Here is a 95,216-nt window from a genome sequence, read left to right as displayed (position 1 = left end):
AGACGCTAAGCGCTGGTTGACTGCTCGAAAATACGTATGTTCATCGGTAGGCATACCGACATTTCTGTTACCGCTGGTCACACCCATCCACGTGCCAGAATCGGCCGTCATGCCGGACAATCGGGCAGGGAAAATCCGGCATTCCGGGCCCACTGAAGGGCGAATCGGCCGGCGGCGACCGGCTCGGCGACGCCCGATAGGGGCGGCGACGTCACCGCTATTCGGCGGGACCGGAACCGGCGCCGGCGCATCCGCCCGCGTCCCCGTGACCCCCGTCTAACCGGCACCGGACGGAAACGTCACGCCCAGGACGCATCCGGCACGGCCCGGGTGTTCAGTGCGGTTCCCGGGCGAGACAGCTTCCGCTCTCATGGACCTGGTCCTGCGGCGGCGGCTCGACGGGCACGTCGTTGCCCCAGTCGGTGAAGTCGATCTCGGTCACGCTGCTCCTGGGCACGCCCTCCTCGGCCGAGGGGTTGGCCGCGACGAGACGGACCCGGCGGGGAAGCCGGTCCGGCCCGACCCACAGCTGCCACGAGACCCGTGCCGAGCGGTACCGCTCCCGCAGTACTTCCGCCATGGCCGGGTCGTCGCCCCGGGCCGGGGTGCTGAGCTCGGTCTGCGCGGCGCTTCCGGCATGGACGACGGTGGTGACCTCGTCGATGACCCCGCCGGAGGAGGGCGCAGGCGCCGCGAGCCTGTCCAGCACCTCGGGCGACAGGACCGCCCGCGCGTCGAGTGCCCCGGCGAGCCGCGCCGCCGTCCCGCATTCGGGGCTGCTGTGGTGCAGCCGGCTCTTGCCGGCGGGAACGTCCCTCCGGTCGGCTCGCTGCTCGTAGGTGTCGGAGCCGCCGATGGAGATCGCCCTGGTCGTCCTGCCGCACAGGTCGTCCGGGATGACGTTCTTCAGGTCTTCGGGGACGTCGGTCCGGTGGAAGGTCGTGGTCAGGTCGGAGGCGGCCGTGCCGAGGCGGAGGATTCCGGTGGTCCGGCTCTCGCTGTACTCGCCGATGTCGACCGGCACGACGAGGCCGTCCGCCGCCCGGGGCGCGTCGCCGTAGGTCAGCCGGACGACCTTGGTGACCTTGACTCCGGCTCCGTCCTTCGCCTGCCGGGCCACCGCCTCGGCGGGCGTCCGGGCCGCCGTCGCGTCCTGTCCGCCGCATCCGGCCGTCAGGGTGAGCACGAGCAGGGTCGGCGCGATCCGCGACAAAGGCACCCGATGATCATAGAAGAAGGCGGGCTCGGCGCGGCGAGGCAACCTGATCGCGCCGGCACCGCGTCAGTACGTGTGTGCCAGACAGGAAGCTCTTTGACAACTTCGTGGCCTCGCGGTCCGACCGGTTACTGCGGACGGCGTACCTGCTGACCCGCGACTGGGGTACGGCCGAGGACCTGCTCCAGGAGTGCCTGGCCAAGGCGTGGTTCGCCTGGTCGCGCATCGAGGAGCCCGAGGCGTACGTGCGGCGGGTGCTCGTGACGACCTACACCTCGTGGTGGCGGCGCCGATGGCGCGGCGAGGTGCCGAGCGGCACGCTGCCCGAGGAGGGGGTGCCCGATGCCGAGCGGTCCGGGCGGGAGGAGCTGTGGGAGGCGGTGGGAAGGCTGCCCGCCAAGCAGCGCGCGGTGATCGTGCTGCGGTTCTACGAGGACCTGTCGGTGCAGGAGGTGGCCAGGATCCTGGGCTGCCATGACGGCACGGTCAAGAGCCAGACCGCCAAGGCGCTGGCCAAGCTGCGCGTGGACGAGTCGATCGTGAAGGAGTGCCGATGAGCGTGCAGGACCTGCGTGAGATGTTGCGGGAGCGAGCCGAGGGCCCCGCGCCCGCGATCCCGGACCGTCACGAGCTCGTCCGCCGCCGTGTGCGGCGTACCTGGCGGCGCAGGGTCCTGGCCTCCGCCGCCGCGACGGTGGCGGCGACGGTGGCTGCGGGCGCGGCCGTGCTCTCCCTGCTGCCCGGTGGCGCCGTGACGCGGCACGAGCCCGCGACCTCGGCCTCCGCCGTGGCCCCCGCCCCGGAGCCGCTGCCGGAACGGTTCACCGCCCACGACGGCACCGGCTACCGGCGGCTGGCGACGGCGACGGTCAGGACGGACGGCGCGCGCAGGACGTCGGTCACGATCCCGGTCACCGGCAGGCCGCTGGACGTGGCCGCGCTGTGCGACGGCTCGTTCGGCGCCACGGCGCCGAGGATCTCCGTGGCGGGCCGCGCCGCCGGCGCCTCCCCGCCCTTCTCCCCCTGCCTGAAGGGCATGGAGCTGGTCCCGTTGCCGGTGCCCGCCGGGGCCGGCCAGGTCACGGTGACGTTCGACACGACCACCAGGGGCGGGGGGTGTACGCGGCAGGAGAAGGGGGCGCCGTGCGTCACCCCTGAGCCCGTCAAGGCGGTCTGGAGCCTGGCCGTCTACGAATGGACGCCTCCCGCGCGGCCGGTCGATCCCGAACCGCTCCGAGCCTTCCCCAAGCGGCTGCCGAGCTGGGAGCTGGCCGGCGCGACGCAGGACCGGATCTGGCCGCAGGACGGGACGGCCACGGTCACGGTCCGGGGCGACGGCGGCAGGATGGGCATCGAGGCGCTCTGCGCCGGTGACCTGGCCAGGCGGATGTGGTTCACGTACCGGATCGGGGGCGGCGACGAGGAGGTGGTCACCTGCAGCCAGTGGACGGGCGGCCCGTACCCGATGGCGATGACCGAGCTGACCGTGCCGGAGGGCAGGCGGGTCACCGTCACCGTCCGGGCGGGCATCTGGGGCGAGGGCACCAACCGCCCGGTCCGCTGGGCCTTGGCCGTCTACCGCAAGCGCTCCTGATCGTCGCCCCGCGGGTCGGTGACCGGGCGCCGGCAGGCAGGCGGTTCCTCTGACGCCCGGCTCACCCCGATGACTGCGACGGGCCGAGATCGTTGAAGAAGCACGCGTCGGAGATCTCGGTCAGGTGCCCGAGCTTGTCCTTCGTCACCGCCTGCCGGTACGTGTCCACGTCGTCGGCGCGAAGCGCCTTGAGCGCCTTCTCGGCGGTGTCGATGTCGTTCCGGAGCGCGACCTTGAGCGCCGGACGGACCGCCTTGGCCAGATTGGCCTGCTGAAGGTCGATGATCTCGTTGAGCAGGTTCTCGGTCGGCGGCAGCGGCACCGTTCCGCTGACCGGGACCTGGGTCCACTTGTCCATGACGCCGGTCTGGTTCTCGCAGCCCGGCGGTATCCCGTGGCCTTTCGTGCCGGGCTGGTCTGCGGCGGCCGCCGTCCGCTCTGCCGCCGTCCCGGACGAGCCCGCCTGCGGGGTCTGGTCGCCGTCTCCCGAGATGGCCACGACCACGGCGACCGCGGCGATCGCCACAGCCAGCCCGGCGCCGCCCGCGATGAGCAGCTTGCGGTTCCGCGGCCCGCCTGGGCCGGGCCGTGACGGGGCGTGGAAGGCGGGCGCCTGCTCCTGCAACGTGGGCGGCGGCGGAGGCGGGAGGTTCTCGGTGCGCGCCGACGGGCCGGCCGGAGCGGAACCGGCGTCCGGGAAGGGCTGCCGCGGCGGCACGGAGTGAGGGCCGGCCGGGGGCGGCGGGGTGTTCGGCAGGCGAGGCTGCCCGAGAGCGTCGATCACGGTCAGGGCCTCGGCGGCGGTGGGACGGTTGGCCGGGGTCTTGTCCAGCAGGCGGGCGATCAGCGTCCCGAGGCCGCCGGCGTCGCGGGGCACGGGCGGCTCCCCCAGCAGCACCGCGGTGAGCGTCTCCGTCGGGGTGTCCCGGTGGAACGGGGACACCTCCTCCAGCGCCTGGTACAGCGTCACCCCGAGCGAGTACAGGTCGCCGGCGCCGCCGCTGTCCACGCCGTTGAACCGTTCCGGCGCGATGTACTCCAGCGAGCCCATCAGCCCGCCGCTCTTGGTGAGGGCGGTGTCGCCCTGTTGCACGGCGATCCCGAAGTCGGTGAGCAGCACGCGGCCGTCCCGGGCGATCAGCACGTTGGCCGGTTTCACGTCCCGGTGCACGATGCCGGAGGCGTGTGCCGTGCGCAGGGCGTCCAGCAGGCCCCTGGCGGCCGACGTGACGGCGCCGGGCGGCAGGGGGCCGTCCCGGGCGATCAGCTCGGCGAGGGTGCCGCCGTCGACCAGTTCCATGACGATCCACGGCGCCTCGTCCTCGATCACCACGTCGTGGACGGTGACGATGTGCGGATGCGACCGCAGCCGGGCGGCGTTGCGCGCCTCCCGCTCGGCGCGGCGCAGCCGTTGCGCGTGCTCCTCGTCGGAGGTGGCCGAGGGGAGCCAGACCTCCTTCACCGCCACGGACACGTCGAGAGACTCGTCGTGCGCCTTCCAGACCCGTCCGAAGCCTCCGCCGCCCAGAACGGACTCCAGCCGGTACCGTCCGCTGATCACACGTCCTGGCTGTGTCTGCGCGGCCACCATGCTCCCTCGTCGGTGATCAAGTTGTGGCAGCCTATCCAGGCGTGCTCGCGCGTATCTGCCGAATGTCCAGACTCGTGATCCATTCGCGCGCTGCCGGAGCGGCCGACGCGGCGCGTCGCCTGTCCCCCTCGGCCGCTGGCTATCCTGTGGCAGGTCGAGCCGGGCACGGCTCCCCCACCACGAGCCCACCGGAAGGCGACGACCGACCGTGACAGCCCCTCCGCGCCGGAGCGCCTGGCCGGCCACGACGGTGGCGGCGCACGCGGTCCTGGCGTTCCTGACGGTGATCATCCTGGTGGGCACCTGGTACCTGGGCGCGGCCTGGTGGCAGGTCCTGCCCGCGGCGGGCGCCGCCGTCCTGCTCCATGCGGGGGCGGTGGCGGCCGCCCGGCGGCCGTGGCCGGGGTACGCGATCGGCGCGCTGGCCATGCTCGTCCTGGTGCTGACGCCCTCCCCGGGATGGTCGCTGAACCTGCTGCCCTCGGCGGTGTGCTTCCCCTTCGCGTTGTGGCGGCTGACCGGCCTGGTCCCGGTCAGGTCCTCGGTGCCGGCGTTGGCGGTCGCGGCGCTCGGGATCGTCCTGAACGAGGCGGTGGGGTGGGCGCGGCTGCCCGCCGACCCGCTGTGGACCCGCCTGCTGGAGGGCGGGCTGCTGACGCTCGTGGCCGGCGGGGTGTGGCTCGCGGCCCTGCTGGTCCGGCGCAGGCGCGAGGCCGCCCGGCGGGCCGAGGACGAACGGCTGGCCGCGGCGCTCGCCGACGAACGGGCCGGCATCCGCCGCGACCTGCACGACGTGATCGCCCACACGGTCACCGTCATGGTCGCGCGGATCGAGGCCGCGGCGGTGAGGACGGCGGATGCGGCGACCCGGCGCGAACTCGGCGACATCGCCGAGACCGGCCGCGACGCCCACCAGGGTCTGCGCGCGATGCTGGCCACCTTGGGCCCGTCCGCCGGGAGCCCGTCCGCCGGGGGCCCGTCCGCCGGGGCCGCGGCCAGCGCGGCGTCGCGCGCCGGATCCCGGCCCGGCCAGGCGCCGATCTCGCTCGACGTGCTGCCCGACCTGGTGGCCTCGGCGGCGAGCCCGCTGCACGCGGTGACGTTGGCGGAGGCGGGTGAGCGGCGGCCGCTGAGCCTCAGCGCCGAGGTCGCGGCGGTGCGGACCGTGCAGGAGGGCGTCACCAACGCGCTGCGCCACCTGGAACCGCCGGTCGCGGTGAGCGTCAGCCTGCGCTGGAGCCCGGCCGAGATGGAGGTGGAGGTCCGCGACGACGGCGGCAGCGCGCTTCGCGGCGCCCGCGGCCAGGGGACCGGCTTGATGGGGATCGAGGAACGGGTGCGCACCGCGGGCGGCACACTGTCGATCGACGACGGGGACGACGGATGGGTGCTGCGGGCGCGGCTCCCCACGAAGGAGGGGGCATGAGCGCGATCCGGGTCATGCTCGTCGACGATCAGGAGCTGCTGCGGGCCTCGCTGCGCACGGTCCTGTCGGCCGACGAGCGCATCGAGGTCACCCACGACGTCGCCGACGGCGGCCAGGCGGTCGAGGTCGTCCGGCGGCACCGCCTCGACGTGGTGCTGATGGACATCCGCATGCCGCGCCTGGACGGCGTCGCCGCCACGGCGGAGATCGTGCGGATCGCGCCGGCGACCCGGGTGCTCATGCTGACGACGTTCGACGACGACGAACTGGTCGTGGCGGCCGTCCGGGCCGGCGCCAGCGGCTACCTGACCAAGGACGTCCGGCCCGCCGCGCTGGCCCAGGCGGTGTGCGACGTCGCGTCCGGCACGGCGGCGCTGGCCCCGGGGGTGGCCGCGACGATCCTGGGCCTCCTGCGGCAGACGCCGATGCGCAGGACGGCGGCCCTGGACGGCCTGACCCCGCGCGAGGTCGAGATCTTCGGCCTGCTGGCGCGCGGCAGGTCCAACGCCGAGATCCGCGCGGAGCTGGTGCTGAGCGAGAACACGGTGAAGTCGCACGTCCGGGCCGTCCTGCAGAAGCTGGGCCTGCGCGACCGCGTGCACGCGGTGATCCACGCCTACGAGAACGGGCTCGTGGGCCGCGACGATCTGCCCGGCTGAGCGTGCGGGGCCGGGACGGCGGCCGCGCGGGTCAGGGCCGGTACCCGATGTGGCCCAGCAGGGTCCGCATCCGGCGCTCGATCTGTTCGGCGGTCACGTCGTCGGCGTGCTGGAGCAGGACGGATCCGATCGAGCCGGCCAGGATGTCCTGGACGACGCCCGGGTCGGTGCCCGCCGGAAGGTGACCGGCCTCGACGGCCTGCCGCGCGACCTGGGTCACGGCGTCCAGCCGGGGCCGCAGGTAGCGCTCGGTGTAGGCGGCCACCAGCTTGGGGTAGTCGACCGAGGCGCCGATGACGCGGGCCATCAGCGCGCGGAAGCGGGGACGGCTGAGCAGCTCGGCGACGGAGCCGACCAGTTCCTCGATCGACCGCCCGGCCGGGGCGGCGTCGATGTCGGGGGCACGGGCGTGCTCCAAGGCGGCCATCAGGAGGTCCTCCTTGGCCCGCCAGCGCCGGTAGACGGTCAGTTTCGCCACGCCGGCGCGCTGGGCGACCGCTTCCACGCTGGTGCCCGCCGCGCCGCGTTCGATCAGCAGGTCCAGCGCCGCCTCCAGGATGGCGGCGTCGTTTCCCGGATCGCGCGGACGGCCGTGGCGTTCTACGCCGGCCACAGCACCTGGTTCAGCCATGTGGTCAGTCTGTCGGGTGCCGGATGGTGACGCCAACCGATGTGCCCGTCGGGGCGGATCAGCGTCACGTCGGGCGAGCCGGGCTCCACCGGCGTGAGCGCGAGGACCAGGTCGGCGCCCAACTCCGCCGCGGCGGCCGCGGCGTGGCGGGCGGCGACGTGCCGGTCATCGGCGAGCACGACCCAGCGTCCGCCGATGGCGGCGTGCAGGGTGGTGGCGCCGCCGTCCGGGCGCCGGCAGGCGAGGTCGGGCATCCGGTCGCCGGGACGCGGTCCGGGCATCCACCGGCGCTCGGCCGGGGCCAGCGGTCCTCCTCGGTAGCTGATGCCGAGCTGGGAGGCGGCCAGCCACAGCCGGCGCTGCACGGCGGGCAGCCGCACGACCGGCAGGACGACGTGGTCGCGCAGCAGGCGTTTCCAGGGGGCGTTCGGCAGCATGATGTCCACGGCGGTGCTGGTGGCGCGCAGGACCTTGCGGGCCAGCGGCCGGCGTTCGCCTTCGTAGGTGTCGAGCAGCCGCCGGTCGGCGCGGCCGCGGGCGACCAGCACCAGCTTCCAGGCCAGGTTCTCGGCGTCGCCGAGGCCGGTGTTCTGTCCCTGCCCGCCGGTGGGGCTCTGGATGTGCGCCGCGTCGCCGGCCAGGAGGATCCGGCCGCGCCGGTAGGCGTCGGCCAGCCGGCGGTGGATGCGGAACTCCGAGGCCCAGCGGAGGTCGGTGACCGTGTCGAGGCCGATCCCGCTGCGGCGGGAGAACTCGCTCAGCACCCGCTCGCCGATCTCGCGTTCGGACAGCCGGTCCGGCAGCTGCGACGGCGGTTCGGTGAACACCCGCCAGGTGTCGTCGGGCAGCGCGGTGACCGACAGCATGTGGCCGGCCTCCATCCAGGTCGTGCTGCCGTTCCTGTCCAGCGGCCACCGGGCTTGCACGTCGACCATCAGCAGGCGTTCGAGGAGTTTGCGGCCGGGGAAGCCGATGCCGGCGAGCTTGCGCACGGTGCTGTGCGCGCCGTCACAGCCGATCAGCCAGTGGGTCCGGATCGGGCGCTCGGCGCCGCCCGCGGTGCGGACGGTGGCGGTGACGCCGGCGTCGTCCTGCCGGGCCGCGGCCAGGCGGGTGTCCCACTCCAGCTGGCCGCCCAGTTCGGCCAGACGTCGCCGCAGCGTGCCCTCGATCTCGGCCTGCGAGATCAGCAGGGTCTGTTTCGGCTGGTCGGCGACGGCCTGGCCGACGTGGAGGCGCAGCACGGTGCGTGTGCCCTCGTTGTAGGACATGGTGAGCGAGGACCGGGAGCGCTGGGGCAGGTCGCCGAGCGCGCCGATGCGTTCCAGGACCTCCCTGCCGCGTGGTTGCAGGCCGAGGGCGCGTGAGGTGGTGGCGGGGGCGGGGGCGGCGTCGATGACGCGGACGGGGATGTCGTGCAGGGCCAGGTGGACGGCCAGGGCCAGCCCGGTGGGGCCGGCGCCCGCGATGAGCACGGTGTCAGTCACTTAGTAAACGATACGGTACCGATTACTAAGTCGAGAAGGGGGCTCGGGCGGCTCCGGCTCCGGCTCCGGCCCGGGAGTCGATCCCGACCTCTGCGGGCCGGCCCCCCCTTGAGCCCGGCGGCCGGTGCCCGGCCCTCGTCACGGGCACCGGCCAGGGGCTCGGCTACGGAAGGTCGCCCGCCTCGTCGACGATGCCGACGGACACCCGGGCCCTGGAGGTGATCACCTCGCCCTCGGGCAACCCGCTGTAGTACGGGTCGGGCGACTTGACCCCGCCGACGTAGACGCGGCGCGCCCCGAGCAGGTCGAAGGTGGTCGGGTCGATGATGACCTCCTGGCGGACCCCGTCGTCGTCGCGGGTGTAGATCGCCACGCCCTGCCGGCCCAGCAGATCGCGCACCGGCTCCACGCCGACGTCGTCCAGCCGGGACAGGACGGTGCCGATGGGCACGTTCAGCGCCTGCGCCGTCTCCTCGTAGCTGAGGTCGCCCCAGGAGACCAGCAGCAGGACGTCGCGCTCGCCCTTGCCCAGAGCGGCCAGGGCGGCCGCGAGCGGTCTGCGGGTCCCCGAGGCGGAGACGCGGGCGACCACCCGCTCGTCGAAGGCCACCGCCACGGGGTCCTCCCCGGTTCGGGCGAGCGCGCGGTACCCGCGGGTCTCGGCCCTTCGATGGGTGCCGATGATGTTCGTGGCGATGCCGTACAGCCAGGGCAGGGCGTCCTGGCGATCCAGGGCGTACTTGTGGCGCTTCTCGAACGCCCTGGTGAACGTCTCGGCCACCACGTCCTCGGCCTGATCGGGCCCGAGCCGCCGGACGACGTAACGATGCAGGACGGCGGCGTGCCGCTCGAACAGCTCGGCGAAACGCTCCGGCTCGGCCAGCGACGCCTCGATGACCGCCGAGTCCTGCGCGGGCACATCGCAGGCCGTTTCAAGGGCTGTTTCGCAGGCTGTTTCGCAGGCCGTGGAGACCTTCGGCTGGACCGGTGCCGGGACGTCCGCCCGAAGCGGCGCCCGCGCGCCCGCCGGAGAACCTGCCAGGACGGGTTCGTCGTGTGGAAGGGATGTCACGACGGTACTTATCCGCATGCGGGAGAAAGGTTCCATCCAGGATCCCGCCGGGGGGCGGGGTCACTGCCGGCGGTGGATCAGGTCGCCGCCCAGCCGGGTGAGCTGGTGGATGACCATGTTGGCGTGCCGGGTGCTGGTGATGAGCCCGGCCCGTTGCAGCACCTGGGCGTGCGGGCTGGCCGACGACAGCGAGGCGCCGGTCCGGCCGGCGAGCTCGCTGGTGGTGCAGCCGTCGGTGGCGGCGATGCAGCGCAGGACGCGGGCCCGGGTGGCGCCGAGCAGGTCGGGCAGCGCGTCGTCGGGGACGGCGTCGGGCATCTCGTGCTGGATCGGGAAGACCAGGACGGGCGGCAGGCTGGGGTCGGCCATCGCGACCGGGGTGAAGCGCCCGAAGTAGGAGGGGATGAGCGTCAGGCCGCGTCCTTGCAGGTGGATCTCGTGCCGGCCGGGGGCGTAGTCGGCCTCCAGCACCGGGGGCCGCCACCGCATCGACGGCCCGAGGCCGGCGAGCACTGCCTCCACGCCCTGGCCGGTGAGCAGACGGGTCAGCCTGGCGCGCTCACGTCCCAGGGCGTCCTCTGTCAGGACGTCCAGGCCCTGCCGGAACCCGTTCATCGACTCGTACGGGGTCAGGAAGTCGGGGAAGTACGCCCCGAGCGGCACCAGCCGCACCAGCCGCTCCCGTACCGGTTTGAGCAACCCGGCCTCGGCCAGGTCGGCGCGGGCCTGCCGCCGCCAGCCGGACAGCGCGCGCACCCCGCCCGGCCGCTGGAGCATGTGCAGGCTCAGCGCCATTTCCCACATCATGTCCGCCGGGCCGGCGATGCGCACGCGGGAAGGCGCCGCTTCGGGCCCCGGCACCGGCGGGTGAACGCCGGACCGGATTCTCGGCCCGGAGCTTGAGCGACACCGGGCTCGCGCCCTGCCGGGCCCGGTGATCGCGCCGAAGGAGGGGCCGCAGGATTCGCCTGCCGCCGTCTGCGCTGCCGCCCAACGACAGCCCGTCGGGGGTGATTTGTGCTAACTATCACATTGATCACGAGTTGCGTGTAGCAGAAGTGAGCCGGTGGTACTCAAGATCACAACACTGGGCAATCGAAGGGATCTTCGTGCGAGCACGCAAGCTGGCGATCCTCCTGGCCGCCGCGGCCCTGACCTCCACCACCCTGGCGGCGACCGCCGCCCCGGCCGGCGCGGCCGGCCCCTGCGGCAGCGGCTACAGCCGGGTCGGCGTCTACAACATCGGCATCGAGAAGTACGGGTACCGCACCGGCATCCTGGAGGTGTACTACAGCTCCGCCACCGGCAAGAACTGCGCACTCACCTACGGCGACGGCCCCTACGCCAACACCACGAGCTGGAAGGGCGTCGTGATCTCCAGGGGCGACGGCAGCGGCAAGGACAGCGACGCCGGCAACTACCAGTACTACGCCGGCCCCGTGTACGTCTCGGCGGCCGGGCAGTGCATCGACGTCGAGGGCATCTCGCCGTCGTGGACGAGCGTCAAGCTCGACAACGTGCACTGCGGCTGAGACCAGCCTGACCGGCCCCCTCGCTGAGCACGCCGCCGTGCCAAGGGCGTGCCCCCCCACCGGCAGGGGGTTCGACAAGAGCCCGCACCCCAGGGTCGAGGGCACTGGCGTGCGCCATGGGCTCTGACGGCTCAGTGCGTCATCACCGGTCCCCGCGTCGATGACGCACTGAGCACCGAACCGCCCGGAAACCCGCCGGTGACGTCTCCCCCGTCGCGTCGGCCGCGCGGCGAGTCAGTCCAGCGGTGTCCCGCCCACGGCCGCGAGCAGCAGGACGGGGAACTCCGGATCGGCCTGACCGACCGCGAGCGCGACCCATCGGCCCACGTCCGGCCGGCGCCAGGCGAGCATCGTGCCGGCGAGCTGGCCGAGCTCGTCCAGCGGCGCGGGCGCCGCGGCCTCGCCTTCCGCGTACGGCCACAGATCGACCACCCGAGGGGCGCCCCAGCGCTCCGTCAGGGCGGCCGCCAGCTCCTGGAGGGCGGCGTCGATCTCCGCCTGGGCCGCCTCGACGACCTCCTCGCCACGGTCGTCCCAGAAGTCACGGCTGGCCATCAGGTAGCACACATGGTGGGCCGGGCCGCTGGAACGGTAACCCTCCCACACCTCCCGCGACCTGCCCTCCCGTTCCTCCGTCTCCGGGAAGGGACGGGCCAGAAGGGCGTCCACGACGGCGAGCCGATCGTGCAGAGCCATCCCATGAGGATAGGGTCCCGCGGCGCGGTCCCTTCGGGGCGGCGACCGCGAACTCCCGGGCCGGCGGAGTTCACTTGTAGTACCGCACCCCGTCCTCGACCGTGTGCTTCTTGGCGAGGGAGAAGGTCGCCCAGTACTTCGAGTGGCCGGCGTCGCTGATGCGGACGATGCCGTTCGAACCGGCCCGCGACGATCCGGCCAGACGGCGTCGCCGTCAGCCGGCGTCCGGGGAGCCGTTCAGGAGGGCCTGGCCGAGCGGCGTCAAAGTGTGCAGGACCGAGCTGCCCGTCCGGACGGTCGAGACGAGCCCGGCGTTGCGCAGGACCGTGGTGTGCTGGCTGGCCGAGCCGAGGGAGACACCGACGCGTTCGGCCACGAACGTGGTGGTGGCCGGGCTGCGCAACGTGGCCAGCACCGCCGCACGGGTACGGCCCAGCAGGGGCGTCAGCACGTCGTCCGCGCCGGCCGGCCCGCCCGTGACGCACATCGGGTACACCAGCACCGTGGCCGCGTCCGGCCGGTACATCACCATCGGACGGGGCGCGAAATAGGACGGGATCAGCAGCAGCCCCCGCCCGCGCAGCGCGACGTCGTGATCGCCGTCGACCGGGATGTGCAGGGTCGGCGGCCGCCAGCGGCACCCGGGATGCAGCGTGGCCAGCAGGGCGTCCACCCCGCCGCGCAGCAGGGTCTCCGAGCGCAGGGCCCGGTCGGCGCCGGCCTCCGCCTGGATCTGCGGCCACAAGGGCTCCACCGACGAGCCGAAGAAGCCGCGCAGGTCGTCGGCGAGGGTCTGGCGCGCCCCGCGGCTGCCGCCGGCCAGTTCCCGCGCCCACCGCCCGGCCCGCTGGGCGGGCGACAACGCGCCCAGATCGGCCGCCAGGTAGGAGCTCGGCGTCCGACTGGCCAGCTCGACGCCGGCGGCGAAGTCACCGGCGTCCGGCTGGAGCAGGAACGCCGGCACCGAACTCCGCGGCGGCACCAGGGGCGCCAGCACCCCCGCCCGCTCAGCCAGGCTCCCTCCCACCTGCCGCAACAGCCGGCGCGCTGCGGGCCGCGTCCAGCTCCTGCTCGTCGGCGCGCCGAGCAGCAGGCGCACACTCAGCACCGTCTCCCACAAGGCGTTGGGAGCCGGAGCGAACGTGATCTTGCGCAGGTCGGCGTCGGAGAAGTGCACACGGATCATGACGAAGGATTCTCACCGAGCCGGCTCCCTCCGGCCAAGGAGACCGCCTCCCCGGCGGGCGCGCCGGCGTCAGATCGGCTCGTCGCCCGGCGGGAACCACGCCTGCAGGGTCGCCGGGTCGATCGGCACCGAGACGTGCTCGTGCGTGATCAGCCAGCCCTGTCCCGTCCGCCGGAAGCCGAGGGACGACCTGACCCAGATCGAGGTCTGCAGGCCGTTCCTGCGCCTCCCGCTGTCGCGGTGGAGCATGTGCGCGAACGCGACCTCCCCGCCCGCCGCGATCACCGGCTCGCGCGTCTCCAGCGCGATGGGCCCGTCGTACTCCGCGAACCAGCGGACGAAGTTGCCGCGAAGCTCATCCAGCCCGGCGAATCTCATCGGCGGCACGACGTCGAAGTAGGCGACGTCAGGAGCGTAGAGCTCCAGCAACCGGTCGACGTCCTTGACCTGGCAGGCTTCGACCCGGACCGCCAGCAGCGCCCTGATCTGCGACTCGCCCGACATCAGCGCCGCCCGGCCTTGAGCGCGGCCGCCGTCTCGGCGACACGGCGGGCCTGGTGAGCGGCAGCCTGCAGGGTCACCTCGGCGGGCGGCCCGTCGCCGGCCACATGGGAGGCGCCGTAGGGGTTGCCGGACCGGAACTGGACGGGGTCGGTGTAGCCCGGCGGGACGATGACGCCGCCCCAGTGGTAGAAGGTGTTGCTCAGCGCCAGGATGGTGGACTCCTGCCCGCCGTGCGCGGTGTTGGAGGCGGTGAAGGCCGAGTACACCTTGTCGGCCAGCCGGCCCTGCACCCACAGCGGGCCGGTGGCGTCGATGAAGGCCCGCAGCTGGCTGGCCGGGTTGCCGAACCGGGTCGGCGTGCCGAACAGCACCGCATCGGCCCAGAGCAGGTCGTCGTGGCCGGCTTCGGCGACGTCCGCGGTGTCGCGCAGGTGCTGGGCCCAGGTCGCCTTGGAGTTGACCGCCTGCGGCGGGGCGGTTTCGGCGACCCGGCGCAGCCGTACGTGCGCGCCCGCCTCCTGCGCGCCCTTGGCCGCGGCCTGGGCCAGCGCGTGCAGGGTGCCGGTGGCGCTGTAGTAGATGATCGCCACGTTCACGTTGTCCATGGCCGCAACGCTAGGCCGCGGCCCCGCCGGCCCGAATCCGTGACGCCACGGTAGTCGCCCCGGGGTCGCCCCGGGGGGCGCGGTCACACCAGGCGCGCGAGCTCCTGCCGGGAGGCGACGCCGAGCTTCGGATAGGCCTTGTAGAGGTGGTACTCCACGGTCCGGTGACTGAGGAACAGCTGCGCGGCGATGTCGCGGTTGCTCACCCCCGCCGCGGCCAGCCGTACCACCTGAAGCTCCTGCGGGGTGAGCGCCGCCAGCGCGTCGGCGGGCGGCCCGTCGGGCGCGCTCTCCCCGGTGGCGCGCAGCTCGGCCCGGGCACGCCCGGCCCACGGCGCGGCGCCGAGCCGATCGAAGATCTCCAGAGCCGAGCGCAGCGGCGAGCGCGCCTCGGCCCTGCGCCGCGCGCGGCGCAGCCACTCGCCGTACAGCAGCTCAGTGCGGGCGCGTTCGAACGGCCGGCCGCCGCGCCCGTGCAGCCGTACGGCCTGCGCGTAGTGCTCGCCCGCCTCCCCGGCCGGGCCCAGCAGGGCACGGCAGCGCAGCGCGACCGCCTGCGCCCACGGCTGCCGGCCCGCCTCGGCCCACGCCGCGAACCGGGCATAGGCCCCCGCCGCCCGGTCCGCCGCCTCGACCCGGACGGCCGCCTCCACCAGATCGGGCGCGGCCGAGACGGCACTCACCCCGTCGAGCTCACGAAACGCCTGATCATACCGCCCTAAAGTGAGATGAAGCAGTCCCCGATGGACGGGATCGGAGCCGTGTTCCGGGCCGCCCTCGATGGCCGCGATCCGGGCGGTGATCGCGGTGAGCTGCCCGATCCGGTGGCTCTGCCCGGTGTCCCTGGCCAGGTCGACGGCCTCGGCCACGGTCGCGGCGGCGTCACGGTGCCGGCCCGCCATCAGCTGCGCGTGCGCGAGCGCGTGCAGGGTGACCGGCAGCGCGCCGGCCAGCCCCTCGTTCCTGCAGCGGACCACGTCCGCGGCGGCCAGCTCGGCCACGGCCTCGTCGTCGCCGAGGAACAGCGCGACGCCGACGACGAAGATCCGGGCCAGGGCGTCGTCCAGCGGGTTCGTCCGGGCCTGGGCCACCAGCGCCGTCAGGGCGGGCAGCGCGTTCGCGTGATCGTCGTCGGCCAGGCCCGCCAGGGCCTCGATGGCGCGCGCCGTAGGGCCGGCGAAGGAGCCCGCGAGCCGGGCCACCCGCCGGACGGCGTCGATCTCGCCCGCCGGCCAGGCGTTGCTCGCCGCCATGGTCAGCATCGTCAGGGCCAGGCCGGGATCGTCGCGCAGGATCGTCTGAGCACCGTCGGCGAGCACCTGGGCGGCGCCCTGCGGCGTGCCGCGCTCGAACGCGACGCTCGCCCGGACCAGCGCCAGCCCCGCACTGTGCCCGCCCAGCTCGGCGGCACGTTCCGCCAGGGCCGCGGCCTGCTCGGTGCGTCCGCCGGCGACCGCGGCCCGCGCGGCCAGGGTCGTCCGCCGCGCCCGCTCGGCCCGGTCCGGGCTGAGCAGCGCGGCCTGCTCCAGAATCGACGCGGCCGTGGCCATGGCGCCACGGCCGCGGGCCGCCTCGGCCGCCTCCTCCAGCCGGGCGGCGACGCCCTCCTGAGGCCCGGTCGCGGCGGCGGCCAGGTGCCAGACCCGCCGCTCGGCGTCCACGACGGCGACCAGCGCCTCGTGCGCGGCCACGCGCAGGCCGAGCGGGGCACGCTGGTAGGCGGCAGACCGGACCAGCGGGTGGCGGAAGGCGATCGAAGCCCCCGTGATCCGCAACAGCCCCGCCTTCTCGGCGGCCTCCAGGTCAGCGACGCCGCCGCCGAGGGCCCGCGCCGCCCGCAGGACCGTCGCGAGATCGCCGCTCCCCTCGGCGGCGGCCACCAGCACGGCCAGCCGGGCACGCGCGGGCAGCTCGTCGATCTGGGCGCCGAAACCGGCGACGACGCGATCGGTGGCCGGCAGCGCGCCCGGCATCACCTCGCGCCCGGCGCGCTGCTCCGGACTGAGCCCGGCGGGCAGCTCGATCAGCGCCAGCGGGTTCCCGCCCGCTTCCCGGACGACCCGATCGCGTACCGAGGAGGCCATCGTGGAGAAGCGCTGCGCGAGCACCTCGGCCGCCGCGGCCTCGTCCAGCCCGCCCAGCCGCAGCTCGAGCAGGCCCGGAGCGTCGAAGGCGTCCCGCGCCGCGAACACCATCGCGACGCCGTCGGCCGCCAGGCGGCGCGCCGCGAACAGCAGCGCGTCGGCGGAGGCGGCGTCCAGCCAGTGCGCGTCGTCGATCAGGCACAGGACCGGCCGTTGCGCGGCCAGCTCCGACAGCAGGCTCAGGACGGCGAGACCGACCAGGAACCGGCTCGTGCCGGCGGCGTCGGCCAGGCCCAGCGCACCCCGTAGCGCCGCCGCCTGCACGCCGGGCAGGGTGTCGAGGCGGTCGAGCACGGGACGCAGCACCATCTGCAGACCCGCGAACGGCAGCGACGTCTCGGCCTCCACCGCGGTCGCCCGCAACACGCGAACCTCACGGGCCTGGCGGACGAGCTCGTCCAGCAGGGCCGACTTGCCGATGCCCGCCTCGCCGCGCAGGACCAGGACGCCGCTGTGACCCGCCCGCGCCCGTTCGAGCAGCCGCGCGGCCTCGCCGAGTTCCTTGTCCCGCCCCCGCAACATGCGAAAAATCTACCCATACGCCGCAAAGGGCCCAGACCCGAGGGTGTCCGGCCGGGAACCCGCAGGAGAGCAAACCCCAGACGACATCCGCGGTCTCGGCCCGACCCTCGGCTCCTTCGCCTACTCCCTCCGCAAGAACGGCCTGCGCACCCGCCACGTCAGCGAAGTCACCGAGATCGCCGACGGCGAGATCCTTCACCTGCCCGGAAAGCCCGTGATCATCGGCATGCCAGGACACTCACCGGGCAGCGTCGCGGTACACGTCCCCCTCGCCGACGAGATCTTCGTCGGCGAGGCACTGACCACCCGCCACGTCCTCACCGGACGCTCCGGCCCGCAGCCCGCCCCCTCCACAGCGACACACGTCACGTCGCCGCACCCTCTAGAAGGACGCGCGCAAGGCGGCCGTCCGCGACCGGGCCTCAGCGGCCCAATGAGGAGCGTTCCACAGGTCGGCGACGACGGCGGCCCGAGCGAAGTGCGCGGCGGCCTCGGGACGCCCCAGAAAGACAGCCAGCTCACCCAGGGTGTGGGCCACCGGGCGCAGCGCCATCGACAGACTCTCCGCACCCGCCGGAGGACCGTCCCGATGCGCGAGCAACACCTCGTAGATCTCCTCAGCGGCGTCCCGATCGTCCAAGGCCACGACGGCCATCGCGCGCAACGAGGTGAGGAACGTGAAGAAGAAATCCCGACGAATCGGACCGGGGGGCGTGCGGACCGCCCGAGCCTCGTCATCCAGCCCATTGGCATGCAGCGCGAGCGCCAGCAGATCGGACGTCATGGAGCCCAGCACGACGTGAAGAGCACGCACCTCCTCCAGATGCCCACCCAACGTGCCCTCGTTCAACCAGATCGCGGCCAGCGCCAGCTGGAGAAAACCCTCAGCGTGCACCGACCCGATCCGCCGCATCCCCTCACCGGCCTCCACGTACATGGCCTCGGCGTCGCGGAACCGCCCCTCGATGAGCGCCAGACCCGCCAGCGTGATCTCCGCGACGGCGATCGCCTCACGCATCCGATAGGTACGCGCCAGCTCCAAAGCCTCACCGATCACCCGACGCAACGTCAAAGGATCATTGGCCGCAGCGGCGACACCCGCATGATTGAGCAACCCGGAAACACGATAGACCGGCAGGTCGTGCTCAACCCCGATCTCCACCAGCTCCCGGCACAGCCCGGCATCACCCAGCACCTCGCTCAGAATCTCAAGCGCCGCCGCCCGCAACCGGGGCTCGGTCGCGAGATCCAGCGCCTCCCGCGCCGCCTCCACCACAGACGGATCATCCTCACCGACCAGCTCATGCGCATACGCCGACAAAAGCCGCGACCGCACCGCAGGAGCCAGCTCACGCTTCAACAACCGCCCCAGCCGATCGACGACAGGCCGATCCACCGTGCCGTACGTACGAGCCTGCCAGGGAGTCGGCTCCGTCCACGCCGTGAACGCGGCGACCATCAGATCCTCACGCCCCAACGACTCCGCGAACTCCACAGCCGCCCGCCGCGTCTCACGGGCGGCAGCGACGGCACCCGCCCGGACCTGCGCCCGCAACAGCCTGCCCAGCAGCTCCACACGCTCCTCCGGCCCGGCAGAAAGAGCGACCGCGTCGGCAAGAAGGTCGACCGCCACATCATGGGCATAACGCGCCTCGGCAAGCTCAGCGGCCCGCACACAGTAACCGACAGCCTCCGGCGAACCCGCCCGCGCAAAATGACGAGCCAACGCCGCGACATCACCACTCCCCACAAGAGCGGCGGCGATCCGGCCATGCATCCGAGTGGCACGCAACCTGCTCAGGTCAGCGAGCAGCGTGTCCCTCACCAGAGCATGCACGAAGCGGACACGGCCAGGACCAGGCTCATCCAAAAGCCCGGCGACGACACCCGCGTCCAACGCGTCCAACACCCCGTCCTCACCGACGTCAGCGGCCTTCACCAGGACGTCCACCGAACTCTCCCGGCCCACCACCGCAGCCAGCCGCAGAACCGACACCCCTCCCTCCGGCAGGCGCGCAAGCCGACGACGCAACACGTCCCGAACCCCCTCAGGAACCTCCGACAACGCCACCAGCGCGCCCTCGCCGCTCAACAACCGAGCACTCTCACGCACATAGAACGGATTACCACCCGTACGCTCGGCGATCCCCGCGACCGTCTCGTCATCGGCCTCACACTCAGCCCGCACGAGCCGCGCCACGGCCTCCTCGTCCAAACCCGGCAACGCCAGACGGACAGGCGCCACCCGCGCCAGAGAAGCCAGCGTCTCCCCCAGACGCCCACCCTCGTCCGCACGGTACGCCACCACCACCAGGATCGGAGCCCGCACCCCCAGACAACCGCCGAGCAACTCCAACGTGGTGGCATCCGCCCAATGCAGATCGTCCAGCATGACGGCGACCGGACGCCCCGACGCGACCGCCGCCAGCCACCTCCACACGGCCCGGCGCAGACGGAACAGTCCAGCAGTCGCGTCGTCCTCCACCGGCCCGGCATCGGCGAGCAACGGCGCCAGGTCACCCGCGAACTCCCCAGGAGACACGGCCGCGGCGACGGCACCCAGCACCTCCGTCCAAGCCCACGCAGCCGGCGCACCATCGACCTCGGGGCAACGGCCGCCGGCCACCAGCCACCCCTCACCTTCGAGCCGCCTGCCGAAATGATCCAGCAACGTCGACTTGCCGAGCCCCGCCTCCCCGGTGACAAAAGCGACACGGACCCCACCGCTCACCGCCTCGCCGGCGGCCGTGACCAGCGCCGACAGCTGCGCCTCACGCCCGACGAACGACGCCCCGGCGACCGGAACCGTCCCTTCGGCAGCGGCCACCCGCGACAACGGCGCGGCCGGCGCCGGCACGGCAAGCGAAGACACGGCCGGCACAGGCACGGACGCGCGCAGGACATCCGTACGCCGAGTGAGGATCGCCTCCTCCAACGCCACCAGCTCAGGACCAGGATCAAGCCCGAGCTCCTCGGCAAGAATGCCCCGAGCACGGCGCAACGTCGCCAACGCATCCGCCTGACGGCCACTGCTCCACAACGCCAAGGCGTGCAACCGCCACCCCTCCTCGCGAAGAGGCTCCTCGCGAGTGAGCCGCTCGGCCTCGGCAACCACCACAGCAGGATCACCGACACGCAAACCCGCCGCCACATGCAGCTCCGCAGCCACCGAACGCAGCTCGTTCAACCGCGCCGTCTCAGCCGCAACCCACGGCTCGTCCGCCACCTCGGCGAACGCCGGCCCCTGCCACAACCCCAACGCCTCACCCAGCCGAGCCCGCGCGACACCCACGTCACCGTCCGCACGCGCCCGCCCCAGCAACCCCTCGAACCGCCAGGCATCCACCGCCTCCGACGGCAACCGCAACGCATAACCCGGCGCCGCACTCACCAGCAACCGAGCCGGCGAGCGCGGCGGACGCCCAGGCTCCAGCAACCGCCGCAGGTTCGACACGTACGCCTGCAACGACAACAACGCCCGAGCGGGCGGCTCCCCACCCCACAGATCCTCGATCATCCGATCGACCGGCACCACCTGCCCGCGCGCCGCCACCAGCAACGCCAGCACACCCCGCTGCCGCGGCCCGCCCAAGGGAACCGGCTCGCCGCCGACCTCAGCCGCCAGAGCGCCCAGAACCCGGATGAAGACCATGATCTGCACATCGTATGCGGACGTCCCGAATGACCTGCAAACACCCAGGAGCAGGCTGAACACCTCCCAACCAGCCAAGGACGGGATCAGACCAGCGCCCCCCAGGACCACTCCGGCACGTCACCGACCGCCTCCACGGCCAAACCCCTTCTCCTGCAGCACGCTCGCGCGCCTGCGGGCGACCCGTACAACCTGTTCCGGGCGAACTATCCGGTGCTCGAAGTGGTAAGCCCCTGGTGCTGCATGACGGCTGACCAGCTCCGCTCTTGGCGTGGCGTAGCGCCCATCCGATCTACTTCGAGCGGGCGGTCCCCCGTCGCAGCGCTTCAGCGAGAGAGCGCAACTCCGCCTCGGTCACCCTCTACTGCCCCGTCTTGGCTTGAAACCACTCCTCCCGAGCCTGTCTGCGGTATCTGCTCCACCTCGTCGCCTGCTTCTGGTCGGTTCGGGGAAGGCGCGTACGCGAGGACATCACCGTGATGGTGTCGGTCAGCTGCACCGCTCCCCATCGGAAAATCATGTAGCTCGTGACAGGCACGGTCGAGATGCCCGGGCCCTGCGCGATCTCGTCGAACGCCTCGTCCCACTCCTTGTCTGAGGACTTCATGACGACCGTGAGCGGTCCCCACAGCGACCACCTGCGGCTGATCACCAACACGGTGTCGCTGCCCTCAACCTCCACGTCCGTCTCGGCCGGGAACCTCTTGGCTTCCTTGAGGACGTCGGCCGCGGCGCGTTTCTGCTTCGTGGGCACGAGCAGCGTCGCCGCGATCAGGCATGCGACGGCGACGACGATGCCGGCCAGGACGTGACGCCATGTCAGGAAGGCGCTGAGCAGGAGTCCAAGCGGAATGCCTGCCGCGGCTCCGATCACGGTGCCGGCGACGAGCTTCCACGTCTTCGCCTGTAACCTCATGGGCCGCTTTTGCCGCCTGCTGTTACAGCTTCCATCCGATCAGGAACGGAGCCGTCACGGCAAGCGGGGACTGTACGGTCACTGGTGTAACTCCTGATCAAGGAGAACGCACCTGATGAGTACTGTGATCCAGGCATCGACGGAGATCGACCTGGAGGACACCGACGTGGCGCGCAAGCAGCCCAAGGGCAGCAACGCCAAGGATTCGGATCGGGAGCTGGTGGCCCGGCTGGTCGACCAGGCCCGGGCCGAGGGCGTGGAACTGGTCGGCGAGAACGGGCTGCTGGGCCGGCTGACCAAGCTGGTGCTGGAGTCCGCGCTGGAAGGCGAGATCACCGACCATCTCGGTTACGACAAGCACCAGCGCTCCGGCGGCGAGACGACCAACAGCCGCAACGGCGCCCGCTCCAAGACGGTCATCACCGACGTCGGGCCGGTCGAGATCACCGTGCCGCGCGATCGGGACGGCAGCTTCGAGCCGAAGATCGTGCGCAAGCGGCAGCGGCGCCTGTCCGGCGTCGATGAGATGGTCATCTCGCTGGCCGCCAAGGGCCTGACGACCGGTGAGATCTCCGCGCACCTGGCCGAGGTGTACGGCGCCGAGGTGTCCAAGCAGACCATCTCGACCATCACCGACAAGGTGCTGGAGGGGATGGCCGAGTGGCAGAACCGGCCGCTCGACCCCGTCTACCCGGTGATCTTCGTCGATGCGATCCATGTGAAGCTGCGTGAGGGTCAGGTCGCCAACCGGCCGATCTACGTGGCGATGGCGGTCACCGTCGATGGCGAGCGCGACATCCTCGGCTTGTGGGCCGGCGACGGCGGTGAGGGCGCCAAGTTCTGGCTGCACGTGCTGACCGAGATCAAGAACCGCGGCGTGGGTGATGCGCTGATGGTGGTCTGCGACGGTCTGAAGGGGCTGCTCCAGGCCATCGAGAGCGTCTGGCCGCAAGCTGTCGTCCAGACATGTGTGGTGCATCTGCTGCGTGCCTCGTTCCGGTACGCGGCCCGTCAGCACTGGGATGCCATCGCCAAGGCGCTCAAGCCGGTCTACACCGCCCCGACCGAGGCCGCCGCGCTGGAGCGGTTCTGCGAGTTCGCCGAGGTCTGGGGCGGCAGGTACCCGGCGATCGTGAAGTTGTGGGAGGACGCCTGGGCCGAGTTCGTGCCCTTCCTCAACTTCGACACCGAGATCCGCCGGGTGATCCGCTCGACCAACGCCATCGAGTCGGTCAACGCCCGGATCCGGCGGGCGGTCAAGGCCCGCGGCCACTTCCCGAACGAGCAGGCCGCGCTCAAGTGCGTCTACATGGCGATCATGAGCCTGGACCCGACCGGCAAGGGCCGCAAACGCTGGATCACCCGCTGGAAGGCCGCCCTGAACGCCTTCGCCATCACCTTCGAAGGCCGTCTCACCCCGACCACCCGTTAATCACGCAAGATCGAGATACACCACTGACTGGACACACCCGGCTGTTTGCCTGTGCCGTGGTCCTCTTCCTGCTCGCCTGGGCGGTCTCCAGCACCAGCGCGGCCTTCGCGCACATCGCGCTGAGCGCCCTGGCCGGAATCTGCGCGCCGCCGCTCGGACCGGCGATGCGCGCGGTCTGGGCCGTCCTCACTCCCGATCTCGACTCCCGGCAGCGGGCCTTCAGCTTGGACACCGTCGCGGAAGAAGCCCTGTTTGCCCTCGGTCCCGTCGTCGCCGGGGTGCTGGTCGGCTTCGCCGGGGCTGGTGTCTCCACCATCGCGATGGGCGTGTTGCTCCTGGTCGGCACCGTGGGGCTGGCCGCCTCGCCCGCCGCGCTGCAGACCTTCGTGACCACGGAGGAAGGCCCGCGGCGCAGCAACCTGCTCGGGCCGTTCGCCTCCGGCGGCTTCATTCTCCTTGTGCTGGTCGTGCTGGGAATCGGGGCCGGACTGGGCCCTGTTGATGTGGTCGTCGTCGCCAGGGCCGACGCCGCGGGTAACCCCGTGGCCGCGGGCGTCCTGCTGGCGGTGCTGGCCATCGGCAGCGGCCTGGGCGGCCTGTTGTGGGGGCGGCTGCGTCACACCGCCCGCCTGTCCACCCAGATGGCGGGGCTGCTGGCGGTCATTGCGGCTACCACGGCGGTCACGGGGCTGGTCTCCGACCTCATCCCACTCGGTCTGTGCTTGGCACTGATGGGGGTGGCCATCGCCCCCGCTCTCATCGTGGTCTATGTCGCGGTGGACGACAGCGTTCCCGACGCCAACCGTACCGAGGCCACCACCTGGGTGAACACCGCCAACAACGTGGGCGTGGCGGTTGGCGCGGCGGCTGCGGGGGTGATCATCGAGGGGATGTCGTCCGGATACGCCCTCCTGGCTGGCGCGGCCCTGGTGACCACGCTGCTCGTGGCGCTCTTGGTCTTCAGACGACTGGTGGACGAGAGGCCGTCTTGAGCATCTCTCCCTGCGCCGCTGGCGGTTTCGCGACCCGTGTCGCTGTCCAGTGCGGCCGCATATCCAGTCGTTCAGTCGGGTCTTCGTCACCCGCTACATGCGCAACGGCCAAGGCGACGAGTTCAGCGCCCGCGACGCGATGTCAGCGGCCCGGAGCGCGATGACGGCGATGAAGGACATGCACCACGCCACCGCTTTCCCCGCCGCCGGCCCCGGCTCGATCGCCCGCGCCGAGTTCGCCACCATGGCCAAGGCCGCCGACGAGTGCATCACGAAGATCTCCGGAATCGCCTGGTCTCCTGCGGCCGCCCCCTGCGCGGACTCCCCGACGGTTGCGGCCCGCCTGGCCTGAGGACATGCCCTTCCGCGATCCGGCTCTCGACGCCGGCATCAGTCGGTGGTCAGTCCTCTGATGATCAGGTTCAGGCCGTGGGCGAAGTGGGCGGCGAAATCGGTGCTGGTCAGTGTGGCTTCGGCGGCGGCCAGGTTGGGGTAGGCGTCGGGGTCGAGGGCCGCGTGCAGCAGGGTCAGTGAGGCGGGCAGCTCGGAGCCGGCGAGAGACTGGGCGGCCTGTTCCTCCAGGGTGTGGCCGACGGTGAAGTGGATGATCGTGAGTGCCGTACGGGCGGCGGCCTCGGGGGTCGGGCATGTCTCGCGCAGCACGCCCACGAGCGTCTCGGCGTAGTTCAGCGTGTTGGGGCCGACGGAGTGGGTGCCGGCGTAGACGCGTGCGCCGTCGCGGTGGCGCAGCAGCGCGGTGCGCAGGCGTCCGGCCAGTTCGGTGAGCTGATCACGCCAGGCGAGCCCGTCGGGCAGCGGGTCGGCGCAGCCCGCGAGCATCTCCTCCGCCATGGCGGCGAGCAGCGTCTGCTTGGTGGTGAAGTGCCGGTAGAGCGTGCCCGCCTGGACGTCGAGGGCCGCGGCCAGACGGCGCATGGTCAGCGCGTCGAGCCCGTCCTCGTCGACCAGGCGCAGGGCGGTGGCGACCGCCTCCGGCACGCCCATCTTGCGGGGGCGGCCCCGGGAGCGCTGGGCGGACGAGGAGGTTGACGTGGGTCCCATGCCCAGTGATACTAATGACCTCGATTTTATGAACGCTGTTCATTTAATAGGAGGGACGCAAGCGTGCACATCGACGTGATCGTGGTGGGAGCCGGGCCCACCGGACTGCTGCTGGCCGCGGAGCTGGCCCTGGCGGGCGTGGCGGTCCGCGTGCTCGAACGGAACGACGCGCCCACCAGCCAGTCGCGGGCGCTCACGCTGCACCCGCGCAGCATCGAGGTGATGGACCTGCGCGGCATCGCCGGCCGTTTTCTCGCCCGCGGTCACACCCTGCCCGGGTGGCACTTCGCGGGCCTGAACACGCGCCTCGACTTCACCGCCCTCGACACCCGGCACGGCTACACCCTGTTCCTGGAGCAGGCCCGGACCGAGGAACTGCTCGATGCCCGCGCCCGCGAGCTGGGCGCCGAGATCGTCCGTGGCTGTCAGGTCACCGCCGTGCGGCAGGAGCCGGACGGCGTCGTCGTCCAGACAGCCCGGGGAGAGACGCTGCGCGCCTCCTACGTCGTGGGCTGCGACGGCGGACGCGGCATCGTCCGGCAGGCGGCCGGCATCTCCTTCGACGGAACCGACGAGACGCTGTCCGGCATGCTCGGCGACTTCGCGGTCACCGATCCGGACGCCGTGCGCGCGGCCGAGGCCTGCGGCGTGCTGGCCGTGCCGCTGGAGGGCGGGCTGACCCGGTTCGTGGTCATCGATCCCGAACGCATGCGGGTGCCGTCCGGCCTGCCCCTGACGTACGAGGAGTTCCGGCAAGCGCTGACGAACGTCGCCGGCACGGACTTCGGCGTCGCCGAGCCGCGCTGGCTGTCGCGGTTCGGCAACGCGACCCGCCTGGCCGGGCGGTACCGGCAGGGCCGGCTATTGGTGGCGGGCGACGCGGCCCACATCCACTTCCCGGCGGCGGGACAGGGCCTCAACACCGGTCTGCAGGACGCCATGAACCTGGGGTGGAAGCTCGCCGCCCAGGTCAAGGGCTGGGCTCCGGAAGGGCTGCTGGACTCCTACGACGCCGAGCGCCGCCCGGTCGGCGCGGCCGTCACCGCCAACACCGAGGTGCAGACGCTGCTGATGGAACTGACTCTGGTGCCGCAGTACCGGCGGCCGGTCATGGCGCTGCGCGGCATGCTCGACGGCCTCCTGCGCATCGGGGAGGTCAACCACGACCTCGCCGCCTCGGTCTCGGCGATCGGCACCCACTACGGCGACGGCTTCCCGGCCGGGGCCCGGGTGCCCGATCTGCCGATCAGCGTCGCGGAGCGGCCCGAGGTTGAGCGTCTGTACGAATTGCTGCACGACGGGCGATTCCTGCTCGTCCATACGGGAAAGCGGGCCGGCACGCCCGGCGGCCGGGACGACCGCATGCAGATCGTCACCGCCACGGCCTGGCAGCCCTCGCCCGACCTGGAGCAGGCCGAGGCGCTCCTCGTCCGGCCGGACGGGCACCTCGCCTGGGCGGGGCCGATGATGGCCGAGCAGCAGGCCCTGCTGGACTGGACGGGGGCGGCTTGACCCGCCCCGCCACGGCGGGACCCTGCTGAACGCCGGACGAGCCTGGTCCAGATCGGACGGCGAGGTTTCCAGACTGTCAAACGCTGAGACGTGGCGACCGTCGCGGTTCCCGTCAGGTGCGCGGATCGCCTGCCGTCCCCGCTGCTTGGACATGGAGAGGCGCGGCGGGCGGCAGGGGAGATCTTGACCGGGCAGGGGGCGAAACCTACGCTCGTGGGAGCTTTCCCAAGCCGGCCGCAAGCCGGCCACCCGCGACACCTTCCACAGGCGGACGCGCCCCACGCGCGCGGGGAATCCCGGCGATCCGGGCGACGCCGCGCGAGCCGGAGACACCGCCGATCAACGAGGAGTGCTCGTGAGCCCCGAGCCGAGGGCGGCGCCGGCGGCTGCGCTGTGAATGTGTCCTGTCCCAAGGAGCCGCGATGGTGTTTCGGCTCGCTACCGGGGCAGCACCGCAGTGCTCGTTGCCGTCATCGGCCAGCCGATCCGGGCCGTTCACCTCGTAATTGGCCTGCCTCATGTACGACAATCGGCTCAAATGCCCCTGCCACCCTGGACCTGTACACGTAGCTTTGTCAGACGGTCGGTGGCCTCGTGTGGGGTCAGGTCGGCGCCCCCTTCATAGGCGCTGTCGTAGTTGGTACGGCCGAGCGACTCCGCAAGCATCTCCGAGAGGCAGCGCAGTTCGGTGTCGCCGTGGTCGAAGGCGCCGCGGATGGCCTGACTCAGGCCGAGCGCGGTGGCCGCGCCTGCCGGATCGCCCTCCAGCAACAGTAGCCTGGCCAGGAGTTGAGCAGCCAAGGGGGCATCCATGATCGCCTGCGCCGCCTCGACAGCGCGGGGCATCAGTTCGCGGGCGCGTACGGCGTCACCAGCGGTGAGGAGGTTGGCTACCCGAGCGAGGAGCAGCCGAGGGTCGATGGCCTCCGCCGACTGGGGCAGCTTGCGCAGGAGCGCCTCCATCCGGTCGAGCGCTTGATCGGCGCTTTCGACCTCTCCGGAGCGGCGGTGCAGTTCTGCCTGGATGCCGAGCACCTCGATCTCCAACGCCGGCTGGCCACGCCGCCAGGCCGCTCGTTCGGCGGTGTCGATGTCGCGCCTCGCGCCGGCCAGGTCGCCGGCGCGCATGCGTTCCGTGGCGAGCCCGAGCCGGGAGGAGACCTCGTCCTGCGAGCCGAGGTCGGTGGCGATCGCGAGGCTATGCTCGTAGGCGGTGATCGCCTGGTCGTGGTCTCCGGCGATGGCGTGGATCTGGGCCAGGCCGTACAGCGCCTTCGCCGTCCACCACCGATCGCCCGTCTCCTCGAACAGGCGCAGTGCCGTGGTCATCGCGGTCGCGGAGCTCTCCCGGTCGCCCTGTTCGCGATGGCGCATGGCTTCGATCATGAAGGTGCAGGCGATCGCCCAGCGGTCCGGGCCGCTGCGCACCCGGGCGATCTCTTGATCGACCAGCTCGTCCAGCCCGAGTATCGCCGCCATCACCAGCACTATCGTCAGCAGCATCGGATAGCGGCGCAGCGCGCCCGTGCGCGCGCAGTCGCCGATGAGCGCGCAGAGCCGCTCGTGGTCAGTGATCGGCCCGCCCTCGACGCCCACCAGGTGGATCGCGGTGAACGCGGCGCGGGCGTCCGCGGGCAGCGCGTCGCCGAACTCGGTGACCTTGGCGATGAAGGTCTCGGCCCGGGCGTCGTAGCGGAGCATGACCCAGTACCAGTACAGCGGTCCGAGCATCCGGGCTGCGGTCTCGGCGTCGTCTCCGTCGATGGCCGTTTGCAGGGCGTACATCAGGTTGTCGTACTCGGCCTGGAACAGCCGCAGCGACGCCGCCTGCTTGTCCGAGCGCAGCAGCGGCTCGTGCGCGTCGGCCAGGTCCGCGAAGTACCGGGTGAGCCCACGCAGGACGGCGTCGGTCTCTCCTGCGAGTCGAAGCTTCCCCGCCGCGTATGCCCGGATGGTTTCCAGCATCCGGTAGCCGTCGCCGGCCCGCTCCACGATGGATTTGTCGACCAGGGAGTCCAGGAGGTAGACGACCTCGTCCGCGGGAAGCGTCTCATCCGCGCAGACCGCTTCGATCACAGCGATACCCGTCCGCGCCGGAAATATCGATATCCGGGCGGCCAGTGTGCGCTCTTGTGAGGTGAGGAGATCCCAGCTCCACTCAATGACCGCATGGAGCGTCTGCTGACGGGGCTGGGCGGTCCGGTTACCGGTGCTGAGCAGCCGGAAGCGGTCATCCAGCCGCCGGGCGATCTGCTCGGCGCTCATGGTCCGCAGGCGTGCCGCGGCCAGTTCCAGGGCGAGCGGCAGCCCGTCCAGCCGGCGCACGATGTCCACGACCGGCCACGCGGTCGACGCGTCCAGCGCGAAGCCGGGTCGTACGGCTCCCGCCCGGTCGAGGAACAGCCGCACCGCGGCCGATGCGGAGACACGATCGCGATCCGCGTGCGCCGAGGGGAGGCCGAGGGGTCCCAGGCGGCACAGCGCCTCACCCATGACGTCCAGCGGTTCCCGGCTCGTGGCGAGAATGGTCAGGTCCGGCTGGCGCTCCAGCAACTGCCCGGCGAACTCCGCGACGGCTCCGGAGATCTGTTCGCAGTTGTCCAGAACCAGCACGCCTTCACCACCGGCGAGCAGGTTGACCACCCGCTCCAGTAGCGTGCCGGCCGACTGGGCTCCGGCGAGGCTGATCGTGCTCAGCACCGCCTCCACCAGCCCGTCGGCCGTGTTCACCGCGGCCAGGGAGACCAGCCAGGCCCGGCCTCGCTGATGGACCCGATGCCGGCTCACGGCCTCCACGGCCAGCCGGGTCTTGCCCACTCCTCCGGGGCCCACGACGGTGACCAGCCGGGAGGACTCCAGCAACCCGGCCAGCAACCTCAGCTCCTCCTGCCTGCCGACGAAGCTGGTCAGCGGGGCGGGCAGACGTCCTGGCACTGCGTGCGGCCGAGCCTGTCGCGCCTGGGGGTACTCCCGCTCACCCCGCAGTACGGCGAGGTAGGTCTCGCGGAGGTCCTCGGAGGGGTCGACGCCCAGTTCCTCGGCGAGGGTGCCGCGGACCTGGTCGAACACGGCCAGCGCGTCGAACTGGCGGCCTGCCGCCTGCAACGCTCGCATGCGCAATCCGGCCAGCCGTTCGCGCAGCGGGTGACCGGCGGCCATCGCCGCCATATCGGCCAAGATCTCGTCGTGGTGGCCCAGTCGCAGCTCCGCCTCGAAACGGTCTTCCATGGCCGCGACCCGTAGCTCGTCCAGCCGCGCGCCGGCCGTGGCGGCGAAGGGGGTGTCACGCACGTCGGCCAGCGCGCCTCCCCTCCACAGCGCCAGCGCCTCGTCCAGCAGCCAGGCCGCTCGCCGCACGTCACCCGCGGCCAGTTCGCGACCGCCCCGCTTCGCCTTCTCCTCGAACCGACAGGCGTCGACGTCCTCGGCGCGTACGTGCAGGCGGTACCCGCCGGCCGCCCTCTCCACGACCTCGGCCTCGCCCAGAGCTTTGCGCAGCCGATGCACCAGCCCATGCAGTGCGTTGACGGTGCCCCCGCGCGGATGCTCCCCCCACAGGCCGTCAACGAGCGCGTCGACCGGCACCATCTCGCCCTCGGCCAGAGCCAGCCGGGCCAGCAGCGCTCGGACCATGACGCCGCCGACCTCGATCGGCGTGCCGTCGTCGGCACAGGCCCGGACCGGTCCCAGCAACTCCATCCGCATGCACAAAGGCTATGAGCACAACGACGCGCACGTGCCGTTTGAAAGTGGCGCCATACCGGCTAAAAGAGCGTTCTAAGACGCATGTAAGCGCCGGTGGACACCCTGGAGGACGTACGGAAGAAACGTCCGAAAGGCAGTGCAATGGCAGCACACGAGAACGTGCAGCAGGTGCTCGACTGGTCGGTGGCCGAGGTCGGCATTCCCGGCATCGTCGCCGAGGTCAAAGACGGCGACCGCACCTGGTTCGGCACCGCCGGCGTGGCCGACATCACAACCGGCTCCCCGCGCGTGCCGGGCGAGTACTTTCACGCCGGCAGCAGCGGCAAGGCCTTCACGGCCGCGACGCTTCTGGCCCTGGAGGCCGAGGCCGGCCTCAGCCTCGACGACCCGGTCAACGCCCACCTGCCCGGCGTGCTGGACGTCAACGGCTACGACGGCGACAAGATCACCATCAGGCACCTGCTCAGCAACACCAGCGGCCTGTTCGCCACCGGCCTGGCCCCGGAGGTCAGCCACCGCTACGCCACCCGCTCCGGGTTCGACCGGCATCGCTTCGACACCTTCAGCACCGAGGAGCTGCTGCGGGTGGCGGTGTCCCAGCCGCCGGTCGGTGCGCCCGGCGAACGCTTCGAGTACGCCAACGGCGGCTTCTACATCGCCGGCGCGATCATCGAGAAGGTCGCCGGCAACAGCTACGCCGACGAGGTCGACCGCCGGGTCGTCCAGCCGCTCGGCCTGACCCACACCCGCGTGCGCCCCCCCACCGAGACCGGTTACCCCAGTCCGCATCCGCGCGGCTACTCCCACCAGTTCCTCAAGGACGGCGCCGACCCGGCAGCGGTCACCCCAGAGAACTGGCAATCGCTGATGGAGGAGCCCGGCCTGCCGCCTCTGGACGTCACCGAGTTCAACTCCTCCCTGGGCTACGCGGCCGGCAACATCGTCACCACTACGACGGACATGATCCGCTTCTTCAACGCGATGACCACCGGCAGCCTGCTTCCGCCCTCCCAGCACCGGCAGATGTGGACCACCGTCTCCACCGAAGGCAGCTACTGGATGCCGCACACCCGCTACGGCCTGGGCCTGTTCGAATTCGACGAGCAGGCGACCGGCGGCCGGACGCTGCGCGGCGTCGGCGGCAGCTTCTGGGGCTCCTATTTCTTCGCGGTCGGCACTCCCGATGGCCGGCACACCGTCGCCGTGCACACCAACACCGAGTGGAAGTCCTGGGACCCCATGTTCAAAGTCATCGAAGCGGAGTTCGGCGTTTCCATCGGTGCGTAAGCACGCCGCCCGCCACCGACCCCCGCTGAAAGTGGACCATCAATGGATACCTTTGACACACCGGAGCCGATCGTCGCCGTCGTGTCGTTCACCGCGGCCGACATCCGCATCAGCGCGACCCAGCGCACCGACACCACCGTCGAGGTACGGCCGGCCGATCCGGCCGACGCCACCGACGTCGCGGCCGCCGAACGCGCCCGCGTCACCTACGCGGGCGGCCGCCTGACGGTCAAGGACCGCTCGAGCATCCGATCCCTGCCCGGCCGCGTCGCGGTGACGCTCGAGCTGCCCAGCGGCTCGGCGCTCGACATCAGCCTCCGCGACGGGCACCTGAACGGCCAGGGCCGCCTGGGCGAGGTACGGGCCCACGTCTCCCGTGGCCACATCCACCTCGCCCGCACCGGCGAGTCGCGCCTGAGCACCGACGACGGCGACATCACCGTGGCCACGTCCGGGGGCCCGGCTGCCCTCACCACCGCCCACGGCCAGATCAAGGTCGGCGAGAGCATCGGCGCCACCGTGATCGGCAACGGCGCCGGGGACGTCACGGTGGACCGGGCCGCCGACGGCCTGCGCGTGACCGTCGAGCAAGGCGCCGTCAAGGTCGGCGCGATGGCGCGCGGGCGCGCCGATCTGGACGTCGGCGCCGGGACGATCAACGTCGGGATCCCGGACGGCAGCGCCGTACTGCTGGACGCCAAAACCACGCTCGGCAGGGTCCGCGACAACCTGGGCGACGACCCCGGGATGTCGGCCGGCAACACCGTCGAGCTCCACGCCCACGTCGCCCAGGGCGACATCCTGCTCCACCGTGTCACCAGCTAACTCACGGATTTCCCCACGCGAACACTTCACTTGCATGAAAGGCAATCGACCCATGATCAAGACCCTCCGCACCGCCGCCTGCCTGCTCGCCGCCGCAGCTGCCGTGACCGTAAGCGCGTCGCCGGCGGCGGCCGACGACCACGCCGGACTCCAGCGGGTGCTTGACCAAGCCGTGGCTGACGGCATGCCGGGCGCCATGGCCGACGTCCGCGACGGCCGCAGGTCATGGTTCGGTACGGCAGGCGTGGCCGACACCGAGACCGGCCGCAAGCGCAGCCGGCAGGACTACTTCCGGGCCGGCAGCACCACCAAGACATTCGTCGCTGTCGTGGTGTTGAAGCTGGCGGCCGAGGGCCGGCTGAGCCTGGATGACACCGTGGACAAGTGGCTGCCCGGCGTGGTGAAGGGCAACGGCCACGACGGCAGCAAGATCACCGTCCGGCAGCTGCTCAACCAGATCAGCGGCGTCTTCCCCTACACCTCGGACGCGGACCTGGCGACCAAACAGTGGAGCACCGCCTTCCTCAAGGTCCGTTTCAACAGCTACCGTCCCGAGGACCTGGTGAAGACAGCCATGGGCAATCCGCCCTCCTTCGAGCCTGGCAAGGGGTGGGGCTACTCCAACACCAACTTCATCCTCGCCGGGATGATCATCGAGAAGGTCACCGGCAGGTCCTACGCCGACGAGATCAACCGGCGCATCATCCGCCCGCTCGGCCTGAGGAAAACGTACCTGCCGGGCGAAGTCACGAAGCTGCGCAAGCCGCACGCACGGCACTACGTCAAGTTCCTGGTCGGCGAGGACACCACAACCCCCTACGACCTCACCGACATGAACCCCTCCTGGGCCGGGGCAGCCGGCAGCATCGTCTCGACCATGGGCGACCTGCACACCTTCTATCGGGCAGTGCTGAGCGGCCGTTTGCTGCCGCCCGCACAGCAAAAGGAGATGTTCACCACCGTCTCCACCAAGGGCGTGCCGTGGATCGACAACACCGCCTACGGACTCGGAATCTTCTCCCAGAAGCTTTCCTGCGGCGTGACGGTCTGGGGCAACGGTGGCAGGATCCACGGCTCCTGGACGTACGCGATGGGCACCCGAGACGGCAGGCACATGGTCGTCACCAACATCAACGGCGACTGGGGCAACCCGATCAGCATCCTCACCGAGGAGATGGAAGCCGAGATGTGCCCGCCGAGATCACGATGACCGCTCATTAGCACCGGCTCATCCGGCCTCACGAGCACGAGGCCGGATGAGCTCGCGCACCGCATGCGGCTCGACGGACACCTTCCCGGCCATGCCGAACCTGGAGCGCGCCGGCAGCAGCCAGGTTGTGAGTCCCGGTGGTCAATGGCCTGGAAATTCCGGCGCGGTCTCGGCGCGGCGGGCGGCGTCCTGGTTGGGATGCTCCGGCGCGCCGGCGACGAACCGCTGGTCGCCCTCCAGCAGCATCGCCGGGCGCAGCTCGTCGGTGGCGTACGCGCCGAATGGTCCGGCCAGACGTCCTCGGCCAACTCCAGACAGCGCCGAACGTGGTCGATCACCACCTCGGGAATCTCATCCGGGGACGGGAAGCGCGCCACCTTCTGAAAACACTTCAACGCCAGCACCAGCGCGCGAACGGCCGTGTTCATCACACCGCAACCAACCCAAGCGGAGGGTCACATCACCCGACAAACGAACCCTCTGAGCAGCACCTCAACACCCCACTATCCCTTTCTCCCGTACTTGGTCTGCCCCCCTCCAGAGCCGGGGTGAACCCGGGCGGCGGCTGCCCGTGCCCGAACGGGTGATCCCGCAGACAGGAAGCTCGAAGGGAGGGCCATGCGGCTTTCTGTGGAGTTCGCCGCCGACCGTACAGGCACGGCGGAGCTGGCGTGGGGACAGCGGGGCATCCTGGGGGCCATCCGGCAGGTGGGACCGGACAGCGCGCACTACTTCAAGGGGTCCAAACTGGCAGAAACGGGCCGCGGGGGTTGGGTTGATTCACGTGTCGGCAGACGGTTTCTCGATGGCGTCCTCACTCTCTGCCGACCGGCTCATCCTCGTGCCCCTGCCGTAGGACGCCCGCGCGCGCGGCGGCGAGCGTGACGTTCGCCGCCTGGTCGGCGGTCGTCTCGTCGACCGGTTCCGCGGTGATGAGCAGGCGCAGGTAGATCGGCGCGGCCAGGGTCTTGAGCACCTCGGCGGGATCGGTGCCCTCGGGAAGCTGGCCGCGCTTGATCGCACGCCTCACCACCGGCTCGGCTCTGGTGAGCCGGTCGTCGAACACGTGGCGCCGGGCGGCGGCGATCTCTGGAAGGTGGGCTGCCCCCGTGAACATCGCGGCGAGGATGGCCTGCCCGGTCGGGCTGGTGAACGCCTCGATGATCGAGCGCGCCAGCGCCTGCAGGTCGGTCTCGATCGCGCCGGTATCGGGCACGGGGATGTCCGTCGCCATATGTTCGGCCAGGGCGTCGGTGAGCAGGCTCTCGCGATCCTTCCATCGGCGGTACACCGTGGTCTTGTGGACGCCAGCACGCTGAGCAACGTTCTCGACGGTCAACGCGACATAGCCCTTCTCCACGAGCTCGGCAAGGGTGGCGGCGTGGACGGCGGCGCGCACTTTGGCGCCGCGGCCGACGGGCCGGGCAGGCGATGGGCCGGATCGCATTGCAACTCCAAGTTGCGATATCTGGAAAACGGATGGCAGGATCAATTTATCGCAACTCGAAGTTGCGATGTGTTGGTTCCTATCTCCTTGAGGTGGCACATCATGCACAGCTCTCCCGCTTGGACCGTCCACTCCATCCCCGACCAGAGCGGCCGTGTCGCAGTGGTGACCGGGGCCAACAGCGGTATCGGTTTCGTCACTGCCCGCGAGCTGGCCCTTCGCGGCGCGCAGGTCGTCCTGGCCTGCCGCGACCACAAGCGGGGCCAGCTCGCGCTGACCCGTATGCGAGGCGAGGTGCCAGGCGCTCGCCTGGAGCTGCGCCTGGTGGACCTGGGGAGCCTGGCTTCCGTCCGCGAGTTCGCCGCCGGGTGGGACCACGGCCGGCTTGATCTGCTGGTGAACAACGCCGGGGTGGCGATGGTGCCATACGCCCGGACCGCTGACGGCTTCGAGTCCCAGTTCGGCATCAACCACCTGGGCACCTTCGCCCTGACTGGCCTGCTGCTGCCGCACCTGCTCGCCGCACCCGACCCGCGGGTGGTCACTGTCAGCAGCGAGGGCCAGCGCTTCGCCCGCTTCGACCTAAACAACCTCAACGCCGAGCGCGGGTATCGCACGGCGTTCGCCTATGTGCAGTCCAAGCGAGCCAACCTCTACTTCGCCATGGAGTTGCAGCGCCGGGCCGATGCCGCCGGGCTGCGGCTACGCAGCATGGCCGTCGCCCCCGGGCTCACCCGCACGAACGTGCTCACCGGCGGAGCCAACAGCGGCAGAGGGCGGCTGTACGGGACCCTCACACGCCTGCTGGTGCGCGCGGCCTTCCGGCCGACGCCGGAAGGGGCGAAGACGTCGCTGTACGGGGCGACCGCACTGGATCTGCCCGGCGGCAGCTACATCGTTCCAGACGGGCCGCTGCAACTGCGTGGCGAGCCCGTGCGTCGCACCCGCGAACGCGCCATCCGCGACATCGACACGGCTGCTCACCTGTGGGACCTGTCCGAACGCCTGACCGGCGTCACCTACGCCCTACCAGCGCGTACGGCGACCAACCTGCCTTAGGTTCATCGCCGAGATATTTGCTGGTCAGCGTCCCGCGAGTGCCGCGTAGGCGGTGGAGCGGCCAATCTTGAGGGTGCGGGCGGCCTCGGTGATCGAGACGCCCTCGTTGACCAGGCGGCGAAACGTGGCCAGCTCGGCAGGGCCGATGACGCGCGGCCGGCCCGTGCTCTTCTTGCCGGGCAGCATGGCACCGGTGGTCTCGCGCCGCGGCGCGCAAGGGATCGCACTGATCGCCGAAGTCGCGTCTATGCACTTCTCCTGGTTCGGCGGCGGCAAGACGGTGGCCGAGGTCGCCGCGACGGCCCGGCAGGCAGGCGCGGACGCGGTCTCCCTGTGCCACCGCGACGACGACATCACCATGGGCATGATCGCCGCAGTCCGTGCGGCGTGCCCGCGGCTTCCGGTCGTCCTGGCCGGGCACACTCACCACGACAACGCCGCCCGCCTCCTGGGCTCGGTCGACGGCGCGGACGCGGCGTTGTCGGAACCTGCCTGGAGAGCGGAGGCTGGGGCGGCATGTCGACAAGGACAAGGTGGCATCGTATGTGGACATCGTGCGCTCCGCCCAGCGGTAGGTGGGATAACCAGGACGGAAAGCGACTCTGGCCACGGTGACCGTCGGCCACCAAAGGAAGGCAGGCATAACGGTGACCCCTCGCTACACGCTCGCAGAGATACCCCGCCAGGTCACCGCGCTGAGCCAGGACCTGCGCGCCTGCTACCCCGTGGTCGCGGACGCCGGACGGCGACGCGCGAGCGGGCCGAGCTGGGGCGGCCTGACGCGGGTGGTCGTGACCGGTAACGGCGACTCCCTGCACGCGGCGCTGGCCACCGAGATGGCCTTCCATACCTTGGGCGGGGTGGCGTGCGAACCAGTGAGCACGCTGCGCCTGCTGGAGTACGGCACCCCGTGGGAGCGCCAAGCGGGAGTGCACACGCTGCTGGTGGGCGTCTCGGCGTCGGGTGGCAACGCCCGGGTTGTCGACGTGCTCACGCGCGCCGCCCAGCACGGCGTGTGGACACTGGCCGTCGCCTCGACCCCGGACAGCGCCGTGGCGCGGGCCGCGCAGCACGCGCTGGTGCTTCCCTTGACCGGATTGCTGCCATGCCCTGGAATCCACACCTTCCAGGCCAGCCTCCTGACCCTGTACGTGGTCGCGATCGAGATCGGCCGAGCCCGAGGCTACCTCGGGGACAGCGCAGCCGACACCGCGGGTGCCGAGCTCGCAGCGGTGGCCGACGCCGTGGCGGCCACCACCGACCTGGTACGGCACAACTGCGCCCGGGTGGCCGATCAGGTGGCCGGCACACCGGCGATGCTGGCATTGGGCAGCGGTCCCGGATACGGCAGTGCCCAGTTCGCCGCCGCCAAACTCGTCGAGGCAGCCGGGGTGCTCGCCGCGGCGCAGGACCTCGAGGAGTGGGAACATGTCGAGGTGCTGGCCCGCCCGCTGGACATGCCGACTGTAGTGTTCGCGGCGGCGGGCCGTACCAGGAGGCGCGCTGTGGCCGTGGCGCGGCGGGCCCGCGCACTCGGCCGCACTGTGATCGCCATCGGTCAGGACGGCGACACCGAACTCGCGGCGGCCGCCGGGACTCTGCTGCCGGTAGGCGGCGGGGTGCGTGAGGAGTTCTCGCCGCTGCTGGCGCAGGTGGCGGCCAGCTACCTGGCGGGTGAGGTCACACGCCGGCTGGGGCGTGTATCGTTCTCCACCGCCCTGCCCTGACGGCTCCCCCCGAGTCATGCCATCACGGTGAGGCGCCGGGCCGGCCGGGTCTGTGGGAAGTCGTGGTTCATCAGGGCCACCAGCGGAAGGCGCGGCTCGACCTGGTGCATCAGCATGAGCGCCCCCAGGCGAAACTCTGGATCGTGACCTGCCGCTCGGCGCGCCCGCCGCCACCTTGGTCTCGACGTTCAGCTTCACGTGGTTCGCGCGGTGGCTCTTGACGAGGTCGACACCTCGCTCAACAGCGGCAAAAGGCCGGGACCTGTTCGGCGCGGGCCGCGGTTCGTAAGCAGCCGGAACAGGGTGCGGTCACCATGGCCAGCCTGTGCGGGGTGAGCAATGTACGAGCTAGCTCGTCGTCCCGCCACAACGCCTGGGCCACAGTGTGGGGAACAAGCCACGGCGGCTTGCCCGAGCGGTGACTGGCGCAGCGGCCGAAGCGACACCCCGGCGCCGAAGCTTGCCGAGGACGCCGGCGTACCAGCCGCCACTGCCGGGGCCGAGCTCGACGGAGGTGGCCCCGTCCAGCACGATGATCGCGTCCGGCAACACGATGATGAGGTCCTCGTTCGGGCTGTCGGTGAGGCCTGAGCGTGTGGCGGAGTGGATGCGGGGAGGTGGGCTGTTGACGGACACGATCGAGTTCTACCGGTCGTTCGCCGCAGGCGGGGCGGGAATCGGCATGGAGAACGGGGGCGAAGAACGGCGAACGCGGCAGTGCATGGCGCCCCCATGGAGGGAACGGCACCTACCTCACCTCGCGCGCCGTGTCGCCCGGCATGCCGATGACGGTGGTGTGCTCGACCTCTGGACGCGCAGGGGTGTACGGCATACGGTCATCCTCTATGAGCGACTCATCGCAACCGAATGAGCACTTAGGGTCGACCGTGGGACGGTTGCTGCAGGAGATCGAGACCTCGTGCGGCGACTGCGACGGGTCGGGGCGGCGCGAGCCAATGGCGTGGACCCGCTGGAAGCAGACGTGGCAGATTCTGGTGGCCCGCGCGCGTGAGGAGCGGGAGAAAGCGGGCTTGCCGCCCCGCCAGTGGGTGACGGGCTTGGAGGAGAACGTCGTCGGGATCCACGGCGCGGGGCCGGCACCTTCTCCGGAGCAGGTCCCGGCCGAGGTGGCGGCAGCCGAACAGGCATTGGCCGACCACGACGCTCAGCGGCCACGTGAGCACTACGAAAGCGCCACCTGCCCGACCTGCGCAGGAGTCGGCTTCTGCCTCACCGAGGATGGCCAGCTTCTGGCCAGCGTCCTGGAGAGGCATGGCTTTCCTCCGCATGAGCAAGCGTCCCTCGACCCCGCCACCGCCACCGCCCGAGCCGCCATCGCGACCTCCGAACGAAGCCTATGGGCAACAAGGGGTGAGCACCGGAACGGCTGGCTGAGCCGCAGGAGTAGCACCCTCGGCAGACCTTGGCCGCAGTGTCCGAGAGCTCTGGGCGGCCCGCCTGCGCCGCGCATGCGATGGCGCATCCCGAGATCGTCAATGAGACTCCGAGGGTTGAGCGCGGCCGGCGAACTGTACGCCTTCGTCGATCGGAAGGATCGTGCGTCTATGAGCACAGGCAAGCGCCCACGACGCGCAACACCGGCAGGTACCCAGTTGACCGAACGCGCGCTCATCAAGGGATGGGCCGGCCCTCCGCGGATCCGGGTACGGCAAGCCGTTCCGGACGACCTGCCCGCCATCACTGAGCTTGTCCCGCTGGCCGGGGTAGACCTTGACGACGCCCTGGTCAAGGCGGTTCGCGACGGTTGCAGCGGCATCGGCTTGCGGACGGGCATCAGCCAGGGACAACCCGGCTTTCACCGGCATATGGGGACGGTATTCATCACCGGCGGCATGGTGAGCGCCTATCTGCACGCCTCGTTGATGCTGGTAGCCGACCACCGCGATCGGGGAATCGTCGGCACCCTGATCGCCTATCCGCCCGGCAACCTCATCACCGAGCTCATCGGCAGTGGCCGCATCTCTCCGTCGGAGCAGAGTGGACAGCAGATCATCATGCTGGGCGCCGTGGTCATGACGAAGATCAAGGCCATCGCGGTCGCCGAGCACGCCCGCGGCCAAGGCGTCGGCGCTGCTTTGCTGAAACGCTGCAAGCAGATCTACTCCCACTGCGGTACGTGCTGTTGTACGGGGCGATGCCACCTACCGCGGGCCTGGACGCCTTCTACCGCCGCTGCGGATTCGAGATCCAGCAACCCGGTGAACCCCTCGACCTGTGGCGCGTCTACGGCATCCCGGTCAAGGCGGTCCCCGGCGCGGACGAGCGGATCTTCCACCGATGGCACCTGCCTGGCTGACCAGTCCATCGCAACGCCCTGACACCCGCGCACCGCTGGCACTGTCGACGTGGCGGTGACGGCCCCAAGTGGCGCCCGGCCTGACCGCCGCCTCTGCCTCGGTCCCCGCCTCCGACACCGCCGCGAGCGTCGTGGATGCCGCGCTGTGCCGTCGCGTCCCCATCGTGACCGGCCAGCAGTTCCCGATCAGCGCCGATGTGGAACTCGACCTCATCCCCCGGACGAGGCGAAGACGTACACAAGGGTAGGCCGCCCCCCTGTGATGTCCTGCCTGCTGGCCGACACGGCAGGGAGGCGTTGCCGCCTGCGCCACAGCCTGGCCAGGCACCAGCACCTCTGCCGCGCTTCCGATGCCACCCGTAGGTGCTTCAAGGGTCCCGCGCAGAGGATCGGCTGAGGTGACGTCAGGCGGAGCGTCGTTCGCGGCGGCTTTCGCGTCGGCGATGCGCGCCTGGCAGGCGAGGGCGATGTCGCTCCACGATGCTCCCTGATCACGCAGGTTCATCACCGCCTGGCGCAAGGCCGCACGGTAGACCGCGCGGGCCCGGGCCAGTTCATCGAGATCGTCCGACTGCGGGCGCACCTGCACGAGCGAGGCCGGTCGAGCGCCCAGAAGCAAGGCCAGCGCGCAGCAAGCGCTGGCCTGCAGCGCCGGCAGGGTGGCGGCATGGACGACGATGTCATGCTGGGGCGATGCGATGATCCATCGCCGGTCCCGCCGGACCGCTGGCAGCACGAGGGCGGGGGTTCCCCCTCCGTGACCACGCCCCAAGAGCCGGACATCACCTGGGTCGAGCAGCGGGCCGGGCTCGGCCAGCGTGAAGCGCAACCGTTTGAGTAGGTGCTCAAGGCGATCCGCGCCCTGCGCGACCCCGATGCGCCCGATGCCGACGACGACGATGTCTGAAAATCCCTACGATCGAAGCTCAGTGGATAGTGTCGTTGCCAGCGCGGTCGAAGCGGGGATGAAACTCAGCAGAGAATAGGGAGCGGGCATCGATGACGGACCCAGACCGGCACCGGACCGGGCAGCCCGAGGTTGACGCGCTCCTAGACCAGGCCGACGCCGCACATCAAGCAGTGGCCGAGATCGTGACGATCCACCACGCCGAGCGCATCGTCTCCCAAGCCCGGCTCGCCGAGCTCGTCGCCGAACACGAGGCGCTGCACGAGCGGTACCAGCAGGCCGAAGCCAAGCTCACTCACCGCCGCGTCGGCCGCCGGCGACCCGGACCAGGTCGTCAGCGCCCGCCGAACTCGAGATGAGGCCAGCGCCGTCTGTGACCGTGTCGGCCGCGTGCTGCGTGAGGAGATGGCGGGGCTGGCGGAGGCGGGATTCGAGCGCAACGGTGCGCCGCTGGGTCAGGTGCGCACTGCGTGGCGGGCTGAGGACGCCGCGCGCGCAGCGCCCCGGGGCGACACCGAACGGAACGGGTGAGGCAGCCATGCCGCGTGAGCGGCTGCCGCGGCGCTGCAGGGTCTGGCAGGGTTCGGCTATGGGTGATCATGAACTGGATGATGGAGTGGTTCGGCTTCGCGAGTGGGCCGATGAGGATGCCGGCTGGTATGCCGAGAGCACGCGCGACCCGCTGATCCAGCGGTTCACGACGGACTCGCCGACACTGGACGCGGCGCAGGTACTGGCAGCAATCGTCCGGTTGCGAGAGGCCGGCGACGAGGAGGGCTTCCTCATCTGCGACTCGATCACTGGGCAGCGGCTGGGCAACATTGCGCTGCGGCATGACGGTCAGACCGGGGAGATCTCCTACTGGGTGGCCGCCGAGGCGCGTGGACGCGGGGCGGCGACCCGGGCCGTGGCCTTGTTCAGCGCCTGGACCTTCCAGAACGTAGGCCTGCGGGAGCTGTGGCTTCGTGCTCATCGCGACAACGTCGCCTCGCAGCAGGTGGCATCGCGCACAGGGTTTCGTCGTGACCCACAGCGCGACAAGACGCAGGAGGCGAAGGGCGAGGTGTGGCCGATGCTCGGCTATGCGCTGTCCCGGCCCGCATCTTGACCGGAGACAAGCTCACGCAACGTTCGCTTTGATGATGACCCTGCGCAGGCGCTCGTCCCGGGCGTGTTCGGATGAGATGAACAGGAGTTTGCAGGTGGATGCTGTCCGAAGGGCTGCGGCCGTACTGATCTCGCTGATGATTCACGCCGTCACCTTGGCGCTGATCGCGCTGGGCGTCCGTGTCATCTATGTCAACGCGGAGTTCCTGTTCTCCTGGATGATCGGGGCTGTGCTCATAGGCGTCGGCGTACTGATGTGTCCGCGGCCGCCCCGCTTACCTGTCGACGCCGAGGTGGTGCAGCGGTCAGCCGCTCCCGAACTCCACGCTCTGGCCGAGACAGTGGCGCGAGCCATGCACGTCCAGCCGCCGGCCAGCGTGGCGGTCAGGGATCTCGGAATGACATGTGAATATGTTCGAACCGGGTTCAGAGACAGGTCACTGGTGATCGGGCTGCCGACGTGGCTAGTGCTGCCTGCACGACATCGGGTAGCTCTGTTGGCCCGTGCTTACGCCGACCAGGGCCATGAGGGGATGATCATCGGGGCCGCGCTGACGACCCTGACGCAGTGGCGTGAGTCGCTGCAAGGCGGTGGCGGCAGCGCATCGCACCTGCGCGAGGAGCAGCACACACGCATCGGCGCCATGTTCGGCGTGCAAGGCACACCAGCAGGCACGTACGAGGCGGCGGGGTCGATCGGGCGGGTGGCTGGCCAGGTGCTGGGCTGGCCAGTGATGTTGCTTCAGCGACTGCTGATCAGGCTCGTACGGGCCGATGGCGGCAGGCGCACGCGCCAGGAACTGCCGGAGGCACATGCGGTCGTCACAGACACCGACCTACGCGAGCTGTCCGAGCTGATGGAAGGGGCGCGTTTCTTGGCGCCGGTGCAAGCTGCGGCATTGCGCGGTGCTACCACGTCCGCGATTCGGGAATCGGCGCTGGAGCGGGCGTCGGAGCTTGGCATGGACACAGGCGATGCCGGCGTGCTGACTGCGCCGGCGTCATCTCGAATCGACTGCGAGCTCTCCCGGCACTATGCGCGGGCGATCCGTGGGTTCGGCCTGATCTCATAGCTGGGGGTCGAGGATGAACTCCTCAGGAGTTAGCGGTAGCGACGAGTTGATCCTTATCGATGACGGTATGTGACGGTTGAGTTCCTGTCCGAATGATCAACCGGCGACCTACGGGCGGTTCGCCGGCGAGCCGGCCCAAGCGGAGCTGGAGCGGTTCTGCCTGCTGGATGAGGCCGATCGCGAGCTGATTGGAAACGCCGAGGTGATCACACGCGCAGTTCTCTGCTCAAGATCCTTCTCAGCGCCAACGGCTGTCCGCCAGTCTCAACCCCGGTGCTCGCGCTGGACATATCCCTCCACGTTCGAGCCGAAACAGACGCCGATCTACACCGTGAGCCGATCCGGCAGCTCGTCGGTGCTGTTGATGATCTCTGTCAGCGAGTACCGTTCCCGCAGGCCCTTCAGCGCCTCCCAGTGCGCCACAGGCGGCTTCTCCCCCGGTTTGATCGTGGTGGCCACATCGCGCACGCGGACGATCAACGAGTGAGTGGGCACGAGCGCCTGCGTGTAGCTGCCCGCGTAGGGCAACGCCACCGCTCCCGCCTCGGCAACGTTGGCGATTCGCTGCTCGACCAGCCAGCATGCGAACGGAGAGTCCGCGGGCCGGATCATCACATAGCTTTCGGCTCCGCTGGGCCCGAGCAGAGCGGCGGTGGGGTCGACAGCCTGGGCCGCCTCAAAATAGGCGATCAGAAGCGCCTTCGCGAACTGCTCGAAAGTTATGATCAGGGGCCTGCCCGCAACGCCGTCACCGCCACCCAAGGTGACGTTCAAGTCGGCCTATGGCATCGCGCGACGGCAGAATGTTCGGCGCGCTGCCGCGTCAGCCAGTTGTTGTGGCGCTCGGGCCTCGGGGGCCTGGCTTGAACCTCGAAGCCTGGCGGTCGGCGCGGAGGAGAAGATCAGCGGCAAGCTCGCCACCGACGACCGGCCCGCACTGCTGGAGGCGCTCTCCTACCTGCGCGACGGGGACATGCTGACCGTCCAGGAGGTTGACCGGCTCGGCCGCAACCTCCTGGAAGGGCTCATCGTCCTGAACGACCTGTTCCAGCGCGGCATCGCGGTCAAGGTGCTGGAGGGCATCGCGGCCGGCGAGCACACCGAGCGCTCCCTGATCCTCGACCTGGCCCTGGCCCTGTCAGAAGACCGGCGCCGCGACATCGTCCGCCAGACCAAGAACGGCCTGGAAGCGGCCCGCCGCCGTGGCCGGGTCGGCGGCCGCCCCCCGGTGGTCGACGACGACAAACGCGCCGCGATCCTCGCCCGGCGCGAGCGCGGGGAATCCATCTGGGCCATCGCCGCCGGCGGGAAAGCGGCGAGACAGCCCCGCGCCCCCGCGGCTACCGTGGAAGCGGGCCGACGCGCTGGCCCGCTTCCGAGCCTCCCGCCCCCACGCGGCGGAGGCGACGAGGACAAGGTCCCCCGGATCGCGCTTGATGAGACTCCGCTCCGCTGCTGGTCATGACGACTCCTGGCGGGGTGGCGTGGGCACCCTCGCCGAGAGGAACAGGCCATGACCAAGAACAGCGCCCGCGTAGTAGACCGTATCAATCTGCGGCATCGACACCAGGCGCCGACTGATCGCGTCCTTTGTCGATTGCGAGGCGGTCGGCTGCAAGATGACTGCGGTCACGTCGTTGTGAGCGGGCTTGGTCATGGCGCGGACCACCAGATATCCGCCGACGCCCATGAGACTCACGCCGAGGCAAGCCGCCAATATGATCACAGCGAGCAGCCCCGGCCGCTTCCGGACCGGACGGTGACCCGGCGGCGGTATTGGCGCGGGATACTGCCGATATGGGGGCTGGTTCACGTCAAGCAGCCTAACGGGGGGCTTCTCCCCTCGTTCAGGGCTTCTGCGGAGGGATTCTTACCATCCCCCATACATGGCCCGCCGCCCGAGGTTGACCGCGTCGAACACGTTCGCCACCGCCTGCGCGACCCAGCGGCCGCGCCCGCAACGGCGGCATCCTCGACCTCGATGGCCGTGCCGAGCACGTCCAGCAGATCGTGCTCGGCACGCCCGGCGCCGAGGTGGTCGACACCCTGGTGGCGTACGTGATGCTGCCAGCGGGCCCGCGTAGCATCGCCATCGGGTGCATCGGCGGCAAACACCGCGCATGCGGTCTGGTGGAGATTCTGGCCGCCCGGCTGCGCGAGCACGGCCAGGCCGTCGACGTCGACCACCGGCGCGCGCACCTGCCCCGGGTGCTCACGAAGTAGGGCGTCCGGGACCGACTCAATCGGCCCCGGACGATCCCAGCATCGACTACTAGAAGGGAGGCTTGAATCCGCCAACAGCGAGGGGGCCGGGGGCTCTCTCCATGCGTAGCTCCCCCGCCAGTGATGATCTCAATCAGCTCAAGGCGTGGTAGCGGCTGGCCAGGCAGACGAAGGCCAGCAGGAACAGGCAGACGGCTACGATCAACGCCTTGGTGCGGCCGGAACGGTGGCTCCTGGAGCTGATGACAGCGAGTACTGCTCCGGCCAGGGCGAACACCCCTGCCAGCAGGGCGAACCAGAGCTTGTATGTGGTCGGCAATGGTGCTTCGACGGCGCTCTGAAGCCAGTCGACCAGCAGCAGCGATGTAATCCACGCGGCAGGCAGGACGCCGACCAGAAGCAGGACCGAGCCAACACGGTGGCCGGCGATAAGACGTGATGAGGCGATCGCGCCGACACCGAGAACCAACGCCAGCATCAGCGAGCCCGCATAAGCCCACAGGTCGTCGCTGAGCGGGGAGATCCGGTGCCAGTGCACCAGGTCATCGCTGACCCAGTTTGCGCTGACCCAGCCGGCATACCAGGCGGGCAGCAGTGACAGCACTCCCAAAGTCACGGCGGCGGCGACGGCTAGGAGCCGCTGGAGGGCCCCTGCACTGGAATGGGACATCATCGAGTCCTTTGTGAGGGAAAGAGGCTGGCCGTCGCCTCGGCTCGTGTGCCGAGGCGACGGCCGGGCCGGCTAGTTGACGTAGCGGTAGCTTCGGTAGGAGCACGTGACGGGCAGCAGGCAGTGCAGCCCCTTCATCTTGTGGGTGAAGACGCGCGTGACCGGCTTGCTCCCCGTGGTGTAGACCTGCTGGCGGTACACCTCGTGGTTAGGCATCTGGTCGTGCCAGCCCTCGATGTTGTACTTGCCGCTGCGGTAGACGAACAACCTGGTGTTGTAGTCGATGTCGCCGCCGACGCAGAACGGGTTGTGCGACGCGTGGATGATGGTCACCACACCGTTCTTGCTGTTGATCGCCTTGGGGAACGTGACGATGTCGATCCCCGTCAGCGGCGCCGTCTTGGTCTCCTTGTCCACGACCTTGCCGCCGTCGAGCTTGTAGCGGGTGGTGGGGTGTGTGGAGCGGTAACCAGTGATCTTCTTGTTTGCCCAGTCGTACTTGATGGCGACCCTGGTGCGGTACTTGCCGGTGTTGAATCCGGGGCCACGGTTGTCGCCGGCGTAGTACCAGGTGGGGGACCCGCAGCCGACGGGAGGCCCCTTGACCTGCCTGCTGGGGATGTAGGCCTCGTAGGTGATCCAGGACTCGCGTACGCGGGAGGTAGCCGCGGCGGCGCTGGCCGGCCTGGCGATCGAGGCTGATGCGGTCTCGACGCCATGGTCGGCGACCGTGCGCGTCACCGGCGCGTTGTCGGCGGCGAGGGCGGGCGTGAGCTCGGGTTCGGACGCCGGCTCAACAGGCTTGGATGCGGGCTCGGATTCGGATGCGGGCCCGGGCTCTGCCGTTGGATCGGGGTCGGACGCCGGGTCGGGGTCAGTCGTCGGCGTGGGCGTGGGCGTGGTCGATGTGGTTGCGGTGGGCGACGGCTCCGGCTCCAGGGGCGTGTTCAGGTCGTCCAGTTGCTCGGCTGTGAGTGGCGGCGTCACCTCGACGGCGTAGACGGGCTTCAGCGGCATGTCGGTGGGCGAGGTCATCGGGTCGGTGGCGCTCTCTTGCGCCACACCGTCACCGGTCTCGTCGGCCGGTGGCTCGGGAGCCGCCTCCTCGCCGCCGCTGTCACCGGTCTCCACCGGTTCTGGTGTTCCGGCTTCGATGCTGTACGCCTTGACCTGGCCCAACGGGGTGGCGACCTGGGTTGCCGGCTCGGGCAGGACGGTGTCGGCCGCGTCCTCCGTGGTGAGGTGGAATTCCTCTTCGTCGGCGCCGCCGCCGCTGTCGGGCCATTCGATGTTCGTGGCTTTGAGCGAGGTGACGACGGTCATGGGCGGCAGGTTGAGCTGGGGGTTGGCGGCCGCGATCACGTACTTCGTGAAGGGGGTGGAGTCGGCGCGCACGACGAGGCTGACGTATCCCTCCTCCCCGAGAGGGACATCGGCATAGGGGGTGGTGCCGGTCCAGACGACGGTGCCGTCCTTCTCGTCGAGCAGCGAGTACTGCCCCGTCCCGCTCCTCGGCTCCCATGTCACTCGGGCGGAGTTGCCGGTCACGACGGCGCTGGCAGGGCGCGGCTGGTAGTCCACGACCAGTTTGGGCCGGTTCGCGGCGTCGGCGTTCTCTGAGGAGTAGTACATGCGCCAGTTCGTGGCGTCGGCCTCATTGGCGGCGCGTAGCTGCAGGCCGTAGGCAGGGGTGCCGTTGGCCCACTCCTGCACGATGCTCTCGATGGAGAAGTAGGTCTGCTTGGCCGCGCAGCCGGGCTCGCCGTAGGCGGCCTTTTGGGTGTATGCGCCGGTGGCTGTCGTGGGCGGCTGGTTGCCGAGGCTGAGCTCGGCCGAGCGCCAGAAGGCGGTGACCCGCCGGACCTGGATGCCGGAGCCCACGGCGGTGCCGCAGGCGTTCGACTTGTAGTTGTAGATGTTGAGGTCGGCGTTGGCGATCTGCGCACCGAGCAGGGGAGCGACGTCGAACTTGAAGTAGGAGCGGGCCGTCTTGGCGCCGGAGCCGAACTTGCCCGCGTGCAGCCAGGTGGAGCCGCTCTGGCCGGTGGTGTAGTCGCTGGAGACGAAGGTGTCCGTCTTGATGGTCAGCGTCGTCCAGGGGTCGATGGTGACCGGGTAGGTGGTGGCGGGGTCGGACAGGAAGCCGGTGTCGGGCTTGAGCACCAGGACGGGGTTGCCGTTGGCGCTCTTGCGGATCTCGGTACCCACGGCCGAGCGCCTGCCTGCGTCCGGGGATCGGTCGGCGGCTGCGTCCCACATCTGCGGTTGCGGCGCGGCGGCGATCAGTTCCTTGTCGCGAGGGGTGGCCAGTTGCAGCCGGCCGTTCTTGGCCTTGGAGAAGGTGAGGCCGTCCACGTCGACGGGCATCGGGATCTCCACCGGACCGGCGGGGCGGCGCCGTAGAACGACGTCGTGCGCCATTCCGGTCGGCAGGGCGGTGACGACGAGGTCTCCGCCGTCGATGACGTCTTTGAAGGTCGCGACGTTGCCGTTGATCTGGGGTTTGGGCAGCTTGTTGCTCCAGCGGACGCCGAAGCGCTTGGCCTTGTTTCTGCCATTTACCTCCTTCTGTTCAAGGCTGGCGACCTCGGTCGTGCCGCCCGTCGAGATGGCAACGTCCGCTTTGGCGGCCTTGGGGCGCAGGGCGCCATCCCGGAGTTCGAGGGTGGTGTCGATGTCCTTCCAGGCGCCGCCTTCGCGGATGCGGATGGGGCCGGAGGACAGTTCGGTGCGGAGAAGACCCGAGGGCAGCACATAGGTTGTGGAGCGTTCGGTGCGGGAGCCCTCTGCCTCGACGGGCTTGCCGGTGCTCTTGGCGACCGCGTAGGCACGCAGTTGGTCGGCGGTCAGCCCGGGCGGAGTGGCGGGATCCGCCGCGGCTGGAGTGGCCGCGGCGGCAGAGGCGAGAGCGGTGACGACGGTCAGTCCACCGGCTATCGCCACGCGGAGATAACTACCCACATGGGTCCTTTTAGGTATAAAACGGACAAAAGCTCCATAAAGTTAGCATAAGTTTCTCTCCCGAAGTCCTTGTGATCAGGAAGGTGACCGAGACCGGGTGGAGCGGCACACACGAACGGGCAGTACGTCAAGCACATGGTCCGCGCCAAGAGCGTCGTCGGCGGCTGCGCGGTGGCGCACGGTGACAGCGGTGGCCCGGTCTACTCCTACACCAACTGGTACGACGACGTCGCGGCGCAGGGCATCGCGTCAGCCGTCAGCAAGCCGGTCGCCTGCGGCGGGCTGGACGGCGGCCGGGTGATCGTCTTCTCGCGGGTGTGGGACGTGGCGCCGGCCTTCGGCGCCTACGTGCAGACGCACTGATCCAGGCCGTGGCCGGACGGCGGCTCGTCCGCCCGGCCACGGCCAAGCCCAGCAGAGCCTCGGCCGCCAGCTCCAGCCACAGATCCTGGGGCACCGGCCGGGACCAGATCAGCAAGGCAGTCGATCGACAGGTGCCGGATCTCGTCGCGGCGGGCGCCGCACCAGCGGGCGACCACGAGCGCCGCGCACTGGAACGGGCAGGTGATCTCCTTGATGATCGGATCTGCCGCTTTCGACGACCCATCGAGAGCTCAGACAAAAGCCACGAATTTACGAAAGGCCAGGCATCTCCGCGGCCTGATCGTCGGCCGGTACGGTGACCTTCGCCGTGCCCCAGTCCGAGAACACCATCTCCGTCTTCACCGCCGCCCCCTCCAGCGGCACGTTCATGACCAGCTTGGCCGGCAGCCCGTCGGCGCCCACCCAGACGTCATAGGAGCAGGTGACCCCCTGCGCCACCTGCTCCAGTGCGGTCCCAAGCCGGGTCTGGTACTGCTCGCCCAGGCCGGTGACGCCCTTCATCACCTTCTGCAGCCCCTCCTTGCCGAGCTTGGCCTTGACGGCGGCCAGCGACTGGTCGAAGTTGGCCGCCACGTACGCCTTGGACCCGGTCTGCTTCAGCGCCTGCCCGAGGTCGTAGGTGACGGTGTAGTGGGTGCCGAGCGGATCCGGCGCGGAGGTGAGCTTGCCGGTGGCGTACAGGTTCACGTCACGGGCCCGCGCGAGGTCCTCGACGGCGCTGTCAGCGCCCCCGGGCGCGAGCAGCCCGACCATCCCCTTCTGCTCCTCGCCGAACTTCAGCCACGGCTTGCCCTTCGCCCAGTCGGCGTACTCGTCCGTGGCCGCCACGTACGTGGCCTCCTCAGTCTGGATGACGTGCGTCTTCTTTCCCGGAGACAGGAGGTCCTCGGAGGTCATGTCCACCCGGGTCGCTGTGCCCTCCAGGTGAATGAGCACGTCGGACTTGACGGCCGCCTCGTCCCCAGTCACCGACACGGCCATCTTGAGACTCTTGTGCTTGGTGAGCTGGGTGTCGAGGACACGCACCACGGCCGCGACCTCGGTCAGGGCGGCCGCAGCACTGGGGGTGGCGGAGGCCGCCGGCACGGGCTTTTCGCCGCCGCCACATGCGGTCAGGGTGGCGAGCATGAGAACGGCGGGCGCGACTGCACGGCGCATGAAAAACTCCAAGACGGGGATCCGGCAATTCGTGCAGAAAGATCGCGCATGAGAAATCGACGGTTCTGCCCGCCCAGATAGGGCGATTTATGCCGGGCGGCATCGTAGCAGCCGACCTACCAGGGCAAATAATGGATCAAGAGGGCACGGCGCAGAGCAGACGATTGTCCTCCCGCTGCCACACCCTGCCGGCCTCCCGAACCCCGCCGCACGCAACGCCATCTCGTGCTGGGAAAACAACGGTGACTCCGAGCCGTTGTGCAGCGCGACGCGCTCCGGGACCAGACCGTCGAGCATGGGGTTCGCGGCGAGCGCCAGCGGACGTAGGCACCGATCGCCGCGTTCTGCTCGTCATGACTGCGGTGCTCGGTGCCGTTCAGCGTGTAGTAGCGCAGCGCGGCGACTCTGATTCGATCCCATTCAGGGTTCACCGCCGGTGGTCAATTACTGGTCCGACATTCGGTGATGGGCCACCAGCTGAGCGCTCAGGGCGACGCGAGCCCTTGTGGGACCCGGGTGTGTCCTCCTGGGGAGGGACAGCACCGTGCAGAATTAGTTAACCTCCTTTCCAGTCGCCTGGCGGGACGGAATGCTGATGCACGGCCTGACCGCGCTGCCGGTAGACAACCCCGGCCCGGTGGCGGCATGGGGAGTCAGGCAACACCCTTGCGGATGTTGTCGCGGATGTAGGCGAAGTATGGGTCACCGGGGCTCTTGGGGGTGCGCCGGGGCACGGCGGCGGTGGGCGTGCCAGCGAACCACTGGTCCACGATGGCGGCCTGCTGCTCGATCCCGAAGGACGACCATGCGCCGCCGGGTGCGGGGTATTGGTAGACGCTCTCGCCGACCTGGTTGTTCGCCTGAACGACGATCCCCTGACACACGGTGCCGGGCAGGAAGGCGGAGTGGGAGATCTGCCAGGCGTGCACGAGTTCGTGAATGAGCAACCCGCCCTCGACCGGATATGCCTTGTTCTTGTACTTCAGCGGGCCTGCGTCGAAGGCGTCCCCGCCGATGTTGACGTAGATCCGGCCGTCGACGCCGGGCATGGTGAAGGGCCGGCCGCCCAGCCCGGCAAGGTGGGTGAGGGTGATCCGATCGGCGGGCAGCGTGCCGCCGAAGACCTCGCCGTTGGCGAACTTGGCCTCTTCGGCCCACAGCGGGCGCTGCTTGATCAGCGCGTTGGTCATGGCTCCGACGGCCACGCCGGCCGCGATGGCCAGCACCACTGATCCGCCGAACGCGAAGACCACCACCCCGGCGATGACGCCGAAGGTGGCGCCCAGGCCCAGGTTCCCCAGGAACTGGCCGGCCTCGGCGCCGAGCGCGATCACGATGCCGACCGCTCCGCCGACGGCACCGGCGGCTACGTCGAGAACGCCCTTGGCCACGTCCTGGATCACCCCGACCACTCCGGTCGTGGAGTAGTCCTTGGTCACCCACAGCTTGGCCCGGGCGACCGAGGTCCACTGGGCCTGAATTAGCGGGTTGTGGCCGTTCTCCTGGAAGTCGTCGTCGCGGGAACCGCTGGAGAAGGTGCCCCCGACATGGCCGCCGTGCCGGGCGATCAGGGTGAGCCCGTCGGGGGTGACCAGCGTCGCCGTGACCTGGAAGTCGTAGCCGACGGCACCGCTGTCGTGCATGTGGAACGCCGCGGTCCAGGTACCGTCCCGGCGTACCGTGATGCGCACGTTACCGCCGAGCGCGGTCCCGGCCGGGGTGACCACGGTGCCGGAGAAGGTCATCTCGTCCGGAGCCAGCGGGCGCCAGTTGTCGCGGATGCCCGACCACTCCGAGCCGTTCTGCCACGACTCGGTGTAGACGCGATGGTCGTTACCGGCGATGAACAGGTCAAGGTTTCCGGCGTCGCGCGTCATAGCGGTCACAGGGATCCCCGCCGGGAAGAAGCCGCCGATCGAACGCCAGTTGTCGCGGATCCCCGACCAGTCGGAGCCCTCATACCACCAGGAGGTGTAGACGCGGCCGTCGTTGCCGGTGATGAACAGGTCGATGCTGTTGGGTGACTTGGCGATCGCCGTCACCGGCGCGCCCTTGGGGAAGAACCCGCCGATCGAGCGCCAGTTGTCGCGGATCCCCGACCACCCCAAGCCCTCGTACCACCAGGAGGTGTAGACCCGGCCGTCGTTGCCGACCACGAATAAATCGATGCTGGTGGGTGACTTGCTGATCGCGGTGACCGGCGCGCCGGGGGAAAGAAGCCGCCTATCGGCCGCCAGTTCCCGGTGACCGCCGCCCATTCGTCTCCCTGGTACCACCAGGTCGTGTAGACGATGCCGTCCGCGCCGACGGTGAACAGGTCGAGATTGCCGCGGTTGCGACTCGTCGCCGCGATGGTTCTCGCCGCCTCCATGAAAGGCCCCCTAGGTGTTCTTGGTGCAGGTCACGTCAGCTCGCCGGTCGGCATGCAGATTCCCCCGGCCGCCATCGGCACGACTCAGCCCTGGTTTCGCGGGATGCGAACCAACTCCGTCGCGCATTCTCCTCGCCGACCCTCATCCGATTACCACAAAATGGCGTTTCGAGAAAATTGTCAATACGGGCGGCACGGAGGCCCGGAGTCCGAAATTAGGCGTCACTTAATGGCATTTCTGTTGAGAGCTGAAACGGATCGGCTTCATGCTGCTTCATGCGCGACGACAGTGAACACCCGAACCGGACACGACACCCGGCGACCCTCCTCCGGCGAGGCATCCGGCGCATGTTCGGAAAACGGCTCAAGATATCGACCGTTAGATGAACGCGCCGGGGCATGGGCTACAGGTCCGCGAAGTCGGCGAACGGTTGGCGCCCGGCCCTGCCGGCACTCAGGCGGCCTTGCCGGTCATCGGCAACGCCCGGATCGCGGCATGAGCGGCCGGTTGGTGGCGTATCCGTGAGATGTCATCCGGACTCGGTGGGCGTCATCCACGGCGTCGGCGGGCCAGAAGCTGCTGCCGCTCTGCTGGTCGTCTGAGGCTCCTGCCCGGCGGGCGTGCGATAGGTTGCCCGCCATGACTGATCTCGGACCCGTCGCCTGGCCACCTGCCCCGATCAGGACGGAGCGGCTCGTGCTCCGTGTGCCCGAGGCGCGGGACCGTGCGGCGTTCATCGAGCTGCTCGCCTCGCCCCAGGTGCACACCTACCTCGGCGGTCCCCGTCCGTGTGACGAGCTTGAGCGTGAAACACCCGAGGTGCCCGATCGATGGCCCGGGAGTTTCGTCGTCGAGCTTGACGGGGCGATGATCGGCCAGATCCTGCTCAGGAAAGCAGCCGGGCACCGTCGCCCGGCTGCTGTGGGGAAGGCCGATCTCGGTTACCTGTTCCTGCCGCGGGCGTGGGGATTCGGGTACGCCGCCGAGGCGTGCGCGGCGGCGCTCGGCTGGTTCGACGGCGTCCTTCCCGGCGAGCCGGTGGTGCTCACCACCCAGAGCGCCAACGTCGGCTCGATGCGCCTCGCGGCAAAGCTGGGGTTCATCGAGGTAGAGCGGTTCCATGCCTGGGACGCCGAGCAGTGGCTCGGCCTGCGGTCCCCGGTCACGCCGCCCGCTTGAGCTCGTGCGAAGGGTAAACGCTCGCCCGTCGTCGGGGATCACCGCCGTCCAGCACGTGCCCATGCCGAGCCACTGCGCGCTGCTTATCAGTCGCCGGTAGTGCCGCGCAGGTCGGCGTCCGCGACTGTCCAGTGTTCAAGCAGGGCCACTTCGCTCGGCGCCGGACGACGAGCTGGCCGACGCGGGGGTAGGCGAGGTCGCCGATGCCGATCATGGTGCGGGCCACGTCGCCTGGCTCGTCGGAGCTGGCCAGCAACACCACCGCGTCCTTGCGCAACCCCGCAGGGCCGGACGCTCCTGAGGAACCTCCGCCTGCCCGGCAGTTCCCGACGGCCGTAGGCCGGGGCGTGCTCGCCGTCGCCCAGTCGGATCTGTCGGTCCTGGTGGTGCAGCACCACGGCGCCGTCCGGCTGCCGGGCGACGGCGACGCCGGCCTCGGACAGGACCACTGCGCGTACGCCATCGCCGAGGTCACCACTGAGGTCGGCCAGGTCGGGCAGCACCAGCCCGGCGGCGGTCTGGACGGCGGCCAGCCGGTCACGTAGTTCCCGCACCTGTTGGGCGTCGCGTTCACGTTCAGCTTGGGCGGCGTGGGCCTGCTGTTCGGCCGTCACGGCGCGCTCGCGCTGGAGATCGCGATCGGTGCCCGCCTGGCGCAACTCCTCCTCGGCGCGGGCCTGCAGTCGCGCGGCGGCAGCGGCTTCTCCCTGGGCGGCGGCCAGGGCCAGGCGGGGCGTCGGTCGCCTCCTGCCTGGCGGTCTCGGCGCGGCCTTCGGCGGTCTCGGCCCGAGCATGAGCCTGGCGGCTGTCGTGCTCGGCGCGTTCGCGGGCGAGGTCGGCGTCGGCGGCCGCAGTCCGCAGGGTTTCGGCGTGCCGGGCCATGGGACGGCGGGCGTCACGCGGGTCACGGGGTCACGGGGCTGTGGTTACGGGGTGGGGGGTTCGAGGTCTCGTGGGATGAGGGGCGGCGGGCGGCGTAGGAGCGGAGGGCGCGCAGGAAGTCGATGTGGCGGAACCCGGGCCAGTACACGTCGCAGAAGTGGAGCCGGGCGGTGGCCGACTGCCAGATCAGGAACCCCGAAAGCCGCTGCTCCCCGCTTGTCCTGATGATGAGGTCCGGGTCGGGCCGCCCGGCCGTGTAGAGGCGGGCGGCGATGTCGTCCGCGGTGATCGTTCGGGCGAGCTCGTCGATTGGCACGCCCGCGTCCGCCTTGTCGGTCAGCACGGACCTGAGCGCGTCGACCACCTCCTGCCGCCCGTCGTACCCGATGGCGAGCGTCAGATGAAAGCCTTCCCTGTCGCGGGTACGGTCGACGGCGAGCTTGAGCGCGTGGGCCGTGGGGTCGGGCAGTTCGTCGAGCCGTCCCGCCACGTGGAGCCGCCAGCGGGGGGCCGAGTCGACCAGCCGTACCGCGATGATCTCCTCGATCAGTCCCATGTAGAAGGCGACCTGCGCCGACTCGCGCTTGCGAACGTTGTCGACGGACGCGACGTAGATGGTGACGTGTCTGATGTCGAGGTCGGCGCACCAGCCGATGACGGTCTCGATGTGCTCGACGCCGTGGCGGTGTCCTTGGCTCGGGTTGTCCAGACCCATCTCCTTGGCCCATCGCCTGTTGCCGTCCATCACCAGGGCGACGTGGGCGGGGAGTGGGCCCTTCAGCAGCCGGGAGCGCAGGTGACGGGCATAGAGGGTGTAGAGGGCATAGAGCACAAGCAGCACCCTAGTAGCGGCTGCCACCGCGGCGGGCGAGTTCACGCCGCAGTTCAAGGTTCTCGCCATGGGCTTGCTCGAGGGCCGCTCGTAGCTCCGAGATCTCTTCCCGATGCCGCCTTCTCAGGCGGGCAAGCTCGGGGTTGAGGAACCGGCGGACAGCCGTTGGCGCTGAGAAGGATCTTGAGTGCAGAGAGCTGAAGATGTTCTTGGTTGCGAAGCTTCCCAGCTCGTTGCCTGGTCCCGGCGTCGGCGTGCGGCGCGGATCTCGGCGTCGGCGACCTTGCCGTCGAGCAGCGCGTACAGCTGGGTGGTTTCGGTGGAGGCGTGGCCGAGGTGGCGGCGGACCCTCGATGGATACGCCTGCGTTGATGAGTTCGGTGGCGTGGGCAGCCGTACTACCCAGCGAGTGGTCCCTTGCCCCGGCTGAGACGCTTTCCCGAGTTCACCTGCGAGGCAGCAGTATGGCGGCGGCGCACATCACGCCCGCAGCGGTGAAGAGCGACGTGCGCGTGTCGGTCCAGGTCGCCATGAGGCCGCCGAGAAGGATGAACAGGGGCTGGGTGACCGTCGTGGCGAACGACCACAATGTGGCCACGCGAGCCATGAGATGGTCCGGGGTCTGCAACTGCCGATAACCGGCCATGGTGGAGTTCGCCGCGCCGGCGAACAGCAGGACCATGCCGAACCCAAAGCCGCACATCAGCAGTCCGAGCGTGCCGGGGAACGCCGCTGGGATGAGGAAGTACCAGGGGCCGCGCAGCAGGCTGGCCCACCACAGCGCGCGCACGGCTCCCAGCCGCGCCACGAGTTTCGGTGCGAGTCTGGCGCCGAAGAACCCGCCCAGCGACGGCACTCCCATCAGCAGCCCGTACTGCCAGGCGTCGAAGTGCAGGTCGCGCAGGTAGAACACGGCGCTCACCGAGGCCGCCATCGAGCTGGCGCCGGCGAAGGTCACCCAGCTGATCAGGATCGGCCGGAGTGTCGGATGCTCCCAGGCGAAGCGCCATCCGGCGAACAGCTCCGCACGCCGCGACGAGTGCTCGTCGCGGACGGGCTGGGCTGGCTCCGGAGTGCGCAGGGTCCTGACCGCTAACGCGCTGACCAGGAAAGACAGGGCGTCGATGACTAGGGAGCCAACTGCGGTGAGAAGGCCGATGAGAGCGCCGCCCAGCGACGGACCGGCCGAGATGCCGAGCCAGCGCGTCGACTCCAGGCGGCTGTTGGCTTCGATCAGTTGTTGCGCTGAGACCAGCGCCTTGAGGTGGGCCTGCGCGGCGGCGGCGAACGCGATCTGGCACGCGGCGTTGACCACGGCGATCACACCCAGGTGCGCGAAGGTCAACACGCCCAGGAGCGCCGCGATCGGAACACTCGCCAGGCAGGTGAACCTGATGACGTCAGCCGTGATCAGGATCGCACGTTTGCGCTTGAACTCGACGTGGCTGCCGAGGGGGAAGGCCAGCAGCGCGGTGGTGATCGCGGTCAGCGCCGATAGCAGCGCGACCTGGAATGTCGAGGCCCCGACAACGGTGACGGCGATAACGGGCAGTGCCACCATGCCGACGGCCGATCCGAGCTGGCTGATGGCCAGACCTGTCCAGAGCCGCCGGAAGTCCGTATGTCCTCGGACGCTTATTTGGGGGGGAAGTCACTCTGCCTCATTATGCCGCGACGATCTGCTCTAAGATCCACGCGCGTGGTGGGCCTGGCAGCCGTGGGTGAACCAGCCGGAGGGGCGGCAGACGAGCAGGGCGCGGCATCAGGGGCGGTGGAGCACGGCAAGTGAGGATGTTTCGGCCTTCAGTTCCTCTTGATCGTTCTCAGCGCCAATGGCTGTCCGCCGGTTCCTCACCCCCCACACCGGCGAACGCTGGCACTGATCGGCCCGGCCGACGATTGGGAGGTGGTCTCGATCTCTTTGGCGTCGAACCACCTGCCGTAGAGATCCTGTGTCCATCCCCTGAAAGCGTGGAGACGGTTCTATGCCACAGCGGTCCTCAGCAGGGCCGATGGGGCTTGTCTCTTCTCGATCATGTGACGTTCGAATGTGATGGGCGGCAGCCCGTCGTTGGTGCTGTGCCGCCGGGTGGTGTTGTAGAAGTCGTCGATCCAGGTGGCGATCTTCAAGCGTGCTTCGGCCCGGGTTCGGAACCGGTGGCGGTGCACGTACTCGACCTTGAGGGTGCTGTTAAGGCCTCGGCGGCGGCGTTGTCCAGCGCGCAGCCCACGCGGCCCATGGACTGGACCACGCCCAGGCGCCGGCGATGACCCCGTCGATCACCGACAGGTCCAGTGACACGAGGGGCGCAGCAGTGGCTCCAGCGAGAGGTCGCGGTCGGCCAGGCCCACCCTGCCGAGAGCGGCATCGGCGGTGCGGGCCAGTGACTGGCTGACCCCGCCGGTCGCCTGATAGCCGGCCAACGTCAGCTTCTGACCCTCGCGGTGCTTCCAGGTCGCGAGCAGGGTATGCGACAACAAGGGCAAGACAGCGCCAGGGTCGCTGGAGACCGTGGCGAGGACGTGGTCCTGGGCAAAGGTCGCTCCCAGGTCCTCCAGAATGCGCTCCGCCAGCCCGGCCTCCAGCGTGAGCTGTGCGAGGCCGGCGGGCTTCTCGATGGCCTGACGCAGTTGTGCCGCGGTCATCGGTCCGACCACCAGCGGGCGGGCCAGGGCCGGTGCCAGCTCGGGATAGGCGGCACAATGGCCGAAGAAGTCGGCGCGCATCCCGATCACCACCGCCGTGGGTGACCCTTGCGCGGGAGTGCATGCCGCGTGCAACGCCTGGATGAAAACCCGGCGGTCGTCCGCGCCGGCCCAGGAGGTGAACAGCTCCTCGAACTGGTCAACGATGAGGAGCCTGCACCCGGCCTGCGACAGCAGCTCGTGCAGCACAGCGGGGTTGTCGGTCAGGCGATCTCGCACGTCGCGCGGAGCGTCCTCGCCGCAGAACTGGTCAGCCAGGATCTGGACGGGGTCGGGGTATGACGAGCATCGGAACGAAAAGTCCCGTTAGCGGAGCGAATTCGAACGGCTTACCGTGACTTTTCGTTCCGATGTGTCCAGCGGATCTGTTTCCGCACGTCGCAGCTTCAGACGATGAGGAAGCCAGCGCTGCGCCGGGCTGAAGATTCTCAGCCTCCGGACTGTCCGAGAGTCGGCTGCTGTCCTGCGCGGAGCTCTTGCAGGTCGGGGATGTGGTTGTACAGCGTGCCGACGCTGACGCCGAGCAGTTTGGCGATCGAGGTCACCGACCGCTCCGGGTCGGGCAGCAGGTCGCGGGCCGCCTTCAGCAGCTCGGCGTTGACCACCGTCGGGCGGCCCCCGGTGCGGCCGCGGGCCTTGGCGGCGGCCAGACCCTCATGAGTGCCGGCCACGATGAGCTCGCGGATGAACTCGGCCAGGGCTGCGAAGACGTGGAAGACCAGGCGGCCGCCGGGGGTGGTGGTGTCGAGCCGCTCGTGCAGGCTGGTGAAGCCGATCTCGCGGCGGCGTAGGTCGCCGACCATGGTGATGAGGTCGGCCAGGGACCGACCGTAGCGGGCCAGCTCGGGCACGACGAGGGTGTCGCCGGCTGACAGGAAGGCGTGGCAAGCCTTCAGCTCCGGCCGCAGGGCGTTCTTGCCGGACTTCTTGTCGGCGAAGATCTTGCGGCAGCCGGCGGCAGTGAGCGCGTCGATCTGCCGGTCCAGGCTCTGGCCGCGGGTGGAGACGCGGGCGTAGCCGATGAGGATCTCCGAGCGGACGGCGGGGAAGGCGCTCAACAGGTCGGCGTCGACGGGCAGGCCCCCGGGAAGTTCCAGCGAGGTGGTCGTCACCATCGGATTCTCTCAACAAACGGTGCTGATGATTGTTGAAGACACGGGGTTGTTGAAGCGAGTTGTTGAAGACCGTCTGCCCTGGTCGAGGTTCCCGGCCGTGATCTCTTCAAGAAACGCTCGTTTTCTGAAGATCCGGGGGCGTCGGTCGCTTCCTCCACGGACCGCGTACGGCCGGATTGGAGCTGTGGGCGAGCAAGTGCCCCGGTCTCACCGACGCGGGACCGGGGCACTGTCAAATGGTCGTTGATCGGTTAGTCGGTGGCCTTGGCCGCAGTCTCGATGAGGCGGGTGGTCAGCCCCGGCTGGCTGATCATGGGGACGTGGGAGGCGCCCCTGGCCTCGACGACGTGGGCCTTGGCGCGCTTGTAGAACCAGCGCTCCAGATCCGGCGGGATCGCCTTGTCCTCGGTGGCGACCATGCCCCAAGAGGGGATGGTGCGCCAGGCCGCGGCGGTCGTCTTGTCGGTGAAGGAAGAAGCGGCGAAGGGCCGCTGGGTGGCCTGCATGATCCGGGTCACGGAGGCGGGCAGGTCGGCGGCGAACGCGGAGCGGAACTTGTCCGGCTTCAGATACAGGTCGACGCCGTCGGGATAGGGCACTTCCTTGACGGCGGCCGGGATCTGGGTGCCGGGGTACTTGCTGATCAGGGCGCCGAGTTGCTCGCCCTCGTCGGGGACGAAGGCGGCGATGTAGACGAGCGCCTTGACGTTGGGGTTGTCGGCGGCGGCGTTGGTGATGACGGCGCCGCCGTAGGAGTGGCCGACCAGCACGATCGGCCCGTCGATGGATTTCAGGACGCTGGCGATGTACGGCGCGTCGACGGGCAGGCCACGCAGCGGGTTGGCGGGTGCGATCGCGGTGTAGCCGTCACGCTGCAGCCTGGTGATCACCTCGTTCCAGTTGGAGGCGTCTGCGAAGCCGCCGTGCACGAGCACGATGGTCGGCTTACCGCTGTTTGTGCTGCTGCTGGTGGCCGAGGCGGAGGCAGTGGGGGCAGCCAGGAGAGCCGCGGCCAGAAGTCCGGCGGCCGCGGTGAGCAGGACCCGGCGCGGCCCGGTAGGGGGGTTCGTCATGAGGGGCTCCGTGAAGGTCAGGCCGCGGCCTGGCGGATGAGACCGGCGACGGCGGCCGGCTGGGAGACGTAGACGGCGTGGCTGCCGATCGCGTCGACCACGGTGGCTCCCGCTCGCGCGGCCATGGCCCGCTGTGCGGGCACCGGGATCATGCGGTCCTCGGTGGCCACCAGATACCAGCTCGGCTTGGCACGCCAGGCCGGTTCGGTGACCGCGCCACCGAGCGCGTCGACGCCCCAGGGCACCTGCGCGTCGGCCATGAACGCCGCCGTGTGGGCGGGCAGGTCGGCGGCGAAGGAGTGGTGGAACTTCTCCCGGTCCAGGAGCAGGAAGCCGTCGACCGGCGGCAGGATCGGCGGGACCGGCGCGCCGGGCGGCGGGTCGGCGATGAGCGTGTTGACCGACTCGCCCTTGTCCGGGGCGAAGGCGGCGATGTAGGCGAGCGCGGCGACGTTGGGGTGGGTGCCGGCTTCGCTGATGACGACGCCGCCGTAGGAGTGGCCGACCAGGACGGCAGGGCCGTCGAGGCCGTCGAGGACCTGCCGGGTCGCGGCGACGTCCCCGGCCAGCGACAGCGTCGGGTTCTGCACGATGCGGACGGTGAAACCGTCCTTGGCCAGTTCGTCGTAGACGCCCTGCCAGCCGGACCCGTCCACGAACCCGCCGTGCACGAGCACGATGTTCTTGATGGTCATGAGGTACTCCTGACCTGGATGAATGGAGCCTTACGGCTTTCATCCAAGTCCTGCGGCCCCGGTGGAGACCATGCGGAACAGCAGGCAGAACTGCCGCCGGGGCCCGAACCCCTTTCAGCGAGCCCCTGTCAGCCTGCGGCCTGGACGCGGCAGCAGTCTGCGGCTTCGGTGTCGCCGACCGTCTGCCACACCTCGGCCGCGCGCGTGTAGGTGCGGCGGCTTTCCTCCTGGCGGCCGGTGTCGGCCAGGGATGCCGCGAGGAACTGCAGAACATAGGCCAGCGAGCTGGAGGCCTGTACCTGTTCGTGGAGGGCTGCCGCCATGGTCAGCGTGGTGATCGCCTCCTCATGGTGGCCGAGCAGCCGCTGGGTGTGGCCGACGCGCCCGAGCGCATGCGGGCGGGTCCCGGCCGCGACGCTGGCGGTCATGTGCTCGCTGTCGAGCAGGTCGCACGCCAGCCGGTACTGCTCCAAGGCTTCGGCCGGTCGCTGGTCGTCGAAGAGGCAGTCGCCGTACATCAGCAGCACCTGGCAGTAGGCGTCGACGTCGCCCGCGGCCTTGAACATCCGGGCCGCGCGCTGGGCCGCCTCGGCCGCCTCGGCCAGCCGCTTGAGCTTGCGCAGGGCGGTGGCGGTGTACTGGTGGGCCCAGGCGATCTGCATGGTGGCACCGGCGGCGGAGTCGGCGCCGCTGGCCACCTCCTGGGCTCGGCTCGCGTAGCCGAGGGCGGCTTCGGGGTCGATGACCGGGGGGATCATCTGGACCCAGGCCAGGTAGTTGAGCTGGGTGGCCTGCTGGACGGTGTCGCCGAGTGCCTGGGCGGCTCGCTCGCCGAGGGTGAAGACCTCCTGCCAGTGCGGGCCGTGCATCCACCGGTCGGAGAACCAGTGCATCGACTCGGCGCAGTCCAAGACGCCGGCGTGCCGGCCGCGCTCGGCGGCCAGCCGCATCGCGCCCAGCCAGTTGTCCACGTTCACCCGCAGCCAGTGCTCGGCCTCCTCCAGGCTGGCCAGGCCGGGTTCCGGCTGCTCGGGCGGGCCGTGGGCGGGCTCGAACCAGCGGCCCGCGCTGGTCGCCATCCGCAGCAGCCAGCCGATCATCGTGTCGGTGACCTTCTGCTGGTCGGCTTGGCTGTCTTCGGCGTGCAGCCGCTCGCGGGCGAACAGCCGCACCAGGTCGTGGAAGCGGTAGCGGCCGGTGGCGCTGTCGTGCAGCAGGCCGAGGTCGACGAGTTCGTCGAGGGCGTCCCAGGCGTCCTCGATCTCCAGGCCGCCGACGACCGCGGCCAGGGCGGCGTCGAAGTCACGTCCCGGGATGAGGAACAGCCGCCGGAAGACGCGACGGCCCTGGGCGGGAACCTGCTCATATGACATGCCGAACGCATTGGCGATCTGGAGATCGCCTGCTTTGAGCTGGGCCAGCCGCCGTTCCTCGCTGGTGAGGCGGGCTGCGAGCCCGGCGGCGTCCCAGCCGGGCCTGCTGACCAGGCGGTTGCCCACGATCCGCACCGCCAGCGGCAACCCGCCGCACAGTTCGGCGAGCTGGGTGAGCGCCGCCGGGCCGTCGTCGGCGGCGCGCTCGCTCACGATCGCGGCCAGCAACTCGGTGGCCTCCGGCAGAGGCAGCGGGCGCAGGCTCAGCCTGCGGCCGCCTTCCAGCCCGGCCAGCAGCCGGCGGCTGGTCACCAGCGCCCGGGCGGGCCCGCCGCCGGGCAGCAGCGGACGCACCTGCTCCTCGCTGGCCGCGTTGTCCAAGACCAGCAGCACCCGCCGCTCGGCCAGCAGCGAGCGCAACAGGGAGGAGCGGCCGTCGAGGTCGGCCGGCATCCGCTGCTCGGCGACGCCGAGCGCGCGCAGCAGCATCGCCAGGGCGTCGACGGCGGCCAGCGGCTGAGCCGACATGCCGAACAGGTCGAGGAAGAGCACCCCGTCGGGGAAACCGGGGCGCAGCAGGTGAGCGGCACGGATGACCAGGGTGGTCTTGCCCAGCCCGGCGGCGCCGGTGATCAGCCCCACCCCGGCGGCGCCGGGTTCGGCGTCGCGACCGGCCAGCTCGCTAACCCAGGCGACTTCGGCGGTGCGGCCGGTGAAGTCTTCGACCGAGCGGGGCAGTTCGCACACGCCCGAGGGCCGCGCCCAGTGATCGCCCAGGCGGGCTTCCCGCGCCAGGTCGATGAGCTCTTTGCGGGCGCCGTTCTCCAAGCCCAGGGCGTCGGCGATGGCGGTGATCGTGCGCTGCTGGGGGCCTTTGCTGCGGCCCCGTTCCAGGTCCGACAGGGATCGGACGCTGATGCCCGATGCCTCGGAGAGGTGCTCCAAGGTCAGGCGTGCCGCGTGGCGGTGGCGGCGCAGCACCTGCGCTAAGGCTGGCAGATCGGTGATGGGAGTGCTCCTGCCCTGCATGAAACCACGATGATCAATAGGTGGGACCAGCCTACGGAAATCCGTCCTGCGGGGATACCGCACAAACGGTGCGCTGCATCCCAGGAGATCTTCTGCGCGCGTGCCTGCCGGCTGCTGGGCGCGGTCGCAGTCACGTCCGCGCCCAGCCTCTCGGCGGCGCTGGGCTCTTACACGATGCCGTCGTCTTCCCAGTCCGGCTCGTCGGGGTTGCGGAGGGCGCGGACGCCGGCGGGGCCGAGGTCGGGCCGGGCGAAGGAGTAGGTGCCGATCACGTTCAGGTGCTGGCGCACGAACGGCGACAAGCGTGCGACGTTCTCCTCGGCCAGAGGGTAGCCGTCGGCTTTCAGCTGGTCCAGGGCCCGGTCGATGTAGAAGGTGTTCCACAGCGTGACGCAGTTGAGCACCAGGCCGAGCGCGCCGAGTTGGTCTTCCATGCCCTTGTGGTAGCGCTGATACAGCTCGCCCTTCTTGCCGTGGAAGATCTTCCCGGCCAGGGCGTGCCGGGATTCCTGCAGGTTGCGCACACCCTTGATGTCGCGCCGGTAGGGCTCCTCGACGGCGTAGGTGAGGATGTGCAGCGTCTTGAAGATCCGCCCGTAGTGGGCGATCGCCTCGCCGAGCGGGGTGGGGTTGCCGTCGCGCTGGATCATGCGCATCAGGTCGTGGGCGCGGATCTCGCCGGTGTAGATCGACACGACGACCCGCAGGATGTCGCCCCAGTGCCGTCTGATCTTGTCCAGGTCGATCTTCCCGCGGGCGAAGCGGGACAGGCTGCCGTAGTCGGCGTCCTGGATGCGCCAGCCCTTCTGGTCGGGGATGTCGGCCAGCGCGGGCCGGTACTGCATGCCCAGCAGGTGGACCAGGCCGAAGACGACGTCGCTGTAGGAACCGTGTCGGTCACCAGGACCTCCGGGCGCGGCCCGCGAGTAAGGACTTTGCCATGGAGCGCTTCGACCTGTTGACCAACGAGCTAGGCGCCAAGATCGCCAAGCGGATCTACAACGTCGCCGTACTGATCGAGAAGTCGCCACTGCCCAAGGCGACTCAGGATCTGGTGATGCTACGCGCCAGCCAGATCAACGGCTGCTGCTTCTGCGTCGACTACCACACCAAGGACGCCGTGGTGGCGGGCGAGAGCGCGACCCGCCTCCACCTGGTCGCCGCCTGGCGCGAGTCGACGGTGTTCACCGACGCCGAGCGGGCCGCATTGGCGCTCGCCGAGGAGGCCACCCGGATCGCCGACGGCCACCACGGCGTGTCGGATGAGACCTGGACCGAGGTGCGCAAGCACCACGACGACGAGCAGACCGTCGCGCTGGTCTCGCTGGTCGCCATGATCAACGCCAACAACCGGCTCAACGTGATCGTGCGCAAGCCCGGGGGTTCCTACCAGCCCGGCATGTTCACCGACATGGCCAACTGATCGGCGCCCACGGCGACCCCCGGTGAATCCTGCACGCAAGCCGACACCGCGGAGCTGGAGCAATTCTTCCGGCTGGATCGCAGTGCCTTGGATGCGCTGGCCTCGAAACGGCGTCCGGCCACGAAGCTCGGCTGGGCCGTGCAGTGGGGCACGGTGCGCATGCTGAGGGTGTTCCTGACCGGCGATCCGCTGGCCGTTCCGCCGGAGGCGTTGGCGTTCGTCGCCGAGCAGCTCGGCCTGGATCCGGCGCATTTGGCCGCCTGCGGTCTCGCGGCCGCGTTGACCGGGCCGCAGGCGGCCGTGTCGGCTGGGTCAGTGCAGCAGGGTGTAACCGAACTGGCCGGCCTCGGTGAGCCCGACCGAGGCGGCGTGGACGACCTGGCCGCCGGCGGGGACGCCGGTGGCGGTGCCGGGCAGGACAGCCAGCATGCCGTGGCCGGTGTTCTTGCCCGGCGCGGCCGCCACGAGCTCGCCCTTGCCGTCCCCGGTGACGTCGATGATCGAGACCGACGCGCCGAAGGCGTCGCCGGCGACCGACTGCTCGCTGACCGGGTCGGCGGTGGGCTCGGCGCCAGGGGGTGCGACGCCGTCCTGGGTGATGATCTGCGTGCCCGAAACGACCGGCCCGGTGGGTGAGCTGGGGATGAGGGCGACCGCGCCCGCCCGGTCCGCGCCGGACACCTTGGCGGTGGGCAGGCCGATGGCGATGTCGGCCGTGCCGTCGCCATTGAAGTCGCCGGTGGCCAGGCTCGGGGAGCGGCTGTAATGGCTCGGCGAGAACGAGGTCAGCCAGCTCAGGCCGCGAGCGGTGAAACCGATCGAAGGCGCCGCCGTTGTACCAGCCGCCCAGCGCCTGCCCGTAGCCCGCCCGCTACACCCCCACGATGTCGGGACGCAGGTCGGCCTGGTCGGCCAGGCCGAAGACCAGCGACTCCATGTCGCTGACGCCGGTCTCGATCTGGCGGGTGGTGTCGTTGCCGCTGGTCCAGGAGTGGATCTGGCGCGATCGGTAGCCGCTGGAGATCAGGTCGGTCTTGCCGTTGCCGTTGCCGTCGGTGTCGGCCGCGGCCATGCTCGCGCCCCATCCGGAACAGGGGGTGTTGATCGAGTAGAGCATGCAGCCGGGCTCGGGCCGCAGGTGGGAGCGTCCGGTGAAGCCGTCCGGGCCGCCGTACAGGAGGGTGATCTGGCCCGTGTTGCTGGTGCCTGAGGCGGCCGGGTAGCAGGGCATGCCGACGGCCAGGTCGTGGTAGCCGTCGCTGTTGAAGTCGCTGTTGAAGTCGCTGTTGAAGTCGCTGTTGTAGGCGATCGGAGCGGCCGAGGAGGGGGCCGGGGTGGCGACGGAGGTGAGCGTCGTGGGCGTGGACGCCCTCACATTTCATCTGCAACCGGCAGATGGACGACCTTGAGTACGTGGGGCTGATCTACCGGGCCGGGACGTGACCACGCCGACCACGCCGATGTACCACCTGCTGCACAGCGGGTTCGGCCGGAGGACGCCAGAAACACCCCGCGTGGCGTAGCGGCCTGCCCTGAGCGCTCGCGTTGGCGGGCTGCGGGGTCGTTTTCGGCGGTGATGCGGGCGGACGTCTCCTCGCCCAGCCGTACGTAACGGCCGGGGCTGGACAGGTGCTGGTGACGGGATTCGGCCTGCCGCTCCGGCGCGGTACGGCAGGCCTGTGCCAGATGCTGCAGCGCCGAGATCCTCAGGCCAAGGGCCCGGTTCGGCTGGCCGGGCCGAGCCCCGACCGCACGGTGGCGGGCGCCACGGCCTTGGAAGCGGGGGCGATGACGTAGCCCCCGCTTCCCGAGCAGCTCACGCCGACCGGCGGTTCCTTGCGATCACCTCCGGCGAGGGCGAGCGGATGGCGTCAGGTCGGCTCCCGGTAGCGGGGCTGGTGGGCTCTGTACTCCTGGGCACGGACGGCGAGTTCCCGGAAGAACACCGGGGGTGGTGTGACCTGGCCTTCGCGCCCGATCGGGGAGGGCGCCAGCGGTATGAGCAGGTCGGTATTGGGTGAGTGCAACCACAGGGCGGTCTGGTAGAGCTCGGGGATTTGCAGGAGCCGGAGATCGAACCCGGCCATTTCGAGCTGCGGCAGGGCTCGTGCGGCTTTGACCGCGGTCGCGGTGGCTCCGACGGATGAGCTTCTGTAGAACGTCGGCGGGAAGGTGCGGTCCGGCGTTTCGGCGACTTCGGCGCCGGCGAGCACCTTGCCGCCGGACTCCAGCAGGAATCGCCAGCCCACCGGCTGCGCCCTCTCCAGGCCGCCGCCGGCCTCGATGTCTTTGACGAGCAGGGCGAACACCCGGTGGGGGGTGGACACCTCCACGTCATCCGGGGAGATCTCGCCCAGCAGTTTCGGGCCCTCTCCGCCGGCTCTGGCGATCAGGCCGAGATGGGAGCGTGTTTCCTCCCGGATCCGTCCCGGCGGTTCAGGCATGTTCAACGGCATCGCATGCTCCCTGAGGCTAGTTTCGCCGAGTCTTGAAGGTCCTGTTCCAGGTGCCGTTCGGGCCGCCCGGATAGCCGCCGAAGAGCGTCTCCCACGCGACCCACATGATGGGATCGTTCTCCTGGCCCGCGTATGTCCCGTGCGTACCCTCCCACGGGTCATGCACCCAGACGTGCACCAGTTCACCGGTCTCCGGGCGGTAGCTGTAGCCCCAGATGTTGACGATGTGGCCGGAGAGGCCGCCACCCCAGCCGATGTTCATCATGATCGGGCGTCCGGCGTCTATCTCCGCCTTGACCTCGTTCTTCGTCAACGTCGGGAACCTTCTGACCTGCACCCACCCGGGTGCCTCCACCCAGTCGGTGTAATTCTTGGAATCTTCGGGGGCCGGGATGTACACCCCGGCTTGCTGCAGCGGCCCGGCATCGGGCCACCAGCCCTGGTTGCAGTCCCCGCGTAACGCGCCGCCATCCGGGCAGCACTGGAACGGCTGCTGGTTGGCGAGCCGGGAGTCCTTCCTGTTGAGGACCGCGGTGGCGAATCCGCACTGGGTCCATGCCTGCGCGTTGGCGTAGAAGTTCGCGATGCTGACCGTTGTCGCGTTCCAACACCAGTATGTCTTTTCCTGGTATTGACGCCAGCGCCAGTATGACGAGCCGAGGCTCTTGATCATTACGCTCTCGTCTGGCTGTGACATGCGATGCCATCCCTTCGCTACGCGGGGGTTACGTCGTCACCGTCTTGCGCCTCCTGGCCGGCCCGGAAGGGCCCACGTCGCTGACGTTAAGAGAGCGCAACTGCGCTCGCAATGATCACCATCTGTCAGGTTGGACCGAAACACAGAGTGGAGCTCACGTTTTCAGTTGCGGCTGTCCGTTACGTCTTGGCCTTCCGCTCAGCCACGACCAGCAGCGCCCCGCACGGACTTGTCTCCTCGACGCAAATCGCGAGGTCCGGGTCGAAAGCACCCAAGCCTCGGCCTGGTCGCACGGGGGAGATCGCTTCAGCCCTGCAACTCCGGTCCCATCAGCCTCCGAGTGGACTGCCGTAATCGTCACCACCCTCGTGGCCTCATCCGGCCACTGGCGCAGCAGCCCGGCACGCGTCAAGACGCCTGCCTGCTGTCCGGTCTGCGGCTGGTCGACGGGCTGATCACGATCGACCGGTGCACGGTGACCAAGCAGACCGTCACGGTGCGCGGCACCGGCTCGGCGATCCGCAACAGCACGCTCACCGGTGGAAGCCTCACGGTCAGCGCGACCGACCAGGGCACCTTCACCCGCAACGTCTTCGACGCCTTCCCCATGGGCCTGTCGAACGACAGCCGCCGCAACCTCGTGCAGGCCAACGTCTTCAAGAACTTGGCCACAGCGGGCCTCGGCGCCGCGGAGACCTTCCTGCCGCAGGACGCGAACACCATCGAGGACAACGAGTTCACCGGCAACGACATCGGCCTGTCCTCCAGTTCCATGCTGCGGCACATCATCGTGCGCAGGAACGTGTTCAACGGCAACAACACCGCCGGGCACGGTCGCCGACGGCGGCGGCAACCAGGGCCCCTGTGGCTCCACCCCCAACCCCGACCTGACCTGACCTGCTGGTGAGACCAGCGGCTTGCCGGTGAGACCAGCGGCCCGGTCTCCCGGGCGCGGGCCTGGCCGAGGTCCGCGAGCGCGCGCGGGTCAGCTCCGGCGCCGGTTCTCCTCCGCGTGACCGACCCCGGGGTGAGGCCGTCGGCGCGGGGGCGTGCCGCCGTACTCCGGGTGGTGCTCGAAGTGCCACCACTCGTTGTCGAACATGCGGTAGAGGTCGTAGCGGGCGCCGTGCTCCTCCAGCCAGCGCGCGCCTTCGTGCGGACGCACGTCCAGGGCGATGCCCTTGACGTGGCTGGACTCCGTCGGCGGCAGCACGAGCATGCGCGCCAGCGCCGGTGAGCCGGTGCGGCGCACCTCCTCCTCGAACATCCGGAGCTGCACGAGCGGATCACGGTATCCCGAGGTGAGGCCGAGGAGCTGGCCTTGACGCCAGAGCGCCTCGGTGCGCGCCGCGGTGAACGCCGCCAGGGCGCCGTCGGTGAGCCCGGCCAGGTCCTCGGCGGGGAAGCGCATCCGTAACGCCCACTGGCAGGCCAGCTCGCGGGCCCGGCCGGGGCGGCGGACGAGCGCCGCGGGCAGCAGGAGCACGGCGAGCACCAGCGTCACCACGGCGAACAGCCGATCTCGGGGCCGAGCTGGGATGGTGCGTGGTTCGTTCATGACGAACTACGATTGGCGCCGAATGTGAGTGGGTCGTCTGCCGAATGTCACCGTTTGTCGACGGCCACCACGCCGGCATCACCGTGACACAACGATGACATGGCGCTGACAAGACGGGGACATCACCGGCCGACAGTGGACGCAGTTGACCGGCGAGCGGGGTTACGGAGCGTGCTGTGGTACTCGGCGGTGTGTCGCGAGTGTTGTTGATCGAGGACGACCCGGCCGTGCGGGAGGGCCTTGAGCTGGCCCTGACCCGGCACGGGCATCGGGTGGGCGCCGTGGAGTCCGGCGAGGAGGGGCTGGAGCGGCTGCGCGCCGACCGTCCCGACGTCGTCGTGCTCGATCTGATGTTGCCCGGCATGAACGGGTTCGAGGTCTGCCGCCGCATCCGGGCCATCGGCGAGGTGCCGATCATCATGCTGACCGCGCGCGGCGACGACATCGACGTGGTGGCGGGGCTGGAGGCGGGCGCCGACGACTACGTGGTCAAACCGGTGCAGCCCAGGGTGCTCGAAGCGCGTATTCGCGCCGTGCTCCGGCGGATCGGCCGCGACCAGGCGGAACTGGAGCGGCACGGTGAGCTGACCATCGATCGGGCCGGGCTGGTGGTCACCAAGCGCGGCGCCCCGATCGGGCTCACCCCGGCCGAGCTGCGCCTGCTGCTGGAGCTCTCCGGCACGCCGGGCCGGGTGCACAGCCGCCAGCAACTGCTGGACTCGGTGTGGGAGCACGGGTACTTCGGCGACTCGCGGCTGGTGGACGCGTGCGTGCAGCGGCTGCGCGCGAAGATCGAGGACGACTCGGCGTCCCCCGTCTACGTGCAGACGGTGCGGGGGTTCGGTTACCGGTTCGGGCCGGTGTGAACCGGCGGTGACGCCTGTGCCGAGCCCGGGGCTGCGTGCCCGGCTGCTGTTCGCGTTCGCGCTGCTGTGCGTGGTCACCACGGCAGCGGTGACCGGCGGGCTCTATGTCCAGGCCCGCACCGACATCCTGCAGCGGGCCCAGGACGCCGCGCTGCAGGCGACGAGAGCGCGCCTGGAGACGCTCTTCCCGTTGCGCACCCCGGCTCCGGACCGGACCGAGCTCGGCAGGATCGCCGCCACCATGGCCGAGCGGGACAGCTACGCGCTCGCCGTCTACCGCGGGCTGTACGCGCAGGCCGGCCCGCCGTCCGACCCGGCGCCGGACCTGATGCGGAACCCGCCGCCGGGAAGCGGGGGACGCGACGGGAACGCGCCGGCCCTGGAGGCCGAGGACCTGAGGCCCCAGGCCCTTTCCGTGAGCCTGCGGCGGAAGGTGGCCGAAGGCGAGATGGCGTGGCAACGGGTGGTGCGGGAAGGCAGGCCCTTCCTGATCATCGGCGCGCCGTTGCTGATCACCGAGGGGGACCGGTGGCGGGTGTCCGGCATCGAGGTCTACACCACGCGCAGCCTGCTTCCCGAGCAGCGCAGCATCGACGTGCTCGCCACCCGCGCCTGGCTCATCGGCGGGGCGGCCATGGCGTTCGCGGTGGTCGTGGCGTTGCTGGCCACGCGCAGCGTGCTGCGACCGGTGCGCGAGCTCGGCCGGGCGGCCCGCCTGCTGGGCGAGGGCGAGCTGCGGACCAGGGTCGCGGTCCGCGGCTCCGACGAGCTGGCCGACGTGGCGCGTACCTTCAACGACACCGCCGCGGAGCTGGAACGGCACGTCATGCAGCTGCGTGCGATGGAGGCCGACGCCCGCCGGTTCGTGGCCGACGTCTCGCACGAGCTGCGCACCCCCCTGGCCGCGCTCGCCGCCGTCGCCGAGGTCCTCGACGACGAGGCGGCCGAGCTGCCCGAGCCCGCCGGCCGGGCGGCCAAGCTGGTCAGCCAGGAGACGCTCAACCTGACCGCGCTGGTGAACGACCTCATCGAGATCAGCAGGTTCGACTCCGGCGTCGCGGCCCTGTCGCTGAACGAGGTGGACGTGGCCGAGCTGGTGCCCGCGACCCTGCGCGTCCGGGGCTGGTCGGACGCGGTGCGCACCGAGCTTCCCTCCTCGGTGACGGCGAGGCTGGACCCGCGCCGCGTGGACGTCATCCTGGCCAACCTGGTCGGCAACGCCCTGCGGCACGGCGAGCCGCCGGTGTCGGTGCGGTTGTCCGCCGACCCGCAGTGGATCACTGTCGAGGTCCGCGACCACGGTCCGGGGCTGGAGGAGGCGGTGCTGCCGCACGCGTTCGACCGGTTCTACAAGGCCAGCGCGGCGCGGGCCAGGTCCGAGGGCAGCGGCCTGGGCCTGGCCATCGCGCTGGAGAACGCGCGCCTGCACCGGGGCGACCTCACCGTCGCCAACGCCCCCGACGGCGGCGCCCTGTTCACGCTGCGCCTGCCACGCAGGGCCCCCGAGCAGGACGGAGCAGCCGGATGAGGGCCGCACTCCCCCGCCGCGCGCTCGCCGCGGGTCTCCTGGCGCTGGTCGCGGGCTGCGGCGTGCGTCCCAGCGACGTCATCGCCGTCGGCGAGCCGCCGAAGGGAGCCGTCGCGCTGACCACGACGATCATTCTCTACCTGGTGAAGGACGGGCGGCTCAGCGCCGTGACGCGGCCGAGCGCGCGCCCGCTGTTCCGGACCGAGAGGCTCGCGCTGCTGGCAGCCGGGCCCATCGAGAAGGAACGGGCGCTCGGGCTCAGCACCGAGGTGCCGCCGGAAGCCGATCCGTTCCTGGTGACCGTCAAGGCGCGCGACCGCATGGTGCTGACCCCGTCCGCGCCGGGCGGTGACCTGTCCCCCCTGGCCGTGCGGCAGATCGTGTGCACGGCCGCCGCGTTGCCGGACAGCCCTGCCCGCATCGCCGTCGCGGGGGCGCGCACGAGCGTCGACCCTCGCGACTGCCCGGCCTGACCGCCGGAGGGAGCGCGGAGCAGCCCAGCGGCCTCCCGCGCGGACCTGGCCGCCACCGCCTCCGCCGTGGTGTCCGTCCGGGGCCTGGGCCTCTCCCTCGGCGTGGCCGTCTTCGGCACCCTTCTCAGCCGGGAACTGCGGGGCCGGGCCCCGGGCCCGGCGGCGACGGTCGCCGCCGTCCGGACGTCCTGTTCTGGGGCGCCCCGGCCGGCGAACGGCCGGCCGGGACGTGGCCGCGGTCAGGTCTTGGCGGGGATGCGCTTGCCGAGGTTGACGAAGAACAGGATCAACCCGACCGTCAGCACGATGTGCCCGAGCCCGGCCATCCCGGTGATCGCCGGGCTGGTCTCTGCGCCCAGCACCGTCTGGGTGCCGTGCACCAGCATCATCGCCACCGTCAGCGCCAGCCCGCCGTTGTAGACCCAGAAGAACCAGGTGAACAGCCTGCCGCCGGCGCTCAGCGTGAACACCTTCTCCAGCACCAGCACGATCAGGAAGAACAGCATGCCGAGAGCGAGCAGGTGGGTGTGCACCACACCGAGCTGGGTGTCGCCGGTGAAGTCGTTGAGCTTGGTGATCTCGCGATAGTAGAGGCCGGTGATGACGCCGACGATCATGTAGATGTGCGCCGCATGGTAGATCTTTCTCACGGTTGAGACCTTAGAGGGTTGTTTTGCCACCATTCGTACCGGCGTCCCCGCCGGACGGACTCAGCCCTGCCAGGCCCGGCGGAAGCTCGCCCGGGCCCGGTGCAGCCGGGACTTGACCGTGCCCGACGGCACCCGCAACATCCGCGCCGCGACGTCCTCCGGCACCCCTTCCAGGTCGCGCAGCACCAGCACCGCCCGATGCTCCGGCGACAGGCGCTCCAGCACGTCCCGGACGTCCACGGCCCGCTCGACGTCGTGCGGCGAGGGCACGCCGGCCAGTTCCGCCGGGCTGGACCGCCCGTCGCGCCGGGCGATCCGGACGGCCTCGCGCACGGCTATCGCCCGCGCCCAGCCGAGCAGGGCCTCGGGTTCGCGCAGGTCACGCAGATGCCGGAAGATCGCGATCAGCGCCTCCTGCACGGCGTCCGGCCCGCTGTCCAACGCGATGGGCCCGCAGATCCGGCCCAGGTACGGCGTCAGCTCGGCGAGCAGGTCGTTCATCGCCATCGTGTCGCCCCGCTGGGCGGCGAGCACCCGGGCCGCCGTCACGACGCGCCCCCGGCGTCCCGGGCCGCGTCCCCACCCGCGTCCCGGGCCGCGTCCCCACCCGCGTCCCGGGCCGCGTCCCCACCCGCGTCCCCACCCGCGCCCCCGGCCGTGACCCGGGACGCGAGCCTGGCCAGCGCCTTCTCCCCCGCCGCCCGCACGCCCCACGGCACCAGCGCCGCGCGGCCCGGGACGCGCACCCCGCCCGTCTGCGCGACCAGCGTCCCCTCCGGCACGGCGGTCGCGGCCAGGCCGACGAGCAGGAACCGGCTCTGCATCCAGCACCAGCCCGGCCGCAGGTCGACGTCGAACCGGGCGCGCATGCCGTACCGGCTGCGGGCCCTGGCCACGAGGCGGCCGTCGTCCGGGCCCGCGGACTCGACGGTGAGATGCCGCATGTCGGGTTCGAACGTGCCGAACTCCTTCTCCAGATCGCTCACCACGGCCCAGACCGCCGCGAAGGGTGCGGGAATGACGCGCTCGGCGACGGACGCCCCGGGAATGGCCGCGGCCAGCGCGCGCAGGCGGCGTACGGGGTCCAGATCGGCAACAGGCCAGCTCATGTCCATCCAGAGGCGGGAGGGGCGCGAAAGGTTCCATGGAACCATTACGGATTTCGCCGACTCCTGCCGGGCATGAACATTCCACGCCTCGGCGCCCTGACCGCCTCCGTCCTGCTCACCGACGCCGCCGCGCACCTGTACTGGCTGACCGGCCGCACGTGGCCCGCCCGCGACGTCAGCTCCCTCTCCCTGGCGGTGCTGAACTTCGAGGCGCCGTTCACCCCGCGCGTGCTGGTGCCGCTCGTCGCCGTGCTCGGCGCCGGGGCGGCGGCGGTGCTCGTGTGCTCACGCGGTCGCGGCGGCCTGCCCGCCCGCCTGGTCACGGCCGCCGTCGCCGCCGGGACCCTGGTGCGGGCGGCGGCCGGGCTGGTGTGGATCGCCGGCGTCGGCGCGGACGCCGGGACCCCGTTCTACTGGCTCAACCTGTTCCTCTACACGCCTGTCTGCGTGTTCATGGCCACGGCGGCGGCCCTGGTCGCCTCCCGCCGCGGCTCCCGGCGGCCCTAGCCGGAGCAGAGCTGGGCGCGCAGGGTGCGGAAGGCCCATTGCTCCCAGCGCTCCCGCGGCCAGCTGCGGCCGTGCACGAACAGCAGGTACAGCTCGGGGCTGAGCAGGCCGTACAGCAGGTCGGCGGCCTCCTGCGCGGACACCCCGGCCCGCGCCCCGGGCTTGCCCACCAGGGCCCTGGCCGCCTCCTGCTGGACGACGTAGCGGGGATCGACGTCGTCCGGCCACAGCGCGGCCACCTCCGGGTCGCCGGCGACCGCCGCCTCCAGGACCTTGCCGATCGGCGCGACGCGCTCCAGGACGGAGCTGGTGCCGGCGACGTGGGCGCGCAGCGCGTCCTGTGATACGTCGTCACCGTTCGGCCGTGCCCGCCCTGCTTCTCACCGTTCTGTACGGTGCCGCGCTGACGGTCGCCGCCGTCGTCGCCCTGGTCTCCGGTGAGCTCGGCCCGTTGTGGGGGCTGACGCTGTTCTCGGCCGCGGCCGAAGGCGTCACGGCCACCGGGCAGAACCTGTTCCTCCTGGTCCTGGCCGGGCTGTCCTGGTCCTGGGGGATCTGGCAGATCCTGCGCGGGCCGCCGGCGGGTCCGCCGCCCCCGCGGGACCCCGACGCCCTGCGGTTGCGCCTGGCCCTGTACGCCTCGGCGGCCACGACGTTCCTGCTCCACCTCACCGCGTCGATGTGGGCCGACACGACGGTGCTCGACTCCGCGGTGATGTGCGTGCTCGTGGTGCTGTTCATGCGGGTGCTGGGCCGCGGCCGGCCGTACATGCGGGGCGCCGGGCTGCTGGGGTACGGCGGGTTCACCGTCATCGGCGTGCTCGGCCTCCTCGGCCGGCCCGTCCCGGAGGGGGTGGAGCTGGTCTGCGGCCTGGCCGGTCTGGTCTGGACGGTGCTGGTCCTGCGGGCCCAGGGCTCCGACGACCGCTGGGGCACGGCGACCGTCGCGTACGGCGTCGCCGCCCTGGTGACGCCGCTGGTCCTGGTGCTGGCGGCGTTGCCGTTCGCCGGCGGGGAAGACGCGGCCGAGGCTCTCGGCGTGGTTTCGGGCGTCCTGATGATGATCTGGCTGGCGCGCTCCGCCCACGACCTCGCCGCCCCGCGCCGCCGACCGGCCCGACCGGCCCCCGAGGCCACGCTGGAGGCCTGAGCTCGGGCGGGCCGGTGAACCGGGGCTTGTGAACCCGGGGCTCAGCGTCTGCGCTGCCTGGTCCTCTCGGTCCTGTCGGCCGCGGGGGTCTCCCGCGGCAACGACGGCCTGGCCAGGGGCGCCAGCGCCGGCCCCTGCCACTGCCGGGGCCGCGGCCGCGCCGCCCCCGACCCCGCTCCCTTGTCGTCGTCGTCGGGATTTCCGCCGTCGATGGACAGGATGCGGCCCCGGAACTTGGGGTGCCTGGTCTCCCAGTACCGCCAGCCCTCCACCCTGGACGGCACGTTGGCTATCCCCGAGCCGACCTCGAACTGCTTGCAGGTGCCGAGGACCGACCACGCCGACCAGCCGATGCGGTAGCCGAAAACGCGGTACCACATATTGCCGTACATCCCTTTAGTGATAGTCCGGCTGTATTCATGGCCGGTGAAGACCATATGCCGCTCTTCGAGATGTGGCACGCCCATCTTGCGCAGGTTACGCACCAGATCTCCGGTCGTGATCGAGAACTGCTGCTCGTTCTCCGTCTCCCGGAACGCCCTCACCTCGTATTCCCGGGTCACCGTCACCGTGATGGTGCCGCCGGGGCCGTCAATGTAGCGGGTACGGGGAATGAAGAAGTTCCTCGGCGAGAGCGAACGGATTTTGAAGAAGGTGTGCGGGTCGCACCGCCCGTCGCCGTCCGCGTGCGCGGCCGGGGTCATGGCGGCGGTCATGGCGGGGGTCATGGCCAGGACGAGGGCCGTCGAGAGCGAGCCGCGCAGGGCCACTCGTGTCATGGTCCGCCCAAGACGAGGCGCCGCCGGCCGGGTGGGGTTGCTGAGGGCATTTGCTCGTATTTTGGGTGAGAACATGTACCGTTCCTTTCGGAATGCAGCCCGTAGTCGCTATCCGAACCCATAGACCGGAATGCGGCCCTTCCGCACGCCGATCAGGGCATCTAGACCGGTACGATGTTTACACTTGCCACGAATCACTCATCGACGCCACACCGAAACCGCATTCCCGGTGACCGGCAAGATTCAGTTGTCGGAATGCCATGGCTCAGGGGCATCGCTCAGCGAAATCGTTCCCTCGGCCCCCGGGACCCGCGACCGTGTGAAGGCCCGGATCCGTTCGGCGATGACCTCGGGGGCGTTCAGGTCGGGGGCGTTGTGGTCGAGCCCGGCGATGATCTCGTGCCGGGCGTCGGGCATGAGGCGGCCCAGGCGAGCCGGCACATCGGTGAGGTAACCGGGTGACCTGTCGCCGCCGAGCAGCAGCGCCGGTGAGCCGACGCCGGCGTACCTGGCGCCGTCGGAGTCCAGGCGGACGATCTCGCCGATCTCGGCGGGGGTGGTCGCCATCATCGCCCGCGTGTCGCGCCCCTCCGCCCCGCGCAGCATCAGGAACGCCAGCGCGCGGAACACCGGCGCCGGCGCGTCGCCGACCGGAACCAGGCGGGTGGCCTTGAGGAAGGCCGCCATCGCCGCGGTGTGCCTGCCCTGCGCCAGCAGCCGCTCGAACGCCGGCAGCCAGCCGGCGGGGAAGGAGCCGTCGATGCTCACGCCCGGTTCGTAGACCATGAGCGCGGCCACCCTGCGCCGCAACCCGAGGTGCAGGGCGACGAGACCGCCGTAGCTGTGGCCGAAGACCAGGCGCGCGCCCGTGCGGTCCATGACGGCCAGCGCGTCCTCGACCTCGGTGTCCACGCCGTACGCCGGGCCCTGCGGGCCGCTGCCGCCGCGTCCGCGCCGTTCGATCACGTGCACGCTGTGCGTGCCGGACAGTGCTCGCGCCAGCGCCCCGTAGTGGTGGGCGCGCCGGTTGTTCCCGGGGATCACCAGCAGCCCCGGCCCCCGCCCAGCGCTGAGCACGGCGATCGTCGTGCCGTCCTTCGAGGTCACGTCCGCGCTGCGCCACCGCATCGACTTCTTGCCGCCCATCACGCCCTGCCTTCACGTCGGTGGAGACAGCAGCCTGGCCGCCGGGGCTGTCACCCGGCTGGCAGAACGCTGGCACCGGCGCCCGGGAGGAGAACGCTCAGGCCCAGTAGTCGCCGTCGGGCAGCCGCAGGAACGTGTCCGGTTCCGTGAGCGAGCGGGCGTCGGCCGGGCGCAGCCCAGCGCCGGCGAAGCAGTACGCCTCGGCGCACCCGTCGTACAGGTACGTGCGCAGGATCTCCTCCGGCGAGTCCTCCGGGAAGGCGTCGCCGCCGCCCGGATGGGTGTCCCATTCCTCGATCTCGCCGTCGCGGTAGACCCTGCCCTGGTTGCCGCTCTTGGGATTGGCGTACATGCCGTAGGCGACCGTGCCCGCCGACAGCGCCTTCATGACGCCGGGCGTGGCGGCCATGTACCCCCACTCCTGGAAGACGACGCAGCCGCCCGGCACGTCGGTGACGCCGACGAACCGCAGCGCGTCGTCCTCGAACGGATCCTCCTCGACCTCTTCGAGCTCCTCCTCCGTGGCGGGTTCGGCGGCCAGCAGGCGCGCCGCCTCGGCCGCGCTGACACCGCGCACGCACGTCAGGCTGAAGCCGTCGCCGTCGAGGCCCTCCAGGACGCCGACCAGGCGCGCGGCCTCCGCCACGGCCGCCGTCTCGGCCTCGGTGAGCCGGGCGTGGCCGGGCGGGAACGGGAAGAACAGGCCGGGCGTCGGACCGGCCAGGCTGAGCCGGCCGGGCGACCAGCCGCCCATCATCGGCCGCCACGGGTCGGCTCCGGCGGCGACCAGCGCACGGGCGTTGTCCGGCCGGTCATGGAAGACCGCCTCCCAGAGCGCGGTGCGGCCCTCGCACTCGGCGTCGACGTCGGCGACCCGGCCGGCCAGCTCGGCGACCACCTCCGGCGAACCGCGCTCGGCGGCGACGTGCAGGGGACGCTCGTCGAAGTATGCGCCTTCGTCGGGGTCGGCGCCCGCGGCCAGCCTGGCGCGGACCAGGGCGAGGTTCGTCCAGGAGTCCCACCCCAGATCGGACCAGCCGGGGGTTTCCTGTGCGGTCATGACAGCTCCTTCAAGATCCGTTATGCGGAGACGAGCGGTGTCATCATGGCGCAGGGCACGGACAGTTTTCGAAGATCATCCAGACGGCGGCCTCCGGGACGACCGCACCGGGAACCCCTTGTCCTCGGCGTCCCACCGAGGACAAGGGCGGGGCCGGATCAGGGCTGGGCGTCGAGCCATTCCCGGAAGGTCGGGCCGGCGAGCCTGGCGTGCGGGCCGGGCAGGAACGCGCCGGCGGTGGCCTGCTCGGCGTCGGGCATGCCCGCGCCGTCGACGCCCACGACCTTGACACCCCGGCGGGCGCCCAGGAGCCGGGCCGCCTCCGCCAGCGTCTCCCTGCGCGGACCGGCGATCTCGGGGATCGGCGTGCCGGGCACGGTCGCGGCGACGGCCAGGTCGGCCAGCTCCTCGGCCACGACGCGGCAGGCCACGAGCTGGGTGGGCAGCTCCGGGACATAGGCCACGTCACCGGGCTGCCAGTCCAGCAGCTGCCCCACGAACTCGTGGAACTGCGCCGCCCGCAGCACGCGGACGGGAAGCGGCCCGGCCGGCAGCAGCTCCTCGTGCACCCTCTTGGCGGCCAGGAACCCGGCGGTGGCCTTGTCGGCCCCGATGATGGACGCCACGGCGATCCGCGTGACCCCGGCCTGGCGGCCGTACTCGTGCAGGTTGCGGGCCGAGGCGCGGAAGAACTCCGTCGCCGCCTCCTGGTCGGAGGAGTGCCAGGAGGCGACGTCGATGACGACCTGCGCCCCGGTCAGCGCCTCGGCGAGGCCCTGACCGGTGACGACGTCCACGCCGGTGGCGCGGGACATCGGCACGACCCGGTGGCCCCTCTCGGTCAGGACGTCGACGACGTGGCGGCCCAGCCGGCCGGTCGCCCCGGCCACCGCGAACGTGGTGATGCTCATGTCAGGCGCCTTTCTCACTCGCTGTAGTTCCGGCCGGGCGGCATGCCGGGGATCGGCTTGGCGATCAGGGCCGCCGGGGTGAAGAAGCCGATGTGGGCGATCGCCATGACCAGCGACCACATCGCCCTGTCGTCGTACAGCGCCGACGCCCTGGCGTACAGCTCGTCGCTGACGCGCTCCCCCGACGGGTTCGGGGTGAGGACCGCCTCCACCAGCTCCAGCGCGACGCGTTCCGCCTCGGTGAAACAGGTGGCGTCCCGCCAGGTGGCCACGGCGGTGATGCGCTCCTCCGGCTCCCCCAGCCCGCGCAGGTCGGCGGTCTCCCTGACGGTGAAGTACGTGCTGCCCAGCAGCTGCCCGGCGCGCAGCTGCAGCAGCGCGATGGTCACCGGCGGGATCACCCCGTTCCGCAGGGCCTTGTGCAGCCCCTCGCCGACCACCGCCAGCTCCGGGAGGAACGGGAGGGGATTGGGCATACGCGACCGCCGGCCGGTCGTCGTGGACATGGACATGAGGAAGACTTCCCTTCGCACTCTCGACTCGTCGTCGCGCCGCGCGGATCGTCCGCGCGGCGTCCTGACGACCACGAGACGCCGCCGCCCCCGCCCCCGTAACACCGGCGGCCCTGTGACGCAGGCCACCGGCCGGACGTGTTACGCGGCGGCGCACCGCGGCGTCTTGTGCGTGTGGCAGTGCGCGGAGCGGACAGGCAGGAGCGGGACATGACCGATCACGACGAACACGCCGGGCCGCCCGGCTCCGCCACCCAGGTGTTCGTCGCCCACCGCAACCTGCTGTTCACCGTCGCCTACGAGATGCTCGGCTCGGCCGCCGACGCCGAGGACGTCCTGCAGGAGACCTGGCTGCGATGGGCGGACGTCGACCTCGCCGCCGTCCGGGAGGAGCGCGCCTACCTGGTGCGGATCGTCACCCGGCAGGCGCTCGACCGGCTGCGCGCGCTGGGCCGGCGCAAGGAGTCCTACGTCGGGCCGTGGCTGCCCGAACCGCTGCTGACCGCCCCCGACGTGGCCGAGGACGTCGAACTCGCCGAGAGCGTCTCCATGGCGATGCTGCTGGTGCTGGAGACGCTGCAGCCGACCGAGCGGGCGGTGTTCGTGCTGCGCGAGGTGTTCGAGCTGGACTACGACGAGATCGCCGAAGCCGTCGGCAGGAGCCCCTCAGCGGTCCGCCAGATCGCCTACCGGGCGCGGGCGCACGTCGCCGCCCGCCGGCCGCGCGGCACCACCTCCCCGGCCGAGACGCGGGCCGCGCTCCAGGCCTTCCAGCGGGCGGTCGAGACCGGCGAGCTGCAGAGCCTGCTCGACGTCCTCGCGCCGGACGTCGTCGCCCTGAGCGACGGCGGCGGCCGCCGGCACGCCCTGCCGCGGCCCGTCGTGGGCATCGACAACGTGGCCCGCCTGCTGGCCGCCGGCTGGTGGAAGCAGGACGCGGACAGATCGGTCGAGCTGGTGCAGATCAACGGCGGGCCCGGGCTGCTCGTGCGGATCGACGGCGAGATCGACGGAGTCGTGGCGGTGCGCGTCGAGAACGGCTACGTCACCGGCGCCTACCACGTGCGCAATCCCGACAAGCTGGCGCGGATGGGACGGGAGACCACCGTGACCCGCTGAGCGCGTCCCGGGTCAGCGCGGGGCGCCCAGGACGCAGAACTCGTTGCCCTCCGGATCGGCCATGACGACCCACGGCACATCGCCCTGGCCCACGTCGGCAGACGTCGCGCCGAGCCTTGACGTTCACCTGAACCAGCCGCAATGCCATGCCGATCACCCCATGCCCGACGACCGCGCCGCCGTCGGCACGCCTTTCAATCGGCGAGCAGGACGGCCAGGAGCCGCTCCGGCGCGCGCAACGGCAGGTAGTGGTCGGCGACGGCAATGATCTCCAGGCGCGCGCCGGGAATGCCCGCGGCGAGCCGGCGGGCGATCACGCCGATCTCCGGGTGGTCGTGGTCGCCGACCACCACGGTCGTCGGCACCGCGACCCGGTCGAGGAGCTCGACGGCGCCCACCTCCGCGAACAGGGCATGCCCCTTCTCCGCGGCCACCCGCAGCCCGGCGTTCTCGGTGACCATGTCGCGGATCGCCGCGTACCCCGGCGCCCGGTCGCCCAGCGAGGCCCAGAGCGTGAGCTCCATCTCGGCCAGGCGGCCGGGGTCGTCCCCGCGGTCGGCCGCCGCGTAGGCGTCCAGCTCGGGAGAGCTCGGCCAGTCATGGCCGCCGGCCGACGCCGCGACCAGGGTCAAGGACCGCACCCGTTCCGGGTGCTCCAAGGTGAAGTCGAGCGCGACCTCGCCGCCCATGCTCAGCCCCACCAGCGCGGCCCGCTCGACGCCGAAGTGGTCGAGGACCGCGAGCAGGTCGTCCTCGTAGCGGAACGGCGCTGTCGGCGGCGTCGAACGGCCCAGGCCCCGCGCGTCGTACCGGATCACGGTGCGGTGGCGCGCGAGTTCGGGGAAGACGCCGTCCCACAGGCGGCTGTCGTGCACGGAGCCGTGCAGCAAAACCATGGGAGGACCGTCGCCGGCCCGCTCGGCCCACAGGCGGCCGCCACCGGAGACGGGGACGTACTCGATCGTCATGGGAGCGATTCGACCACACTCCCCCTGCCAGGAGGACGACGTCCCGGCCGCGGAAATCATCCCCGAGGGGGACGGGGAATCAAGGATCGCTTTGACGACCGCGGAAGGGGACGACTTATACCGTTCACCCCATGGTCATCAACACGAACACCTTCCGCCGCGCCGCGACCGGCGTCGCCGCGGGGAAGACCGCCTCCTGCCGCCTGAACAGCATCTACGCCAAGCCCCCCTACTGGCTGCTGTACGTCTCGTAGACCACCCGGATCCCTCGGCTCGGCCTCTGCGATCATGAACGGATGCCCGAGCCGAGAATCCGCGTCGCCGCCTACGTCATCCGCCACCGGACCACCCCCGAACTCCTCGTCTTCGACCACGTCGACGCGCCCGAAGCCGGCACCCAGGTGCCGGCGGGCGGAGTCCTGCCGGACGAGAGCCTGGAACAGGCCGTCCTGCGGGAGGTCGCGGAGGAGACCGGCCTGACCGAGCTCACCGTCGTCGGGCCCATCGCGGTCGACCACAAACCTCGCGAGGACAACGGGCAGCCCCGGCACACCACGTTCTTCCACCTCACCCCCGCCCCCGACAGCCCCGACGCCTGGCACCACCGGGTCCACGGCGACGGCACGGACGCCGGCATGGAGTTCGCGTGCCGCTTCGTCCCGCTACCGCTGACAGACCAGCTGGCCGACGCCCAGGACGCCTGGCTCGGTCGCATCGAGGGGTGAGCATGGACACCGGCCGGGGCGTCTGACACGATCGCCGTCCGGCTCCGACCCCGCGGTGAGGGGGAACCCGTGCTCCGAACCGTCGCCGTCGTGACGGCGCTCGCGCTCGGCCTGGCCATCGTGCTCACCTCCGCCTACCGGACGGCTCCCCGGTGGGAGATGTGGGCGGCCCTCGCCCTGGCGCTGACCGCCGCCTCGGGCGCCGTCCTCGCCTACGGCGTCCAGCGCTGGAGAGAGCTGACGGCCCTGCGTCCCGCCAGCGTCCGCGAGGTGCTCCGGCCGCTCGGCGCCCTGCTGCTGGTGGCCCTGCTCCTGGTCGTGCTCGCCCTGGCCCTGTCCCCCGATCCGCTCGCCGGCTGGCGGGGCTGGGCCCTGTCGGCGATCGCCTGCCTGGGCGCCCTTCCGGCCGCGGCCACGATGTCGGGCATCCGCCGGTCGGCCGGGGCACTGGAGGGCGGCCCGGGCACCCGGGTGGCCACGCTGATCAGCTTCCGGCGGCTGCTGCGGCGGCTGCTGGGCGCCGTCGGCCTGCTGGTCGCGCTGGCGACGCTCGCGCTCGGCGCCTCTCCCGCGCCATCGCCCCAGGGGGCCGTCCTGATCTTCGGCGGCAACGGGTCGCTGCTGGTGGCTCTGGCCTACGTGCCGGCCCGCGCCGCGCTGCGGGAGGCCGCCACCCGTCTCTGCGACGGCCTGCTCCCCCTCGGAGACGCGGACGACGCCGCGACGGTGGTCGCCCGGGCCGAGGAACGCGCGAAGCTGGAGCAGATCCTGGAGGTCGACCACAACCTCATGACCGACCTGCAGACGGGCCTGGTGATCCTCGGGCCGCTCCTGTCCAGCGCCGCCGCCGCGTTGCTCCCCGGAGCCACCGGGTCGAGCTGACCACCCGCACTCAGAAGGGCCGGGGCGCGGCGGGCGTACGGCGGCGGGTGGTCGTCAGATGGCAGAGCAGTGCCACGGCCGTGACACCCGCGGCCGGCAGCCCCAACGCGGCGGGCACGACGGCGAACCACTCCTGGGCCAGCCCGCCCAGACCGCCACCGAGAGCCATCCCGATGTAGATCGCCGAGGAGTTGAGGCCGAGCAGGACCGGCGCCGCGGCCGGGCCGAGCGCGATGAGCCGATGCTGCTGGGGCACGACGACGACGCCCAGGGCCACACCCCAGACCGCGGCCCATGCCAGGGTCGACACGAACGTGCCGGTCGCCACCGGCGTGAGGGCCAGCGCGACGACGGCGACGACGAGGGGCCCGGTCAGCACGTGCGCGGGGTCGTACCGGTCGACCAGCCGTCCGGCGACGAGGTTCCCGGCCAGGATTCCGACCCCCCAGGCCAGCAGGACGGCGGCGAACAGCGGTGCGGAGCCGCCCGTCGCCTCCCGCAGGGCCGGCCCGATGTAGGTGTAGAGGGTGTAGGCGCCGAGGAAGACCAGCGTGGTGACAGTCAGCAGCGCCACGACCCGGCCCTCCTTCAGCGGACGCAGCCGCTCCCCCAGCGAGGCGGCGGGCAGCCGCACCTCAGGCAGCCCGGCGGCGATCCCCAGGGCCGCGACCAGGCCGACCCCGGCGACCGCCCACAGGGTGACGTGCCAGTCGGCACGGCCGATCAGCGTGCCGAGCGGAAGGCCCAACGCCGTCGCCGCCGTCAGCCCGCCCAGCACCAAGGCCAGAGCCCGGCCCCGACGTTCCGCAGGCGCGATCGCCCCCGCGGTGCTGGACGCAGCGGAGTTGATCATCCCGGCGCCCACCGCGGTGACGACGCGGGCGGTCATCACCACCTCGTAACCGGCGCCCAGAGCGGTGACGGCGTTGCCGGCCACGAAGACGCCCAACGCGACCAGCAGCGCGGTCCGCCTGTCCAGCCCACCGGTGAGCGCGCCCATGATCGGCGCCGACAGGGCCATCACCAGGGCGAACACCGTCACCAACTGCCCGGCGGCGGGAGTGGAGACCCGCAGGTCGGCGGCGATGGCCGGGAGCAGGCCCGCGATCACGTAGCTGTCGGTGCCCACGGCGAAGGTCGCCAGGGCCAGAGGGAGAAGTCGTCGCAACACCGGACGGTGCCACCTTTCATAGGGACCTCGGACGTATCGAGGGGAACCCTAGGGAATACATGGATACTTGTCCATATATCCATCTATTGGTAGCGTGACAGGCATGCGGAACACAGGGGGCGACCATGCGTGAGGTGTCACAACCGGCCACCGAGGCCATCCGGCTGGTGGAGGTGCTGCGCGCCCTGGCCGACCCCGTGCGCCTCGACCTCGTCCAGCGGCTCGACCGGATGGGCGAGGACCACTGCAACGCCATCGGCGCCGACATCGACGTGCACCAGACCACGCTGTCGCACCACTACCGGGTGCTGCGCGAAGCCGGCGTGACATGGACGACGGTGCAGGGCCGCGCCCGGCTGGTCCGGCTGCGCCGGGAGGACCTCGACACCCTCTTCCCCGGCCTGCTCGACTCCGTGCTCGCCGCACGACGCCGCACCCCCGACACCACGAAGTCGCCGACGCCGCACTCGGCCATCCCGACCGAGGCCCCCTAAGGGCACAGCGCAGAGGTCAGCAAGGCCATGGCCGCCTGATGAGGGTCACCGGAGAACGGCGTGATCGACAACGTGACCTGCCGCGAACCGTCCGCCGAGCTGAACGCCACCGTGAGGTAGCCCGGAGCACCGCCGCCATGACCGAACGCCGTGCCGCAGGGAAGAGGCGCCAGCTCCAACCCCAGCCCATACCCCTCGGTCGTGCCGGGATCCTTCATCTCCTTCAGCAGATCAGGGCGAAGCAGCTTGCCCTGGAACAGGGCGCGATAGAACCGGTTGACGTCCCCGGTGGTGGAGACGATCTCCCCCGCCGCCCCGGCCATCGTGGGATTGAACCGTGTGACGTCAACAGGGACGACCCCGCCACCCCTGGCGACCGGCACATATGCGTGGGCATGCGGCCCGTGCACCTCCGGCGAGGCTCCCGGCACGCGAGTGTGCCGCAGCCCGAGCGGCCGCAGGATCCGCTCCCTGATCTCCGTCGCGTACGGCCTGCCGGTGACCCCCTCGATCAGCATGCCGAGCACGATGTAGTTGGTGTTGGAGTACCCGTACGCGGACCCGGGCGGGAAATCGCGCGGGAGCTTCTCCGCTCTTTCCACCAGTTCACGTGCCGACCAGGTACGGAAACGCTCCTTGGGGATGCCCGCCTCGTCCATCATGCCCGTCGAGTACTCGGGAAGACCGCTGGTGTGCTGGAGGAGGTGCCTGATCGTGATGTCGGCGCCCCCGTCCACGAGCCCCGGCAGCCACCGCTCCACACTGTCGGACAGGTGCAGCCTTCCCTCCCCCACCAGTTGAAGCACCACGCTCGCCGTGAACGACTTGGTCACGCTCCCGGCCCGGAAGCGCCCGTCCACCGGGGCCGGCCGGGCACTGTTCATCGTCGCCTTGCCACTGGCGGCTCGCCAGGTCCTGTCCCCGTCGCGAACCTCGGCGATCGCGGCCACCGCACCCCCTGCCACGACCTTGTCCAGCATCGCCCGCAAACTCGCGCTCGCCTCCGCCGCCGCCGTGGCGGCCATGGCGGGCGTCGCCGTCAACGACACGGTCAAGCACGCCACGACGGCCGCGCCGGTACGTCTTCCCCTCACGTCACTCCTCCGATACGGCGGAGCCCGGCTCTCGGCCTCCGCCGTACCAAGATCCGGCACGAGAGGGCGGCACGGCGTCGGAGTAATCCCCTACGGAAACCCTGAATCCCCACCGACGATCTCCGCCCTGGGAAGGACGCCTGATTGGCCTTCTGGCCGACCAGCAGGGCTACGAGGCGAGCAGATCGAAATGGAAGCCGACGAAGAACAGCCCCAAGGACACCCACTTCAACGTCATCGGAAGCTCCGGATCCTGCAACGTCCGCCCGGCCCTGACCGCGAGCAGGCCCGCGGCCCCGCCCAGCATCGACCCGAGCAGCAACCCCAGATACCAGGGCACCTCGGTCTGCTCCTCGACCAACGCGACGGCCGCCCCTGTGACGAGACCGACGACGAAGGGCCCCCCGCTGGGCCTTCTCGCCATGAACCGGGTCAGCCGCGCGCCATATCGGCTCAGCCTCTCCGGTCCCACCAGGTCGACGACGACCGCCGCGCCGGACACGAACGAGAGGATCTTGCCGAAGCGGCCCCACCAGATCATCGGCAGGCCGAGCAGGTCGTTGCCGAGCGTGGACCTGCCGTGCAGCCACAACCCCCACGCGTCGAAGTAGCTGATGTCCGCCACGAACGGAGCATAGAAGCGGGCTCCGGCCACGCCTAGGCTTGTCGGCGCTTGGTTTTTTGCCGGATGGGATTCGCGTGAGCGAATCCTGGGGACCGCCTTTACATTGTAGATTCGGTAAGGATGCTCACGCTCAACCGGGCGCACAGGTCCCACACGGCGTTCTGGTTGCGTTCGTCGACCGCGCTCGCGGCCAGGTGAATGCTGGAGCGGGCCGATCGGGTCAGGTCCGACAGGAAGAGCGGCGCGACGACCTCCGCGCACCAAAGGCGCGATCGGCCGGTAGAGCCTCGGGAACGCGCCGATCGGGGTCGCCCTGTTCATCGGCGCGTAGCCGTGCCCGGGGTAGACCACGTTGGCCGTCACCCCTGTGCCGCGCAGTTCCCGGGCGAGCCGGGCGGTCGGCGCCATCGTCATGGTCTTGGTGTGGTTGTAGTGGCTGAACGTCCACCCGATGAAGCGCCGCTCCCCCAGCAGGTTGTCGTGCTCGATGGGGCCGCCGGGGATGCCGCCCGTCAGGTTGACGACCCGGGCGCGGCCGGTTCAGGCCGGACGTTGTTGACCAGGACGTCCAGCGTGTCGTGGCGCTCGGCGACCTGGGAGGCGATCCGGCGCAGGCCCTGGAGGCCGGTGAGGTCGGCGGCGAGGGCGTCCACCCGATCGTCCTCTCGGTCGGGACGCTGGTGTCAGCGCGAGATCAGGTCTTGCGTGAGCTCATGGAGGCGCAGGGCGTCGTCCCGGTCGAAGGCGCGGCCGTCCAGCGGCAGCCGGCGCTTGCCCCAGTGGGCGGTGAAGGGCTCGGCCGGCGGGTCGTCCAGGAGCGCGGTCATGGGCTCGGTCGCCTTCGGCACCGACGTGGCGAACACGGCGAAGAACGCCCGTGTCGCCGCACGCAGCGGCTGCGGCAGGCTCGCGGGCATGCCGGTGGAGACCACGCCGGGGTTGTAGCCGACGTAGGAGACGCCGCTGCCGGCGTGCAGGACGCCGAAGGCGACTCCGAGCAGGTCGTTGGCCCGGAAGGACTGCAGGGTGGCCTTGGCGCCGCTGTAGGCCCGGGTCAGCTGCAGGTCGTCCCAGTGGATGCGGCCCAGCGGCACGCCGGGCGTGCCCACGTTCATGACGACCGGGCGCCGCGCGGCCCGCAGCACGTCGTGCAGGCCGTGGCTCAGCACGAAACGGCTGAGGTAGGCCAGCGCGAAGCTGTGCTCGAAGCCTTCGCCGGTGGTCGCGCGGCCGCCGAGGAGCCGGTAGCGCTGGGCGCAGAGGATCAGCTTGTCCACGACCGGATGGTCCGCGGCGAGGCGTTCGACGACGCCCCGGCAGGCGGCCAGCGAAGTGAGGTCGGCGCGCACGAACGTGGCCCGCCCGGCCAGCGCCTCGGCCTGCGCGAGCAGGGCCTCCCCCTTTCCGGCGGTGCTGCCGAGGGCCACCACGTGAGCGCCCTGCCGGAGGTGGTGAAGGGCCAGCCCCTTGCCGAGCCCGTCGGTGCCGCCAGTGATGATCACGGTCTGCATGTTCACCTGCTCTCGTCGGCACATCCACCGAAGTGGATATGACATATCCGCTTACGTGATGGAGCCTAACACGAAGCGGATATGCTGTATCCAGTTAGCCGACGGACGGGATGCCATGAGCGAAGAGACACCGGCGCTGCGCCGCGACGCCGAGCACAACCGGCAGCGCACCCTGGCGGCGGCGCGGGAGGTGTTCGCCGCGCGGGGGCTGCAGGCCACCCTCAATGACGTCGCCCACCACGCGGGGCTCGGCGTCGGCACCGTCTACCGCCGGTTCCCCAACAAGGAGGCCCTGGCCGAGGCCGTCTACGCCGGCCGGCTCGACGACATCCGCGCCGCGGCACAGGCCGCGCAGGCGGCACAGGACGCCTACCAAGCCCTCAGAGCCTTCATCGAACACGCCCTGGAACAGGCCGCGACCGACCGCGGGCTGCGCGAGCTGATGCGGCGGGGCGCGGGCGAGAGCGAGCTGATCGAGCGCGCCAGGGAAGGCATCGCCGAGTCCTGCGGCCGCCTCATCGCCCGCGCCAAGGAGCAGGGCACGCTGCGCGCCGACATCACGGTGGGCGACATCGCGCCCATCGTCTCGATGATCGACTCGGTGATGGACCTGCCGTCCTCCGGCGGCGCGCAACCGTGGCGCCGCTACCTCGCGCTCATCCTCGACGGCCTGCGCACCGGACGAGGCACGCCCTGAAGGCAGCCTTAAGAAGGCCGCCGCAGCCTTAAGGACGGCCCACAAGTGTTTCCCAAGTCTCCTGGCACATCTTGACGGCAGAACGCCGTTCCCTGAGGAGAAGAGGAAACATGAGCATTCGACGTCTGACCGCGGCCGCCCTCGTCGCGGGTGGGCTCGCTTTCGGCGCCGTGACCGGCTCCGCCATGCCTGCGTCCGCCGTGTCCGCGTCGGCCGTGTCGGGGTCGTGGCACCTCGCGGGGTATTACCAGTACCGCGACCAGTGTGTGCGGGCCGGTTTCAGCGCCGTCACCAGCGGGGGCATCGTCCAGGATTTCCGGTGCGAGGTGTCCGGCTCGCGCTTCGCGCTCAGCCTTTTCTACTGATCGACCTGACGGCGGCGGCCTGCTCGGCCGCCGCCGTACGGCCGTTGCCGGGAACGTCCCGAATCCGATCAGGCATGAGGTTGTGGCGTGAGCATGAGCACGACAGGCACGGACGAGCGGGTGAGCGCGGACCTCCACCTGCTGGAGGACCTCGTGCGGGCCGCCCTGCGACGGTCCTCCGAGGACGGGTGGGACGTCCGCCACCGCCCTCCGTGGACGTACGTGGCTCCCCGGCGGGCCGGGACGCGGGACCAGGGATGGAAGCTGCACGTGTCGGCGACGCCGCTGTCGGCCCCCGTCGTGCTGGCGCGGGCGGCCGAGGTGCTGGTGCGGCATCGGTGCCCGTTCAAGTTCGCGGCCACGTTCGCCGACCTGACGGGCCTGCTGTCCAGGAACGTCCATCGGGGATCGGCCGGCAAGTTCATCACCGTCTATCCCCCGGACGACGAGGCGGCGACGGCCATCGCCGAGGACCTGCACCGGGCCACGTACGGCCTGCCGGGTCCGCCCGTCCTGTCCGACCGGGCCTACCGGCCGGGCAGCCTGGTCCACTACCGCTACGGCGTGTTCTCCGCGCGCAGCGTGCTCGACAACGACGGCGTCTACAGCTCGCCGCTGACCGCCCCCGACGGCGCCTGCCTGGTGGACCGGCGCAACGCCTGGTACTCGCCGCCGGAATGGGCCGCCTGCCCGTTCGAGTCCGGCCGGGCCCCGGTGCGGACCGCCGCGCCGGAGGCCGTCGAGCTGGCCGGCCGGTTCGTGGTGCGGCAGGCGATCCGCCACGGCGCCAAGGGCGGGGTGTTCCTGGCGGAGGACCGGCTCTCCGGCGCCCAGGTCGTGATCAAGCAGGCCCGCCCGCACATCAGCGCCACCCTGCAGGGCCAGGACGAACGCGACCGCCTCCGCCACGAGGCCGACATGCTGGACCTGTTCGGGCCGCTCGGCGTCACCAGCCGCAAGGTCGCCCTGTTCACGCAGGGGGACAACGTGTTCCTCGCGCAGGAACACCTCGACGGCGCCGTGCTGACCACCTGGGCGGAGCAGGCGAGGGCCGCCGACCCGGACGGCTGGCCGCACGTCGCGCTGACCGCGGTGCGCGCGCTGACCGGCCTGGTCACCGCCGTGCACGAGCGGGGCTTCGTGCTGCGGGACCTGACGCCGAACAACGTCATCGCCGGCCCGGACGGCTCCTGCCGGCTGGTCGACCTGGAGATGGCCGCCGTCCCCGGCACGCCCGTCACCAAGACCTACACCGCCGGGTACGCGCCGCCCGAGCAGGTGCGCGGGCCGATGTACGGGCCGGCCGCGGGGGCCGCGGCGGACCTGTACGCCCTGGGCGCGACGGTGCTGCACCTGGCCACGGCCTGCCGGCCGCTGCTCGGCTCCGACGAGCCGCCCGCGGGCCGCTCGTGGGACAGCCGGGTGCGCGGGCTGGTCGAGGTGGCGACCGAGGGCGACGCCGTGGCCTCGGCGCTGCGGCCGATGATCCTCGGCCTGATGCGCGAGAACCCGGCCCGACGCTGGGACCTGCGGCGCGTCGGCGTCTTCCTCGACGACCTGGGGCCACTGCCGGCCTCCGCCCCGTCCACCACGCCCCGGGGCGCGACGGCGGCGGGGGGCGTCCGCCGTCTGTCCGTCGCCGGTCAGGAGCGCCTGCTCCGCGACGGGATCGCGCACACGCTCCGGCGGATGGACCGCGATCCCGGCGCCCGGCGTCTGTGGCCCGTCTCCGGGTTCGGCGAGACCGCCGACCCCTGCGCCGTGCAGTACGGCTCGGCCGGGGTGCTCGCACTGCTCGCGTCGGTCCTGAACACCTCAGACCTGAACACCCCGAACCTGGACACCGCGGATCTGGGCACCCAGGTCCTGGGTACCGGCGAGGTCGGGCGGGGCGAGGTCGTCGCCGCGTTGCGGCACGGCGCGGCCTGGACGCTCCGGCGGCTGGGCAGTGAGGCCAGGCCGTCGCCGGGGCTCCACTTCGGCCGGGCCGGCATCGCCTGGGGGCTGTACGAGGCCGGCCGCGCCCTCGGCGACGACGCGCTGCGCACGGCGGGCGCCGACCTCGCGCTGACCCTGCCGACGTCGTGGCCGAACCCGGACGTCTGCCACGGCCTGGCCGGCACCGGCCTGGCCCTGCTGCACCTCTGGCGGGCCACCGGCGACGAGCGCTTCCGGGAGCGGGCGGCGCGCTGCGCGGACGCCCTGGTGGCGAGCGCCGAGCGCACCCCCGGCACCGTGCTGTGGCCCATCCCCGAACGTTTCCCGTCGGCGCTGGCCGGCGCCGTGCACTACGGCTTCGCCCACGGCGTCGCGGGGATCGGGACCTTCCTGCTCTCCGCCGCCGCCCCGGGTGGCGACGAGTACCTGGAGACGGCCCTGCTCGCCGGGCGGACGCTGCTGGCCGCCGCCCAGCGCACCGGCGCGGCGGCCTGGTGGCCGGAGTTCCCCGGCGGCGGCGTCCGGATGACGCACTGGTGCAGCGGCTCCTCCGGGGTCGGCAGCTTCCTCCTCCGGCTCCACTCCGTCACCGGCGAGCCGGATTTCCTGGACGCCGCGAAGGCCGCCGCCGTCGCCGTCCGCGGCTCCCGGCTGTCGTCGGGGACCGCCGCCTGCCACGGGCTGGCCGGTGACGGGCAGTTCCTGCTGGACATGGCCGGCCTGCTGGGCGACGAGGACCACCGCGCCCAGGCCGCGGAGCTGGCCGCCTGCCTGGAGGCGCGGGCGGTGCTGCGGGACGGGCTGCTGGTGGTGCCGGACGAGAACGGCGACACGGTGAGCTTCGGCTGGAACACCGGTCTGGCGGGCGTCCTGGACTTCCTGCTGCGGCTGCGTCACGGCGGCCCGCGTCCGTGGACGGCCGACGTCCCGGCACCGGCACCGGAACCGGAACCGGCACCCGCACCGGCGGGGTCGTGAGCGGGACGATGCTCCGGCTGGGGTTCCGGTTCTCCGGCCTGGGGCGGTACGCCGTGTGCCTGACCGCCGAGGGCCGCCGTCCCCTGGCGCCGGAGATGTGGGACCTGACCGGCGCGCGTCCCCGGTCCCGCGTCCTGCGTTCCTGGGACGGCGAGAGCGCCGCGAGCACCGCGGTCCCGACGGACGACGGCGCCGTCCTGCTGAGCCGCGCCGGAAGCGGGGGGACGCACCGGCTGCTCCTCGTCGTCCCGGACCGGGACGGCACCGGCTGGTCGGCGCACGACCTGGCCGCCGTCACGGGGGGCGGGCTCAGGCTGGTGGCGGGCCGGGGCGCGGGAACCGCCGCGCTGGCCTTCCGCACGACCCCGGCGGGCGGCACGGCCGTGTGGCGGCTGTCCGGCCGGGCCGAGCCGCCCGAGCTCGTGGCCGGTGTGCTGGGGCCGCTGGCCGGAGGCGTCTGGCTCGACACGTCCGGCAGGCTGCTGGCCCTGGCCGTGCCGGCCGGCCCCCGGACGCGCACGGTGGTGCTGGACCTGTCCGACGGCGCCGTGGCCCCGCTGCCCGGCCTGGAACGGCGCGAGCGCCTGCTGCTCGCCGCCCCCGAAGCAGGCGTCCTGCTGACCGCCCGCGAGACCCGGGACGGCCACCGCCTGGGCATCCGCCCGCGCGACGCGGACGCGCCCACCGTCTTCCCCGAGGAGCTGAACGCCGTCGAGGGCGCCGTCACCCCGCTCGCCCTCGACCCGGCCGGCCGGCAGCTGGCCTTGGCGGTCACCGCGGGGGTGCGCTGCCGCGCCGTGCTGTACGACCTGGCCGAGGGCGGTTTCCGGGAGGCGGGGCCGGCGACCGGCACGATCCTGCCGATGGCCGCCTGGAGCGCGGGCGGGCTGCGGCTGGTGCGTTCCGCTCCCGGCCTGCCGCCGCACGTGGTGACGGTCCCCGGGCCGGACGGCGGCGGGACCGGCCGCGCGGACGCCGCCGCGCGCCGCTTCGACGGCCCGGCCGGACCCGTCGAAGCCGTCGTCTACGGCGACCCCGTCGCCGCCGGGCGGGTGGTGCTGGCCCTGCACGGGGGCCCCGAGTCGGCCTGGCGGCTCGGCCACGACCCGCTGTTCCAGCGGCTGGCCGACGAAGGCGTCGCCGTGGTCGCGCCCAACCAGCGCGGCAGCACCGGGTACGGGCCCGCCCACCGCGACGCGATCCGCGGCGCCTGGGGCGGACCGGACCTGGCCGACGTCCTGCACCTCGGCCGCGCCCTGACGGCCGCCCGCGGACCCGGCGCCGATCCGCCCCTGTTGTACGGCGTGAGCTACGGCGCCCACCTCGCCCTGCTCGCCTCCGCCGCGGAACCGGGCCTGTGGTCCGGCGCCGCCGTCGTCGCGCCGTTCCTGTCCGGGCGGCAGCTCCACGCCGACGGGCCGCCGCTGGTCCGCAACATGCTCGACCGGCTCGGCGGCTGCGCGGAGATCGACGACGACCTCGGGCCGCGCGACCTGATCCGGCTGGCCGACCGGCTGCGCGGCCCGCTGCTGGTCGTCCACGGCGAGCGGGACGCGACCATCCCCGTCGGCCACTCCCGGCGGCTGCGGGACCGCCTGGCGCGGGCCGGTCCCGGCGGGCCCGAGCTCACCTACGTCGAGGTGCCCGGCGCCGGGCACGACCCGCTGACCGGACCGGACGGCCACCTCGTGCTCGACCGCCTGGTCGCCTTCCTCCGCCGCCGCTCCCCGCGGCGCCCATGATCCCGCCGGCCGGCGTCCTCACCCGGCGCCGGGCCGGTGGCAAGGCCCGCACCCGCGGGCTCCACACCGAAGAAGAAGGAGAAACCGATGGAACTCGACATCACCGCGCTCGACATGCTCCCCGCCCGCGAGGAGTCCGGCCTGGCCGCCTGCCAGGTCTCCAGCTTCACCTGCGAGAACGAGGGCAACAGCTGCTACGTCACCAGGTGACCCCCCGGTCCTGACCCTGCGTCGGGACCCGTCCCCCAGCGGTGGGGGGGGGGCGGGGGCGCGCCCCCCCCCCCCCCCCCCCCCCCCCCCCCCCCCCCCCGGGGGGGGGGGCGCGGCCCCCACGT

92 protein-coding genes and 3 pseudogenes are annotated in these 95,216 nt (G+C 71.1%); 42 read left to right on the top strand and 53 right to left on the bottom strand.

The genetic code is table 11. The annotated features are described in order from the left end of the window. Positions 1-334 precede the first annotated feature (334 nt). The gene (locus ACIBQ6_RS48670) at positions 335-1,219 is read right to left on the bottom strand and encodes a hypothetical protein (protein WP_397219357.1); all 885 of its coding nucleotides are present in this window, start codon (positions 1,217-1,219) and stop codon (positions 335-337) included. Positions 1,220-1,293: 74 nt separating this feature from the next. Between ACIBQ6_RS48670 and ACIBQ6_RS48665 the strand changes: the two genes are divergently transcribed. Next, the gene (locus ACIBQ6_RS48665; RefSeq protein ID WP_358302255.1) at positions 1,294-1,773 is read left to right on the top strand and encodes a SigE family RNA polymerase sigma factor; all 480 of its coding nucleotides are present in this window, start codon (positions 1,294-1,296) and stop codon (positions 1,771-1,773) included. Beyond that, a complete protein-coding gene (locus ACIBQ6_RS48660) occupies positions 1,770-2,810 on the top strand; it encodes a hypothetical protein (protein ID WP_397219356.1) in 1,041 nt (346 codons plus the stop codon). The genes ACIBQ6_RS48665 and ACIBQ6_RS48660 overlap by 4 nt, the downstream gene beginning before the upstream one ends. Positions 2,811-2,871: 61 nt before the next feature. Here the strand turns inward: ACIBQ6_RS48660 and ACIBQ6_RS48655 are convergent, their stop codons facing one another. Further along, a complete protein-coding gene (locus tag ACIBQ6_RS48655) occupies positions 2,872-4,371 on the bottom strand; it encodes a serine/threonine-protein kinase (protein ID WP_397219355.1) in 1,500 nt (499 codons plus the stop codon). A gap of 238 nt (positions 4,372-4,609) precedes the next feature. Between ACIBQ6_RS48655 and ACIBQ6_RS48650 the strand changes: the two genes are divergently transcribed. Together ACIBQ6_RS48650 and ACIBQ6_RS48645 are read left to right on the top strand one after the other, a co-directional pair. Beyond that, entirely contained in the window at positions 4,610-5,827 is a 1,218-nt protein-coding gene (locus ACIBQ6_RS48650; protein ID WP_397219354.1) for a sensor histidine kinase, read from the top strand. Continuing rightward, entirely contained in the window at positions 5,824-6,486 is a 663-nt protein-coding gene (locus ACIBQ6_RS48645; RefSeq protein ID WP_397219353.1) for a response regulator, read from the top strand. The genes ACIBQ6_RS48650 and ACIBQ6_RS48645 overlap by 4 nt, the downstream gene beginning before the upstream one ends. 31 nt (positions 6,487-6,517) lie before the next feature. Here ACIBQ6_RS48645 and ACIBQ6_RS48640 read toward each other — a convergent pair whose 3' ends face one another. The 4 genes from ACIBQ6_RS48640 to ACIBQ6_RS48625 all read right to left on the bottom strand — a co-directional run bounded on the left by ACIBQ6_RS48640 (position 6,518) and on the right by ACIBQ6_RS48625 (position 10,471). Next, on the bottom strand, positions 6,518-7,117 hold the full coding sequence (locus tag ACIBQ6_RS48640; RefSeq protein ID WP_397219352.1) for a TetR/AcrR family transcriptional regulator: 600 nt from the start codon (positions 7,115-7,117) through the stop codon (positions 6,518-6,520). Next, entirely contained in the window at positions 7,087-8,604 is a 1,518-nt protein-coding gene (locus ACIBQ6_RS48635; RefSeq protein WP_397219351.1) for an FAD-dependent monooxygenase, read from the bottom strand. Before ACIBQ6_RS48635 ends, ACIBQ6_RS48640 begins: the two co-directional genes overlap by 31 nt. Positions 8,605-8,767: 163 nt before the next feature. Then, complete coding sequence (locus tag ACIBQ6_RS48630; protein WP_397219350.1) at positions 8,768-9,523, bottom strand: sigma-70 family RNA polymerase sigma factor; 756 nt, start codon at positions 9,521-9,523, stop codon at positions 8,768-8,770. A gap of 213 nt (positions 9,524-9,736) precedes the next feature. Further along, complete coding sequence (locus ACIBQ6_RS48625; RefSeq protein ID WP_397219349.1) at positions 9,737-10,471, bottom strand: MarR family transcriptional regulator; 735 nt, start codon at positions 10,469-10,471, stop codon at positions 9,737-9,739. A 314-nt stretch (positions 10,472-10,785) separates the two neighbouring features. Between ACIBQ6_RS48625 and ACIBQ6_RS48620 the strand changes: the two genes are divergently transcribed. Continuing rightward, positions 10,786-11,208 (top strand): spore-associated protein A, encoded by a 423-nt coding sequence (locus ACIBQ6_RS48620; protein ID WP_397219348.1) that lies wholly within the window; start codon positions 10,786-10,788, stop codon positions 11,206-11,208. Positions 11,209-11,442: 234 nt separating this feature from the next. On the opposite strand, the gene ACIBQ6_RS48615 is transcribed toward ACIBQ6_RS48620, so the two are convergent. The 7 genes from ACIBQ6_RS48615 to ACIBQ6_RS48585 all read right to left on the bottom strand — a co-directional run bounded on the left by ACIBQ6_RS48615 (position 11,443) and on the right by ACIBQ6_RS48585 (position 21,433). Beyond that, on the bottom strand, positions 11,443-11,904 hold the full coding sequence (locus ACIBQ6_RS48615) for a hypothetical protein (RefSeq protein WP_397219347.1): 462 nt from the start codon (positions 11,902-11,904) through the stop codon (positions 11,443-11,445). A gap of 214 nt (positions 11,905-12,118) precedes the next feature. Next, positions 12,119-13,090, bottom strand: coding sequence for an ArsR family transcriptional regulator (locus ACIBQ6_RS48610; RefSeq protein ID WP_397219346.1), 972 nt, complete (start codon positions 13,088-13,090; stop codon positions 12,119-12,121). Between the two features lie 69 nt (positions 13,091-13,159). Then, positions 13,160-13,594, bottom strand: coding sequence for a YybH family protein (locus tag ACIBQ6_RS48605; RefSeq protein WP_397219345.1), 435 nt, complete (start codon positions 13,592-13,594; stop codon positions 13,160-13,162). Continuing rightward, positions 13,594-14,199 carry an NAD(P)H:quinone oxidoreductase gene (gene wrbA, locus ACIBQ6_RS48600; RefSeq protein ID WP_358302218.1) on the bottom strand — a complete coding sequence of 202 codons (606 nt, stop codon included), beginning with the start codon at positions 14,197-14,199 and terminating at the stop codon, positions 13,594-13,596. The genes ACIBQ6_RS48605 and wrbA overlap by 1 nt, the downstream gene beginning before the upstream one ends. A gap of 83 nt (positions 14,200-14,282) precedes the next feature. Next, positions 14,283-16,865 carry an ATP-binding protein gene (locus ACIBQ6_RS48595; protein WP_397219344.1) on the bottom strand — a complete coding sequence of 861 codons (2,583 nt, stop codon included), beginning with the start codon at positions 16,863-16,865 and terminating at the stop codon, positions 14,283-14,285. Between the two features lie 382 nt (positions 16,866-17,247). Then, positions 17,248-20,580, bottom strand: coding sequence for a BTAD domain-containing putative transcriptional regulator (locus ACIBQ6_RS48590; RefSeq protein ID WP_397219343.1), 3,333 nt, complete (start codon positions 20,578-20,580; stop codon positions 17,248-17,250). 298 nt (positions 20,581-20,878) lie between these two features. Further along, entirely contained in the window at positions 20,879-21,433 is a 555-nt protein-coding gene (locus tag ACIBQ6_RS48585; RefSeq protein ID WP_397219342.1) for a hypothetical protein, read from the bottom strand. A gap of 115 nt (positions 21,434-21,548) precedes the next feature. Here ACIBQ6_RS48585 and ACIBQ6_RS48580 point away from each other — a divergent pair, with 115 nt between their 5' ends. The 3 genes from ACIBQ6_RS48580 to ACIBQ6_RS48570 are packed head-to-tail and all read left to right on the top strand — an operon-like array spanning position 21,549 to position 24,209. Then, positions 21,549-22,865, top strand: coding sequence for an IS256 family transposase (locus ACIBQ6_RS48580; RefSeq protein WP_397219341.1), 1,317 nt, complete (start codon positions 21,549-21,551; stop codon positions 22,863-22,865). Between the two features lie 56 nt (positions 22,866-22,921). Next, positions 22,922-23,857: an MFS transporter gene (locus tag ACIBQ6_RS48575; RefSeq protein ID WP_397219340.1), complete on the top strand. Its 936-nt coding sequence runs from the start codon at positions 22,922-22,924 to the stop codon at positions 23,855-23,857. 49 nt (positions 23,858-23,906) lie between these two features. Beyond that, on the top strand, positions 23,907-24,209 hold the full coding sequence (locus tag ACIBQ6_RS48570; protein WP_397219339.1) for a hypothetical protein: 303 nt from the start codon (positions 23,907-23,909) through the stop codon (positions 24,207-24,209). A 38-nt stretch (positions 24,210-24,247) separates the two neighbouring features. Here the strand turns inward: ACIBQ6_RS48570 and ACIBQ6_RS48565 are convergent, their stop codons facing one another. Beyond that, on the bottom strand, positions 24,248-24,919 hold the full coding sequence (locus tag ACIBQ6_RS48565) for a TetR/AcrR family transcriptional regulator (protein ID WP_397219338.1): 672 nt from the start codon (positions 24,917-24,919) through the stop codon (positions 24,248-24,250). Between the two features lie 63 nt (positions 24,920-24,982). Between ACIBQ6_RS48565 and ACIBQ6_RS48560 the strand changes: the two genes are divergently transcribed. After that, positions 24,983-26,431, top strand: a complete 1,449-nt coding sequence (locus tag ACIBQ6_RS48560; protein WP_397219337.1) for an FAD-dependent monooxygenase — start codon at positions 24,983-24,985, stop codon at positions 26,429-26,431. A 534-nt stretch (positions 26,432-26,965) separates the two neighbouring features. Here the strand turns inward: ACIBQ6_RS48560 and ACIBQ6_RS48555 are convergent. Continuing rightward, positions 26,966-30,136: a BTAD domain-containing putative transcriptional regulator gene (locus ACIBQ6_RS48555; RefSeq protein WP_397219336.1), complete on the bottom strand. Its 3,171-nt coding sequence runs from the start codon at positions 30,134-30,136 to the stop codon at positions 26,966-26,968. A 141-nt stretch (positions 30,137-30,277) separates the two neighbouring features. Here ACIBQ6_RS48555 and ACIBQ6_RS48550 point away from each other — a divergent pair, with 141 nt between their 5' ends. From ACIBQ6_RS48550 to ACIBQ6_RS48540, 3 genes are read left to right on the top strand one after another with little or no spacing between them, the layout of a single operon-like run. Then, a complete protein-coding gene (locus ACIBQ6_RS48550) occupies positions 30,278-31,423 on the top strand; it encodes a serine hydrolase domain-containing protein (protein ID WP_397219335.1) in 1,146 nt (381 codons plus the stop codon). A gap of 42 nt (positions 31,424-31,465) precedes the next feature. Continuing rightward, on the top strand, positions 31,466-32,248 hold the full coding sequence (locus ACIBQ6_RS48545) for a DUF4097 family beta strand repeat-containing protein (protein ID WP_397219334.1): 783 nt from the start codon (positions 31,466-31,468) through the stop codon (positions 32,246-32,248). After that, positions 32,235-33,458, top strand: coding sequence for a serine hydrolase domain-containing protein (locus ACIBQ6_RS48540; protein WP_397219333.1), 1,224 nt, complete (start codon positions 32,235-32,237; stop codon positions 33,456-33,458). The genes ACIBQ6_RS48545 and ACIBQ6_RS48540 overlap by 14 nt, the downstream gene beginning before the upstream one ends. Before the next feature lie 814 nt (positions 33,459-34,272). Here ACIBQ6_RS48540 and ACIBQ6_RS48535 read toward each other — a convergent pair. Further along, positions 34,273-34,857, bottom strand: coding sequence for a TetR/AcrR family transcriptional regulator (locus tag ACIBQ6_RS48535; protein ID WP_397219332.1), 585 nt, complete (start codon positions 34,855-34,857; stop codon positions 34,273-34,275). On the opposite strand from ACIBQ6_RS48535, the gene ACIBQ6_RS48530 reads away from it, so the two are divergent. Continuing rightward, the gene (locus tag ACIBQ6_RS48530; protein WP_397219331.1) at positions 34,840-35,964 is read left to right on the top strand and encodes an oxidoreductase; all 1,125 of its coding nucleotides are present in this window, start codon (positions 34,840-34,842) and stop codon (positions 35,962-35,964) included. The two genes, ACIBQ6_RS48535 and ACIBQ6_RS48530, sit on opposite strands and share 18 nt — an antisense overlap. A 24-nt stretch (positions 35,965-35,988) precedes the next feature. Here ACIBQ6_RS48530 and ACIBQ6_RS48525 read toward each other — a convergent pair whose 3' ends face one another. Next, positions 35,989-36,330 (bottom strand): helix-turn-helix domain-containing protein, encoded by a 342-nt coding sequence (locus tag ACIBQ6_RS48525; protein ID WP_397219330.1) that lies wholly within the window; start codon positions 36,328-36,330, stop codon positions 35,989-35,991. 281 nt (positions 36,331-36,611) lie between these two features. Here ACIBQ6_RS48525 and ACIBQ6_RS48520 point away from each other — a divergent pair, with 281 nt between their 5' ends. From ACIBQ6_RS48520 to ACIBQ6_RS48495, 6 genes are all read left to right on the top strand, one after another. Next, positions 36,612-37,691, top strand: coding sequence for an SIS domain-containing protein (locus tag ACIBQ6_RS48520; protein WP_397219329.1), 1,080 nt, complete (start codon positions 36,612-36,614; stop codon positions 37,689-37,691). Positions 37,692-38,587: 896 nt separating this feature from the next. Further along, complete coding sequence (locus ACIBQ6_RS48515; protein WP_397219328.1) at positions 38,588-40,030, top strand: GNAT family N-acetyltransferase; 1,443 nt, start codon at positions 38,588-38,590, stop codon at positions 40,028-40,030. Positions 40,031-40,675: 645 nt separating this feature from the next. Further along, positions 40,676-40,849, top strand: a complete 174-nt coding sequence (locus ACIBQ6_RS48510; protein WP_397219327.1) for a hypothetical protein — start codon at positions 40,676-40,678, stop codon at positions 40,847-40,849. A 158-nt stretch (positions 40,850-41,007) separates the two neighbouring features. Next, complete coding sequence (locus tag ACIBQ6_RS48505; RefSeq protein WP_397219326.1) at positions 41,008-41,274, top strand: hypothetical protein; 267 nt, start codon at positions 41,008-41,010, stop codon at positions 41,272-41,274. Positions 41,275-41,504: 230 nt separating this feature from the next. Next, on the top strand, positions 41,505-42,023 hold the full coding sequence (locus ACIBQ6_RS48500; protein WP_397219325.1) for a GNAT family N-acetyltransferase: 519 nt from the start codon (positions 41,505-41,507) through the stop codon (positions 42,021-42,023). Positions 42,024-42,054: 31 nt separating this feature from the next. Further along, positions 42,055-43,095, top strand: coding sequence for a hypothetical protein (locus ACIBQ6_RS48495; RefSeq protein WP_397219324.1), 1,041 nt, complete (start codon positions 42,055-42,057; stop codon positions 43,093-43,095). Positions 43,096-43,419: 324 nt separating this feature from the next. Here ACIBQ6_RS48495 and ACIBQ6_RS48490 read toward each other — a convergent pair whose 3' ends face one another. Next, positions 43,420-43,869, bottom strand: coding sequence for a hypothetical protein (locus tag ACIBQ6_RS48490; RefSeq protein ID WP_397219323.1), 450 nt, complete (start codon positions 43,867-43,869; stop codon positions 43,420-43,422). Here ACIBQ6_RS48490 and ACIBQ6_RS48485 point away from each other — a divergent pair. Next, positions 43,859-44,560 (top strand): recombinase family protein, encoded by a 702-nt coding sequence (locus ACIBQ6_RS48485; RefSeq protein WP_397219322.1) that lies wholly within the window; start codon positions 43,859-43,861, stop codon positions 44,558-44,560. The two genes, ACIBQ6_RS48490 and ACIBQ6_RS48485, sit on opposite strands and share 11 nt — an antisense overlap. Here ACIBQ6_RS48485 and ACIBQ6_RS48480 read toward each other — a convergent pair. Continuing rightward, positions 44,555-44,785, bottom strand: a complete 231-nt coding sequence (locus ACIBQ6_RS48480) for a hypothetical protein (protein WP_397219321.1) — start codon at positions 44,783-44,785, stop codon at positions 44,555-44,557. The genes ACIBQ6_RS48485 and ACIBQ6_RS48480 overlap by 6 nt on opposite strands. 320 nt (positions 44,786-45,105) lie before the next feature. Between ACIBQ6_RS48480 and ACIBQ6_RS48475 the strand changes: the two genes are divergently transcribed. Beyond that, on the top strand, positions 45,106-45,318 hold the full coding sequence (locus ACIBQ6_RS48475) for a hypothetical protein (RefSeq protein ID WP_397219319.1): 213 nt from the start codon (positions 45,106-45,108) through the stop codon (positions 45,316-45,318). A gap of 133 nt (positions 45,319-45,451) precedes the next feature. Here the strand turns inward: ACIBQ6_RS48475 and ACIBQ6_RS48470 are convergent, their stop codons facing one another. After that, entirely contained in the window at positions 45,452-45,922 is a 471-nt protein-coding gene (locus ACIBQ6_RS48470; RefSeq protein WP_397219318.1) for a hypothetical protein, read from the bottom strand. Between the two features lie 138 nt (positions 45,923-46,060). Further along, positions 46,061-48,949 (bottom strand): DNRLRE domain-containing protein, encoded by a 2,889-nt coding sequence (locus ACIBQ6_RS48465; protein ID WP_397219317.1) that lies wholly within the window; start codon positions 48,947-48,949, stop codon positions 46,061-46,063. Positions 48,950-49,084: 135 nt separating this feature from the next. On the opposite strand from ACIBQ6_RS48465, the gene ACIBQ6_RS48460 reads away from it, so the two are divergent. Then, on the top strand, positions 49,085-49,312 hold the full coding sequence (locus tag ACIBQ6_RS48460) for a hypothetical protein (protein WP_397219316.1): 228 nt from the start codon (positions 49,085-49,087) through the stop codon (positions 49,310-49,312). 270 nt (positions 49,313-49,582) lie between these two features. On the opposite strand, the gene ACIBQ6_RS48455 is transcribed toward ACIBQ6_RS48460, so the two are convergent. Both ACIBQ6_RS48455 and ACIBQ6_RS48450 read right to left on the bottom strand, forming a co-directional pair. Continuing rightward, on the bottom strand, positions 49,583-50,491 hold the full coding sequence (locus tag ACIBQ6_RS48455) for a hypothetical protein (RefSeq protein WP_397219315.1): 909 nt from the start codon (positions 50,489-50,491) through the stop codon (positions 49,583-49,585). A gap of 653 nt (positions 50,492-51,144) precedes the next feature. Next, positions 51,145-52,749, bottom strand: coding sequence for a hypothetical protein (locus ACIBQ6_RS48450; protein ID WP_397219314.1), 1,605 nt, complete (start codon positions 52,747-52,749; stop codon positions 51,145-51,147). 753 nt (positions 52,750-53,502) lie between these two features. Between ACIBQ6_RS48450 and ACIBQ6_RS48445 the strand changes: the two genes are divergently transcribed. Together ACIBQ6_RS48445 and ACIBQ6_RS48440 are read left to right on the top strand one after the other, a co-directional pair. Further along, on the top strand, positions 53,503-54,042 hold the full coding sequence (locus ACIBQ6_RS48445) for a GNAT family N-acetyltransferase (protein WP_397219313.1): 540 nt from the start codon (positions 53,503-53,505) through the stop codon (positions 54,040-54,042). Between the two features lie 203 nt (positions 54,043-54,245). Then, the gene (locus ACIBQ6_RS48440) at positions 54,246-54,587 is read left to right on the top strand and encodes a hypothetical protein (protein ID WP_397219312.1); all 342 of its coding nucleotides are present in this window, start codon (positions 54,246-54,248) and stop codon (positions 54,585-54,587) included. 359 nt (positions 54,588-54,946) lie between these two features. Here the strand turns inward: ACIBQ6_RS48440 and uppS are convergent, their stop codons facing one another. From uppS to ACIBQ6_RS48395, 9 genes and pseudogenes are all read right to left on the bottom strand, one after another. After that, positions 54,947-55,756, bottom strand: a complete 810-nt coding sequence (uppS, locus tag ACIBQ6_RS48435) for a polyprenyl diphosphate synthase (protein ID WP_397219311.1) — start codon at positions 55,754-55,756, stop codon at positions 54,947-54,949. Positions 55,757-56,201: 445 nt separating this feature from the next. Continuing rightward, positions 56,202-57,395 (bottom strand): MFS transporter, encoded by a 1,194-nt coding sequence (locus ACIBQ6_RS48430; protein WP_397219360.1) that lies wholly within the window; start codon positions 57,393-57,395, stop codon positions 56,202-56,204. A 344-nt stretch (positions 57,396-57,739) separates the two neighbouring features. Continuing rightward, on the bottom strand, positions 57,740-57,982 hold the full coding sequence (locus ACIBQ6_RS48425; RefSeq protein ID WP_397219359.1) for an integrase core domain-containing protein: 243 nt from the start codon (positions 57,980-57,982) through the stop codon (positions 57,740-57,742). 54 nt (positions 57,983-58,036) lie between these two features. After that, positions 58,037-58,726, bottom strand: a pseudogene (locus ACIBQ6_RS48420) (hypothetical protein); the annotation flags it as partial. Positions 58,727-58,890: 164 nt separating this feature from the next. Beyond that, complete coding sequence (locus ACIBQ6_RS48415) at positions 58,891-59,577, bottom strand: recombinase family protein (protein WP_397219310.1); 687 nt, start codon at positions 59,575-59,577, stop codon at positions 58,891-58,893. 251 nt (positions 59,578-59,828) lie between these two features. Further along, a complete protein-coding gene (locus ACIBQ6_RS48410; protein ID WP_397219309.1) occupies positions 59,829-60,650 on the bottom strand; it encodes an alpha/beta fold hydrolase in 822 nt (273 codons plus the stop codon). A 17-nt stretch (positions 60,651-60,667) separates the two neighbouring features. Then, positions 60,668-61,345 carry an alpha/beta fold hydrolase gene (locus tag ACIBQ6_RS48405; RefSeq protein ID WP_397219308.1) on the bottom strand — a complete coding sequence of 226 codons (678 nt, stop codon included), beginning with the start codon at positions 61,343-61,345 and terminating at the stop codon, positions 60,668-60,670. A gap of 128 nt (positions 61,346-61,473) precedes the next feature. Beyond that, complete coding sequence (locus ACIBQ6_RS48400) at positions 61,474-63,699, bottom strand: helix-turn-helix domain-containing protein (RefSeq protein ID WP_397219307.1); 2,226 nt, start codon at positions 63,697-63,699, stop codon at positions 61,474-61,476. Between the two features lie 215 nt (positions 63,700-63,914). Next, positions 63,915-64,592: a Tn3 family transposase gene (locus ACIBQ6_RS48395; RefSeq protein WP_397219306.1), complete on the bottom strand. Its 678-nt coding sequence runs from the start codon at positions 64,590-64,592 to the stop codon at positions 63,915-63,917. Between the two features lie 95 nt (positions 64,593-64,687). Here ACIBQ6_RS48395 and ACIBQ6_RS48390 point away from each other — a divergent pair, with 95 nt between their 5' ends. Together ACIBQ6_RS48390 and ACIBQ6_RS48385 are read left to right on the top strand one after the other, a co-directional pair. Next, complete coding sequence (locus tag ACIBQ6_RS48390; RefSeq protein ID WP_397219305.1) at positions 64,688-65,170, top strand: carboxymuconolactone decarboxylase family protein; 483 nt, start codon at positions 64,688-64,690, stop codon at positions 65,168-65,170. A gap of 54 nt (positions 65,171-65,224) precedes the next feature. Next, a pseudogene (locus tag ACIBQ6_RS48385) lies at positions 65,225-65,422 on the top strand (DUF4158 domain-containing protein); the annotation flags it as partial. Between the two features lie 60 nt (positions 65,423-65,482). Here ACIBQ6_RS48385 and ACIBQ6_RS48380 read toward each other — a convergent pair. The 4 genes from ACIBQ6_RS48380 to ACIBQ6_RS48365 form a co-directional block, all read right to left on the bottom strand. Then, positions 65,483-65,917: an integrin alpha gene (locus ACIBQ6_RS48380; protein WP_397219358.1), complete on the bottom strand. Its 435-nt coding sequence runs from the start codon at positions 65,915-65,917 to the stop codon at positions 65,483-65,485. 124 nt (positions 65,918-66,041) lie between these two features. After that, a complete protein-coding gene (locus tag ACIBQ6_RS48375) occupies positions 66,042-66,545 on the bottom strand; it encodes a hypothetical protein (RefSeq protein WP_397219304.1) in 504 nt (167 codons plus the stop codon). Between the two features lie 496 nt (positions 66,546-67,041). Beyond that, positions 67,042-67,626 carry a hypothetical protein gene (locus tag ACIBQ6_RS48370; protein ID WP_397219303.1) on the bottom strand — a complete coding sequence of 195 codons (585 nt, stop codon included), beginning with the start codon at positions 67,624-67,626 and terminating at the stop codon, positions 67,042-67,044. Between the two features lie 16 nt (positions 67,627-67,642). After that, positions 67,643-68,299 (bottom strand): C39 family peptidase, encoded by a 657-nt coding sequence (locus ACIBQ6_RS48365; RefSeq protein WP_358302188.1) that lies wholly within the window; start codon positions 68,297-68,299, stop codon positions 67,643-67,645. Positions 68,300-68,663: 364 nt separating this feature from the next. Here ACIBQ6_RS48365 and ACIBQ6_RS48360 point away from each other — a divergent pair, with 364 nt between their 5' ends. Beyond that, positions 68,664-69,230, top strand: a complete 567-nt coding sequence (locus ACIBQ6_RS48360) for a right-handed parallel beta-helix repeat-containing protein (RefSeq protein WP_397219302.1) — start codon at positions 68,664-68,666, stop codon at positions 69,228-69,230. A gap of 78 nt (positions 69,231-69,308) precedes the next feature. Here the strand turns inward: ACIBQ6_RS48360 and vanY-N are convergent, their stop codons facing one another. Beyond that, complete coding sequence (vanY-N, locus tag ACIBQ6_RS48355; RefSeq protein ID WP_397219301.1) at positions 69,309-69,881, bottom strand: D,D-peptidase/D,D-carboxypeptidase VanY-N; 573 nt, start codon at positions 69,879-69,881, stop codon at positions 69,309-69,311. Between the two features lie 191 nt (positions 69,882-70,072). On the opposite strand from vanY-N, the gene ACIBQ6_RS48350 reads away from it, so the two are divergent. Genes ACIBQ6_RS48350 through ACIBQ6_RS48340 form a run of 3 tightly spaced genes read left to right on the top strand, consistent with a single transcriptional unit; the run spans position 70,073 to position 72,748 of the window. Beyond that, positions 70,073-70,747, top strand: a complete 675-nt coding sequence (locus tag ACIBQ6_RS48350) for a response regulator transcription factor (RefSeq protein WP_358302179.1) — start codon at positions 70,073-70,075, stop codon at positions 70,745-70,747. Positions 70,748-70,754: 7 nt separating this feature from the next. Then, entirely contained in the window at positions 70,755-72,275 is a 1,521-nt protein-coding gene (locus ACIBQ6_RS48345) for an ATP-binding protein (protein WP_397219300.1), read from the top strand. Continuing rightward, positions 72,272-72,748, top strand: coding sequence for a hypothetical protein (locus ACIBQ6_RS48340; RefSeq protein WP_358302173.1), 477 nt, complete (start codon positions 72,272-72,274; stop codon positions 72,746-72,748). The genes ACIBQ6_RS48345 and ACIBQ6_RS48340 overlap by 4 nt, the downstream gene beginning before the upstream one ends. A 239-nt stretch (positions 72,749-72,987) precedes the next feature. On the opposite strand, the gene ACIBQ6_RS48335 is transcribed toward ACIBQ6_RS48340, so the two are convergent. From ACIBQ6_RS48335 to ACIBQ6_RS48325, 3 genes are read right to left on the bottom strand one after another with little or no spacing between them, the layout of a single operon-like run. Further along, positions 72,988-73,398, bottom strand: coding sequence for a DUF2871 domain-containing protein (locus ACIBQ6_RS48335; RefSeq protein WP_358302170.1), 411 nt, complete (start codon positions 73,396-73,398; stop codon positions 72,988-72,990). A gap of 60 nt (positions 73,399-73,458) precedes the next feature. Further along, on the bottom strand, positions 73,459-73,947 hold the full coding sequence (locus tag ACIBQ6_RS48330) for an RNA polymerase sigma factor (RefSeq protein ID WP_397162676.1): 489 nt from the start codon (positions 73,945-73,947) through the stop codon (positions 73,459-73,461). After that, on the bottom strand, positions 73,944-74,507 hold the full coding sequence (locus ACIBQ6_RS48325; protein ID WP_397219299.1) for a hypothetical protein: 564 nt from the start codon (positions 74,505-74,507) through the stop codon (positions 73,944-73,946). Before ACIBQ6_RS48325 ends, ACIBQ6_RS48330 begins: the two co-directional genes overlap by 4 nt. 72 nt (positions 74,508-74,579) lie before the next feature. On the opposite strand from ACIBQ6_RS48325, the gene ACIBQ6_RS48320 reads away from it, so the two are divergent. Then, on the top strand, positions 74,580-75,014 hold the full coding sequence (locus ACIBQ6_RS48320; RefSeq protein ID WP_397219298.1) for a DUF3995 domain-containing protein: 435 nt from the start codon (positions 74,580-74,582) through the stop codon (positions 75,012-75,014). Here ACIBQ6_RS48320 and ACIBQ6_RS48315 read toward each other — a convergent pair. Continuing rightward, complete coding sequence (locus ACIBQ6_RS48315) at positions 75,011-75,253, bottom strand: hypothetical protein (RefSeq protein ID WP_397219297.1); 243 nt, start codon at positions 75,251-75,253, stop codon at positions 75,011-75,013. The genes ACIBQ6_RS48320 and ACIBQ6_RS48315 overlap by 4 nt on opposite strands. Positions 75,254-75,378: 125 nt before the next feature. Between ACIBQ6_RS48315 and ACIBQ6_RS48310 the strand changes: the two genes are divergently transcribed. Further along, on the top strand, positions 75,379-76,164 hold the full coding sequence (locus tag ACIBQ6_RS48310; protein ID WP_397219296.1) for a hypothetical protein: 786 nt from the start codon (positions 75,379-75,381) through the stop codon (positions 76,162-76,164). A gap of 41 nt (positions 76,165-76,205) precedes the next feature. On the opposite strand, the gene ACIBQ6_RS48305 is transcribed toward ACIBQ6_RS48310, so the two are convergent. From ACIBQ6_RS48305 to ACIBQ6_RS48285, 5 genes are all read right to left on the bottom strand, one after another. Continuing rightward, positions 76,206-76,943 (bottom strand): hypothetical protein, encoded by a 738-nt coding sequence (locus tag ACIBQ6_RS48305; protein WP_397219295.1) that lies wholly within the window; start codon positions 76,941-76,943, stop codon positions 76,206-76,208. Between the two features lie 243 nt (positions 76,944-77,186). After that, positions 77,187-78,089 carry an alpha/beta fold hydrolase gene (locus ACIBQ6_RS48300; protein WP_397219294.1) on the bottom strand — a complete coding sequence of 301 codons (903 nt, stop codon included), beginning with the start codon at positions 78,087-78,089 and terminating at the stop codon, positions 77,187-77,189. Between the two features lie 97 nt (positions 78,090-78,186). Then, positions 78,187-79,149 (bottom strand): ankyrin repeat domain-containing protein, encoded by a 963-nt coding sequence (locus ACIBQ6_RS48295; protein ID WP_397219293.1) that lies wholly within the window; start codon positions 79,147-79,149, stop codon positions 78,187-78,189. A 158-nt stretch (positions 79,150-79,307) separates the two neighbouring features. Beyond that, positions 79,308-80,060, bottom strand: a complete 753-nt coding sequence (locus ACIBQ6_RS48290) for an SDR family oxidoreductase (RefSeq protein ID WP_397219292.1) — start codon at positions 80,058-80,060, stop codon at positions 79,308-79,310. Between the two features lie 14 nt (positions 80,061-80,074). Continuing rightward, the gene (locus ACIBQ6_RS48285) at positions 80,075-80,593 is read right to left on the bottom strand and encodes a carboxymuconolactone decarboxylase family protein (protein ID WP_397219291.1); all 519 of its coding nucleotides are present in this window, start codon (positions 80,591-80,593) and stop codon (positions 80,075-80,077) included. A gap of 189 nt (positions 80,594-80,782) precedes the next feature. Here ACIBQ6_RS48285 and ACIBQ6_RS48280 point away from each other — a divergent pair, with 189 nt between their 5' ends. Next, positions 80,783-81,691 (top strand): RNA polymerase sigma-70 factor, encoded by a 909-nt coding sequence (locus ACIBQ6_RS48280; RefSeq protein ID WP_397219290.1) that lies wholly within the window; start codon positions 80,783-80,785, stop codon positions 81,689-81,691. Between the two features lie 12 nt (positions 81,692-81,703). Here ACIBQ6_RS48280 and ACIBQ6_RS48275 read toward each other — a convergent pair. Beyond that, positions 81,704-81,796 (bottom strand): annotated as a pseudogene (locus tag ACIBQ6_RS48275) (VOC family protein); the annotation flags it as partial. Between the two features lie 89 nt (positions 81,797-81,885). Beyond that, the gene (locus tag ACIBQ6_RS48270) at positions 81,886-82,659 is read right to left on the bottom strand and encodes an alpha/beta fold hydrolase (protein WP_397219289.1); all 774 of its coding nucleotides are present in this window, start codon (positions 82,657-82,659) and stop codon (positions 81,886-81,888) included. Positions 82,660-82,790: 131 nt separating this feature from the next. Between ACIBQ6_RS48270 and ACIBQ6_RS48265 the strand changes: the two genes are divergently transcribed. From ACIBQ6_RS48265 to ACIBQ6_RS48255, 3 genes are all read left to right on the top strand, one after another. Continuing rightward, positions 82,791-82,913, top strand: a complete 123-nt coding sequence (locus ACIBQ6_RS48265; protein WP_397219288.1) for a hypothetical protein — start codon at positions 82,791-82,793, stop codon at positions 82,911-82,913. Between the two features lie 42 nt (positions 82,914-82,955). Further along, entirely contained in the window at positions 82,956-83,384 is a 429-nt protein-coding gene (locus tag ACIBQ6_RS48260) for an NUDIX domain-containing protein (protein WP_397219287.1), read from the top strand. A 69-nt stretch (positions 83,385-83,453) separates the two neighbouring features. Further along, positions 83,454-84,266, top strand: a complete 813-nt coding sequence (locus ACIBQ6_RS48255; protein WP_397219286.1) for a hypothetical protein — start codon at positions 83,454-83,456, stop codon at positions 84,264-84,266. A 10-nt stretch (positions 84,267-84,276) separates the two neighbouring features. Here ACIBQ6_RS48255 and ACIBQ6_RS48250 read toward each other — a convergent pair whose 3' ends face one another. Beyond that, entirely contained in the window at positions 84,277-85,434 is a 1,158-nt protein-coding gene (locus ACIBQ6_RS48250) for an MFS transporter (RefSeq protein ID WP_397219285.1), read from the bottom strand. Positions 85,435-85,562: 128 nt separating this feature from the next. On the opposite strand from ACIBQ6_RS48250, the gene ACIBQ6_RS48245 reads away from it, so the two are divergent. Then, positions 85,563-85,931 carry a helix-turn-helix domain-containing protein gene (locus tag ACIBQ6_RS48245; RefSeq protein ID WP_358302106.1) on the top strand — a complete coding sequence of 123 codons (369 nt, stop codon included), beginning with the start codon at positions 85,563-85,565 and terminating at the stop codon, positions 85,929-85,931. Here ACIBQ6_RS48245 and ACIBQ6_RS48240 read toward each other — a convergent pair. From ACIBQ6_RS48240 to ACIBQ6_RS48225, 4 genes are all read right to left on the bottom strand, one after another. Beyond that, positions 85,928-86,911 carry a serine hydrolase domain-containing protein gene (locus tag ACIBQ6_RS48240; RefSeq protein ID WP_397219284.1) on the bottom strand — a complete coding sequence of 328 codons (984 nt, stop codon included), beginning with the start codon at positions 86,909-86,911 and terminating at the stop codon, positions 85,928-85,930. The two genes, ACIBQ6_RS48245 and ACIBQ6_RS48240, sit on opposite strands and share 4 nt — an antisense overlap. A 283-nt stretch (positions 86,912-87,194) precedes the next feature. Next, a complete protein-coding gene (locus tag ACIBQ6_RS48235; protein ID WP_397219283.1) occupies positions 87,195-87,650 on the bottom strand; it encodes a hypothetical protein in 456 nt (151 codons plus the stop codon). A gap of 512 nt (positions 87,651-88,162) precedes the next feature. Continuing rightward, positions 88,163-88,303, bottom strand: a complete 141-nt coding sequence (locus ACIBQ6_RS48230) for a hypothetical protein (RefSeq protein ID WP_397219282.1) — start codon at positions 88,301-88,303, stop codon at positions 88,163-88,165. A 30-nt stretch (positions 88,304-88,333) separates the two neighbouring features. Next, complete coding sequence (locus ACIBQ6_RS48225) at positions 88,334-89,161, bottom strand: SDR family NAD(P)-dependent oxidoreductase (protein ID WP_397219281.1); 828 nt, start codon at positions 89,159-89,161, stop codon at positions 88,334-88,336. A 115-nt stretch (positions 89,162-89,276) separates the two neighbouring features. On the opposite strand from ACIBQ6_RS48225, the gene ACIBQ6_RS48220 reads away from it, so the two are divergent. The 5 genes from ACIBQ6_RS48220 (at position 89,277) to ACIBQ6_RS48200 (ending at position 95,091) form a co-directional block, all read left to right on the top strand. Then, positions 89,277-89,858 carry a helix-turn-helix domain-containing protein gene (locus ACIBQ6_RS48220; protein WP_358302092.1) on the top strand — a complete coding sequence of 194 codons (582 nt, stop codon included), beginning with the start codon at positions 89,277-89,279 and terminating at the stop codon, positions 89,856-89,858. A gap of 110 nt (positions 89,859-89,968) precedes the next feature. After that, positions 89,969-90,223: a hypothetical protein gene (locus ACIBQ6_RS48215; RefSeq protein WP_364342478.1), complete on the top strand. Its 255-nt coding sequence runs from the start codon at positions 89,969-89,971 to the stop codon at positions 90,221-90,223. A gap of 93 nt (positions 90,224-90,316) precedes the next feature. Further along, entirely contained in the window at positions 90,317-93,139 is a 2,823-nt protein-coding gene (gene lanL / locus ACIBQ6_RS48210) for a class IV lanthionine synthetase LanL (RefSeq protein ID WP_397219280.1), read from the top strand. After that, complete coding sequence (locus tag ACIBQ6_RS48205) at positions 93,136-94,881, top strand: alpha/beta hydrolase family protein (RefSeq protein ID WP_397219279.1); 1,746 nt, start codon at positions 93,136-93,138, stop codon at positions 94,879-94,881. The genes lanL and ACIBQ6_RS48205 overlap by 4 nt, the downstream gene beginning before the upstream one ends. Before the next feature lie 87 nt (positions 94,882-94,968). Beyond that, a complete protein-coding gene (locus ACIBQ6_RS48200) occupies positions 94,969-95,091 on the top strand; it encodes an ALQxL family class IV lanthipeptide (protein WP_189652211.1) in 123 nt (40 codons plus the stop codon). Positions 95,092-95,216 lie beyond the last annotated feature (125 nt).

The sequence above is a fragment of the Nonomuraea sp. NPDC049655 genome, from assembly GCF_044465465.1.
Lineage (GTDB): Bacteria > Actinomycetota > Actinomycetes > Streptosporangiales > Streptosporangiaceae > Nonomuraea.
Note: the sequence above shows the minus strand (reverse complement) of the source record. Positions and strands in the feature narration are given on the sequence as shown.

Bases quoted from the DNA above. Each gene is read 5' to 3' on its own strand.
- ACIBQ6_RS48660 (WP_397219356.1), top strand. From the start codon at position 1,770: ATGAGCGTGCAGGACCTGCGTGAGATGTTGCGGGAGCGAGCCGAGGGC.
- ACIBQ6_RS48645 (WP_397219353.1), top strand. From the start codon at position 5,824: ATGAGCGCGATCCGGGTCATGCTCGTCGACGATCAGGAGCTGCTGCGG.
- ACIBQ6_RS48640 (WP_397219352.1), bottom strand. From the start codon at position 7,117: ATGGCTGAACCAGGTGCTGTGGCCGGCGTAGAACGCCACGGCCGTCCG.
- ACIBQ6_RS48625 (WP_397219349.1), bottom strand. From the start codon at position 10,471: ATGGCGCTGAGCCTGCACATGCTCCAGCGGCCGGGCGGGGTGCGCGCG.
- ACIBQ6_RS48615 (WP_397219347.1), bottom strand. From the start codon at position 11,904: ATGGCTCTGCACGATCGGCTCGCCGTCGTGGACGCCCTTCTGGCCCGT.
- ACIBQ6_RS48610 (WP_397219346.1), bottom strand. From the start codon at position 13,090: ATGATCCGTGTGCACTTCTCCGACGCCGACCTGCGCAAGATCACGTTC.
- ACIBQ6_RS48605 (WP_397219345.1), bottom strand. From the start codon at position 13,594: ATGTCGGGCGAGTCGCAGATCAGGGCGCTGCTGGCGGTCCGGGTCGAA.
- wrbA (WP_358302218.1), bottom strand. From the start codon at position 14,199: ATGGACAACGTGAACGTGGCGATCATCTACTACAGCGCCACCGGCACC.
- ACIBQ6_RS48595 (WP_397219344.1), bottom strand. From the start codon at position 16,865: ATGTTGCGGGGGCGGGACAAGGAACTCGGCGAGGCCGCGCGGCTGCTC.
- ACIBQ6_RS48585 (WP_397219342.1), bottom strand. From the start codon at position 21,433: ATGAGGTTACAGGCGAAGACGTGGAAGCTCGTCGCCGGCACCGTGATC.
- ACIBQ6_RS48580 (WP_397219341.1), top strand. From the start codon at position 21,549: ATGAGTACTGTGATCCAGGCATCGACGGAGATCGACCTGGAGGACACC.
- ACIBQ6_RS48565 (WP_397219338.1), bottom strand. From the start codon at position 24,919: ATGGGACCCACGTCAACCTCCTCGTCCGCCCAGCGCTCCCGGGGCCGC.
- ACIBQ6_RS48555 (WP_397219336.1), bottom strand. From the start codon at position 30,136: ATGCGGATGGAGTTGCTGGGACCGGTCCGGGCCTGTGCCGACGACGGC.
- ACIBQ6_RS48550 (WP_397219335.1), top strand. From the start codon at position 30,278: ATGGCAGCACACGAGAACGTGCAGCAGGTGCTCGACTGGTCGGTGGCC.
- ACIBQ6_RS48545 (WP_397219334.1), top strand. From the start codon at position 31,466: ATGGATACCTTTGACACACCGGAGCCGATCGTCGCCGTCGTGTCGTTC.
- ACIBQ6_RS48525 (WP_397219330.1), bottom strand. From the start codon at position 36,330: ATGCCCATGGTGATGTCGTCGTCGCGGTGGCACAGGGAGACCGCGTCC.
- ACIBQ6_RS48510 (WP_397219327.1), top strand. From the start codon at position 40,676: ATGGACGACGATGTCATGCTGGGGCGATGCGATGATCCATCGCCGGTC.
- ACIBQ6_RS48505 (WP_397219326.1), top strand. From the start codon at position 41,008: ATGACGGACCCAGACCGGCACCGGACCGGGCAGCCCGAGGTTGACGCG.
- ACIBQ6_RS48500 (WP_397219325.1), top strand. From the start codon at position 41,505: ATGGGTGATCATGAACTGGATGATGGAGTGGTTCGGCTTCGCGAGTGG.
- ACIBQ6_RS48495 (WP_397219324.1), top strand. From the start codon at position 42,055: ATGATGACCCTGCGCAGGCGCTCGTCCCGGGCGTGTTCGGATGAGATG.
- ACIBQ6_RS48480 (WP_397219321.1), bottom strand. From the start codon at position 44,785: ATGGGCGTCGGCGGATATCTGGTGGTCCGCGCCATGACCAAGCCCGCT.
- ACIBQ6_RS48460 (WP_397219316.1), top strand. From the start codon at position 49,085: ATGGTCCGCGCCAAGAGCGTCGTCGGCGGCTGCGCGGTGGCGCACGGT.
- ACIBQ6_RS48455 (WP_397219315.1), bottom strand. From the start codon at position 50,491: ATGCGCCGTGCAGTCGCGCCCGCCGTTCTCATGCTCGCCACCCTGACC.
- ACIBQ6_RS48450 (WP_397219314.1), bottom strand. From the start codon at position 52,749: ATGGGCGGCGGTCACCGGGAACTGGCGGCCGATAGGCGGCTTCTTTCC.
- ACIBQ6_RS48445 (WP_397219313.1), top strand. From the start codon at position 53,503: ATGACTGATCTCGGACCCGTCGCCTGGCCACCTGCCCCGATCAGGACG.
- ACIBQ6_RS48440 (WP_397219312.1), top strand. From the start codon at position 54,246: ATGCCGATCATGGTGCGGGCCACGTCGCCTGGCTCGTCGGAGCTGGCC.
- ACIBQ6_RS48415 (WP_397219310.1), bottom strand. From the start codon at position 59,577: ATGGTGACGACCACCTCGCTGGAACTTCCCGGGGGCCTGCCCGTCGAC.
- ACIBQ6_RS48410 (WP_397219309.1), bottom strand. From the start codon at position 60,650: ATGACGAACCCCCCTACCGGGCCGCGCCGGGTCCTGCTCACCGCGGCC.
- ACIBQ6_RS48405 (WP_397219308.1), bottom strand. From the start codon at position 61,345: ATGACCATCAAGAACATCGTGCTCGTGCACGGCGGGTTCGTGGACGGG.
- ACIBQ6_RS48395 (WP_397219306.1), bottom strand. From the start codon at position 64,592: ATGCAGTACCGGCCCGCGCTGGCCGACATCCCCGACCAGAAGGGCTGG.
- ACIBQ6_RS48390 (WP_397219305.1), top strand. From the start codon at position 64,688: ATGGAGCGCTTCGACCTGTTGACCAACGAGCTAGGCGCCAAGATCGCC.
- ACIBQ6_RS48370 (WP_397219303.1), bottom strand. From the start codon at position 67,626: ATGCCGTTGAACATGCCTGAACCGCCGGGACGGATCCGGGAGGAAACA.
- ACIBQ6_RS48365 (WP_358302188.1), bottom strand. From the start codon at position 68,299: ATGATCAAGAGCCTCGGCTCGTCATACTGGCGCTGGCGTCAATACCAG.
- vanY-N (WP_397219301.1), bottom strand. From the start codon at position 69,881: ATGAACGAACCACGCACCATCCCAGCTCGGCCCCGAGATCGGCTGTTC.
- ACIBQ6_RS48340 (WP_358302173.1), top strand. From the start codon at position 72,272: ATGAGGGCCGCACTCCCCCGCCGCGCGCTCGCCGCGGGTCTCCTGGCG.
- ACIBQ6_RS48325 (WP_397219299.1), bottom strand. From the start codon at position 74,507: ATGAGCTGGCCTGTTGCCGATCTGGACCCCGTACGCCGCCTGCGCGCG.
- ACIBQ6_RS48320 (WP_397219298.1), top strand. From the start codon at position 74,580: ATGAACATTCCACGCCTCGGCGCCCTGACCGCCTCCGTCCTGCTCACC.
- ACIBQ6_RS48305 (WP_397219295.1), bottom strand. From the start codon at position 76,943: ATGACACGAGTGGCCCTGCGCGGCTCGCTCTCGACGGCCCTCGTCCTG.
- ACIBQ6_RS48300 (WP_397219294.1), bottom strand. From the start codon at position 78,089: ATGGGCGGCAAGAAGTCGATGCGGTGGCGCAGCGCGGACGTGACCTCG.
- ACIBQ6_RS48295 (WP_397219293.1), bottom strand. From the start codon at position 79,149: ATGACCGCACAGGAAACCCCCGGCTGGTCCGATCTGGGGTGGGACTCC.
- ACIBQ6_RS48290 (WP_397219292.1), bottom strand. From the start codon at position 80,060: ATGAGCATCACCACGTTCGCGGTGGCCGGGGCGACCGGCCGGCTGGGC.
- ACIBQ6_RS48280 (WP_397219290.1), top strand. From the start codon at position 80,783: ATGACCGATCACGACGAACACGCCGGGCCGCCCGGCTCCGCCACCCAG.
- ACIBQ6_RS48270 (WP_397219289.1), bottom strand. From the start codon at position 82,659: ATGACGATCGAGTACGTCCCCGTCTCCGGTGGCGGCCGCCTGTGGGCC.
- ACIBQ6_RS48265 (WP_397219288.1), top strand. From the start codon at position 82,791: ATGGTCATCAACACGAACACCTTCCGCCGCGCCGCGACCGGCGTCGCC.
- ACIBQ6_RS48260 (WP_397219287.1), top strand. From the start codon at position 82,956: ATGCCCGAGCCGAGAATCCGCGTCGCCGCCTACGTCATCCGCCACCGG.
- ACIBQ6_RS48245 (WP_358302106.1), top strand. From the start codon at position 85,563: ATGCGTGAGGTGTCACAACCGGCCACCGAGGCCATCCGGCTGGTGGAG.
- ACIBQ6_RS48240 (WP_397219284.1), bottom strand. From the start codon at position 86,911: ATGCTGGACAAGGTCGTGGCAGGGGGTGCGGTGGCCGCGATCGCCGAG.
- ACIBQ6_RS48225 (WP_397219281.1), bottom strand. From the start codon at position 89,161: ATGCAGACCGTGATCATCACTGGCGGCACCGACGGGCTCGGCAAGGGG.
- ACIBQ6_RS48220 (WP_358302092.1), top strand. From the start codon at position 89,277: ATGAGCGAAGAGACACCGGCGCTGCGCCGCGACGCCGAGCACAACCGG.
- ACIBQ6_RS48215 (WP_364342478.1), top strand. From the start codon at position 89,969: ATGAGCATTCGACGTCTGACCGCGGCCGCCCTCGTCGCGGGTGGGCTC.
- lanL (WP_397219280.1), top strand. From the start codon at position 90,317: ATGAGCACGACAGGCACGGACGAGCGGGTGAGCGCGGACCTCCACCTG.
- ACIBQ6_RS48200 (WP_189652211.1), top strand. From the start codon at position 94,969: ATGGAACTCGACATCACCGCGCTCGACATGCTCCCCGCCCGCGAGGAG.